This window comes from Mucilaginibacter puniceus, assembly GCF_054783175.1.
In genome coordinates this window covers 288,229-403,571 of the sequence record NZ_BAAGRB010000002.1, presented here as the reverse complement: position 1 = coordinate 403,571, position 115,343 = coordinate 288,229, and the positions used below count along the sequence as shown (strand labels likewise).

Annotated in this window: 110 protein-coding genes and 1 tRNA gene (2 of these 111 only partly in view); 48 read left to right on the top strand and 63 right to left on the bottom strand. The window is 39.0% G+C overall.

Annotation, left to right across the window (positions count from 1 at the left end; genetic code table 11):
• The 3 genes from mutS to ACYVJ6_RS08685 all read left to right on the top strand — a co-directional run.
• Positions 1–2,501: the 3' portion of a DNA mismatch repair protein MutS gene (mutS, locus tag ACYVJ6_RS08695; RefSeq protein WP_460693664.1), read on the top strand. Its footprint begins 109 nt before the window's first position; only the last 2,501 of its 2,610 coding nucleotides appear in the window; the start codon falls outside the window, past its left edge; its stop codon occupies positions 2,499–2,501.
• A 103-nt stretch (positions 2,502–2,604) separates the two neighbouring features.
• Positions 2,605–3,174: a C40 family peptidase gene (locus ACYVJ6_RS08690; protein WP_460693663.1), complete on the top strand. Its 570-nt coding sequence runs from the start codon at positions 2,605–2,607 to the stop codon at positions 3,172–3,174.
• 234 nt (positions 3,175–3,408) lie between these two features.
• Positions 3,409–4,416 (top strand): exonuclease domain-containing protein, encoded by a 1,008-nt coding sequence (locus ACYVJ6_RS08685; protein ID WP_460693662.1) that lies wholly within the window; start codon positions 3,409–3,411, stop codon positions 4,414–4,416.
• 124 nt (positions 4,417–4,540) lie between these two features.
• Here ACYVJ6_RS08685 and queG read toward each other — a convergent pair whose 3' ends face one another.
• A complete protein-coding gene (gene queG, locus ACYVJ6_RS08680; RefSeq protein WP_460693661.1) occupies positions 4,541–5,479 on the bottom strand; it encodes a tRNA epoxyqueuosine(34) reductase QueG in 939 nt (312 codons plus the stop codon).
• 103 nt (positions 5,480–5,582) lie between these two features.
• Between queG and ACYVJ6_RS08675 the strand changes: the two genes are divergently transcribed.
• Both ACYVJ6_RS08675 and ACYVJ6_RS08670 read left to right on the top strand, forming a co-directional pair.
• Positions 5,583–5,951: a SpoIIAA family protein gene (locus ACYVJ6_RS08675; RefSeq protein WP_460693660.1), complete on the top strand. Its 369-nt coding sequence runs from the start codon at positions 5,583–5,585 to the stop codon at positions 5,949–5,951.
• 12 nt (positions 5,952–5,963) lie between these two features.
• On the top strand, positions 5,964–6,200 hold the full coding sequence (locus tag ACYVJ6_RS08670) for a hypothetical protein (protein ID WP_460693659.1): 237 nt from the start codon (positions 5,964–5,966) through the stop codon (positions 6,198–6,200).
• A gap of 97 nt (positions 6,201–6,297) precedes the next feature.
• Here ACYVJ6_RS08670 and ACYVJ6_RS08665 read toward each other — a convergent pair whose 3' ends face one another.
• The 5 genes from ACYVJ6_RS08665 to ACYVJ6_RS08645 all read right to left on the bottom strand — a co-directional run bounded on the left by ACYVJ6_RS08665 (position 6,298) and on the right by ACYVJ6_RS08645 (position 11,615).
• Complete coding sequence (locus tag ACYVJ6_RS08665) at positions 6,298–7,119, bottom strand: polysaccharide deacetylase family protein (RefSeq protein ID WP_460693658.1); 822 nt, start codon at positions 7,117–7,119, stop codon at positions 6,298–6,300.
• A gap of 94 nt (positions 7,120–7,213) precedes the next feature.
• Complete coding sequence (gene ruvB / locus ACYVJ6_RS08660) at positions 7,214–8,236, bottom strand: Holliday junction branch migration DNA helicase RuvB (protein WP_460693657.1); 1,023 nt, start codon at positions 8,234–8,236, stop codon at positions 7,214–7,216.
• Positions 8,237–8,340: 104 nt separating this feature from the next.
• Positions 8,341–9,072, bottom strand: a complete 732-nt coding sequence (locus ACYVJ6_RS08655; protein WP_460693656.1) for a polyprenol monophosphomannose synthase — start codon at positions 9,070–9,072, stop codon at positions 8,341–8,343.
• A 119-nt stretch (positions 9,073–9,191) separates the two neighbouring features.
• Positions 9,192–10,676, bottom strand: a complete 1,485-nt coding sequence (locus tag ACYVJ6_RS08650; protein ID WP_460693655.1) for a POT family MFS transporter — start codon at positions 10,674–10,676, stop codon at positions 9,192–9,194.
• Between the two features lie 51 nt (positions 10,677–10,727).
• Positions 10,728–11,615 (bottom strand): hypothetical protein, encoded by an 888-nt coding sequence (locus ACYVJ6_RS08645; RefSeq protein ID WP_460693654.1) that lies wholly within the window; start codon positions 11,613–11,615, stop codon positions 10,728–10,730.
• Between the two features lie 128 nt (positions 11,616–11,743).
• Here ACYVJ6_RS08645 and ACYVJ6_RS08640 point away from each other — a divergent pair, with 128 nt between their 5' ends.
• Positions 11,744–13,810: an HD family phosphohydrolase gene (locus ACYVJ6_RS08640; protein ID WP_460693653.1), complete on the top strand. Its 2,067-nt coding sequence runs from the start codon at positions 11,744–11,746 to the stop codon at positions 13,808–13,810.
• A gap of 158 nt (positions 13,811–13,968) precedes the next feature.
• Positions 13,969–14,055: transfer RNA gene (locus ACYVJ6_RS08635), tRNA-Ser, on the top strand.
• A 176-nt stretch (positions 14,056–14,231) separates the two neighbouring features.
• Here the strand turns inward: ACYVJ6_RS08635 and ACYVJ6_RS08630 are convergent.
• From ACYVJ6_RS08630 to ACYVJ6_RS08615, 4 genes are all read right to left on the bottom strand, one after another.
• Entirely contained in the window at positions 14,232–14,594 is a 363-nt protein-coding gene (locus ACYVJ6_RS08630; protein ID WP_460693652.1) for a response regulator transcription factor, read from the bottom strand.
• A gap of 6 nt (positions 14,595–14,600) precedes the next feature.
• On the bottom strand, positions 14,601–15,746 hold the full coding sequence (locus ACYVJ6_RS08625; RefSeq protein WP_460693651.1) for a PAS domain-containing sensor histidine kinase: 1,146 nt from the start codon (positions 15,744–15,746) through the stop codon (positions 14,601–14,603).
• A gap of 327 nt (positions 15,747–16,073) precedes the next feature.
• Positions 16,074–16,673, bottom strand: a complete 600-nt coding sequence (locus ACYVJ6_RS08620; protein ID WP_460693650.1) for a DUF4136 domain-containing protein — start codon at positions 16,671–16,673, stop codon at positions 16,074–16,076.
• 94 nt (positions 16,674–16,767) lie between these two features.
• Positions 16,768–17,436, bottom strand: a complete 669-nt coding sequence (locus ACYVJ6_RS08615; RefSeq protein ID WP_460693649.1) for a BON domain-containing protein — start codon at positions 17,434–17,436, stop codon at positions 16,768–16,770.
• A gap of 152 nt (positions 17,437–17,588) precedes the next feature.
• Between ACYVJ6_RS08615 and cfa the strand changes: the two genes are divergently transcribed.
• Positions 17,589–18,743, top strand: coding sequence for a cyclopropane fatty acyl phospholipid synthase (gene cfa / locus ACYVJ6_RS08610; protein ID WP_460693648.1), 1,155 nt, complete (start codon positions 17,589–17,591; stop codon positions 18,741–18,743).
• Between the two features lie 21 nt (positions 18,744–18,764).
• Here the strand turns inward: cfa and ACYVJ6_RS08605 are convergent, their stop codons facing one another.
• Together ACYVJ6_RS08605 and ACYVJ6_RS08600 are read right to left on the bottom strand one after the other, a co-directional pair.
• Entirely contained in the window at positions 18,765–19,397 is a 633-nt protein-coding gene (locus tag ACYVJ6_RS08605) for a phosphoribosyltransferase (RefSeq protein ID WP_460693647.1), read from the bottom strand.
• A gap of 19 nt (positions 19,398–19,416) precedes the next feature.
• Entirely contained in the window at positions 19,417–20,067 is a 651-nt protein-coding gene (locus ACYVJ6_RS08600) for a dienelactone hydrolase family protein (RefSeq protein ID WP_460693646.1), read from the bottom strand.
• 196 nt (positions 20,068–20,263) lie between these two features.
• Here ACYVJ6_RS08600 and ACYVJ6_RS08595 point away from each other — a divergent pair, with 196 nt between their 5' ends.
• Positions 20,264–21,601, top strand: a complete 1,338-nt coding sequence (locus ACYVJ6_RS08595; protein ID WP_460693645.1) for an erythromycin esterase family protein — start codon at positions 20,264–20,266, stop codon at positions 21,599–21,601.
• Between the two features lie 96 nt (positions 21,602–21,697).
• Here ACYVJ6_RS08595 and ACYVJ6_RS08590 read toward each other — a convergent pair whose 3' ends face one another.
• On the bottom strand, positions 21,698–22,795 hold the full coding sequence (locus tag ACYVJ6_RS08590; protein ID WP_460693644.1) for a baeRF3 domain-containing protein: 1,098 nt from the start codon (positions 22,793–22,795) through the stop codon (positions 21,698–21,700).
• A 332-nt stretch (positions 22,796–23,127) separates the two neighbouring features.
• Between ACYVJ6_RS08590 and ACYVJ6_RS08585 the strand changes: the two genes are divergently transcribed.
• The 4 genes from ACYVJ6_RS08585 to ACYVJ6_RS08570 all read left to right on the top strand — a co-directional run bounded on the left by ACYVJ6_RS08585 (position 23,128) and on the right by ACYVJ6_RS08570 (position 26,316).
• On the top strand, positions 23,128–23,985 hold the full coding sequence (locus ACYVJ6_RS08585; RefSeq protein WP_460693643.1) for a universal stress protein: 858 nt from the start codon (positions 23,128–23,130) through the stop codon (positions 23,983–23,985).
• 44 nt (positions 23,986–24,029) lie between these two features.
• Complete coding sequence (locus ACYVJ6_RS08580; protein ID WP_460693642.1) at positions 24,030–24,251, top strand: SHOCT domain-containing protein; 222 nt, start codon at positions 24,030–24,032, stop codon at positions 24,249–24,251.
• Positions 24,252–24,424: 173 nt separating this feature from the next.
• Entirely contained in the window at positions 24,425–24,610 is a 186-nt protein-coding gene (locus tag ACYVJ6_RS08575) for a hypothetical protein (RefSeq protein WP_460693641.1), read from the top strand.
• Between the two features lie 5 nt (positions 24,611–24,615).
• Positions 24,616–26,316, top strand: a complete 1,701-nt coding sequence (locus tag ACYVJ6_RS08570) for an HAD family hydrolase (RefSeq protein ID WP_460693640.1) — start codon at positions 24,616–24,618, stop codon at positions 26,314–26,316.
• A 69-nt stretch (positions 26,317–26,385) separates the two neighbouring features.
• On the opposite strand, the gene ACYVJ6_RS08565 is transcribed toward ACYVJ6_RS08570, so the two are convergent.
• From ACYVJ6_RS08565 to ACYVJ6_RS08555, 3 genes are all read right to left on the bottom strand, one after another.
• On the bottom strand, positions 26,386–27,018 hold the full coding sequence (locus ACYVJ6_RS08565) for a nitroreductase (RefSeq protein WP_460693639.1): 633 nt from the start codon (positions 27,016–27,018) through the stop codon (positions 26,386–26,388).
• Between the two features lie 142 nt (positions 27,019–27,160).
• Positions 27,161–27,739, bottom strand: coding sequence for a CDP-alcohol phosphatidyltransferase family protein (locus ACYVJ6_RS08560; RefSeq protein ID WP_460693638.1), 579 nt, complete (start codon positions 27,737–27,739; stop codon positions 27,161–27,163).
• Positions 27,732–28,556: a phosphatidate cytidylyltransferase gene (locus tag ACYVJ6_RS08555; RefSeq protein WP_460693637.1), complete on the bottom strand. Its 825-nt coding sequence runs from the start codon at positions 28,554–28,556 to the stop codon at positions 27,732–27,734. The genes ACYVJ6_RS08560 and ACYVJ6_RS08555 overlap by 8 nt, the downstream gene beginning before the upstream one ends.
• Positions 28,557–29,318: 762 nt before the next feature.
• Here ACYVJ6_RS08555 and ACYVJ6_RS08550 point away from each other — a divergent pair.
• Entirely contained in the window at positions 29,319–30,632 is a 1,314-nt protein-coding gene (locus ACYVJ6_RS08550) for an MFS transporter (RefSeq protein ID WP_460693636.1), read from the top strand.
• 110 nt (positions 30,633–30,742) lie between these two features.
• Here ACYVJ6_RS08550 and ACYVJ6_RS08545 read toward each other — a convergent pair whose 3' ends face one another.
• Complete coding sequence (locus ACYVJ6_RS08545) at positions 30,743–31,324, bottom strand: RNA polymerase sigma-70 factor (protein WP_460693635.1); 582 nt, start codon at positions 31,322–31,324, stop codon at positions 30,743–30,745.
• A 227-nt stretch (positions 31,325–31,551) separates the two neighbouring features.
• On the opposite strand from ACYVJ6_RS08545, the gene ACYVJ6_RS08540 reads away from it, so the two are divergent.
• The 3 genes from ACYVJ6_RS08540 (at position 31,552) to ACYVJ6_RS08530 (ending at position 37,880) form a co-directional block, all read left to right on the top strand.
• Complete coding sequence (locus tag ACYVJ6_RS08540; protein ID WP_460693634.1) at positions 31,552–32,619, top strand: FecR family protein; 1,068 nt, start codon at positions 31,552–31,554, stop codon at positions 32,617–32,619.
• A gap of 222 nt (positions 32,620–32,841) precedes the next feature.
• Positions 32,842–36,300 carry a SusC/RagA family TonB-linked outer membrane protein gene (locus ACYVJ6_RS08535; protein WP_460693633.1) on the top strand — a complete coding sequence of 1,153 codons (3,459 nt, stop codon included), beginning with the start codon at positions 32,842–32,844 and terminating at the stop codon, positions 36,298–36,300.
• Positions 36,301–36,311: 11 nt separating this feature from the next.
• Positions 36,312–37,880, top strand: coding sequence for a SusD/RagB family nutrient-binding outer membrane lipoprotein (locus tag ACYVJ6_RS08530; protein ID WP_460693632.1), 1,569 nt, complete (start codon positions 36,312–36,314; stop codon positions 37,878–37,880).
• Positions 37,881–37,948: 68 nt separating this feature from the next.
• Here the strand turns inward: ACYVJ6_RS08530 and ACYVJ6_RS08525 are convergent, their stop codons facing one another.
• A complete protein-coding gene (locus ACYVJ6_RS08525) occupies positions 37,949–38,176 on the bottom strand; it encodes a hypothetical protein (RefSeq protein WP_460693631.1) in 228 nt (75 codons plus the stop codon).
• A gap of 70 nt (positions 38,177–38,246) precedes the next feature.
• Positions 38,247–38,771 carry a VOC family protein gene (locus tag ACYVJ6_RS08520; protein ID WP_460693630.1) on the bottom strand — a complete coding sequence of 175 codons (525 nt, stop codon included), beginning with the start codon at positions 38,769–38,771 and terminating at the stop codon, positions 38,247–38,249.
• 150 nt (positions 38,772–38,921) lie between these two features.
• Here ACYVJ6_RS08520 and moaA point away from each other — a divergent pair, with 150 nt between their 5' ends.
• The 5 genes from moaA (at position 38,922) to ACYVJ6_RS08495 (ending at position 43,883) form a co-directional block, all read left to right on the top strand.
• Complete coding sequence (gene moaA, locus ACYVJ6_RS08515; RefSeq protein WP_460693629.1) at positions 38,922–39,911, top strand: GTP 3',8-cyclase MoaA; 990 nt, start codon at positions 38,922–38,924, stop codon at positions 39,909–39,911.
• A gap of 83 nt (positions 39,912–39,994) precedes the next feature.
• On the top strand, positions 39,995–41,203 hold the full coding sequence (locus ACYVJ6_RS08510) for a molybdopterin molybdotransferase MoeA (protein ID WP_460693628.1): 1,209 nt from the start codon (positions 39,995–39,997) through the stop codon (positions 41,201–41,203).
• The gene (gene moaC, locus ACYVJ6_RS08505) at positions 41,200–41,682 is read left to right on the top strand and encodes a cyclic pyranopterin monophosphate synthase MoaC (RefSeq protein WP_460693627.1); all 483 of its coding nucleotides are present in this window, start codon (positions 41,200–41,202) and stop codon (positions 41,680–41,682) included. Before ACYVJ6_RS08510 ends, moaC begins: the two co-directional genes overlap by 4 nt.
• Positions 41,663–42,832 carry an NTP transferase domain-containing protein gene (locus tag ACYVJ6_RS08500; protein WP_460693626.1) on the top strand — a complete coding sequence of 390 codons (1,170 nt, stop codon included), beginning with the start codon at positions 41,663–41,665 and terminating at the stop codon, positions 42,830–42,832. Before moaC ends, ACYVJ6_RS08500 begins: the two co-directional genes overlap by 20 nt.
• A complete protein-coding gene (locus ACYVJ6_RS08495) occupies positions 42,825–43,883 on the top strand; it encodes a ThiF family adenylyltransferase (RefSeq protein WP_460693625.1) in 1,059 nt (352 codons plus the stop codon). Before ACYVJ6_RS08500 ends, ACYVJ6_RS08495 begins: the two co-directional genes overlap by 8 nt.
• On the opposite strand, the gene ACYVJ6_RS08490 is transcribed toward ACYVJ6_RS08495, so the two are convergent.
• From ACYVJ6_RS08490 to ACYVJ6_RS08480, 3 genes are all read right to left on the bottom strand, one after another.
• Positions 43,884–45,791, bottom strand: a complete 1,908-nt coding sequence (locus ACYVJ6_RS08490) for a DUF294 nucleotidyltransferase-like domain-containing protein (RefSeq protein ID WP_460693624.1) — start codon at positions 45,789–45,791, stop codon at positions 43,884–43,886.
• On the bottom strand, positions 45,788–46,420 hold the full coding sequence (locus tag ACYVJ6_RS08485; protein WP_460693623.1) for a 3'-5' exonuclease: 633 nt from the start codon (positions 46,418–46,420) through the stop codon (positions 45,788–45,790). The genes ACYVJ6_RS08490 and ACYVJ6_RS08485 overlap by 4 nt, the downstream gene beginning before the upstream one ends.
• A 104-nt stretch (positions 46,421–46,524) precedes the next feature.
• On the bottom strand, positions 46,525–47,718 hold the full coding sequence (locus tag ACYVJ6_RS08480; RefSeq protein ID WP_460693622.1) for a pyridoxal phosphate-dependent aminotransferase: 1,194 nt from the start codon (positions 47,716–47,718) through the stop codon (positions 46,525–46,527).
• Between the two features lie 151 nt (positions 47,719–47,869).
• On the opposite strand from ACYVJ6_RS08480, the gene ACYVJ6_RS08475 reads away from it, so the two are divergent.
• From ACYVJ6_RS08475 to ACYVJ6_RS08460, 4 genes are all read left to right on the top strand, one after another.
• Positions 47,870–48,841 carry a cation diffusion facilitator family transporter gene (locus ACYVJ6_RS08475; protein WP_460693621.1) on the top strand — a complete coding sequence of 324 codons (972 nt, stop codon included), beginning with the start codon at positions 47,870–47,872 and terminating at the stop codon, positions 48,839–48,841.
• Complete coding sequence (locus ACYVJ6_RS08470; RefSeq protein WP_460693620.1) at positions 48,841–49,281, top strand: NUDIX domain-containing protein; 441 nt, start codon at positions 48,841–48,843, stop codon at positions 49,279–49,281. Before ACYVJ6_RS08475 ends, ACYVJ6_RS08470 begins: the two co-directional genes overlap by 1 nt.
• Positions 49,278–50,543, top strand: coding sequence for an adenosylmethionine--8-amino-7-oxononanoate transaminase (bioA, locus tag ACYVJ6_RS08465; RefSeq protein ID WP_460693619.1), 1,266 nt, complete (start codon positions 49,278–49,280; stop codon positions 50,541–50,543). The genes ACYVJ6_RS08470 and bioA overlap by 4 nt, the downstream gene beginning before the upstream one ends.
• A 172-nt stretch (positions 50,544–50,715) precedes the next feature.
• Positions 50,716–51,324: a hypothetical protein gene (locus ACYVJ6_RS08460; protein WP_460693618.1), complete on the top strand. Its 609-nt coding sequence runs from the start codon at positions 50,716–50,718 to the stop codon at positions 51,322–51,324.
• Here ACYVJ6_RS08460 and ACYVJ6_RS08455 read toward each other — a convergent pair.
• The 4 genes from ACYVJ6_RS08455 to ACYVJ6_RS08440 form a co-directional block, all read right to left on the bottom strand.
• Positions 51,321–53,192 carry an LTA synthase family protein gene (locus ACYVJ6_RS08455; RefSeq protein WP_460693617.1) on the bottom strand — a complete coding sequence of 624 codons (1,872 nt, stop codon included), beginning with the start codon at positions 53,190–53,192 and terminating at the stop codon, positions 51,321–51,323. The two genes, ACYVJ6_RS08460 and ACYVJ6_RS08455, sit on opposite strands and share 4 nt — an antisense overlap.
• Positions 53,193–53,260: 68 nt before the next feature.
• Positions 53,261–53,902 carry a DUF4412 domain-containing protein gene (locus tag ACYVJ6_RS08450; RefSeq protein WP_460693616.1) on the bottom strand — a complete coding sequence of 214 codons (642 nt, stop codon included), beginning with the start codon at positions 53,900–53,902 and terminating at the stop codon, positions 53,261–53,263.
• Positions 53,903–53,939: 37 nt separating this feature from the next.
• Complete coding sequence (locus tag ACYVJ6_RS08445) at positions 53,940–56,054, bottom strand: ComEC/Rec2 family competence protein (RefSeq protein WP_460693615.1); 2,115 nt, start codon at positions 56,052–56,054, stop codon at positions 53,940–53,942.
• Between the two features lie 81 nt (positions 56,055–56,135).
• Positions 56,136–56,471, bottom strand: a complete 336-nt coding sequence (locus tag ACYVJ6_RS08440) for a MerR family transcriptional regulator (protein WP_460693614.1) — start codon at positions 56,469–56,471, stop codon at positions 56,136–56,138.
• Positions 56,472–56,738: 267 nt separating this feature from the next.
• Here ACYVJ6_RS08440 and alaS point away from each other — a divergent pair, with 267 nt between their 5' ends.
• The 4 genes from alaS (at position 56,739) to ACYVJ6_RS08420 (ending at position 63,154) form a co-directional block, all read left to right on the top strand.
• Positions 56,739–59,456, top strand: a complete 2,718-nt coding sequence (gene alaS / locus ACYVJ6_RS08435) for an alanine--tRNA ligase (RefSeq protein WP_460693613.1) — start codon at positions 56,739–56,741, stop codon at positions 59,454–59,456.
• Positions 59,457–59,731: 275 nt separating this feature from the next.
• Positions 59,732–61,201: an Asp-tRNA(Asn)/Glu-tRNA(Gln) amidotransferase subunit GatB gene (gatB, locus tag ACYVJ6_RS08430; protein WP_460693612.1), complete on the top strand. Its 1,470-nt coding sequence runs from the start codon at positions 59,732–59,734 to the stop codon at positions 61,199–61,201.
• A gap of 45 nt (positions 61,202–61,246) precedes the next feature.
• The gene (locus ACYVJ6_RS08425) at positions 61,247–62,371 is read left to right on the top strand and encodes a redoxin domain-containing protein (protein ID WP_460693611.1); all 1,125 of its coding nucleotides are present in this window, start codon (positions 61,247–61,249) and stop codon (positions 62,369–62,371) included.
• Between the two features lie 93 nt (positions 62,372–62,464).
• Complete coding sequence (locus tag ACYVJ6_RS08420) at positions 62,465–63,154, top strand: response regulator transcription factor (protein WP_460693610.1); 690 nt, start codon at positions 62,465–62,467, stop codon at positions 63,152–63,154.
• Positions 63,155–63,240: 86 nt separating this feature from the next.
• Here the strand turns inward: ACYVJ6_RS08420 and ACYVJ6_RS08415 are convergent, their stop codons facing one another.
• Entirely contained in the window at positions 63,241–63,720 is a 480-nt protein-coding gene (locus ACYVJ6_RS08415; RefSeq protein ID WP_460693609.1) for a hypothetical protein, read from the bottom strand.
• 230 nt (positions 63,721–63,950) lie between these two features.
• On the opposite strand from ACYVJ6_RS08415, the gene ACYVJ6_RS08410 reads away from it, so the two are divergent.
• Positions 63,951–64,670 carry an RluA family pseudouridine synthase gene (locus ACYVJ6_RS08410; protein ID WP_460693608.1) on the top strand — a complete coding sequence of 240 codons (720 nt, stop codon included), beginning with the start codon at positions 63,951–63,953 and terminating at the stop codon, positions 64,668–64,670.
• Positions 64,671–64,740: 70 nt separating this feature from the next.
• Here ACYVJ6_RS08410 and ACYVJ6_RS08405 read toward each other — a convergent pair whose 3' ends face one another.
• The 7 genes from ACYVJ6_RS08405 to ACYVJ6_RS08375 form a co-directional block, all read right to left on the bottom strand.
• A complete protein-coding gene (locus ACYVJ6_RS08405) occupies positions 64,741–65,145 on the bottom strand; it encodes a hypothetical protein (RefSeq protein ID WP_460693607.1) in 405 nt (134 codons plus the stop codon).
• A gap of 83 nt (positions 65,146–65,228) precedes the next feature.
• Positions 65,229–67,568, bottom strand: coding sequence for a type I DNA topoisomerase (topA, locus tag ACYVJ6_RS08400; RefSeq protein ID WP_460693606.1), 2,340 nt, complete (start codon positions 67,566–67,568; stop codon positions 65,229–65,231).
• Between the two features lie 155 nt (positions 67,569–67,723).
• Complete coding sequence (gene mnmA, locus ACYVJ6_RS08395; protein ID WP_460693605.1) at positions 67,724–68,812, bottom strand: tRNA 2-thiouridine(34) synthase MnmA; 1,089 nt, start codon at positions 68,810–68,812, stop codon at positions 67,724–67,726.
• A gap of 161 nt (positions 68,813–68,973) precedes the next feature.
• A complete protein-coding gene (locus tag ACYVJ6_RS08390; RefSeq protein WP_460693604.1) occupies positions 68,974–70,341 on the bottom strand; it encodes an NAD-dependent succinate-semialdehyde dehydrogenase in 1,368 nt (455 codons plus the stop codon).
• 50 nt (positions 70,342–70,391) lie between these two features.
• Positions 70,392–71,636, bottom strand: a complete 1,245-nt coding sequence (locus ACYVJ6_RS08385; protein ID WP_460693603.1) for a glutamate-5-semialdehyde dehydrogenase — start codon at positions 71,634–71,636, stop codon at positions 70,392–70,394.
• 5 nt (positions 71,637–71,641) lie between these two features.
• A complete protein-coding gene (proB, locus tag ACYVJ6_RS08380) occupies positions 71,642–72,733 on the bottom strand; it encodes a glutamate 5-kinase (RefSeq protein ID WP_460693602.1) in 1,092 nt (363 codons plus the stop codon).
• 133 nt (positions 72,734–72,866) lie between these two features.
• Positions 72,867–73,496 carry a 2'-5' RNA ligase family protein gene (locus tag ACYVJ6_RS08375; RefSeq protein ID WP_460693601.1) on the bottom strand — a complete coding sequence of 210 codons (630 nt, stop codon included), beginning with the start codon at positions 73,494–73,496 and terminating at the stop codon, positions 72,867–72,869.
• A 73-nt stretch (positions 73,497–73,569) separates the two neighbouring features.
• Between ACYVJ6_RS08375 and dinB the strand changes: the two genes are divergently transcribed.
• Positions 73,570–74,754, top strand: coding sequence for a DNA polymerase IV (gene dinB, locus ACYVJ6_RS08370; protein WP_460693600.1), 1,185 nt, complete (start codon positions 73,570–73,572; stop codon positions 74,752–74,754).
• Here dinB and ACYVJ6_RS08365 read toward each other — a convergent pair.
• The 3 genes from ACYVJ6_RS08365 to htpG all read right to left on the bottom strand — a co-directional run bounded on the left by ACYVJ6_RS08365 (position 74,751) and on the right by htpG (position 77,605).
• Positions 74,751–75,029, bottom strand: coding sequence for a hypothetical protein (locus ACYVJ6_RS08365; protein WP_460693599.1), 279 nt, complete (start codon positions 75,027–75,029; stop codon positions 74,751–74,753). The two genes, dinB and ACYVJ6_RS08365, sit on opposite strands and share 4 nt — an antisense overlap.
• 57 nt (positions 75,030–75,086) lie before the next feature.
• Positions 75,087–75,614, bottom strand: coding sequence for a DUF4251 domain-containing protein (locus tag ACYVJ6_RS08360; protein ID WP_460693598.1), 528 nt, complete (start codon positions 75,612–75,614; stop codon positions 75,087–75,089).
• Positions 75,615–75,721: 107 nt separating this feature from the next.
• Positions 75,722–77,605 (bottom strand): molecular chaperone HtpG, encoded by a 1,884-nt coding sequence (gene htpG, locus ACYVJ6_RS08355; protein ID WP_460693597.1) that lies wholly within the window; start codon positions 77,603–77,605, stop codon positions 75,722–75,724.
• A gap of 208 nt (positions 77,606–77,813) precedes the next feature.
• Here htpG and trxB point away from each other — a divergent pair, with 208 nt between their 5' ends.
• From trxB to ACYVJ6_RS08320, 7 genes are all read left to right on the top strand, one after another.
• Positions 77,814–78,770, top strand: a complete 957-nt coding sequence (gene trxB / locus ACYVJ6_RS08350; protein ID WP_460693596.1) for a thioredoxin-disulfide reductase — start codon at positions 77,814–77,816, stop codon at positions 78,768–78,770.
• Positions 78,771–78,920: 150 nt separating this feature from the next.
• Positions 78,921–81,224 carry a family 20 glycosylhydrolase gene (locus ACYVJ6_RS08345; protein WP_460693595.1) on the top strand — a complete coding sequence of 768 codons (2,304 nt, stop codon included), beginning with the start codon at positions 78,921–78,923 and terminating at the stop codon, positions 81,222–81,224.
• Positions 81,225–81,236: 12 nt separating this feature from the next.
• The gene (locus ACYVJ6_RS08340; RefSeq protein ID WP_460693594.1) at positions 81,237–81,947 is read left to right on the top strand and encodes a hypothetical protein; all 711 of its coding nucleotides are present in this window, start codon (positions 81,237–81,239) and stop codon (positions 81,945–81,947) included.
• 110 nt (positions 81,948–82,057) lie between these two features.
• Complete coding sequence (locus tag ACYVJ6_RS08335; RefSeq protein ID WP_460693593.1) at positions 82,058–84,106, top strand: BatA domain-containing protein; 2,049 nt, start codon at positions 82,058–82,060, stop codon at positions 84,104–84,106.
• A 26-nt stretch (positions 84,107–84,132) separates the two neighbouring features.
• A complete protein-coding gene (locus ACYVJ6_RS08330) occupies positions 84,133–85,380 on the top strand; it encodes a dihydroorotase (RefSeq protein ID WP_460693592.1) in 1,248 nt (415 codons plus the stop codon).
• An 11-nt stretch (positions 85,381–85,391) separates the two neighbouring features.
• Entirely contained in the window at positions 85,392–86,060 is a 669-nt protein-coding gene (locus ACYVJ6_RS08325) for a hypothetical protein (RefSeq protein WP_460693591.1), read from the top strand.
• Positions 86,061–86,090: 30 nt separating this feature from the next.
• Positions 86,091–86,648, top strand: a complete 558-nt coding sequence (locus ACYVJ6_RS08320) for a DUF4199 domain-containing protein (protein ID WP_460693590.1) — start codon at positions 86,091–86,093, stop codon at positions 86,646–86,648.
• A gap of 75 nt (positions 86,649–86,723) precedes the next feature.
• On the opposite strand, the gene rseP is transcribed toward ACYVJ6_RS08320, so the two are convergent.
• The 6 genes from rseP to ACYVJ6_RS08290 form a co-directional block, all read right to left on the bottom strand.
• Positions 86,724–88,055 (bottom strand): RIP metalloprotease RseP, encoded by a 1,332-nt coding sequence (gene rseP / locus ACYVJ6_RS08315; RefSeq protein WP_460693589.1) that lies wholly within the window; start codon positions 88,053–88,055, stop codon positions 86,724–86,726.
• Between the two features lie 6 nt (positions 88,056–88,061).
• Positions 88,062–89,240, bottom strand: a complete 1,179-nt coding sequence (locus ACYVJ6_RS08310; protein WP_460694621.1) for a 1-deoxy-D-xylulose-5-phosphate reductoisomerase — start codon at positions 89,238–89,240, stop codon at positions 88,062–88,064.
• Positions 89,241–89,255: 15 nt separating this feature from the next.
• Positions 89,256–90,755, bottom strand: a complete 1,500-nt coding sequence (locus ACYVJ6_RS08305; protein WP_460693588.1) for a GH3 auxin-responsive promoter family protein — start codon at positions 90,753–90,755, stop codon at positions 89,256–89,258.
• Between the two features lie 7 nt (positions 90,756–90,762).
• Positions 90,763–91,491, bottom strand: coding sequence for a hypothetical protein (locus ACYVJ6_RS08300; RefSeq protein ID WP_460693587.1), 729 nt, complete (start codon positions 91,489–91,491; stop codon positions 90,763–90,765).
• Positions 91,492–91,500: 9 nt separating this feature from the next.
• The gene (locus tag ACYVJ6_RS08295) at positions 91,501–92,469 is read right to left on the bottom strand and encodes a glycosyltransferase family 2 protein (RefSeq protein ID WP_460693586.1); all 969 of its coding nucleotides are present in this window, start codon (positions 92,467–92,469) and stop codon (positions 91,501–91,503) included.
• Positions 92,470–92,581: 112 nt separating this feature from the next.
• Positions 92,582–93,535 carry a glycosyltransferase family 2 protein gene (locus tag ACYVJ6_RS08290; protein ID WP_460693585.1) on the bottom strand — a complete coding sequence of 318 codons (954 nt, stop codon included), beginning with the start codon at positions 93,533–93,535 and terminating at the stop codon, positions 92,582–92,584.
• Positions 93,536–93,757: 222 nt separating this feature from the next.
• Between ACYVJ6_RS08290 and ACYVJ6_RS08285 the strand changes: the two genes are divergently transcribed.
• Positions 93,758–94,063: a hypothetical protein gene (locus tag ACYVJ6_RS08285; RefSeq protein WP_460693584.1), complete on the top strand. Its 306-nt coding sequence runs from the start codon at positions 93,758–93,760 to the stop codon at positions 94,061–94,063.
• A gap of 84 nt (positions 94,064–94,147) precedes the next feature.
• Positions 94,148–94,561, top strand: a complete 414-nt coding sequence (locus ACYVJ6_RS08280; RefSeq protein ID WP_460693583.1) for a tail fiber domain-containing protein — start codon at positions 94,148–94,150, stop codon at positions 94,559–94,561.
• A gap of 68 nt (positions 94,562–94,629) precedes the next feature.
• Here ACYVJ6_RS08280 and ACYVJ6_RS08275 read toward each other — a convergent pair whose 3' ends face one another.
• The 3 genes from ACYVJ6_RS08275 to ACYVJ6_RS08265 are packed head-to-tail and all read right to left on the bottom strand — an operon-like array spanning position 94,630 to position 96,281.
• Positions 94,630–95,220 carry a hypothetical protein gene (locus ACYVJ6_RS08275; RefSeq protein ID WP_460693582.1) on the bottom strand — a complete coding sequence of 197 codons (591 nt, stop codon included), beginning with the start codon at positions 95,218–95,220 and terminating at the stop codon, positions 94,630–94,632.
• Positions 95,207–95,707: an RNA polymerase sigma factor gene (locus ACYVJ6_RS08270; RefSeq protein ID WP_460693581.1), complete on the bottom strand. Its 501-nt coding sequence runs from the start codon at positions 95,705–95,707 to the stop codon at positions 95,207–95,209. The genes ACYVJ6_RS08275 and ACYVJ6_RS08270 overlap by 14 nt, the downstream gene beginning before the upstream one ends.
• A 46-nt stretch (positions 95,708–95,753) precedes the next feature.
• Complete coding sequence (locus ACYVJ6_RS08265; RefSeq protein WP_460693580.1) at positions 95,754–96,281, bottom strand: hypothetical protein; 528 nt, start codon at positions 96,279–96,281, stop codon at positions 95,754–95,756.
• A 63-nt stretch (positions 96,282–96,344) separates the two neighbouring features.
• Here ACYVJ6_RS08265 and ACYVJ6_RS08260 point away from each other — a divergent pair, with 63 nt between their 5' ends.
• The 4 genes from ACYVJ6_RS08260 to rpmA all read left to right on the top strand — a co-directional run bounded on the left by ACYVJ6_RS08260 (position 96,345) and on the right by rpmA (position 99,153).
• The gene (locus ACYVJ6_RS08260) at positions 96,345–97,715 is read left to right on the top strand and encodes a dicarboxylate/amino acid:cation symporter (RefSeq protein ID WP_460693579.1); all 1,371 of its coding nucleotides are present in this window, start codon (positions 96,345–96,347) and stop codon (positions 97,713–97,715) included.
• A 46-nt stretch (positions 97,716–97,761) separates the two neighbouring features.
• Positions 97,762–98,268: a hypothetical protein gene (locus ACYVJ6_RS08255; protein WP_460693578.1), complete on the top strand. Its 507-nt coding sequence runs from the start codon at positions 97,762–97,764 to the stop codon at positions 98,266–98,268.
• Between the two features lie 71 nt (positions 98,269–98,339).
• Positions 98,340–98,648: a 50S ribosomal protein L21 gene (gene rplU / locus ACYVJ6_RS08250; protein WP_460693577.1), complete on the top strand. Its 309-nt coding sequence runs from the start codon at positions 98,340–98,342 to the stop codon at positions 98,646–98,648.
• A 49-nt stretch (positions 98,649–98,697) separates the two neighbouring features.
• Positions 98,698–99,153: a 50S ribosomal protein L27 gene (gene rpmA, locus ACYVJ6_RS08245; protein WP_460693576.1), complete on the top strand. Its 456-nt coding sequence runs from the start codon at positions 98,698–98,700 to the stop codon at positions 99,151–99,153.
• Positions 99,154–99,229: 76 nt separating this feature from the next.
• On the opposite strand, the gene ACYVJ6_RS08240 is transcribed toward rpmA, so the two are convergent.
• The 3 genes from ACYVJ6_RS08240 to ACYVJ6_RS08230 form a co-directional block, all read right to left on the bottom strand.
• A complete protein-coding gene (locus ACYVJ6_RS08240; protein WP_460693575.1) occupies positions 99,230–99,667 on the bottom strand; it encodes an energy transducer TonB in 438 nt (145 codons plus the stop codon).
• 366 nt (positions 99,668–100,033) lie between these two features.
• Positions 100,034–100,282, bottom strand: a complete 249-nt coding sequence (locus ACYVJ6_RS08235; protein ID WP_460693574.1) for a hypothetical protein — start codon at positions 100,280–100,282, stop codon at positions 100,034–100,036.
• Positions 100,283–100,313: 31 nt separating this feature from the next.
• Positions 100,314–101,018, bottom strand: a complete 705-nt coding sequence (locus ACYVJ6_RS08230; protein WP_460693573.1) for a DUF3291 domain-containing protein — start codon at positions 101,016–101,018, stop codon at positions 100,314–100,316.
• 72 nt (positions 101,019–101,090) lie between these two features.
• On the opposite strand from ACYVJ6_RS08230, the gene ACYVJ6_RS08225 reads away from it, so the two are divergent.
• Genes ACYVJ6_RS08225 through ACYVJ6_RS08215 form a run of 3 tightly spaced genes read left to right on the top strand, consistent with a single transcriptional unit; the run spans position 101,091 to position 102,821 of the window.
• Positions 101,091–101,573, top strand: coding sequence for a GAF domain-containing protein (locus tag ACYVJ6_RS08225; protein WP_460693572.1), 483 nt, complete (start codon positions 101,091–101,093; stop codon positions 101,571–101,573).
• Positions 101,566–102,216 carry an alpha/beta hydrolase gene (locus tag ACYVJ6_RS08220; RefSeq protein ID WP_460693571.1) on the top strand — a complete coding sequence of 217 codons (651 nt, stop codon included), beginning with the start codon at positions 101,566–101,568 and terminating at the stop codon, positions 102,214–102,216. Before ACYVJ6_RS08225 ends, ACYVJ6_RS08220 begins: the two co-directional genes overlap by 8 nt.
• Positions 102,213–102,821, top strand: a complete 609-nt coding sequence (locus ACYVJ6_RS08215) for a DNA-3-methyladenine glycosylase (RefSeq protein ID WP_460693570.1) — start codon at positions 102,213–102,215, stop codon at positions 102,819–102,821. Before ACYVJ6_RS08220 ends, ACYVJ6_RS08215 begins: the two co-directional genes overlap by 4 nt.
• On the opposite strand, the gene ACYVJ6_RS08210 is transcribed toward ACYVJ6_RS08215, so the two are convergent.
• The 14 genes from ACYVJ6_RS08210 to ACYVJ6_RS08145 form a co-directional block, all read right to left on the bottom strand.
• Positions 102,818–104,197: an MATE family efflux transporter gene (locus ACYVJ6_RS08210; RefSeq protein ID WP_460693569.1), complete on the bottom strand. Its 1,380-nt coding sequence runs from the start codon at positions 104,195–104,197 to the stop codon at positions 102,818–102,820. The genes ACYVJ6_RS08215 and ACYVJ6_RS08210 overlap by 4 nt on opposite strands.
• Before the next feature lie 30 nt (positions 104,198–104,227).
• The gene (locus ACYVJ6_RS08205; protein ID WP_460693568.1) at positions 104,228–104,851 is read right to left on the bottom strand and encodes an AlbA family DNA-binding domain-containing protein; all 624 of its coding nucleotides are present in this window, start codon (positions 104,849–104,851) and stop codon (positions 104,228–104,230) included.
• Positions 104,848–105,315, bottom strand: a complete 468-nt coding sequence (locus ACYVJ6_RS08200) for a GNAT family N-acetyltransferase (protein WP_460693567.1) — start codon at positions 105,313–105,315, stop codon at positions 104,848–104,850. Before ACYVJ6_RS08200 ends, ACYVJ6_RS08205 begins: the two co-directional genes overlap by 4 nt.
• Before the next feature lies 1 nt (position 105,316).
• Positions 105,317–105,790, bottom strand: coding sequence for a DUF4442 domain-containing protein (locus ACYVJ6_RS08195; RefSeq protein ID WP_460693566.1), 474 nt, complete (start codon positions 105,788–105,790; stop codon positions 105,317–105,319).
• A gap of 161 nt (positions 105,791–105,951) precedes the next feature.
• Positions 105,952–107,205: a tetratricopeptide repeat protein gene (locus tag ACYVJ6_RS08190; RefSeq protein ID WP_460693565.1), complete on the bottom strand. Its 1,254-nt coding sequence runs from the start codon at positions 107,203–107,205 to the stop codon at positions 105,952–105,954.
• A gap of 171 nt (positions 107,206–107,376) precedes the next feature.
• On the bottom strand, positions 107,377–109,953 hold the full coding sequence (gyrA, locus tag ACYVJ6_RS08185; RefSeq protein ID WP_460693564.1) for a DNA gyrase subunit A: 2,577 nt from the start codon (positions 109,951–109,953) through the stop codon (positions 107,377–107,379).
• A gap of 165 nt (positions 109,954–110,118) precedes the next feature.
• Complete coding sequence (locus tag ACYVJ6_RS08180) at positions 110,119–110,310, bottom strand: KOW domain-containing RNA-binding protein (RefSeq protein ID WP_460693563.1); 192 nt, start codon at positions 110,308–110,310, stop codon at positions 110,119–110,121.
• A gap of 17 nt (positions 110,311–110,327) precedes the next feature.
• Complete coding sequence (locus tag ACYVJ6_RS08175; protein ID WP_460693562.1) at positions 110,328–110,723, bottom strand: hypothetical protein; 396 nt, start codon at positions 110,721–110,723, stop codon at positions 110,328–110,330.
• Positions 110,720–111,628 (bottom strand): oxygen-dependent coproporphyrinogen oxidase, encoded by a 909-nt coding sequence (hemF, locus tag ACYVJ6_RS08170; RefSeq protein WP_460693561.1) that lies wholly within the window; start codon positions 111,626–111,628, stop codon positions 110,720–110,722. The genes ACYVJ6_RS08175 and hemF overlap by 4 nt, the downstream gene beginning before the upstream one ends.
• A 95-nt stretch (positions 111,629–111,723) precedes the next feature.
• The gene (locus ACYVJ6_RS08165; protein ID WP_460693560.1) at positions 111,724–112,971 is read right to left on the bottom strand and encodes an MFS transporter; all 1,248 of its coding nucleotides are present in this window, start codon (positions 112,969–112,971) and stop codon (positions 111,724–111,726) included.
• Positions 112,972–113,082: 111 nt separating this feature from the next.
• The gene (locus ACYVJ6_RS08160) at positions 113,083–113,280 is read right to left on the bottom strand and encodes a cold-shock protein (RefSeq protein ID WP_460693559.1); all 198 of its coding nucleotides are present in this window, start codon (positions 113,278–113,280) and stop codon (positions 113,083–113,085) included.
• A 136-nt stretch (positions 113,281–113,416) separates the two neighbouring features.
• On the bottom strand, positions 113,417–114,052 hold the full coding sequence (locus ACYVJ6_RS08155; RefSeq protein ID WP_460693558.1) for a peroxiredoxin: 636 nt from the start codon (positions 114,050–114,052) through the stop codon (positions 113,417–113,419).
• 188 nt (positions 114,053–114,240) lie between these two features.
• Positions 114,241–114,717 (bottom strand): hypothetical protein, encoded by a 477-nt coding sequence (locus ACYVJ6_RS08150; protein WP_460693557.1) that lies wholly within the window; start codon positions 114,715–114,717, stop codon positions 114,241–114,243.
• A 306-nt stretch (positions 114,718–115,023) separates the two neighbouring features.
• Positions 115,024–115,343 carry the 3' portion of a menaquinone biosynthetic enzyme MqnA/MqnD family protein gene (locus tag ACYVJ6_RS08145; RefSeq protein WP_460693556.1) on the bottom strand. 424 nt of this gene lie beyond the right edge of the window, so the window shows 320 of its 744 coding nt (coding positions 425–744); its start codon lies off the right edge, out of view; it ends in the stop codon at positions 115,024–115,026.

The following is a 115,343-nucleotide window of genomic DNA, read 5'->3' as shown; positions in this document are numbered from 1 at the left end:
CCTTTGGCGCCGATGCTATTAAGGCAGCGGGAATATTAGGTATTACGCTTACCCGTAGGGCCAATGGCTCTGCATCTCATATTGAGCTGGCGGGATTTCCGCATCATTCATTAGATACTTATTTACCCAAACTGGTACGTGCAGGGCAAAGGGTAGCTATATGCGATCAACTGGAAGACCCTAAAGCCACCAAAACCATTGTTAAGCGTGGCGTTACCGAACTGGTTACCCCGGGTGTTGCAACTAATGATAATATCCTTAACCAAAAAAGTAACAACTACCTGGCTTCGCTATATTTTGAGAAGAACAGTATTGGTATTGCTTTGATAGATATATCAACCGGCGAGTTTTTAACCGCGCAAGGCAATAGTGATTATATTGATAAATTGCTGCAAAGCTTTAGTCCAAGTGAAGTTATATACCCCAAAAGCCGCCAGGGCGACTTTAAAGATATTTATGGCGATAGGTTTTATACTTACACACTTGATGAATGGCCGTATAGTGGCGATTATGCTAATGAAACCTTATTAAAGCATTTTGGTGTTAAATCATTAAAAGGGTTTGGTATAGACAGGCTTAACCTGGGTATTGTGGCTGCAGGTGTAGCTATACACTATCTAAACGAAACCGAGCATCGTAACCTGCAGCATATATCAGCCATTAGCAGGATAGAGGAGGACCGCTATTTATGGCTTGACCGTTATAGTGTACGCAATTTGGAATTGGTGGGATCAGCCAACGAGAATGCTTTAACACTGGTTGAAGTGTTGGATCATACCTGCTCGCCAATGGGTGCGCGTTTATTGCGTCGGTGGATAGTTATGCCTTTAAAAGAATTAAAGCCCATTAATGACCGCTTAGGCGTGGTGGAGTATTTAATAGTACAGGAAGAGTTGCGCGAGAATCTGCAACAGCAAATACGCCAGATAGGAGATTTGGAAAGGTTAATATCAAAGATTGGCTTACAAAAAGCTAACCCGCGCGAGGTATGCCAGCTTAAAAAAGCATTAAACGCTATTGATGAGATAAAAAAACTTGCTGAAGCATCGGATAGTTTACCACTTAAAGCAATAGGCGAGCAGTTAAACCCCTGTACGCTCATCTGCCAAAAAATAGAAAAAGAGTTACACGCCGAACCACCTGTAATGTTGGTAAAAGGCGGAGTAATGAACGAGGGGATTAATGATGAACTTGACCGCTTACGTAAAATAGCTTTTGGTGGAAAGGGATATTTATTAGAGATACAAAAGCGTGAAGCGGAAATAACCGGAATACCATCGCTTAAAGTGTCCTTTAATAATGTTTTTGGCTATTATTTAGAGGTTACCCATAGCCATCGTGATAAAGTGCCAACCGAGTGGATACGCAAACAAACCCTGGTAAATGCCGAGCGTTACATTACACCCGAACTTAAAGAGTACGAAGAGCAAATTTTAGGTGCCGAGGAGAAGATATTGGCATTAGAAACCCAATTATACAATGATCTGCTGTATTCGTTAGCTGAATATATTAAGCCCATACAGCTAAACGCGCAATTGATAGCCCGTTTAGATGTATTATTAAACTTTGCTACCATATCTATTAAAAACTATTACGTTAAACCAACCATTAATGAGGGTAGGGTTATAGATATTAAAGGCGGCCGCCACCCGGTTATTGAAAAGAATTTGCCTTTGGGCGAGGAATATATTACTAACGATGTTTTCCTGGATTCAGAATCGCAGCAGATCATTATCATAACCGGGCCAAATATGGCGGGTAAATCGGCTCTGTTGCGGCAAACCGGCTTAATAGTACTCATGGCTCAAATGGGTTGTTTTGTGCCCGCTAAAGCCGCGGATATAGGCCTGGTGGACAAAATATTTACCAGAGTAGGTGCATCAGATAATTTATCATCGGGAGAGTCAACCTTTATGGTGGAGATGAACGAGACGGCAAGTATTTTAAATAACCTGTCTGACAGAAGTTTGATATTATTGGACGAGATAGGGCGGGGTACATCTACGTACGATGGTATATCCATTGCCTGGTCAATAGCCGAATATTTGCACAACCACCCATCTGCGAAAGCGAAAACCTTATTCGCCACGCATTATCATGAGTTGAATGAATTAAGCAACTCGTTCAATCGCATAAAAAACTTTAACGTTACGGTTAAAGAGGTAGGCAATCAGATCATCTTCCTGCGCAAGCTATTACCCGGCGGCAGCGAGCATAGTTTCGGTATCCACGTTGCCAAACTGGCTGGTATGCCACAAAAGGTATTAAGCCGTGCCAACGAGATACTGAAAAAGCTGGAACATGAACGCACCGGTGGCGAACATATCAAAGAAAGCATACGCAAAGTACAAAAGCAGGCTGTACAAATGCAGATGTTTAGCATTGACGACCCGGTGCTGGTAAAAATACGCGATACCCTGAATAACCTGGATGTAAACACCCTTACCCCGGTTGAGGCATTAATGAAGTTGGACGAGATACAACGAGTAATAAAGGGATAATTTTTATTTCGGATTTCGGATTTTCAATTTCGGATTTATACGAATGTGGATATGTTTAAAACATCCAATCCGTCGCTAAAATCAATACAGCTATTTTTAACACATGAATTTTCGCATTTCTAAGCTGTTTGTATTGTTTTTTGCTACCGCGATAGTATTGGCATCCTGTCACTCTAAAAAAACAGTATTAAAAGGCGAGCCGGGCGAGATCGTTAAACCACAAGCGGATATAGCTGATAAATATTCGCAAATGATGCTGGTTAGTAAAAGCGATATTAAAAACGGTCGTTTATATTCGTTTATTGACCAATGGATGGGTACCCCGTATAAATTTGGCGGGCAGGATAAAGATGGGGTAGATTGTTCTGGTTTGGCCCAGTTGTTACAGCAAGAAGTTTATGGGATACAAATTCCCCGTATGACCAGTCAGCAGGTAACTGTTATAAAACGCAAATATGAGGAAGAGCTAAAAGAAGGCGATCTGGTGTTTTTTGATTTTGACGGTAAGCCATTTAGCCATGTTGGTGTTTACCTGCAAAATGGTTATGTGGTACATGCCAGCACAAGCAAAGGAGTGATGGTAGTCAAATTGAAGAGTCCATCCATGTATAAATACTTTTCACGGGCCGGGTCTATCATTCCTCAATCAATTATTTCTTCACAAATTCAATAATTACCTGTTTACAGGATAAAATAGGTATTTTTGTGCAGCATGAGTAAACCAAAACAAGATTATTCCTTCTGGACAAAATATAAGCGTTACGCCGGTAACGAGATTTTGCTATACCTCATTATGATAATCGGGATAATTTTAGGGATAATAATATTTAGTTGATCCCTCAGTATTAAAATCATAATTATTTAATACTTTTTCAAGACCTTTGCCTTTCTTACTTCTATATAAATAATGAAACTAAATTTAAAGCGCCCTTTGGCATTTTTTGACCTTGAAGCTACCGGGGTTAATATAGGTATTGACAGGATTGTAGAAATATCTATCATCAAACTACATCCTGATGGGTTGGAAGAAGTAAGAACATGGCGTGTGCACCCCGATATGCCAATCCCGCTGGAAGCATCATTAATCCACGGTATTTATGATGAGCATATTAAAGATGAGCCGGTATTTAAGCATATAGCCGAATCGGTAGCTGAATTTTTAGCGGATAGTGACCTGGCAGGATTTAATTCCAACAAGTTTGATATCCCTATGCTGATGGAGGAATTTTTGCGAGCAGGGGTGAAGTTTGATTTAGACAACCGCCATTTTGTAGATGTACAGAATATATTCCACCAAATGGAGCAGCGTACCTTAAAAGCTGCTTATCAATTTTACTGCGATAAGCAGATCATCAACGCACATAGTGCCGAAGCCGACACCCGCGCTACCATGGAGGTTTTGCTGGCGCAGATAGCCAGGTATGAAAACCAGGAATGGGAAGATAAAAAGGGTAATAAAAGTATACCCGTTGTAAATGATATTGAGGGATTACACAAATTTACTAACCTAAACCGCCCTGTTGATTTTGCGGGCCGCATGGCTTATAATGAAGATGGGGAAGAGGTGTTTAACTTTGGTAAGCATAAAGGTAAAAAGGTAGAGGATGTGTTTAACATTGAGCCCAGCTATTATTCATGGATGATGCAGGGCGATTTTCCGTTATATACTAAACGTAAACTGGAAGAAATATATTCCCGCTGGAACACCAAACGCCAGGCCGAGCGCCCGGTTAAACCTGCGCAACCAAAACCAGTTGACCAGATTGTTAAAAATGAAGTTCAAAAACCTGCACAACAAAAGGCCTATAACAAGCCGTACCAAAACAAGCCTTTTGTGAAAAAGGAAGAGCCTGCTGCACCGGTTAATGACGATATGTTAAAGTTATTGGCTGATAAGTTTAAGAAGGGTTTATAAATACTCATTGTCATTTCGACGAGGAACGAGGAGAACTATCTCTTGAGCGCAGCGAAAAAATCTATACACGCGCCATAGCAGGTGTATAGATTTTTCACTACGTTCGAAATGACAGTTGTTCATATTAATCTATCCTCTTCAAAAAATCAATATTCCTTTTTAATCCATTAAACCTGGTACGTTTAACAGCCGAGTTTTTAAACACTTTTTGAAATACATCCTCGGTAATATCCTCCAGATCTTTACTGTTGAGCCCAAGCAATTCAGGATGAGGATCAAATGCAGGTTCGTTATGTAATACCGAAAATTTGTTCCACGGGCAAACATCCTGGCAAATGTCACAGCCAAACATCCAGTTATCCATTTTACCCTTAAATTCTTGCGGTATCTCGTTTTTCAGCTCGATCGTTAAGTAAGATATACATTTGCTGCCATCAACCACATAAGGCCCTACAATTGCCTCTGTAGGGCATGCGTCAATACAACGGGTACAGGTACCGCAATGGTCGGCAGTTGGTTCAATATCATATTCCAGTTCCAGATCGATGATCAGCTCAGCCAAAAAAAAGAATGAGCCCGATTGTTTATTGATTAGGTTGGTGTTTTTCCCGATCCAACCCAGGCCACTTTTTTGAGCCCAGGCTTTATCTAAAACAGGTGCGGAATCCACAAAAGCACGTCCGCCAACTTCGCCAATTTTATCATTAATTATCTGTAATAAATGCTTTAGCTTGTCTTTTATTACGGTGTGATAATCAACACCATAAGCATATTTAGATATCTTGGGTGCTAAAGCATCCGTCTGTAAATTATCGGTATAATAATTTAAGGCTAATGAAACAACTGATTTAGCACCGTCAACCAATAATCGTGGATCAAGGCGCTTATCAAAATGGTTTTCCATGTATTGCATTTCGCCGTGCATATTGCTATTTAACCATTTTTCAAGGCGGGGCGCTTCCTCTTCCAAAAACTCAGCTTTAGCAATACCACAAAACATAAAGCCTAATTTTTTGGCTTCGTCTTTTATCAATTGGCTATATGCTGATTGGTTGCTTGACATTTTCCACAAAGATAGATAAACCCTGTGTAATGATATTTAATCTCAGTTTATAAAAACAGACCTTGAATAAACCTGTTGTATTTATAACCAATGAAAAATAATTATGCTACAATTTATAAATGATTTACCGGATGACGTGGTTGGTATACATGCCGTTGGCGAGGTGACCAAAGATGATTATAACAATGTTTTAATTCCTAAAATAGATAATCTGGCAAAAAGACAAGGTGAGATAAAATACTTACTGGTTTTAGATACTGATATATCAAACTTTACGCTGGCTGCCTGGTGGAAGGACCTTGTCATGGGATTAAAACATATTACGGAATGGAAAAAGATAGCCGTAGTAAGTAATCAAAAAGGGGTAGAGTGGTTTACAGATGCTTTTAAATATTTAATACCCGGAACTTCAAAAGGTTTCGCATTAAACGAGTTAGATGAAGCTGTGGCGTGGATAAAGGAGGATAATTAAATAACTACAACTATGGAAAATACAGAAAATAATAACCCGAAGGACGAGCAGATCACTAATGATGATAACTCGGTAACTAATGCTGATAACACTGCCGAAGAGCCTAACAAACATCCCGAGCCTGAACAGGAAGTGGCAAAGGAGATACCAACTGTTACACCAAGTAACGATGGTGACCCTACACCTGCAAAACCAGAGGATGAAGATACCTCAAACACACACAACGGCCCGGCAGGGGAAAACCTATAAACATTCTGTAAACTTAGTGCCTTCTTTGTGTTCTCTGTGTTAAACTTAACCACAAAGTTCGCAAAGAAGGTACAAAGTGCACTAAGGTTGCTTTTTTTTAGAAACTATTCCTGATACTGTTACTTAAAGTTTTAGCGCTCCAGTAACCGCTGCCCAATATTCTTCTTACGGTCATTAACGGATCACTGGCCAAACGTTTATCAGCTAATTGAAAAGCCATTTTAAAGCCACGTTTATGTAGTTCGGGTAAGTTTTGAGCGCTCCATATACCAAACGGAAATGCAAAATATTTGACAGGTTTTCCGGTAATTTCCTCCAGTTTTTTTGTTGGTTTATCTAATTGCTCAACCCAGCCATCAACAGGCTTTAAAATAATATTTCCTTTATTGCCCAAAATTTTTCGGGTTGAGTTATGTGATAATTTATCAAATCTTTCGTGTGTATGTGTATGACTGGCTATTACGTTACCCGCGTCAGATAGTTTTTTGATCTCTTCTGCCGTCATATAATTGGGGCGCCTTCCTATAGATGTGGTCATGATAAAATAAACCGCTTTAAAACCATACTTTTTTAGCTCAGGCGCGGCAATCGTAAATTGGTCAATGTCCGTATCATCAAAAGTTAGCATGATGGGTTTGCTTGGCAAAGCCGCGCCTTTGGTTAAATAATCATATAACTGATCAGGTAATATGGTATGGTAACCGCTATCGCGCAACATTTTAATATGCTGTTTAAAAACGGCCACAGGTACAATATAATCTTTAGCGCTTTTTGAATCCGATGATTTCCAATCACGTATTTGGTGGTAGCATAAAATAGGCACTTGTTTGCGGGCCATGATAGCAGCCGCATTTTGTGCCTGTAAAGGTTGATTTAATAAAATGGCTAATGTTAGTAAGGCAAAAAAATGTTTATACATATTATAGAGGTGTTTTGTAAATATTATTAACGTCTGCTAAAATAATACAATTAGTAAGGAAATAATTGTAATTAGTAAATAATAAATAGGTTTTTTAAAATAGGGAAGGATTACCCCCGGTTTTAATTTTGCCTAAGTGTTTATAGGCATTTTCGGTAGCTTCGCGGCCACGGGCGGTACGCATTAAAAAGCCCTCCTGTATTAAAAATGGTTCGTACACTTCTTCAATAGTACCTTCTTCTTCACCTACGGCTGTAGCAATAGTTTTTAGACCTACCGGGCCGCCTTTAAATTTCTCAATTATGGTCAACAATATCTTATTATCCATTTCATCTAAACCATGCTCATCTACATTTAAAGCGTTAAGAGCATATTTTGCAATGGCGGTATCAATATTGCCATCGCCTTTAATTTGAGCAAAATCGCGGGTGCGTCGTAATAAGGCATTGGCTATACGTGGTGTGCCACGACTACGGCGGGCAATTTCATAAGCGCCTTCATCACTTATTGGAGTTTTTAATATGGATGCCGAGCGTAATACAATGGTAGTTAACAATTTGGCATCATAATATTCCAATCGTGAATTAATACCAAATCTTGCACGTAATGGTGCTGTTAATAAACCCGATCGGGTAGTAGCACCAACCAGAGTGAATGGGTTCAAAGATATCTGTACAGAACGTGCATTAGGGCCGCTCTCCAGCATGATGTCAATTTTAAAGTCCTCCATTGCTGAATATAAATACTCTTCAACCAGCGGGCTTAAACGGTGTATCTCGTCAATAAATAAAATATCACCTGTTTCCAGGTTGGTTAATAGCCCGGCAAGATCGCCCGGCTTATCCAAAACAGGGCCTGAGGTGATCTTGATACCTACACCCATTTCATTTGCAATAATATGCGATAGGGTAGTTTTACCTAAGCCCGGAGGGCCGTGTAGCAATACATGGTCAAGCGCTTCGCCACGTTGGCGGGCAGCTTGAACAAATATTCTAATATTGGCTAATATTTTATGCTGACCGGTAAAATCCTCAAATGCCTGCGGGCGCAATACTTTTTCTATATCACGTTCAACAGGAGATAGGTTTTCGCCATCAGGGTCGAGGTATTCATTCATTATTAGCGAATTTAGATATTAAAGATTAGAGATTGAAGATTAAAGATTAGTTTTTTAAGATTAATAATAAGTAGGCCCAATCTTTAATCTTTTGCAGCTAATCTTTACCCTTCCGGATACTTCCTGAAAATGCTGTTGATCTTCATTTGGATAACACCAATAATGGCTTCCTTAAATATACCTTTTGACATTTTAGATGCACCCTCTGTACGGTCGGTAAAAATAATGGGTATCTCCACCAGGTTAAAGCCATGCTTTACGGTGGTATATTTCATTTCTATCTGGAAAGCATAACCTACAAATTTTATTTTATGAAGCTCGATGGTCTCTAAAACCTTACGTTTATAGCATACAAATCCTGCTGTAAAATCCTGGATGCTAACACCGGTAATAAAACGTACATATACCGATGCGAAATAACTCATCAATACACGGCTCATGGGCCAGTTGACCACATTTACCCCCTTTACATAACGCGAACCTACCGACATGTCGGCACCGTTCGCACAGGCATCCCTTAACCTCAATAAATCATCCGGGTTATGTGAGAAATCGGCATCCATTTCAAAAATGTAATCGTATTGCTTTTCAAGGGCCCATTTAAAACCGGCTATGTAGGCTGTACCTAAGCCTTGTTTACCTGCGCGCTCCAAGATGAAGAGCTTATCAGGGTACAATAGCTGTAATTCTTTAACAATAATTTGGGTACCATCAGGCGAACCATCATCAACAATTAATAAATGGAAATCATGAGGTAAAGAAAATACCTTGCGGATCATCCGCTCAATATTCTCTTTTTCGTTATAAGTAGGTATAATTACTAAGCTATCAGGCACTTAAAAATAGTTATATTATATATAAAACAGTTGACGAAAATAATAGAAATACTATGTATAAAAAATTAAAAATGGAACGGCTTTAATTACTGTCTTAATACATTTAACGGATACTGCCGTTATAAATTATTAGTATCCGCTATAACTTCATTATCAGGCTCAACTATATAGTTCCTTTCTTTCAGTCGGGGCGATATAAATAAATAAGCCACAATAAATACACTGCATATACCCACAAACATCCAATAGAAGTTGGCTCCTGTAAATTGCGCAAAAAAGCCGCCTTTAGATATATTACCATTAATAAGCGCTACAAAAAGGTTACCTGCCGCTACGGTTAACAACCAAATAGCCGTCATGGTACTTTTCATTGATTTTGGTGCCTGGGTATAGGCATACTCCAAACCGGTAATTGATACCAATACTTCTGCTGCTGATAAAATGACATAAGCAAATATTTGCCACCATACTGATGGATGCTCACCCACATCAACACGTGCCTGTATAAGCGCAATGATAACGAATGACAACGCGGTTAAAACCAAACCTGCACCAATACGACGCAGTGGGGTGGTTTTAATACCTAATTTTTCAAAAAACGGGTAAACAAAATAAGTGAATAAGGGGATAAACGATAGTAAGAATACCGGGTTAGCCGTTTGTACCTGCCCTGGTAAGATGGTAAAATCAACGAAACCCAAATTGATATATCTATTCAATTTTTCGGCTTGTAAAACCCATTCAGACAGGTTTTGATCCCACATGGCCCAAAAAATAGGAGCGAAGGCAAATACAGCCATTACACGGTACACCGCCTTTACACCTTCTACTTTTTCGGGGTCGAAATTGGTTTTAGCTACATCAAGCAATGCTTGTCCTTTTTTCTTTTTGCCGATATTAAATAGCGCGTAAATAGATATAAATACAAAGTTGTTTTTGTTAATGCCTGATGGTGGTACACGCACGTAAGTTTTACGTCCGCTAAAAAATATAATGGTTGCCAGGGCCATTAATATACCCGGGATACCAAATGCCCATTTGGCGCCATAGTTGGCATAAACCCAAGGAATTAATACGGTAGATATAACAGAACCTGCATTAATGCTGAAATAAAACCAGCCATAAACTTTTGATAACAGGTCCTGGTTGGTTTTATCAAATTGGTCGCCAACATTGGCAGATACGCATGATTTTATACCACCCGCGCCTATTGCAATTAACAATAAACCTGCAGTAAATCCATTTAAATTTTTATCAAACACTGCTAAAAAAAGATGTCCAAAACAATAAACTATAGATATGTATAGGATAATCTTGTATTTGCCCGTAAACCAGTCGGCAACCAAGGCTCCAACAAATGGTAATGTATAAGCCAGGGTTACAAAGAAGTGCGTACTTTCATTTGCACGCGCTTCGGCAACAGTTTGCATTGCGGGGTTATTGGCAGGGTTAAAAAACTGTGCCACCAAAAAAGTAGCCAGTATAGACCGCATACCATAAAAGCTGAAACGTTCTGCCGCTTCGTTACCAATGATATAAAAAATACTTTTGGGATATTTGGATTTCTGGTTAACGCTCTCGGCCGTTAAGGTGCTTTTTGACATACAGTTAATTTAATTGCTCTAAAAATACTATTAATATACAGTATAACCATACTATTGTTTATCTGCATTTTTTGGGTCGATATAATCGTCATCGCTTTCATCGGGTACATTGCGCATATCAATATTGTCCACATATTCCCATTTGCCGTTTTTTAAGCGGTAGCCATTATAGCTTAAATCAGGGCCGTACGTTTCCGGTTGGTCCTTAAATTTTTTATCGGGTGGGGCAAGGTTATCAAAAACTATTAAGTTTTGATCGGGCACGTATTTTAATAGCATAGATGCCTGGCGGGTATATTCAAATATTATTCTTTTGCGGTTTTTGCCCTTCTCGGTAAAAATAGGCGAACCTAACTGCACTTTATCGTTTTTAAAAGAAAGTACTTCAATAACCTTTTTTGTTGATTTTACGGTATTGCCCTTCCATCCTAATAGTACATAATAAGGGTTATTACCATATACCGGGATGATCTTATAATACTGTGCGCCGTACCATTTATTATTATCGGTTACAGAATCTTGCGGGTTTTTAAAAAGAGGAGAATAATCCTCTAACGGATAAAGCTTTAAAGCGCCGCCGGTATTCATTTGTATAGCACCGTAAAACCGGTAACTGCCATCATTATTCATAATGGGCCAGCTAAATATCCTGAATTTATTATCAGGCGAGTTTAATATGCTAACGGTTTTTACAGAATCAAACGGAAATTGGAAAGAGTTTGGGATTTTTAAAGCGCTAACCAGTGTTTTAATAAACAAGTAGTTGGCATTTTTACGCTCCAGGTCGTTCTCATGATTGACAAATATTTTACCCAAATTAGCTAAACTGTCCTGATAAGTGTTTAACTGTTTGATGCGCGAACCCTCATTTGCATACTGGGCAAAAAGCAGCAATGGCAGGGCCAATAACATTAATACGATTGACAGTGTTTTTTTCATTAATGCTAATAACGTAAAATTTATACAGCAATTATCTGTATGCAAAAATAGTGTTTTGGTATGCCTATTAAACAAACAAACTGATATAACCGAAAACTTATATTAATTTTGACGGGTTAAATAATTAAATGGCAACACTTTCATCATCCCGGCAAAAGGCATTACTGCGTAAATACGCAAGTAATGTTAAGTTTTTAATGATGGTAGTTAGTATTGCAGTAATTGTATTTGCATTACCGAGGCAAGCTAAATTTAGTTATGAGATAGAAAAAGGAAGAATTTGGAATCAAAAAGACCTTATATCGCCTTATAACTTTGCCATACTAAAAACCAACCAGGAAACCAACAATGATAAAAAGGAAGTATTGGCAAGCATTACACCTATATACCAGTTACAACCCAATGTTAGTAAGCAGGTTATAGAGGGGTTTAATAACGATCTGCAAATTAAATGGAGTAATGCCAATATTGATGACCGTTTAAAAGCTCATTACCTATCCGTTGCCAATTCTATCATTAATAATATTTATAGCAAAGGGGTTTTAACGCTTAATGCGAAATATCAGCAAGATGGTACTAATTACCCGGTAACTATTTTGGATAAAAATGTTGCCACCTCTAAAAGTACGGCCGAATTATTTACCAAGGAAAAAGCTCTTGCTTACGCCGATCAACAGTTAAGCAAACGTACAGATGTTGACAAGGCATTTATAATGGACCTGCTTCAAAGCCGTATACAATCCAATTTGGTTTACGATGATAAATTAACCACCAAGCTTGAAAAGGAATCTGTTGATGCGGTATCATTAACACATGGTATGGTACAAAAAGGTGATTTAATTATAGGCAAGGGGTCTGTTGTAAATGATGAGGTTTATCAAAAATTACAATCATATAAAAAAGCTTTTGAAGATAATTCAAGGATAAATGGTGATTATAGGTTAGTGCTGCTTGGACAATTCCTGTTGGTTGCAATTGCAATTGCTTTACTAATGATATTTTTGTACCTGTTTCGGCGAGATATTTATGACGATAACAGGCTAATGAGCTTGATATTATTGGTGATAACGGTTATGCTTTTTGCCTTATCCATGTCAATAAAATGGCAATTACCCAATCTTTATTATATCCCTTATTGTATAGTGCCCATTATTATCCGTATACTGTTTGATACCCGTTTGGCACTAAACATACACTTACTGGTGGTACTAATAGCCGGTTTTTTTGTACCAAATAGCTTTGAATTTGCTTTTTATGAGATCACTGCCGGTATGGTAGCAATTTATAGCATTAAAAATTTAGTTCGTCGCGAACAGTTTTTAATATCTGCTTTGATCATAACCTTTACTTACCTGGCATCATTTATAGGTATATCATTAATACGCGAAGGAAGTTTTGTAAATATTGATTGGTTGGGCTTTATTCCATTTATAGTAAGCGTATTATTAACCTTACTGGCTTATCCGTTGATTTATATATTTGAAAGGATATTTGCATTAACATCTGATATTACCTTAATTGAATTAACCAATACCAATGCACCTTTACTGCGCGAAATGGCATTTAGCGCTCCCGGTACCTTTCAACACTCATTACAGGTTGCTAACCTGGCCGAAAATGCTATTTATGCTATTGGGGGTAATGCTTTACTGGTTAGGGCAGGAGCATTGTATCATGATATAGGCAAAATGGAAAACCCTTTGTTTTTTATAGAAAATCAAAGTTCAGGCTTTAATCCGCATGATAAGCTGCCTTATGAAGAGAGTGCACAAATAATTATCAGGCACGTAAGTAAAGGAATAGAGATGGCGCAAAAAGCCAACCTGCCCGAAATTGTGATCAATTTTATACGCACCCACCATGGTGATACAAGGGTTGATTATTTTTACCAATCGTTCCTGAAAAATTTCCCCGAAAGGATTATTAACGAAAATACGTTCAGGTATCCGGGGCCTATTCCCTTTACCAAAGAAACAGGTGTTTTAATGCTTGCCGATTCGGTTGAGGCTGCATCCCGTTCATTAAAACAGCCAGATGAAAAATCAATAAGCGATTTGGTTGACCGTATTGTAAAGTATAAATTGGATCAAGACCAATTAAAAGATAGTAACATAACATTAAAAGATATAGAAACCATCAAAGAAATATTTAAGCGGATGTTGATGAGTATTTATCACGTTCGTATTGATTATTGATGGAGAATACTGTGTTTTAATAGTCTAAATAGTTGAGTTAAATTATTTATTAAAAACATTTTCAGCCTCTTATAACATTTACAATAATTTTTTTTGATGGCTTAGCCTAATTGCTATATTTGCAGTCCCTGAAAAAGGGATATCAATTTGTACTATCGGGTGAGGTGCCTGAGAGGCCGAAAGGATCAGTTTGCTAAACTGACGTACGGGAAACTGTACCGAGGGTTCGAATCCCTCCCTCACCGCTTAATAAAACAAAAAAAAAGCCATTTACATAATGTATTTGGCTTTTTTTATTGTTGCGGAATATTTTGGTAGCAAATTTGGTAGCAAATTTTACATTTGGAGACCGATGTCGCTATCTATTTTTGATTAGTCATTATCGTGTGAATACTTTTTTTCGCATGAAGTAATAATAACGTCATTTAACACAGGCTTTCAATGCTTGAAAAAGTTCTTCCGGTTCGAACGGTTTACGGATATAACCACTGGCACCCATTTGAAGTCCGGCTGCAATCGCCTTACTTTCAACACTGGCGGTTAAAAAAATAAAAGGAATAGCACTTGTTGCCACATCGTCCTGCAAACTTTTAAATACTTCGTAACCATTTGCTTCGGGCATCATAATGTCACATACAATTACATCGGGAAGATGTTCCTGGGCCAGTATAAGTCCGCTTTTGCCATTGAGCGCCAGGATAACCCGGTATCCTTCAAGTTCCAGTAATTCGCAAGTGTTTTCACGGATATCGTTATTGTCTTCTATCAGTAATATCGTTTTCATAACCCTTTAATTTGTTGGAAGTTCAATTGTAAAAGTTGTACCCAGGTCTGCCCCGCTAACAAAACTGATATTGCCGTTTAATAATTCTACATATTGTTTAACGATGGTTAGGCCAAGTCCTGTGCCTTGTATATTAACTGCATTTTTAGCCCTGTAAAACTTACTAAATAAATTTTTTTGTTCTTCTTCAGGTATACCGATACCTTCATCACTGACTCTAATAACCGCCTGTTGCTGGTTTACATTAATATCAAAATTAATGGTTTGCTGTTCTTTAGAATATTTTATGGCATTTGATAACAAGTTGAGTATAATGTTCCGGAGAATTTTTCTATCCTGTCTTATATCCTTCTTTCCGTTATAGCAGAGGTTGATATTTTGCCCATCTTTAAGCATACCTTGTACCTCTTCATGAAGATCAATAGCAAATTCATGAAAATTGAACAATTCTTTTTCAATTTCCATTTTACCTTGTTCTACTTTTTCTAATGACAAAAATTCATCCAAAATAACCGTCAGATTTTTTACAGACGCCCTGATCCGGTTAATATGCCTTTTTCGTTTATCTTCATGTTCCGGGTCGGAATAGGATTCGGCAAGCGAAAGGCTTGACAGGATAGCGCTTAACGGAGTGCGGAATTCATGAGAGGCCATAGCTACAAAACGAGACTTCATCTCATTTAATTCTTTTTCACGTTCCAGTGATTGGGTAAGTTCCAGGGTGCGCTCTTTCACCTTAGTTTCCAATTCGTCGCTTGAACGTCGTCTTTCCGTGATATCCGTAATAAATGCAACAGCTAGTTGATCATCTCCTAATTGGTAATGGCCTAAACTTATCTCTACCGGAAATTCCGTACCATCTTTTTTTCGGGCGTACAGATCCAACCCGTAACCCATGGGCCTGGCCTTAGGTTTTTGGAAATAACCTTCACGATGATGAATATGATTTTTACGGAAAGCTTCCGGAATAAGAAGCTCCACCAATTGTCCGATGAGTTCGGCTTTTTTGTAGTCAAATAATTTTTCTACAGCAGGGTTAGACAGTTCAATCTTTCCCCCTTCGCTGATCACCAGGATGCCAACGGTAGCATATTGAAATAAAGCCTTAAACCCGGCTTCACTTTCAAGAGATAAGGTGTTTTGCTCGCTCATAACACGAGGATTTAATTTCAACGTGCGATGTTCGGCAACGCTATACTAAAGTTAAACAAAAGTTAATGTATTCCAAAAAGTTTTAAAAAAAAATCGGTATTTTTTATTCGTACAAAACTGTAGGTAAAAGAGTTACAACATAACAGCTGTTTATAGAATAATTTTCGACTTTGAAGTTAAACTTAACTGTTAGAAGAAATACAAAGCCAAGCATATTGAAATTAGTATGATAAGGGTTATCCAGATTATCATTAACCAATAATTACTGAACCATGTAGGCTTTTGTTTAATTTTTTGTAAAGATTTTTGTTTCATCACCATAATAGGTTATTGGTTACTCGCTTTTGTTAAAGCAGCAATAGGTAGTTTGTTTAATATACCTTCTACCACTTCGGGAATGTCGGCAATTGCTTTTTCAGGATCGTATATTTCGCCTTTGCCGTATCCTCTCCATATCACCTGGTGATTTTTTTGCTCTATCAGATCAATGATCAGGTTTCCTTCCTTGTACGGTATCTGTATGATGTCTGCAGCTACGAACACCGGATAAGGCTGGCTAAAAATATAATAATAGTAGCCACCATAACGGTTACGAACTACGCCCTGGTAATTGATACTCGGGCCATACACATATGTTGGATAATTGAAAATTCTAAAACGGCTTTCCACCTCAATTGTGTACCGAACCAATAGGTCGGGCTTCTTGGTATTTAATAAAAGTCCGCGTTTTTTAAGTCCGGCTGTTACCTCATCTTTGATCTTTTCGTCTACAATTTCCTTAATTCTGCGTGATGTATCTGCTACTGGTAACCAGGCAAAAGTGCGGTATTTGTTTAGGCTTACCTTATCACTTTGAATAGCATAATATTGATAGCTGGAGCAACCTGCAAAAACAATACAAGCTAATAATGTTGTTAACTTTTTCATGGGTTTTTAATTTGCAGAGTAAAAGAAGCATTCATAAAATTTTATGAATGCTTCCCTTTTATTGTGAGCAGATTTAGAGGCTTAAAGGAATAAATTAAAACGCATATTCCGGCTCTTCCACCGTTAGCTTATTCTCTACATGATAAACGCCGGGAGCTGCCCAGGCAGTGTTCTCTGCATCCTCGCTTTCTGCAAAAGAGCGTACTTTACCGCTTAGGATAACCTTATTGCCAACAACAGAAACGGTAACCTTATTAGCATCTATTGCTGCCTGCCTTTGAAAAGCAGCAGAGATCTTTTGTTCCAGTTCATATGGCTGAAGTTTGGGTTTGATAGTGATGAGGTTGGTTACTGAACGTACTCCTGTTAAATTTTGGATAGCAGTACGGGCATTAACCTTTTGGTATTCCCATTCCAGTTCGCCTTCTAAAGTAACTATGCCGTCTTCTACTTTTATCTTAACCTTTTCCTCCGGAACAGCTGAATGCCATTTCAGCGCATTAAATACCGCTTCCGCAATTTCCGTATCAGTTTTACGGTAAATAGGAGATACCCCAATCTGAATATCCTCGGCAATGGCTTTAACGCCCGAAACTTTCCTGGCTGCTCTTTCGGCAGTTAATTTTTTGGAGTAGGTATCAACAATACCAGAGAGAGTTACAATACCGTTCTTAACGGCCACACCAATCTCAGATGAATTCAAAAATGGCTGCCATTTTAGTTCATCCATTACATCCTTTTGCAGTTGACTGTCTGTTTTCATAACTTTAATTATTAAATAAAAAAATAGTAGAATTAATTGATATCAAATTTCTGTCAAAGCACTGATTAAGAGTATGATGAGAATCAATTTTGAGTGTGATTGTAGTCACAATCCAATACGCGTGATGTTTCTTTATTTGAAAAAATTATCTAATGAATAACGATCAGCATCTATTTTTGCCAAATACATCAGGCGGTTACCAACAGCAAACGGTTTGTCATATCCTGGACCGTGCCGGTATCCGGGTAAATGGATCAGACCCATGGGACATCCGGGTAAACGATGAAAGGTTTTATCCGATAGTACTTCGTGACGGTTCGCTTGGCCTGGGCGAAACCTATATGGCCGGGTTATGGGATGCCTCAGCTCCTGATGTAACTTTATATAAGCTTTTGAGCACCGACCTGGAAAATTTAGTTGGTCGTAATATGAAGTTAATGCTCTATAGGTTAGGGTGTATTTTGTTTAATGGCCAATCTTTTAAACAAGTCAGCCGCGATATCCCGAGGCATTACGACCTGGGCAACGATCTTTTTGAGGCTATGCTTGATAAACGGATGATATACTCCTGTGCCTACTGGAATGACGCGCAAACACTGGATGAGGCGCAGGAAAAGAAACTGGACCTGATATGTCGGAAACTACAATTGAAACCTGGCCAGCGCCTGCTTGACATCGGTTGCGGTTGGGGCGGTCTGGCGGCATTCGCTGCTGAGAAATATGGGGTAGAAGTGACAGGGATTACCTTGTCTAAGGAACAAGCCAGGTTGGCACGAAAGCGTTATGCCCATTTACCGGTTACTATTAGTTTACAAGATTATCGCACCTTGAACGGGCAATTTGACCGGGTAGTTTCTGTAGGCATGATAGAGCATGTAGGTTATAAAAATTATACCATTTATATGCAAACAGTAAACCGGGTATTAAAGGATGACGGGCTTTTTCTTTTACATGGCATAGGATCAGATATTTCAGTAAACCGAACGGACCCCTGGATCAATAAGTATATTTTTCCAAATGGAATGATGCCTTCTATACGTCAAATTGCCGGTGCGGCAGAAGGTTTGTTTGTGCAGGAGGACTGGCATAGCTTTGGTACGTATTACGACAAAACATTAATGGAATGGCGCAAGCAATTTAAACAGTCCTGGCCTGCGCTAAAAACCAAGTATGGTGACACTTTTTACCGGATGTGGGATTATTACCTATGTTGCAGCGCGGCTTCTTTCAGGGCGAAAAAAAACCAACTCTGGCAGATCGTATTTTCAAAACCCGGAAACCATAATGTTTACACCCCGGTAAGGTAACCTTACTTGTATTTGCTTATATTAACCGGCTTTTTTTAACCGTGCCAATTTTTCCAGATAAAACATTACCTCATCATCACTTACCTCATTAAAATTTTTATAAAATGCGCCTACGCCATAAAATTCCTCCGGCTCAAAAACCGTTACAATTGCATCTGCCTCTTTAGCTAATCTTTGTACCGATTCTTTTGAAGCCACGGGCGATCCGATAACAATTTTACCTGGCTGTCCCTGGCGAATCAGCCTGATAGTTCCCAATATGGTATTCCCGGTGGCTATGCCGTCATCAATAATGATCACTGTTTTTCCCTTGATATTAACAGATGGGGCATCGCCCATAAATTTTCCATACATTTCCTTTAATCTCGTCCTTATAGCCACGAGTTCGCGTTCAATATATTCCGGCGGAATATTTCGATGGGGCAATACAAAATAATCTGTTAAACTGGCTGCGCCTATGGCGTATTCTTTATGATTAGGGTGCCCGATCTTTTTGGTTAGCACCACTTCAAGCGGAAAGCCCAGCTCACGGGCTACCTGATAGCCAACAGGTACACCGCCGCGTGGCACTGCTAATACTACTCCCGCCTCATTCTTATATTTTTGGAGTTTAAGGGCCAGTAGTTTACCGGCCTGTATTCTGTCTTTAAACATAGCTCTTATTTTAGTTGTGTTATACCATAATAGCCGGTATATGGTTCTTAAACCAACCGGTAGCAAGTTCCGCTACCATTTCCAGCTTACCGGGTTCTTCAAACAAGTGGGTAGCTCCCTCTATTATGGCTAAATTTTTTTCGCATTTTAAATCCTGAAAGGCCTCGCGGTTAAATTCAAGCACCTGCGGATCCAGGTTGCCAACTATTAACAGCGTAGGACTCTGTACCGAGGATAGCTCCTCTTGGGCCAGATCTGGGCGTCCACCCCTGCAAACTACGGCAAATACCTCAGTTAGGATTGCGGCGGCTTTTAGGGCTGATGCAGCACCGGTACTGGCACCAAAATAACCAATACTAAGGTCTTTCGCGGCGGGCAACTTCTCCAACCATAATGTAGCCGCTATTAATCGCTCTTTAAGCAAATCGATAGCAAAGCGGTTATAATAGTTTCTATCCTCTTCCGGGGTCAGCAAATCGAATAACAGCGTGCCAAAACCATGTGTTTGCAAATAGGTGGCCACCTGTTGGTTGCGTTTACTGAAGCGGCTGCTTCCACTACCATGCGAAAAAATAATAATAGCCTTTGGGTTATTCGGGATAAACAATTCGCCTTTTAGTCGTACACTATCCGAAGGTATACTAACCTGGTTTTGATATTTTGTTTCCATCACATTAACGTTATATAAGTAAATGCTTCTGCGCCCGGTATTCTTGTGTGCCGGTGCTTTTATAACAAAACTAATAGCGTATTACTCATTTAGCCATGACAAAAATCATGTAACTATTTGACGGTCATCACTAAAACAGTTTTCTATCAGTCTTATTTTTGATAAATAGGTTTCGGTAACAATAAACGGATATCCCATGAGACATTTTTTAACTCCGGAAGCACCAATAGATGAAGCCACTATTATAGCTGAAATAAGACAACATGCGCACCTATTGCAAAACTCAGATAACTTGCAACCATTATTTGACAGAATTGGTGACGCCAAAATTGTAATGCTAGGCGAGGCCAGCCACGGCACGCATGAGTACTATACCTGGCGGGCGCAAATCTCTAAAAGATTGATAGAGGAAAAAGGGTTCAACTTTATTGCGGTGGAAGGTGATTGGCCAGATTGTTACAGGCTGAACCGTTATATTAAAGGGTATGATACCGATCATCCAAATGCTTTTAAGGTATTGCATGCGTTCAATCGCTGGCCCACCTGGATGTGGGCCAATTGGGAAACAGCTGCGTTGGCCGAGTGGATGAAAAAACACAATACCGGTTTACCTGCCAATAAAAAGGCCGGCTTTTATGGCCTGGATGTATACAGTCTTTGGGAAAGTATGGAGTATATTATGCAATACCTGCAAAAAACAGATCCTTCTGCTTTAAAAGTAGCAGAAAATGCCTATCGCTGTTTTGAACCTTATCGCAAAGATGAGGGACGCTCATATGCACGTGCCAGTGCTTTAGTGCCCCAATTGTGCCAAACTGAAGTATTGAATTTGTTAACGGAGATAAGACGTAAAATGCCGCAATATAATACCGACCATGAAAATGTTTTCAGTGCCGAACAAAATGCAATGGTTGCGGTAAATGCGGAGAAATATTATAGGGCGATGATAGGAGGCGGCCCCGATAGCTGGAACATTCGCGACACACATATGGCCAATACACTTAACCGTTTGCTTGCTTTTCATGGGGAAAAAGCTAAAGCAATTGTTTGGCAGCATAATACTCATATTGGAGACGCAAGGGCAACAGATATGGCTTTAGAGGGTATGTGGAATACCGGGCAACTGGCAAGAACCCATTATGGGGATAGCAATGTGGTGTTGGTTGGCTTCGGATCGTATCACGGAATAGTAATGGCCGGTCAAAGCTGGGGCGCGCCTATGCAGCCTATGCCAATGCCTGAGGCACGAAAAGATAGCTGGGAATATTTATTACATACTGCCGGTAAAGAAAATAAATTATTGATTATGAACGACTTTTCCAAAAAAAGTATGTTGATAAAAAACCATATCGGTCACAGGGCTATAGGAGTGGTTTATAACCCGTTGCATGAACGGTATGGGAACTATGTACCTACTATTTTACCTCTGCGTTACGATGCCTTTATCTACATTGATAAAACCCGGGCTTTGCATCCTCTGCATATTAAACCAGATGGAAGTCAGATACCTGAAACCTATCCTTTTGGTGTATAGGAATGTTGTTTTATTGACCCCGCCACCTTCGGGCGGGGCATAGCCACTCATAAAAGCAGGGCTTATTTACCGCAAATGTTGCGGAAGGACCTTTGATTAATAATATTTTACCAGGGCTATATGATCAAACCGGCCAAGAGAGCCATCTTCGGCAAATTCAACGTCTCCGCCATTGGCCAAAACCTTTTCTATCGCGTCGTCTACCGCATCCCTGATATAAGCAAAATGATCATAGGGTTCAACAGCTGCCTGGATTACGTCCGCATCGGGTCCATGCTGCGCTGCAAAACGGTAATTTTTTTCCACAATCAGTAATTGGCCTTTACCGGTATAGGCATCTTTCCATACCTGCAGAATTCCGGACGACAGGCAATTTTTTCCACCTGCTAACTCCAACCGATCCATTAGTTCTTTTTGATGTTTTGCTTTCCAGGCGGCAATAAAGGGTTCGGTCATTTCAGCCAGTTCGGTCACATTAGCATCTTCATAATTGCCTTTCAAGTAACCCATTACTGACGAATTATGCCGGCTTAATTTTTTAAACTGCCCAAGTATCCTTTCGGTACCAAGCACAAGTACCGGTAAGTGGCGCTCGTTAATTAAATTACCCAATTCTTCATCAATATGATGCAGGAATTTGTCAATAACTACCTGTTTATGTTCCTGCGCATCTGAAAAATTACTTACACGTTCCGGTGTATCGGTCATATAAGCGTAAATAGATTGTGGGATGTTTGAAGCTATGGGGGTCAAACTTGAGGCATCACCCAAAAGAACCTTAGTTTCCAGCCCACTCAACACTAATAAAATAAAGTTCATCCCCTGTTTAGCGTTATAAACCAGGTCCCGTATTTCAAAAGATTCGTCTACTATTAATTTTTCTTCCACAGGACTGTCCAGGTAACATACCTTTTCAAAAATGGGTGATATATATATGGCTACACCTTTCTTTTTAGCAGGTATATTCAAGTTACCGATCAGGGTATTGAGTTTTTTCATAACTACCTCGCATTGTTCATCGGGATAATAAGCATGTAGTTCTCTTTCGGCTTTATCTGCTGTAATTTTGAGGATATGAGCCATTTCCGTTTTTAAACTGATATGAGGTTCAACGGGCAGGACAATAGATAATGCTGGCCGGTAATGCACCGCTTCCATTACTTCTCGGATATCGGGGTCAAGCATAGTATTCATGTTTATTCTTTTATAACCAAAATTAGCCGGATAGGGGATCGGTAACAATGATATTGGTCATTTTCAAAGTTGATTGTGCCCATTATTTATTATCATAAAGTGCTTAATATCAAACATTTTTATGTCTTAAATCATTCTTCACTGCGTGCCTGCTTAATAATTTTGAATATGATAAAGAGGAAAAAAATAAGTAAAACTTCAGATAATCTAGACAAGTTGAAAACAGAGTTTCCACTTAGTGAAAAAGATGAGCAGGCAAACTGTATGGAACATATGCGTAAACTGCAAAACGAAGCACTAAAGCTATGGAGGTCATTAAAACATAAGCGAGTATGAAAATGCTATTGGTATTGACGGATTTTACAATTAACGCTTCCCATGCCGAGGCGGCAGCAATCAAGCTTTCAGCAAAACTTGGAACAGGGATTTTGTTATATCATACGATGCCTTATATTCCTTTGATTCCTACTGATAGCGGCAGCCCTTACGTGGCTGAAACGGAAAGTATAATTAGCGAGGATAATAAGGAACGTTTGATCCAGGAGGCGGATAAACTCCGGGAAATTGCAGTTATAACACAGCAGGGCCAGGTACATATTGAAACCGGGTACGGTGAGGGGAGTCTTGGTGATATAATTGAGGATGTTTCTGATGATACGGAGATTAAAATGGTCATCATGGGTGGAAGATCCGGCGGGACAATAGAACATTTACTAAATGGTAGCGATACTAATAATGTTATACGGAAATCCCGAAAACCAGTATTGGTAATACCTGCAACCATACAATGGCGTATCCCTGAAAAAGTTGTTTTTGCAACAGATTTTGGCGAAACCGATATGCAGGTAGTTGAATTTTTAATTAATTTGACAGAACTGCTAAATGCTAAACTGGATATATTACACGTGCTGCAGCCCGGCAAAGAGGTAGCCGATTTAGGACCTGAAATTGCATTTCGCCGATTTATTGATCATCACAATCTTACCTGTGAAGAAGTTGTAGAGGAGGATGTTCATCTTGGATTAGAAAATTATTGTAAAGAGAATGGTGTCGGATTATTAGCCATGGTGCATGGCCATCACTCCTTTATTGCAAGACTTTTCGGACATAGTGAATCTCGCGCCCTAATTGCCGATCAGCAATTACCGGTGTTAGTATTTCCACCAAATTTCAAGTACACTTTATTATAATTAATTAACATATTAATTTCACCATGTTACTAAATAATATCATCATGTTACATTTTTATGAAGGTTACCATTTTGGGGGCATGCACCTGGTATGGTGGTTTCTTTGGATAGTTATTTTAGTTTGGATTTTTGCAACTCCCTATGACATTCCGGGTCAGCAAAGAAGAAAAGATTCTCCTATGGATATTTTAAAAAGACGTTTTGCTTCGGGTGAAATAACGAAGGAAGACTATATTGAGAAAAAGAAAATACTGGAAAACGATTGATTTTCCTCCCCATAAACAGTAGTACAAAAACAGATATACTCTATTATTTTATTTATTTATGATGGAAAATAGTAGTAAGGGTATTCTTTGATTGGCAAGCTCTTTTTTTGCTACGCTGTCAGTTATCAATCTATAAAAAGTATACAGATGATAGTAATAACAACTCTAGGCTTATGAAAACTCAAATTAAAAAAATAAATAATCCACAATCAGCTATTTACGGAATGGCCTTTATTGGTGCGTTAATATATTTTATTCAACACGCCCACACATTTTGGGAAGGTGCATTTGGTTTTATTAAAGCGTTGGTATGGCCTGCAATATTAATTTATAAGGTACTGGAGTTTTTTAAATTGTAATTAGGATGCGCTACCATTGTTTCATTACCGATTATGATGGCACGCTGGCTAGTAACGACCGGGTTACTCCCGAAGTTATAGATGCGCTCAAAGTACTAAAATCAACCGGTCGGAAACTTATCCTGGTAACTGGTCGACAGTTGGAAGATTTGAAAGCTGTTTTTCATGATTATGACTTGTTTGACCGAATTGTGGCGGAAAATGGCGCGGTACTTTATTGCCCATCAACAACAGCTTTGACATTATTAGGTGTTCCACCGCCAGAATCATTTATCGATCTTTTAAAAAATAAACAAGTTTCTTTCTCAATTGGGCACGTAATTGTTGCGGGATGGGAGCCACACCAGGACGAATTTTTGTACGCAATAAAATCTACAGGGTTAGAATATCAGCTTATTTTTAATAAAGGTGCTGTTATGGTTTTGCCGCCGGGTATTAACAAAGCTACAGGGCTTCGGCGGGCTTTGTATGAATTGCAAATTTCTGAACATAACACTGTGGCAATTGGCGATGCAGAGAATGATCACGCAATGCTGTTAACAGCTGAATGTGCAGTTGCCGTGCAAAATGCCCTGCCGCAATTAAGCAGCATTGCCGACTGGACAACGGATAAACCAAATGGTACAGGTGTGAAACAGCTAATTGATAAGTTGATTGAAAATGACCTGGCGCAAATCGATTCTTGTTTATCCAGGCACTACTTGCCATTGGGCAAAGAGATAGATGGAACAACGTTTAGCATATGCCCCTATGGCGAACGTATATTATTAGCGGGTACCTCCGGATTTGGTAAAACCACGCTGGCTGCTGCCTTTATAGAAAAACTTATATCCAAAGGTTATCAATTTTGCCTCATCGACCCCGAGGGGGATTATCGGGAGCTACCTGGTATCGTGACTATAGGCGACGGTAGTCATCCGCCGTTGATCAGTGAAGTAACCGATTTACTATCAAGGGCCGATGAAAATGTGATTGTTTGTATTCTGGCAGTCCCCCTGGATGACCGCCCTGTTTATTTTCATAAACTGGCGCATGCGGTGGCCGAACTGCGAGAGGCTACCGGACACCCTCATTTCCTAATCATGGATGAGGCCCATCACCTGATGCCGCGCATTAAATTAACAGGACCGATATTACTTCCGGAAGCATTTAACAGTTTTTTAGCCATAACTACGCGTCCGGAATTGTTGGATCGCGATTTGGTAACTCGGGTGAATACCGCATTGGTTATGGGCGAAACTCCTATTCAGACTATGCGGTCTGTTGCCCGTATTCTAAATGCTGAATTAAAATTGCCACCTAAACTGGTATTCCAAAAAGGTGATGTTTTGGTTTGGCAAAAGAGTAAACCGCAGATACGTTTGGTAAGGGGAGATATGCCGGGCTCTTTGCTGATGCGCCATAAACGTAAATATGCTACGGGAGACATGGGGTATAATAGTTTTTATTTTAACGGACCGCAACACCGGCTAAATTTAAAAGCTAATAATTTGATGATGTTTATTCAAATGGGCGAGGGTGTGGATGACGAAACCTGGTTGTACCACCTAAACAGGCACGATTACTCAAATTGGTTTCGTAATAGTGTGAAAGATGAGCAATTAGCGATATTAACGCACCATATCGAAGAAAAAAAATATAATGCGCTAACCTCACGGAAAGCTATTTTTAAAGCAATTAACGAAAGATATACTTTACCCGACTAAATATCATTAACGAACAAATCAAATATACTCATGCTATTAATTTACTTTGCCACAATAGCACTCACCTTTTTAACAACATTCCATTCTATCGATAAAAATAGCATTATTCTTTATTCTTGGATGAACTTCAGGCTCCTCATTCCCGTAACCTAACAATATAGCGAGTTGTATTTCTTCAGATTTCGGTATCTCAAGTTTGTGAAAAACAGATGTTTGTTGAGCATATTTAGCCAGTCCAACCGGGCAAGTATCTAACCCTAACGATTTGGCTGCCAGCATCATGTTTTCTGCACACATCCCAATATCAAGTCCTGCCCATTCATAATTTTTTGGTGAGGTAATAAATATTACAACCGGAGCGCTATGAAAAATCGGGTCCTCATTATCAATATGTAAAAGTCCGGGAGTTGCATGCAATAAAGTTTTGATAGTATCCAAAGGATGTTTTAAACTTGACTTAACGACAGACTTAAATGCAACTTTTGCAATTTCTTTAGACATAAGAGAAATTGTATCCTGATGTGTGAGGATATAAAATTTCCATGGTTGATTATTCATAGCAGATGGTGCCATGCGGCCTGAGTCTAATATTTTTTCAAGCAAATCATCATCAACTGTTTTAGGGCGATATTTTCTGACTGCTCTTCTGTCATAAATGGTCCTTATGGTTTCTGTAGCTAAGGTGTTAAATACTGGTTCCATATTCGTGATGGTTAAATTAAAACAGTGTTAAATGAACTATGATTCTATAACAAAGTAATAAAAAAGCTTACTTAAAGAACATGATATACAGCAATGTATTGAATGATAAATATCATTATTGAGGCACAAGGAAAAATTAAGTTTAAGTTTTTTTAGCGGCTCTTAAGAGCCAATAAATTCCTTTAACATTGGTTTTCCATTGAGGCAAAAGGATCACCAGGATCGTTTCTTCTAACAATGCTATAACAGTGGTCCAAACCACCGTTAAAAACAGCCAGTGCAACACCTCGGGCAGGAAAAAGAATGAGACCAGGAAAAGGCCTTGCAAAACCGCTGCTATCTTAGATAAATAAGTATGAAAACTACTCATTTTGCGATAACGTACCAAACACAAAGTAAGTTGGAATAAATAGCAAAATAAAAGCAGCGAGATTATCAAGATATGCTGAGGGATAAATTTGGGACGGTAAAGCAGCACACCGGCGATAGCCGCTATTATAGTCAAATCGTCGGCAATTGAATCATGCATAGATCCGCGTTCACTATTTACCTTGTAGCTGCGGGCCAATATTCCGTCTGTTGCGTCCGTCATAAAACTAACCAGCAATAACCATTTAAACAACAACCATTGGTTACTAATTACCAGGACTAATAATAAAGGCGCTGCAATTAGCCGGTACCATGTAAGCGAATTTACCAGGTAAGAAATTATTTTATGCATAAATAGTATAAAGTAGTAAATAAATATACACAAACGGAGCTGAGCCAATGAGCGAATCAAAGCGGTCTAACATTCCGCCATGTCCAGGAAGCAGGGTCCCGGAATCTTTAACATTCAAACTCCGTTTAAGCAATGATTTTACAAAATCACCATAAGTTCCAAAAAAAATTACGATCATAGCCATGCCCAGCCAGCAGATTAAGGAAAGTTGTGGCACATATAGTGAAATCGCACAAGCTATTGTAATGGCAATTATAGCGCCGCCAATACTTCCTTCCCAGGTCTTTCCCGGTGAGAGACTTTTAAATAGCGGATGTCTGCCTAAGGCTTTTCCAAAGATATAGGCAAAGCTGTCATGTGACCATAAAAGGCAAAAATAACCAGCGATAATCTTTCCATGATATTCGCCCGATATATTTTCAGTGAATGCGGTTGCGATTAACAGGCAAAGTGGCAGTGTTATCCAAATAACGCCCAAAAAGGTGTAAGCTAATTGTTTGAAGGGTTCTTCGTCGCGCCGATACAGTTCATTTATAAAAACTGCATAGGCGAGAGGTATATTAAGCAATAATAAATGTGGGCTACTTCCGGTTGATACGAAAAAAATGGTAAGCAACAAGCCGAAAGATAGTCCTGTTCCATAAAATTTTTGATAGGCAATATTCTCCGGCCCGAGTAACCTGTAAAATTCTAACAAGGACAACAAGTTTATTAGCAGGATCAATGCAATAAAACTATATGCGCCATTAATCACAGCAAGCGTGATCAGGATAACCAATAAAACACCGGTTGTCAACCGCTTAAGTACGTTAGTCATTACTATAAAAATTGAGGCATGCAAAAGATTAAAATCAGATAATAACTCTATGCTATAACTAAAATTAAGTCAAAGGCTACGATATTTTTGTGACTAGTATCATAATTTGAACTGTTACTAATCATCGTTAACGATTTAGCGCTACTTAGCATTGGAAAATGGTTTTCGCTTGTATGCTATTGCAATCTTTATAGTATTACGTTTGGTTTATTTTAGTTGAGGTGTATTAAAGGACTATTTTAGCTATATAAAGATGGCTTTTGTCTAAAAAGAACTAATCAAAATATCATAGGTTCAAGTACCTCCCTCACCGCCTTCGCTCGCCTAAGCGAGCTACGGCGGTCGAAGACCGCTGTACTTGCGAAGGAGAGTTTCGCTCGTTTAACGAGATGTTGTAAATTTAAGTCCGGTAAGATGTAAATCCTATCGGGCTTTTCTTATTTTAGTGCTATGTGGTAATATGTATACATTCTTGAACTTAATAATGGAAGGCATTATACAGGATGCACAGTCAATCTTAAGGAAAGATAAAAACGGCATAGTAAGGGGTGGGTACCAGCCACAAAGCAATTTTTACCATTAAAATTGGTTTGGTGTTGTTCTTTTCCTGATAGATACTTAGCCTATGAATTTGAAAGGTATCTTAAATCAGGTTCGGGAAGGGCATTTGCGAGCAAACATTTTTTTAAATTGTAAAAAAGTCCCTAATTCTACAGGCTTTTTTTATTTTGGTAGAAATTATAATCCGCAACTAACATTACCTTGGAAAATACAAACATAGCCGGCAAGCCCACCAAAATAAGGTACCATATACTGTTCCTTATTTTTATAACCGTGGTTATTAACTATATGGATAGGAGCAACCTCGCCGTGGCAGCATCGGCTATTGGTAAGGAGTATGAGTTCTCATCAGTGCAATTAGGTTTGCTCATGTCTGCATTTAGCTGGACGTACATCCTGTTTCAAATACCCGGCGGTATGTTGGTTAAACGCTATGCGCCACGTGTATTTTATACCGTTATTTTAATTGTATGGTCAGTATTTACCATTATGCAGGGTTTTGTAAAAGGGTTTGTGGCCTTGTTTGGCTTGCGAATGGGTACCGGAATTGCCGAGGCACCGTCATACCCTATCAATAACCGGGTGGTAAGCAGTTGGTTCCCTGAGGGCGAGCGTGCTTCAGCTATTGCCGTATATACCTCGGCCCAGTTTTTAGGGTTGGCTTTTTTAATGCCGGTGCTTACAAAAATACAATTGTACGCGGGCTGGCGGGGTTTATTCATTGTAACTGGTAGCATTGGAGTAATTTGGGGTATTGTTTGGTATATCTTTTACCGCGATCCGTTAAAGCATAAGTCTGTTAACCGGCAGGAACTGGACCATATTGAAAAAGGTGGCGGAATTTTAAAGCGAGACGATAACAATATCCAACAAAAAAATCCCTTTAACTGGCCCGATTTAAAAGAGGTTTTATCGCATCGTAAACTTTGGGGTGTATATCTCGGGCAATTTGCGGTTAATGCTGCGCTTTGGTTTTTTCTGACATGGTTCCCCAAGTACCTGGTTGATTATCGTGGGCTGGATATTATAAAATCGGGCTACTGGGCATCAGTACCCTATCTGGCTGCATTTGCAGGTGTTTTATGCTCAGGCTTCCTGTCCGATTATTTAATGAAAAAGGGATATCCGGCGGCAAGGGCGCGTAAGCTTCCTGTAATTTTTGGTTTGCTACTCTCCATAGCTATTGTAGGGGCCAACTACGTAAATGCACCGCACCTCATTATTTTATTTATGTCGATATCATTTTTTGGTATAGGTTGCGCCTCCATCACCTGGGTTTTTATATCTACACTTGCACCCGAAGGATTGATTGATATAACCGGAGGAGTATTTAATTTTATAGGGCAGCTATCCGGTGTGGTAGTACCTGTGGTAATAGGCTTTTTAGCCCGTGGCGGCAGTTTTGAGCCGGCGCTGTTATTTATTGCCCTGATAGGTTTTTTGGGTGCCTGCTCCTATATATTTTTAGTGGGAGATGTGATACGCGTTAAAGCTAAAACGGCAGTTAACGAGTAAATTAAAAAACTGTTACTGGCGTGCCACCTCTTTGAGATTGCGACTGAAGAAAACGTCTTAGTTCAAAAGTAAATTTTAAGGCATTCTTTGAAGGTGAAAAAAGTATCTTGTTAGTACTTAATTAACATAATAATTGCAATTAACGCATCAATATTTGTTCTTAAGTATCTTATTGCTTTGGTCAGATGATTCTCTACAGTTTTTTCTGAAATTTGCAATTGTTGGGCTATTTCTCTATTTGTTTTATGTTGGTTGCGGCTAAGTTCAAAAACCGAACGACATTTTATGGGGAGTTGGTTAACAAACGCGTCCACTGTTTCTTTTAAATCTTTATAATTTATATAATTTTCTGTTGGGTTTTCATACGCATTATGTTGTATAACCAACTGCGACTCATTATAGGCGTTTTTTATAGCTTCGGTCCGTTTGTAATTTAACACCAGATATTTGATAGAGGTAAACAAATAACCTTGCAGAGAAGAGTGTATTTTAAGTTGGCTGCGATTTAACCAAAATGTGGTAAAGAAATTTTGAACAATTTCTTGCGATGCTTCTCTTTCTCTAATTCTTTTATAAGCAGATCTATAAAGTTCCAACCAATAGCGGTTATATATTTCTTCAAAAGCCGCAATGTTTCCTTGCTCGAAAAGTTCTATTAATTTCTCGTCTGTAAGTTTAGCTAACTTTGTCATTTACAATACAAGTATATATTGTGCTAAGCAGTATGTCTTTATCTTTGGTTATAGGCTATAATAAGTTCAATGTATGAATTTATTTTAAATAAATGTCAATCTGCACTTATTTAACATATATTATTTTAGGTTATAAAAATAATTGATAATTAAATAGGGGTAAAGTGTTTTTCAAGTTACATACTTTATAATAGACCATAATTATTTCTCGCATCTGTATTTACTTGATGAAAAAAAAACTATCCACTGCCATACTTGAAAAATATTTCAAAGGCGAGTGTAATGAAATTGAAATTGCTGAAATTAATTCGTGGTATGATTCGTTTGATTCAGAGGGCGATGATATTTCTATTCTTTCTGACGATGAACAGGAATTGTTTAAGCACTTAATGTTAAATAATATTTTCGATAACATCGGATACGTTAAAAAGGAAAGTGATATCGCATCGGATAAGGCACGACCAAATTATGTAAGACTAATTTATTGGGCTGCTAGTATAGCTGCCACGATAATTTTAACCTTTTTTCTTATTAATTATAAAGGGTACGAAAACTCTAACCTAACAAACGAAAAGCAACAGGCATCAATTAATAAAGTTGTGGTGAATAACATGACCAATGCTATCCAAAAAATAGTATTGTCAGATGATAGCAGAGTATGGTTAAGCCCTAATTCAAAATTAACTTATTCCAAATTATTTGGTACCCATAGCAGGCAGGTTTCAATGATTGGAGAAGCTTTTTTTGAAGTAACTAAAGATCCAAAAAGGCCTTTTTCAATTTATAGTGGAAATGTGGTGACCAAGGTTTGGGGAACAAGTTTTCGCATCAGGGCCTATAAAGATGAAGAGACCAAGGTAAGTGTTGTTACCGGCAAAGTTTCTGTAAGTATTGTGAAACCAGTCACATCTATAGCCGAGTCTCAAAAGGGTTATGCTAATGTTAAACATGAATTAATGCTTGCTCCTGACCAGGAAGCCATATATAATAAGCAATTGAATTATTTAAAAAAGAACGAGGAAATTACTGATCCAACTATTAGTATTTGGAAGAATGCCAGTATATCTTTTTCTAATACACCTATGCCCGAAGTGTTTAAAATACTCAGCAAAAGATTTAAAGTTAATATTTCATCAACAGATAGTAAGATTAACAGCGATTATTTAAATGCTGATTTTACAGATGCAAGCCTTCCATCAATAATGGAAATAATAAATAAAAGCTTGAATGTAAGTTATATGGTAAAGGATAACCAATTCATTTTAGAAAGTAATAAAGAAGAAAGCCAATTATAAAATCAGTTAACCTAAATTTAATATCTATGGATAAAAAAACATTCTAATATTCTTTCACTAAAAAAGGAATAGGAGTGCTGGAGACACCCCTATCCTCAAAGTTTAGACCATTATTGAACGCCTTTTACAAGGTGATATGGTCTTTTGTTTCATTTTTTTCTCAAAAAATTAACATTTAAATGTATGAAAATTTATTTACCAAGTCATTTTTCCTGTAAAATCATGAAAATTACTTTTAGTCAAATCGTACTAATTCTCTTTTTTACAGGAATGTCCTATGCAAACCCCAGCAACGGGCAGGTCTTATTAGAGCAACGAGTTGATTTTACTATTAAAAACTCAAGCCTCAAAACGGCTTTAATACAATTAGAAAAGCAAACCACCTATAAATTTGTTTATCGTAACAGCCTTGTGGAAAAGGAGATGCAAATATTTATAGATGCGCACAATGAAAAGATTGGAGATATCCTAACAAAACTATTAGTGCCACGTGGTATAGCATTTGAAGTAATTAGTAACCGCATTGTATTAAGTAAAAGTAAGATTACTAAGAAAGAATCATCTGCAATATTACCGAAAGCTAATCTGCCGGAGGTTGAAGCTATTGCTATAACTGTAACAGGTAAAGTAACAGATAGTAAAGGCGAACCACTAATTGGTGTGAGTGTATCAGAGCAAGGTACCTCAACCGGTACTGTTACCAATCAAAACGGTAATTATAGTATAGCAGTAGCCGGAAACAATTCAGTATTGGTGTTTCAATATGTAGGTTTTGCAACAACAACAGAAATTATTGGTACCCGTACCGTTGTTAATGTAGTATTACAAACACAAACCAACTCGCTTGAAGAAGTTATGGTTACCGCTTTAGGTATAAAAAAGGAATCAAGAAAGCTGGGCTACGCTGCATCAACTGTAAAAGTTGATGAAATTACACAAAACCGCACAACCAACGTAATGACATCTCTGGAAGGTAAAATAGCTGGTTTAGATATTGCTCCGCCAACTGCGGGCGCGGGTGCAAGTAACAGGATCCGTTTACGTGGACAATCTGGGTTTTCTGGTCAAACCAACTCGCCCTTAATTGTTATTAACGGTTTGCCAATGGATCAGGACGCACGTAGTGCTGCCGGTGGTACTCCCGCTATTGATCAGGGTGATAATCTGCAACAGATTAATCCGGATGATATTGAGTCAATGACCATTCTTAAAGGTGCAACTGCGGCGGCACTTTACGGTTCAAGGGCTTCAAATGGTGCAATTATAATCACTACCAAAAATGGTGCTAAAAATTCAAAATTTGGAGTGGAATTTTCTTCAAACTTTGCTGCTGCTCAGGCGCTTGATTTTACTCATTATCAAACTGTATATGGTACAGGTACTAATGGTAATCGTCCTGCCTCACAGGCTCAAGCGCAATCAATGGGTAACCTGGCATGGGGTGAAAAATATGACGGTGTCCTTACACCACAGTATGATGGTGTTTTAAGGCCATATTTACCTGATGTTCACCGGATGACCGAATTTTATGATACCGGGATCTCATTACAAAATACATTAGCACTTTCAGGAGGTAATGCTTCAACAAGTTTCCGCGCTTCTTTTTCAAACCTGGATGCTAAAGGTATTTCACCGGGTAATAATTATCATAAAAAGATTTTCAACTTGGGGCTTAACAGCAAGGTTAATGATAAGCTAACATTTCAAACTAATATTAACTACAGCCACGAGACTAATAATAATCCTCCGCTGGTTGGTGCGCAAGGTGTTGGATTTTCCAGCTTCCTTAACCGCGTGCCGCTAACTGTTTCAAACGAAACCTTAAAAACAAGTGTGGCGGCCCCTGATGGTGCACAGTTGCCAACTAACCCCTTTCCTGCACTTTTGACTAACCCCTATTATTTGATAGGGCGAATGTTTAATTATACCAATAGAGATCGGTTTTTAGGTACGGTTACAGCCAGGTATGATATTACTAAGTGGCTATACTTACAGGGACGCGTAAATGCTGACTTTGCTATTAATAATAACGAAAATAATTTCCCACATGGTGTGACTCGTATGCGTAATGATGCTAACACCGGCTGGAGTGGCAATTATAATGAGTCTTCAAGTTTCAACAGACAAGTAAATATGGATTTTCTGTTAGGGACAAGTCATAAGATAGGTGATTTCACTATTGACGCAAGTATAGGTGGTAATATGTACACCGTTAGTAACAGTACCAATAATCAAGGTGTGACAGACTTTACAGTGAAAGACCTTTATACAATAGGCAACGGCATCACTAAAACCCAAAGTTATGGCATTAGCAGATCGCAGGTAAACTCTTTATATGGTTTTGCAGATTTTGGTTATAAAAGCTTATTGTATTTGAATATTACCGATAGGAGTGACTATTTCTCTGTACTTACGCCACCAAGTTCAATAGTGGCCAATCCTAAAAACTCTTTCAATTATCCATCGGTAAGTGCAAGTTTTGTTTTCTCAGAATTACTGCCTAATATCAAATGGTTAAATTATGGTAAATTAAGAGCGAGTTATGCGAGTGTGGGTAATGCAAATGGCGTTGCACCGTTTAGCAGCCAACTTACATACGCCATTGCGTCACAACCTTTCGGCAATTATCCTATAGGAACCATTGCTAATGGTAGTAATCCAAACCCTAATATAGCACCTTATCAAATTATTGAAAAGGAAGTGGGTATTGAATTAAAGACCTTAAATAGCCGATTAAATTTCGATATAGCGTTTTACGACAAGAGAACCAATAATCAGATTCTTTCGGTTGATCTGTCACCTGCTTCGGGTTATGGTAGTACAAACGTAAATATAGCGAAGTTGAAGAACACAGGTTTAGAGGTTGCCATTGATGGAACCCCTGTTAAAACAAAAAACTTTACCTGGAATATATCGGCAAACTCAGCCTATAATACCTCAAAAGTACTCGAACTAAATCCAGGACAGACTCGCCAGGTTGTTTTATATTTTAATGGTACGGGGAATGAATTTCTTGGAAATTTAACATACGATGTTGGTAAAGAAATGAACCAATTAGTATCAAATACTTATCTACGTAACGCAAACGGACAGATAATGTTAAATAGTTCAGGAAGACTTTTGCCTTCAACCACTCCGGTAAATTTTGGCAGTGCAAATGCAAAGGTAATAGGTGGAATATCTAACACATTCCGTTACAAAACACTTAGCTTATTAGTTCAGGTGGATGGTAAATTTGGTGGCAAAGTGTTCTCATCAACAGCATTAAACGGTTTAAGGTCAGGTATGAGCCAGGCATCATTAGTAGGACGTGACGGTGTTGTTTTTGATGGTGTACTACCTAATGGAACTAAGAATACCATATCAGTTAGTCCGGCTATATTTTATGCCGATTACCGTACGCAGCAAATAGCAGACCCGTTTGTTTTTAGCAGCGATTTTATCAAGTTAAGAAACATCACACTTACCTATGACTTTACCAGCTTAATGAGTAAAAACGTAAGGTTTGTTAAAGGGCTATCGGTGTCTGCTTTTTGCCGAAATGTAGCAGTATTGATGAAGCGCATACCTGATGTTGACCCTGAGGCATTTGCCTCATCAGGCGACAGTCGCTTAGGCTATGAGCAACATACTGAACCAACTACCAGAACTTTTGGGCTTAACTTAAATGTAAAATTCTAATATAAAATATTATGAAAAAAATTAGTCTTCTTATAATCCCCTTAATCATAGTGCTTTCTTTTGCGAGTTGCACCAAGGGATTTGAACAGAAAAACCAGGACCCTTATGCAATTACAAAACTGGATGCAGGGTTGCTACTTGGCTCGGCAGAACGGAGCATGAATGCCAGTAACTGGGATGGAGAACAAACCATAGTACAGCAATACTTGAACGGTTATGACGCAGGTGCTACCTCGGGTTTTAATTTTAATGAGGACGTGGATAATTATAATAGCCCACGTTGGAATTCACTTTACCCCAATGTAATTAAACCGCTGGTACAAATTATTTTCCTTACTAAAACTGATGCAGGTGCTAAAAACCTATATAACATGGCACGTATTTGGAAAGCTTATGCGTTTATGACCCTGGTTGATACTTATGGTGATGTGCCTTACAGTGAGGCCGGATTAGGGTACATTGAAGGTAAAAATTATCCTAAGTACGATAAAATGGCAGATATATATGCCGACCTTTACATCGAACTTAAAACGGCTACTGCCGCTTTGTCTGCTTCAAATGAATATGTCGGCAGCGATTTGTTGTATGGGGGCCAAATCAATTCAAGTCCTGCCTTAATAACTGCACAAGTAGCTCAATGGAAAAAACTTGGTTATTCATTGTTGCTGCGTTTAGGTATGCGCTACTCGAAAATTGACCAGGCGAAAGCTGCAAGTATTGTCCAGGAAGCATTTGCAGGTGGTGTAATGCAAACAAACGCCGATAATGCTGTTATCAATATATATAGCGCTGCTGTTCCTAATGGTTTTTCAAACTTACAGCGCAATGTTAGCCCATATTTTTATTACTTAGCCAAGCCTTTTGTTGATCAGTTAAAAGGCACTAATGACCCCAGATTGAAATATATTGGGGCCAGCTATAGTAATCCTGCAGATTTTAACACCACACGAGATACCACAACTGCTAACCAATTTGGTTTTCCGGTGGGATACAATCAAGTAACCATACGTACCGCTCCGGGCGACAGAGGCGTTAAAGGGGGAGGACAAAACTATACACAACTTAATTACCAGGTAGTTGCCAACATTCTTGCCCCTGCACTATTTGTTACCAATGCCCAAACCCAATTATTGTTAGCCGAAGCTAAATTCAGGGGGTGGATCACAAGTGCAACAACAATACAACAATATTATGAGGCTGGTGTAAGAGCTTCTATGGATGAATGGGGTTTATACCCGGGTGTACAAAGCCCTGCGGTTTCAGAAAACGAGAAAGCTTCATACTTGCGCCAGGCGGCAGTACTTTATAACGATGCAAACGCGCTTAAGCTTATTAATACACAGTACTGGATTGCGTGTATAGCCTGTGGTTCCGAAGGCTGGGCTAATTTTAGAAGAAGTGGTTTCCCTGTGTTACAACCCAACCCGATCAACACAAACTTAGCTTCAAGCGGCGGATTTGTTAGGCGTATGGCTTATCCTAATGCTGAGGAATCACAAAACAATGTCAATTATGTTGCCGCTAAAGCAAGTATGGGTGGCGATAATTTAACACAACGTATATTTTGGGATATGCCTTAATAAACCAACTTATCATTAATGCAAAAAGCCCGAATATTATTCGGGCTTTTTTGTGTTTGTAATGGCAATTAACTGGCCATCTGTGCAAGTTCGCTAACGTCAGACTTATGCTTTTTCATGCTGCCATTGCGGTTTGCTAAGTAGTCTGTTGGATGTGGACGGCCTTCAGTCATAGCTTCTGTTTCGCCACTGTTTTTTACCCAATAATAAGCTGCGGCTCCTGCGGCTACAAGGCCTATTCCTAAACCGGCAATCCACATGCCGGTGTTGTTTTGTTTGATGAATGGATTTTTCATAGCAGTATTTTTTTGCCTTTGATAAAGCAATATTGATACCAAAATTATGTCGCTATGCTATATGTGCGTCTTATTCAAGCGGGCCAATTAATTCTATAAAATTACCATCAGGATCTTGTACCAGCAGCAGTTGCGACTTTTCATTTAAAGTGGTTGGCGAGCTTCCCAAAAAGGCTACATTTTGCTTTTTTAGCCTTTCCATAACCGGTTTTAATGCTTTTACATTAATGGTTATATACTGCATACCAACATTATCCTGGATATAGGTTGATTTTTTAGCACTATCAGCTTTTTTACCAAAACTTATCAATTTCCATTCATTAGCATCAGGAGAGTTTTCCAATTTTAATACTGTAACCGCGAATGGTGTCCCATTGGCCAGGCCTGATCGTTTGGAGAAATCTTCAGCTATATTGAAGCTACCTGTTTTAACCAGGCCTATGCCGTTTACATAAAAATCTACAGAGCGGTCTATATCAGCAACAACTACACCCACACCAATCAACTTACTGGTGAAAGCAGATTGCCCGTAGGAGACGTAGCTAAACGACGTAACACAAACAAATAATAAAAATTTTAAGCAGTTTTTATACATGACAATAAAGTGTTGTATTGATAATTTAATTAGTTTATAATGGTTATTACAAATATATAACTATCAAAATTACATTTCGGTTATATTGTATCAAGCAAGTTATTAACATGAAAGCTGATTAATTGGTATTTTTACAAAAAGTAAAATCAGTTGTTAATAGATAATCACGGACGTAAACTCAATTACCTGCGCCTTGCGGTGACAGACAGGTGCAACCTGCGCTGTTTTTATTGTATGCCCGAGGAAGGACTGAACTGGTTGTCTCGTTCAGAGCTAATGACTTACGAGGAAATGCTGCGCAGCTGTGCCTTGCTGGTTAAAATGGGTATCGAAAAAATACGCATTACCGGTGGCGAGCCTTTTGTACGCAAAGATATCATGCAGTTGTTAACTGCTTTATCAAAATTGGATGGTTTGCGCGAATTAAGCATGACCACCAACGGGGTTTTAACCGCACCGTATGTTGCCGAAATGAAAGCGTTAGGGGTGAAGTCGGTTAATTTGAGCCTGGATACTTTAGATGCGAACCGGTTTTTTACCATTACCCGCCGCGATGAGTTTGCCAGTGTGATGGCTACGCTGGATGAATTGCTGAAGCATGATATTGATGTAAAGATCAATGCCGTAGTGATGGAAGGAAAAAATACCGAAGATATTATTCCGCTGGTAGAGTTAACTAAAGATTTGCCGGTAAGTGTACGTTTTATTGAGGAAATGCCTTTTAATGGAGATGGACATAGCTACAGTGGCTTGCAATGGGATTATGTACATATTCTTGAAAAGATAAGGGATAAATTTCCCAACATAGAAAAACTGACCGACCCTGCATATTCAACATCATACAACTACCATATACCCGGACACCAGGGAAGTATAGGTATTATAGCTGCTTACTCACGTACATTTTGCGGTACTTGTAACCGCATTCGTATAACACCACAGGGCGAGTTGAAAAACTGCTTGTATGATGATGGGGTACTAAATATTAGAGATATAATTCGCAGCGGCGCCGGTGATGAAGAGTTGGAGCAAAGTTTACTAAATGCCTTTAGTCACCGCGTTAAAGACGGCTGGGAAGCAGAGCGTAACCGATTTGAAAAAACTGGTGTGCATGAATCAATGGCCACTATTGGGGGATAGTTGATTAAGTTGAATGGTTGATTTAGTGAGTAGTTATAACTTAATCGACCTAATCCAACCCAATCAACATAAAACTAAAATATATGATAACGGTTGAGGAAGCCGAACAATTAATACAGGCCAACGCCGTCGATTATGGTGTAGAAATTATACCATTTGAACATTCATCAGGCAGGGTATTGGCCGAAACCATTAAAGCCGACCGTGACTTACCGCCTTTTAACCGGGTGAGCATGGACGGTATTGCTATCAGTTATAAAGCAATAGAGGAAGGCATCACTAAGTTTCGCGTAAAAGCTACCCAGGCAGCAGGCGATAGCCCTATTGATATTGATAGTGATGATGAATGTATCGAGATCATGACCGGGGCGGCTTTGCCATCATCAGTTGATATCATTATCCGTTATGAAGATGTGGAGATAAAGGATGGTTATGCCACGCTAACCATTTCACCGGTACAAAAAAATCAAAATATACATCAACAGGGTGCTGATAAGAAACAAGGTGATGTGATATTAACTCCCGGCAGGTTGATTACGCCGGCGGTTATTAATTCTATAGCATCTGTGGGAGAGAGCGAATTACGGGTTAAAAGATTACCACGTGTGGTAATTATATCATCAGGCGACGAATTAGTAGAAGTGGCTGCTAAACCATCACCATACCAAATCAGGAAATCAAACAGCCATACTATACAGGCGGTATTAAATCAACACGGTATAACAGCCGGGATGCTGCATATACCGGATGATCCTGAAGTTACCAAACAAAACATACAGCAATGCCTGCAAAACTATGATGTGATACTGCTTAGCGGCGGCATATCAATGGGTAAGTTTGATTATATCCCACAGGCATTGGAAGAATTGCAGGTTACTAAAGTTTTCCATAAAGTAGCACAACGCCCCGGCAAACCTTTTTGGTTTGGCAAGCACGACAATGGGGTAGTGGTATTTGCTTTCCCCGGCAACCCGGTGGCTACATTTTTGGGTATGCAGCGGTATTTTATTCCGTGGCTGCAAACCTCTATAGGGCTAACACCCAAACCACAGGTATATGCGGTATTGAATAAAGATTTCGCATTTAAACCACCATTGCAATATTTTTTGCAGGTTAAATTAAATTTTAGTGAACAGGGCCAATTATTGGCCGACCCAATAGAAGGAAATGGTTCAGGCGATTTTGCTAACTTAGCAGATACAGATGCTTTTATGGAACTGCCTTTAGAGAAGAATGAGTTTAAAAAAGGTGAGGTGTACCGCATTTGGAGTTTCAATCAATTAATATCATGAGCGAAAACGGATTTACTCACTTGGACAATGACGGACGTGCAACTATGGTGGATGTAGGCGGCAAAGCCATTACACATCGTACCGCAACCGCGCGCAGTATAGTTGAGTTACCTGCCGAAGTGTTAGCCCAATTAGCTAATGGCGATGTGCAAACCAAAAAGGGTTCGGTATTTCAAACGGCTATCATTGCCGGTATAATGGCTGCCAAAAAAACAGGTGAGTTAATTCCGCTTTGCCACCCGCTGGGATTGGATAATTGTAATATCACTATTCAATTAAATGACCAAAATGAAGCAGTTATTGAATGTACCGCCAGCATTACCGCAAAAACCGGTATTGAGATGGAGGCTTTAGTTGGTGCAAGCATAGCAGCATTGACCATTTATGATATGTGCAAGGCGTTGAGCCATGATATTGTGATTAAAGAAACCAAACTGATAGCAAAAACAGGAGGTAAGCGTGACTTTAAACGAGCATAAAAAGCATACTAAACTTGCAAGGCCTGCCATTGGTAATTTTAACCGTAATGAATGGGCTATTGTTGGCGGGCCATGTACTACCATCAAACTACTGGCCGATGATATTATACGCGCTTTAATACCGCAATATAAATGTGCTTATGCTGATACATCACACAATGATGATATGATCTCTTCATCGGGAAGATTGGCAAGCGGAGCAGTTTTAGAGTATACAGACCAGATCAATTTTCACCAGTTTAATTATAGTGCACCGTTAATTTCTATAAAATTCAAGCAGCAATTTGCCGATGCGGATATGGTGCTGGTAAACGGCAACCACCAACAGGCCAAAGCGCAGGTGGTTATCATCTATAACAATAAAAAAGCATCCCTGCAAAAAAGGGTAGAGCAGTTAACCAATGTGCAACTGATATTGTTGGCCGAGCCTACCGACGAAATATTTGATTTTATAAAAGAGGCCATACCCAACTGGCAAGATATTCCCGTTTGTTATTTGGATGAGCGGGATAAGATCATCGCGTTTTTTAAAGCTAAAATGCAGCAAACCATTGCGCCGCTTAACGGCCTGGTATTGGCTGGGGGTAAAAGTGTACGCATGGGTTATGACAAAGGCGCGGTTAACTGGTATGGCAAACAGCAGCGCTACTACATGGCAGATATGTTGCGCACTTATTGTAATAAAGTAACGCTTTCCTGCCGTGCAGAACAAAAGGATGAGATAGACCCCGCTTATCCTGTACTGGAAGATACTTTTATTGATCTGGGCCCGTATGGCGCCATACTTTCAGCATTCCGTGAAAATCCCGATCAGGCCTTGTTAGTCATAGCTTGCGATCTGCCTTTGATGGATGCAAACACCTTGCAATATTTAGTTGCTAATCGTAACCCATCAGCATTGGCTACCGCTTTTCAAAGTGGTTTTGATGAGTTCCCCGAACCGTTAATTACCATTTGGGAGCCTAAAAGTTACCCGGTTTTACTGGCCTGGCTGGCACAAGGCTATTCATGCCCACGCAAGGTTTTAATTAATAGCGATATTAACTTATTGCAAGCCCCAAATTTGGATGCGCTAACCAATGTTAATACTCCTGAAGATGCTGAAAAAGTTAAACAGGTAATTCAACAAAAAAACACTGTTAATGGATAACGATCTGTTAAGATATAGCTGCCAGATAGCTTTGCCGGGGTTTAGTGAAGCAGCGCAACAGTGTTTGCAACAGGCAAAAGTATTGGTGGTTGGTGCCGGTGGTTTAGGCTGCCCTGCAGCACAGTATTTAGCATCTTCAGGAATCGGAACTTTAGGTATTGCTGATTATGATACCGTTTCTATCAGCAACCTGCACCGGCAAATTTTATATACCCCTGCTGATGTTGGTCAGAAAAAAGCGATTGTAGCTTGCGACAGGCTCCAACAGCAAAATCCACAAATTAAATTGGTGGCGCATGATATAAAGATCACATCAGATAATGTAATGGATATCATTAAGGGTTATGATATTATAGTGGACGGAACCGATAATTTTGACACACGCTATCTGCTCAACGATGCTGCCGTTTTAAGCCAAAAACCCGTTGTATACGGCGCTATTTACCAGTTCGAGGGTCAATTAGCTGTCTGGAATATAAACAATGCAGATGGCACCAAAAGCCCTAATTATCGCGACCTGTTCCCTGAAGTAGATGCTACACAAATACCTAACTGTGCCGATGGAGGAGTTATTCCAACTTTGGCGGGTATTATTGGCTGTATGCAGGCTAATGAGGTTATAAAATACATTACAGAAACCGGTGAACTATTGGCAGGTAAGGTCTTAATATTTGATGCACAAACCTTGCGCAGCCATATCATCAAAATAGGGCAGGTTACCCAAACTAACATCACCAAATTGGTGGAGAGTGTAGATATACCTGTTATGTCAGTCGCACAGGTTAAAAAGGGTTTGGCTGATGGTACTTTAGAATTAATCGATATACGCACCGATCAGGAACGTGATCAGATTGATATTGGCGGCGAGCATTTTGAAGCTGACGAACTGGAAGATAATTTGGGTTATTTAGATAATGGCACTACGAAAGTGCTGTACTGTTCATCCGGTAAAAGGAGTGGGGAAGCTGTAAAAGCTATTCAATCCAAAATCAGGCAAACACAAATATTTTCTTTGGATGGTGGTTTAAAAGCCTGGTTCGAGGCCGAATAATTACCCCAGCAAGCTATTGGTAAATTCCAGCTTAATCTTCGACTGGAAGTTGTCTATCACTTTAAATATTTCTTTCAAAGTTACCCGTTCAATTTTTGTCAGGGTTGATATATCCACATAGTTATCCGGCTCGGTACGGTCCTGCAATAACTGTGTAGCCTGTTTTTTTAAACGGATACTCATTAAAAAATAATAAGCCTGGTTCAGTTCATGGTATTCGGCTTCCGTAAATACGCCTGTTTCTTTTAGCGCTTTCATTCTATCACCGGTATTTAATTCAAAAATGCGGTGCTTTAAGCAATATACCCTCACCAGGTCGACAATAGGGGTCATGGCTCGTTTGATGTCAAAAACCTCTTTATCGTTTTTAGTAAATGTGCGTATGGCATTAAAAAATGTTAAAGGCGCTTCATACTGCAAAGCGTTTAGCGTCATATTATAAAATAGTTTGTCCTGTGGCTTTTGCAACGCTTCGTCTAAAAATTCGCGCAACTCATCCATAATGGTTTCATCGCCATAAATAGTTCTGCAATCAAAAAAGGTAGAGAAATTAATAACAGTTTCGGGTAACGATTCATCCATCCACTCCTGGTAATTGCGTTTCCAATGTGATAGGGAGTGCGTCCATTTAGGATTTTGTGCCATATATCCGCCGGTACAGTAAACAAATCCGGTGTCATTTAACATATCCGACACCTTGGTGGCAAACTCTAAAAAATATTCTCTTACCTCTTCGCGATGTTCATTGGCTTTATCTTCATAAATAATGGCGTTGTCCTGGTCGGTTTTAAAGGTTTGTTCCTTGCGCCCCTCGCTGCCCAATACCATAAAAACAAACTTGGCAGGCGGTGGGCCCATTTGCTCAATGGCTTGCTCTATTATTTTTAGGGCTATGGTATCGGCAATGGTGGTAATAACACGGTTAGCAATATGCGCATGTACACCACGCTGCAATAACTGGCTAACAAAAGCAGGTACGGTATCCCATTTTTTTCTTAACTCCTGTACGGAAACTGCCGATTTAACCGACTGTATAAAAACCAACGGCGATTGCGCCTGTTCGCTCAAGAGTTTATTACGGCTTAAAAAACCAACGTATTCATCCCCATTTTTTACCAAAAGGTAGCGTGTTTTGGTTTGAAACATCATCAATATCGCCTCATAAATATAGGCTGATGCGTCAACACTTCGTACGGGCGATTCCATTACTGTGTTTAAAGGTTCCTGTGGGTTTACTTGCAACCCAACCACCTTGTCGCGTAAGGTTATATCTGTCACATAACCAATCATATTGTTGTTATGATCAGTAACAAACAAGCAGCTTACTTTATTTGCAGCCATGCTTTGTGCCGCTTTGTATATCGGCGTATCGCCAGGGCATGATACAATTGCCCGTTGCTCCACACTCTCAATTTTACGCGAGTAAAGCTGGTCGGCCGCTATATAGCTTTCTTCAAAGGTTGCTGGTTTTTTAAAAAAGTGTACAAACTCTTCGTTTTGCATCCGCTTGCCAAACTCCGAACTGAAGTATTGAAAAAACTCCTCGTAAGTTTTGCAAAGCTCCCTAAAATATTTGCGGTGCAAAAAGTAAACTACAGTACCTTTTTTTGCTATTACTGTACGTAACGACTGCCGCCTGTTTAATAAAACAGAAACTCCGCCATAACAAAAGCCCGGTTCATGTATTTCTATTAATCGTTTGTTTTGGGCATTATCATAAAAAAAGGATTCGTAATTGCCTTTAACAATGATATCTACACCCTTTAATTTGGTTACCTCTTGCTGGTAGATGGTTGTATCCTTATGGTAACTTACTTTATCCAATTGCTCGGCAACCCCACTTAATACCTCATCGGGTAATAAATTAAATGGGGTTACGGTTTTCAGAAATTCTACACGGTCTTTCATATCAAGTTACGCCAATGGTATGACCTTAAATTTTGCTGCTCAACTATTTTAGGCGTTATCTCGCCGCGGTCTATCAATTCAAAATAACAATCGGCAGCGTGTTTGGCATCGTATAACGCGTTATGCGGGTGTATCAGATCTTTATAAAACAGCAAATGATAAAATTCATCAAGCCTAAGCTGACGTGGCATAGGGCTTTGTACCATTTCATGACTGGCTATCATCGTACAAAAAACAGGTTTGTCTTTTAAAATATCAGGCATACCGGCCCTGAATAATTCGGCTGCTAAAACGTAGTAATCCAGCTTTATAAAGTGGCCAATTACTAACGGATTATAAAATATGATATCATCAATAAACAACTGTAGCACCTGCTTAATATCGTGCCCATGCTCGTCAAGATAAGCAGCGGTAATACCATGAATTTTAAAAGCAGCATCGGTTATTTCAATATCCTTACTTAGGTTAATGTAATGATCCTCTCTTTTAACTTCTACCCGGTGCTTATCATATACCACCCATGATATTTGTACCGCATGGGGCCAGTTACCGGGTGTGTCAAATGGCAGCGTCCAATCTTTAGGCAGATCGGTAGCCTCGGTATCAATAAATAGTAAATAGTTGTTCAATGGTTTATATCAGATGTATAATTCAAATTTATAAAATATAGCCGCTATAAAAAATAAAAGCCCTTTTGTATTAGCAAAAGGGCTTTTGATAGTAAATAAAGCTATTACTGTAATTTAGCTAAAGCAGCTTTAATACGGCTCATGGCTTCAACCAATTTCTCTTCAGAAGCGGCGTATGACATACGGATAGATTTTTTGTCGCCAAAAGAATCACCACCTACGGTAGAAACGTGAGCTTCTTCTAATAAGTAAATGCTCAGTTCGTCAGCATCATTAATGGTTTTGCCATTAGCGCTTTTGCCGAAGAATGAAGTAACATTAGGGAAGAAGTAAAATGCGCCCTCAGGTAAGTTTACTTTAATGCCCGGGATATCTTTCATTAAGCCATAAACCAGGTCGCGGCGTTTTTTAAATTGCTCGCGCATTTCTAAAACGCTTTCCAGGCCACCCTGGTAAGCGGCTAAACCGGCACGTTGGGTAACTGATGATGTACCTGAAGTGATCTGTCCCTGTAATTTATCGCAAGCTGCAGCAATCTCTTTGTTTGATACCGAGTAACCTAAACGCCATCCGGTCATGGCAAATGCTTTCGACCATCCGTTGATGATAATTACACGGTCCTTAATGCTGTCAAACTGGGCTATAGACTCATGTTTGTCAACAAAGTTGATATGCTCATATATCTCATCGCTAAGGATGTAGATATTAGGATATTTTTCAAATACTTTAGCTAAACCTTCTAACTCTGCTTTGCTGTAAACGCTACCGGTAGGGTTACAAGGCGATGAGAACATGAATAACTTAGTTTTAGGTGTAATTGCTGCCTCTAACTGCTCTGGCGTAATTTTAAAATCCGACTCAACAGTAGTGTCAATAAATACGCTTACACCTTCGGTTAATTTTACTACTTCTGAGTATGATACCCAATAAGGAGTAGGGATAATAACTTCGTCTCCGGGATTAATCAGGCACATTAAAATATTGGCAATAGATTGTTTTGCACCTGTAGAAACTACTACCTGGCTAAAATCATAATCTAAACCATTCTCGGTTTTTAACTTTTCAACAACGGCTTTACGTAGTTCAGGGTATCCGGCAACAGGGGTATAATAAGTAAAATTATCATCCATGGCCTTCTTTGCTGCTTCCTTAATGTGCTTTGGCGTGTTAAAATCCGGCTCGCCGAAGCTAAGGTTTATCACATCAATGCCTTTTGCGGCAAGTTCGCGGCCCATTTTGGCCATTTTAATTGTTGCTGATTCTGACAGGTTGTTAATCCTGTTACTTAATGCGCTCATGTTTTGTTTTTATTGTTATCGGGCGCAAATATAGAAAATATGCCTAAGCCATTGACTATTAAAATGCACTTTTCGCATTTATCGTTTTGCTTGCAGCTTTCTGCTTTAGATACGGTTTGTTATTTATAAATTTGAAGCATATTTAACTGCTTTGCTACAACAAAAAAAGATCATACTTATATCGCTGATAACCGGCATTGTGTTAATGCTGGCCAAATTTGGGGCGTATTTTATAACGTCATCCAACTTTGTATTGACTGATGCAGCCGAAAGTATTGTAAATGTTATAGCCAGTTCATTCGCGTTTTTCAGTATTTATTTATCGTCCCAGCCCCGCGATGAAAATCACCCGTACGGGCATGGTAAAATTGAACACTTTTCGGTTTTTATAGAGGGAGGACTGATATTAATTGCCGGTTTGGTCATCATCGTAAAATCTGTTTACGGCATATTTTACCCTCATGCCATACATGACCTGCTAATTGGCGCAACTATTATTGGTATAACGGGTGCAGTTAACGGTGTTTTAGGATATTATATGATAGGCAAGGGAAAAGCCATTCCATCTATTACTATTGAAGCAGATGGCCGGCATTTAATTACTGATATGGTAACCAGCATTGGTTTAGTAATTGGCTTGCTACTGATTCATTTTACAGGGTTGTTAATATTGGATAGTTTATTATCAATTATTGTTGGATGCTATATTGTTTTTACGGGGTATACTTTAGTGCGCAGGTCAGTTGGTGGTTTAATGGATGAGACGGATTTTGATGTGGTGGCTAATGTGGTTGAAATTTTAAATAACAGGCGTAAAGAGGAGTGGATAGATGTACACAATTTTCGTGCGCAAAAGTATGGTAATGAGTTGCATATTGATTGCCATGTAACGCTGCCCAATTATTTTGATTTGAACAGGGTACATGAAGAGGTATCCATGATTGATAAGCTGATCAATAGTGAAGTTACCCAAACGGAATTATTTATCCATGCCGACCCATGTCTGCCCGATTGCTGCCACTATTGTAGTATGCCTAACTGCCCTATACGGTTCGAGCCTAAACGTGAGCATATTGAATGGACAATGGATAGGGTTATCCGAAACAAAAAACACTTTGAATAATGGCAATATTTAATGTACGTGCGTATGGTTTGTTGATCAATGATGACAGCCAGATATTAGTAAGTGACGAAAAGGAATACGGCAGGTTGTTTACCAAGTTTCCGGGCGGCGGGCTGGAATACGGTGAGGGTTTAACAGATTGCCTTAAACGCGAATTTTTGGAAGAATGTAATGTAGGTGTAGAAGTATTGAGCCACTTTTATACTACGGATTTTTTTGTAAAATCAGCTTTTGGCGACGCGCAGATCATCAGCATTTATTATAAAATAAAAGCCGTTTCAAATTTGGATGTATGTATAAAAGCCACGCCATTTGATTTTGATGGTGACGGAGAAGTATTGCAGGCTTTTCGTTGGATAGATATTACCAATCTAAAGCCGGAAGATATGACTTTCCCTATAGATCAGCATGTAGTAAAACTTTTAAAGGAGCTGGCATGAGTTTAACAGACAGGGATTTAAAAGTTATATGGCATCCTTATACCCAAATGAAAACGGCTTTGCCACCTATACCCATAGTGAGGGGCGAGGGCGCTTATTTGTTTGATGAGAATGGTAAAAAATATATCGATGCAATATCATCCTGGTGGGTGAATATACATGGGCATTCTCATCCCTACATCGCCCAAAAAGTAGCTGAGCAGCTAACCAAACTGGAGCATGTAATATTTGCCGGGTTTACTCACCCAGGTGCAGTTGAACTGGCAGAACGTTTACTGCAAATATTACCTTCAAACCAGCAAAAAGCTTTTTATTCAGACAATGGTTCAACCGCGGTTGAAGTAGCTATAAAAATGTGTTTGCAGTACTGGCATAATAAAGGCGAGGGGCGAACCAAAATTTTAGCCTTCAAAAATGCCTACCATGGCGATACCTTTGGTGCTATGGCCGTAAGCGGCCGCAGTGCTTTTACAGCCGCGTTTGATTCGTTACTGTTTGAGGTGGAATTTGTTGACCTACCCAATAAGGATAACATTCAGGATCTCAAATCTCAAATCTCAAATCTCAGTTCTCAATTAGCTTGTTTTATTTTCGAGCCATTGGTGCAAGGTTCGGCAGGTATGCTGATGTACGAAGCCAAATATTTGAATGAATTGATGGCGCATTGCCGCAAGGAAGATATATTGCTTATTGATGATGAAGTATTTACCGGTTTTGGACGCACTGGGAAGGCTTTTGCCTGTAACCATGTTACCGAGCAGCCGGATATCATGTGTTTCTCTAAAGGCCTTACAGGCGGTACTATGGCTTTAGGACTGACTACCTGTACACAACAAATATATGATGCATTTCTATCTGATGATAAGTTAAAGACCTTGTTTCACGGGCACTCTTTTACCGCCAACCCGGTTGCCTGCGCGGCGGCGTTAGCAAGTTTGGATATTTTTGAAGAGGCTGATACTTTTGCAAATATTAAGCGGATAGAAGATAAGCACAGCCAGTTTGCACAAAAAGTAAAACATCACCCCAAACTAAAAGCGGTACGCCAAACAGGAACTATTATAGCTATGGAATGGCAAACCGGCACTGATACATCCTATTTTAGCACCTTGCGAGATAGGCTATATTTGTACTTTTTAGAGGCCGGTATTATTTTGCGCCCGTTGGGTAACATTATTTACATTTTACCTCCGTATTGCATAACCAATGCCGACTTGGATTACATTTACAAAAAAATTGGGCAGGCGCTTGAAGAGATTTAGCAAGCGGCGGACTCACCCGGCTCCCGATAGCTATCGGGACTCGACCACCCTCTCTTCCGCAAGCGGGAAAGAGGGTAGAGTTTGGGAACCCTCTTTACGCCAAAGGCGAAGAGAGGGTCGACGAGTGAAACGATGTCGGGGTGAGTCGATTAATGAATTGATAAAGAAAACTATGCAACTATCTACCATACTACCTACCATAATTGCTAATAACGAATTACATGCACGCTGGTTAAACACGCTGTCGCTAATGGAAAATACCGGTGCGCGCAAAATATCAGCCAGTGAGGACCCGGTTACGGTTACCTATATCATACTAAAACATGCCGCCGAGGAACACCGCCATGCTTTCTATTTAAAAAAGCAGATAGAAAAGTCAGGCAAGGACCTATGCCCAACCTATGCGGATGAATACCTGGTTGCACCAGCCTGCAGTAAGTATTACCTGAATATGCTGGATGTTGAGGTGAGCCGCTATCTAAAGAAAGAACTTCAGCTATCCGGTCGTGAGTTGCGTTTTGCAGCTTACCTGCTGGTTACCTACGCCATTGAGGTACGTGCCGATGAACTTTATCCCATATACCAGGAAGCTTTGGATAATGCCGGCAGCAAAGTTAATGTCAAATCAATCATATTGGAAGAGGAAGGGCATTTGGAGGAGATGATCAACCAGTTGCAGCATTTCTCGCCTGTTTGGCAATTGCATGCCGACAAAGCGGTTGAACTGGAAACCCGCCTGTTTGAGCAATGGGTTGTAGAATTAGGTAAAGAGGTTAACTAAAACGCCAAATATTCTGTAAATATTCGCTGCATAAAGGCTTTGCCATAAAGCAGGGCCCTATCAGTTAAATTTTTGTCGGCATTTTTATTTTGGCGATAGATGACACGCTTGCCGGAGTTATCGTATGATACTGCCTGGCCGGGCAATATAAAACCAAAACCGTTATCCCAATCAAAAAAAGCAAACTCTTTGCTGTATGGGTTTAGCAAGTTTTTTGACCAGGTAAATTGCTGATGTGGCAAGTTTAATTGAGCCAATAAGGTAGCTGCCAGATCGGTTTGATTACCAAGCTTAGTGATAGTTTTACCACGATATTCAGGTTTGATCACATCACCATAAAATAGCATCGGGATATGGTATTTACCCGGATGAAATGCTCCGTGGCTATCTAACGGAAGGCGGTGACCATGATCGGCAATTACCACAAATAAGGTGTTTTTATACCAGGCTTGCTTTTTAGCTTCAATAAAATAATCATTTAATACCGAATCAGTAAAATAAGCCGTGCTCCTGAACATATCCGCCACATTATCACCTTTAAAATGAGGTTTCACCGGCAATACAAACGGCTCGTGGTTTGATAGGGTCTCTACAAACGAGAAAAACGGTTGCGGTTGATTATTAAAATATCCCGCGTGTATTTTAAGCAACACATCGTCATGCGCGCCCCAGGTAGAAAGGATGTCTTTTTCAGGAATATCGTGCTTATCTACAATACGATCCATTTTATGATCGTACATATAAGTATCAAAGTTCATATAATCGGCTTTGCCACCATAAAAATAGCTGGTTAAATAGCCGGTATTTTTAAACTCCGTAATTAAAGAGGGCAGTTTCCTTTGTTTTACTGTATCTAAAATAATGGTACGTATGGCCTGTGATGGAAACCCACTTAAAATAGCTATAATACCCTTGTCGGTACGGTCGCCGGCGGCATAGATATTTGTAAAGGATAAGCCACTTTGAGCCAGTTTGTCAAAGTTAGGTGCCACGCCTTTTTCGCCGCCAAGCGATGCGATCAGGTCGGCAGTAAAACTTTCCAGCTGAATAATAACCACATTAGGGCGGTTGGTGGTTAATACCTGTACCGTAGTATCTTTTTTAACCGCAAATGTTTCCCTTACCAAACTTTTAGCTTGTGCAGGCGGCATATACTTATAAGGGTTATGCGGTTTGCGAAAGTTTTCAAAAACGTTGTTGGCTAAATTCCATTCCGTGTTTTGGGCGGCAAGGTCAAGTATTTGCTTATCTGAAAAATAACCCGCGCTTTGGTCAATGGGCTCAGGCTGTAAGCTACCTCTAAGTATTATAAAGTTGATAATTATGATCAATACCGTAAGTATTAATTTATTTTTAGTGGTAACTATAGGGGGCCTTTTGTAGCTATGATCCAATATAAAATGTGATAATATTACCCCAATCAATATTAAAGATACGCCTATAGTAAGATTCAGTGCAATAGGCGTGGATGCGGTGGACGACATCGACTCGGCCGGTGCAATATATAAAGTTTCAAATGCCCTGAAATTTACTTTGGCGCCCCACTCGGTAAATATACCCAGGTCAATTATAGCTATAAAGCTGATCAGGAACAGGCATAACCACGTGTACGCTTTAAACCATATAGGATTAACAGGTTTATTGCCTATAAACCAATTGATAAAAAACACCACTAACGGAATTATTGCCAGGTAAGCAGTTGCAGAAGCATCCATTCGTAGCCCGTAAACGAAGGTTTCTAAAAATTCGGCTACGGTAACGCCTTTAAGCTTATGCTGGAAATAAATTAAAAAGACAGCCCGTGTTATGGCGAAGAAGATCAGCCAAAAAATATAAAATCTTATAAATGCAAAAAGGCTTCTGAACATTGGCGGCAAAAGTAATTATTTTTACAGTTAGGTTAAGAAGCCTTTAATAAATAGGATACAAGGTTGACTTATCGCCCATCTAAAGCGTTTAGTTCATTTAAGGTTATACTGTCAAACCCGGCTGGTATACTAAATGAACCGGCAGGTAATTTTTCCTGAGTGATGGATTTTAAAGTAGCATCAAAAGTTTGCCCTCTTTCAGTAGCTGTAAACTGAACAGGATATCCGCCGGCACCAACAAAAACTTTAGTCACATTGTTAAGGGGCGCAGTTAAATCATTAGTTACCCAAATATCAATGCTTGAGCCACTTTTTGCATCTTTTGCTATTACCTTCTTACAATTAAAACCATTTATCTGTTTGGTTTCCGTAGTTGCAGTAAAAGTATATTTAGGCGCCTTTGATTCAAGTTGTTCTAAGTCGGCTGGGGTTAATACCGCTGCTTTTTTTATGGATGCTATGGATACATCAACTAAAATTACCGCGTAAGTTCCGTTATTATTAGATATCAATTTAATATTGGCAGGTCCTTGTTGAGTTACATAAGCATTTGAATCAGGTTTAAATAAAAATTTAGCTTCCATTTCACCCATGTTACTTGCTATGCTATAAATAGCCGATCCCTCTGTATAAGTTTTTTGTGCTTTGGCACTTATGGTAAGGCAACTTACTGCCAATACCATTGCTATTATGGTTTGTTTAATATTCATTGCTTTTGGAGTATGAATTAATGTAAAAGTTTAATAATCAATAGCTATTAGATGCTATATTGAATGATTTGTTACGTTTTAATGACCGATAAGGGGTATTAGCGTTCTTTGCCTGTTGTTCCAGTTTGGCTACCAGCTCAGGCTTGTTACTGCCATCAATAATTAATTGTTGGTAAGTATAGTTTTCATTAATTGAGGTCAGATCAGTTTTTGGGTTATCGGTTATGAATAAATAGTCAACATGTAGTTTATGCGGCAATTGTTTACCAACTGCATTTTTATTGTAGATGAGTATACTTTTGTTTTTGAATTGAATAAGGTTATCGGCTTTTCGTAAAAATGGCAGATTAATGTTTTTCGCCAGATCATAAACTGATGTATCGTTTACTTTGCAGCTATCCAGGTAGGGTTGAATAGCGTATTGGTAGTTTTTATCCTTAGGATCTAAATCTGTTATTATAATCGCCTCATTGTTATTCTTAAATACAATACCCGAATGTGACCGTAGGTTGAAATAAGTAATGCCATCAGTTTTAAAGGCTTTATGTTTTTTTAGGCTGATGCAGATAGCGAACACAAAAAGGCAAACTAAGCTTACTTTAATTAACCATTTCCGTTTATCAAACAAAAAGTAAAACAAACAAATGATAATCGCGTACAGCAATAGATACTCGAAAGTGGTCAGCCAAATTTTACCAATACTGGCCAGGGGCGAATGTTCAATTATGGTTAAAGCCTTATTCATCCAAAGTATAGTCTGCTCCAGAATAACACCCAATACTTTGGACAGGACAGGTATCTGCGGCAGCAGCAAATAAACTAACCCCGTATACATAATTACCATTACCGGTAAGGCTATAATTAAGTTGCTCAATAAAAAGTAAACCGGGAACTGGTGAAAATAATACGCGCTTAACGGAAAGGTAATTACCTGCGCGGCGATGGATATGGAACATAGCGCCCATAATTTATCCAACCATTTATTGTTGACTTTAAAAAGATTGTAAACAATTGGTTGAAACACCACTAAGCCCGCTACTGCCAAATACGATAACTGGAAGCCTACATCAGTAATAAAATAGGGATTGTAGAGTAATAGGAAGAAGGCTGATATAGCGAGTATATTAAGCGTGTTAATGTACCGGCTATAGGTCTTGCCCATAATAATGAGCGATAACATCACCGCCGCCCGGCAAACAGCAGGAGAGAAGCCCGTGAGCAAAACATAATACCAAATGACGGTAACTATAATGATGGCTTTTAACAGCTTACCATACTTACGGCCATTTAAAAAGCCAAGCACATAGTTGAGCAGCAAAAATAAAATAGCCACATGCGCACCCGATACCGACAGTACATGTATAGTACCTGTTTTGGAATAAGCCTGTAAAATATCATTACTCAAGTCGGCTTTGTAGCCGAGTATTAAGGTAGATGCAACGGCAATAGCAGTAGCAGTAGTGTCATGCATATTCACTTTTAGCTTCTGCACTAAATTTTGCCGTTGCTGTAAGGCATAAGCTATTACAGGATTACCCGCATTTTTGTTGATCAACACATATTGTTTAGGATATAAAAAAGCCTGGTGATAAATATTTTGATGCGCCAGGTATTTTTTATAATTAAACTCTGCGGGGTTAAAGGGTGGGTCAACCTCGGTATAATTAGCAGGGATAAGCAGTACATCACCATATTTTAAACGTGTTGCCGCGCTGTCTTTTATGCTGATGAGTAAGTAGCCTGATGTATTTGATCGTTTTTTGCTATTTACCTGCTGTTCTACCTTCGCGTTGAACCTTATTAAGGCATTCTTTAAAACAGGTTCGTTATTGATTTTAGCAATGAGGTACCGCGATGACGATTTGGAAAAGTGGTCAATACCGTTTAAATCATTATGCTGTATAACACTTATCCATCCGGCTAATAATAAGATTAAACTCATTAGCGAGCCGCCCAGCCATTTTATGCGATATAAACCCAAACGTGTATAGGTTAAATTCAACCCGATAAAAACAAGGCTTAAAGCTGAAATGGATATGAATAGAAAATTAAAATAGTTGGCAGTCGAAAAGTTTAACCCAACCACAATCCCCAATAAAAAAGGAACTATAAGTAATACAAAAGGAATTTCGCCTTTATGGTTGGCCAACATGACAGGTGTTTGGTTTTATAAAACCAAAGTAATCAAGATAATCCTAAAATCCTATAAATCCTGGTTCAGACAAAAAGGAAATTACAATTGATCCCTAACTTCTAATAAAAACTTCTTCAAGTTTTCTAACGAGTCGATAACGCGCTGGTTATCCCTGGTATCGCCTAAATTATTTTTCAAATGCTCTTTAGCGCCGTTAAGGGTATAGCCCTTATCACGTATTAAATGGAAAATAATTTTCAGGTTCTCTATGTCCTCGGGCGTAAATAAGCGGTTGCCTTTTTTGTTCTTTTTGGGTTTAAGTACATCAAACTCTTTCTCATAAAACCTGATGAGTGATGTATTTACATCAAACATAGCCGCTACTTCACCCATGGTGTAGTATAGTTTACTGATCTCGCGTTCTTTGTAAGGCATAATGAACAAATGTAATTGATAATTTCGAATTTTTCGTTTGATTTTTTTTTAACGGTACTCAAGAAGGCTTCGCCGTTTCGGAATTTCGATTTCGGATTTATTAATAAAAAAAACCATGTCATTTCGACGAGGTACGAGGAGAAATCTATACACACGCTCGTTAAACAATGTATAGATTTCTCGCTTTGCTCGAAATGACAGTAAAGCGAATAAATCCGAAATTGAAAATTCGACATCCGAAATCCATTAAAACTTTATCTTTGCCCCATGACTGCTAACGAAATACGCCAGGCTTTTCTGGATTTTTTTGCCGCTAAGGGACACGCTATCGTTCCGTCGGCACCTATTGTTGTAAAAAACGACCCTACGCTGATGTTTACCAACGCGGGGATGAACCAGTTTAAAGATATATTTTTAGGGGAAGCCCCGGCAAAATCGCCGCGCGTGGCAGATACACAACGTTGTTTACGTGTTTCGGGTAAGCATAATGACCTGGAAGAGGTGGGTATTGATACCTATCACCACACCATGTTTGAGATGCTGGGCAACTGGAGCTTTGGCGACTACTTTAAAAAAGAAGCCATTGAGTGGAGCTGGGAACTATTAACCGACGTATATAAAATAGATAAAAGCCGCTTATACGTTACCATTTTTGAAGGTGACGAAAAAGAAGGCCTGCCTAAAGACCAGGAAGCCTACGATTTTTGGAAATTAGTTGTACCCGAGGATCACATCCTTTTAGGCAACAAAAAAGACAACTTTTGGGAAATGGGCGAAACAGGTCCGTGTGGCCCGTGCTCAGAGATCCATTACGATAACCGTACCGATGCTGAAAGAGCAGTAGTAAGTGGCGCTACGCTGGTTAATGCTGATGACCCGCAGGTTATTGAGATATGGAACAACGTGTTCATGCAATTTAACCGTTTGAAAAACGGCTCGTTACAACCATTGCCTGCTCAGCATGTAGATACAGGTATGGGCTTTGAGCGTTTGGTACGCGTGATACAAGGCAAGCAAAGTAATTACGATAGTGATGTATTTTCACCGACTATCGAGTTTATCTCACAAAAATCAGGTAAAAAATATAATGCTGCTGCTGTTCCCGGTGATGCGGATTGGAACGTAGCTGTTGCCATGCGTGTATTGGCCGACCATATCCGTGCGGTGAGTTTTGCCATTGCAGATGGACAGTTACCATCCAATAACAAAGCGGGATATGTTATCCGCCGTATTTTACGCAGGGCGGTGAGGTATTCCTACCAATACTTAGAATTTAAAGAGCCGTTTTTAAACCAGTTGGTGCCTTTATTGGCCGAACAGTTTAAAGGGGTTTTTGATGAATTGTACAACCAAAAGGATTTTGTGCAGAAGGTGATATTGGAAGAAGAAAATTCATTTTTGAGAACATTGTCGTCAGGAATTAAAATATTTAATGAGTACACTTCTGAAATTTTAGGTGACATAGCGATTGACTCAGAGAAAAATGTTAATGTTTTAAGCGATATTCATTTCAAAGACTATGGAGCAATAATAAATAAAAACATTTCCGGTGATTTTGCTTTTGAATTATCTGATACTTACGGGTTTCCAATTGACTTGACTGAATTAATGGCAAGGGAAAAAGGATTTACTGTAGATATAGAAGGCTTTAATAAGGCTCTCGAACAACAAAAAACCCGTTCACGTGCTGCATCAGCTATTGATACCGGAGACTGGGTAGTATTAAAGGCGGATGATACGGTTGAGTTTACCGGCTACGATGAAACTGAAAGTATTGCCCATGTGGTTAAATACCGCAAGGTTACTGCTAAAGGTAAAGAGCAATATCAAATTGTACTGGATAAAACACCTTTCTATGCTGAAAGCGGTGGCCAGGTAGGTGATACCGGCGAACTGGTTTTCCCGGATGGTGAGGTTGTAGATGTTACCGATACTAAGAAAGAGAATGGATTGATCGTACATTTTGTAGATAAACTACCCGAGGACATTGACGATGCCTTAACCGCTATTGTTGATAGTCAACGTCGTGCCAACATCATGAATAACCATAGCGCTACGCACTTGCTGCATGCCGCTATGAAACAGGTGTTAGGTTCGCACGTCAACCAAAAAGGATCATTAGTTAACGAGGATTATTTAAGGTTCGATTTTTCGCACTTCGCTAAAGTTACCGATGAAGAAATAGCACAGATAGAAGCCATAGTTAACCAAAAGGTGCGCGAGAACATCGCTTTAAAAGAAGAACGGGATGTGCCTTATGATGTAGCTATTCAAAGCGGTGTAACCGCCTTGTTCGGTGAAAAATATGGCGATTATGTACGTGTGATCACTTTTGATGAGACATTCTCCAAAGAGCTTTGCGGTGGTACGCACATTAAATCAACCGGGCATATTGGTTTCTTTAAGATAATTGCCGAAAGCGCGGTTGCTGCAGGCGTAAGGCGTATTGAAGCCATCACAGGTGTAGCTGCCGAGGTGTTTATTAATAACCAACTTAAACTGGTTAGCCAGGTAAGGGAACTATTGAAAAACCCTAAAGATGTTTCAAAAAGCATCGAAAGCTTATTGGAAGAGAACAATCGACTTAAAAAAGAGATAGAAAAAAGCGTCTTAGAAAAATCATCAGGCTTAAAAAACGAACTGGCTCAAAAAGCTGAACAGGTTAACGGCATTAACTTCATTGCGCAAAAGGTAGAATTACCCAATGCTGATGCTATTAAAAACCTTGCTTATAACCTAAAGGATATAGTTAGCGATTTATTCCTGGTATTAGTTGCCGATATTGACGGCAAACCAAACATTACGGTTATGATAGCCGAAAATTTGGTTAAGGATAAAGGCCTGCACGCAGGTAATATTGTTAAGGAACTGGCTAAAGAGATAAAAGGTGGCGGCGGTGGTCAGCCGTTTTTTGCTACTGCGGGCGGTAGTGATTTAAGCGGATTGGATAATGTGTTGGTGAAGGCGAAGAGCTTTATACAGTAATTGATTATTATTTATTGATAATTAGCTAATTATTGTAATTAAATAAAGTATTACTTATGGTTTACACTTTTTTGCTTCTAATTTTATTAATTAGTTGATTATCAAATAATTGAAATTATTTTTTGCTGAAATGTGTTAAGTTGTGTAAACCCACATTGTTAGTCATAAGCAATAAGTAAGAATGATGCTTTTTAATACTTGCTTAAGCAGGTTAATTGTAAAATATTATATTTGGCCTTTCAACATCGGGCAAAATATAGCTTGTATTATAATTTATGACAGTTCTTGCAGGAGAAATAGGCGAAAAGTATGAGTTAGTTGTCGGGTTAGAAGTTCACGCGCAACTATCAACTTCAAGCAAAATGTTTTCTTCAGATTCGGCTGCTTTTGGCGCCGAAGCTAACCACCATATCAGTGCCATATCATTGGGTCACCCGGGTACATTGCCGCGCATTAATAAAACGGCGGTGGAGTACGCGGTTAAGCTGGGTTTGGCTTGTAACTGTACTATCAACCTCAATAATACCTTTGCCCGTAAAAATTATTTCTATGCCGATCTGCCTAAGGGTTACCAAATAACTCAGGATCAGCACCCGGTATGTTTGGGTGGTTCTATTACTGTAAAGTTGGCCGATGGTACTGAAAAGCAGTTGGCTATTCATCACATACACATGGAAGAAGATGCCGGCAAAAGCATGCATGATAGCCATCATGAGGATTCTTTAATAGATTTAAACAGGGCGGGAGTACCTTTGTTAGAGATAGTATCTGAACCGGATATGCGCAGTGCCGAAGAAGCCGGGCAGTTTTTAACTGAGATACGTAAAACCCTTCGATACCTTGATATTTGTGATGGTAACATGGAAGAAGGCAGCATGCGCTGCGATGCCAATATTTCTGTTCGCCTCAAAGGAGCTACTGAATATGGTAACCGTTGCGAGGTGAAGAACTTAAACTCTATCCGTAACGTACAGCGCGCTATTGAGCATGAGTTTATTCGCCAGGTGAATGTTATTGAGGCTGGCGGCCATATCGATCAAAATACGCTTAACTTTAATGCGGATACCGGCGAAACATCCGTATTACGTTCCAAAGAAATGGCAAACGATTACCGTTATTTCCCGGAGCCTGATCTGATGCCTATAGCTTTGGATAAAGAATATGTAAACAGAGTTAAGCAAACTATGCCGGCATTACCGCATGAGTTGTATAAAAAATATACCGATCAACTGGGTTTGTCTGAATATGACGCAGGTGTAATTACCGCCGATAAAGAACTGGCCCTATTTTTTGAAGAGCTGATAAAACACACCAACAACCATAAATCCGCTGTGCATTTATTGATGGGGCCGGTTAAGTCATACATGAATGATCATTCTGTGCATATCAGTGATATCAATGTACAGCCAAAGGCCTTAGCCGGGTTAATTAAACTGGTAGATGACGGAAAGGTTAATAATACGGTTGCTTCACATAAGCTGTTCCCGGCGCTGTTAAGGTCGCCTGAAAAAACTGCTGAGCAATTAGCTGGCGAATTAAACCTGTTAATAACAACCGATACCAACGATGTGAGCCAATATATCAACGATGCTATTGCTAAATTCCCCGATAAGGTGAAAGAATACCAAAAAGGTAAAAAAGGCGTTGTAGGCTTGTTTATGGGCGAGATCATGAAAACTTCAAAAGGTAAGATCGATCCGCAAAAAACCAACAAACTATTAATAAAAGAATTAGAATCACGGTAAACATTTATCGGGTATCTTTATCATCTATATCAAACTAATTTAAAAATGAAAAATCGTTTTGCCGCTTGCGTATTTATAGCCCTGTCTTTTTTACTGTTTGCCTGTAAGGATAGCGGAAATTTCACTATTTCGGGTACAATTAAAAATCCGGCTGCTATAAAAAATATTTATTTGCTGGCTGCAGATAGTGCAAGCATAAATGTAGTTGATTCGGCCACATTAAATAATGGCAAATTTGAATTTAAGCACAAGGCACCTTATGCTAACTTATATAAGTTGCGTATCGGAGGAACTATATTTGACTTTATTGCCAAAAACGGCGAAAATATAGATTTTACCACAGATTTGAGCGATAACAAGCATGTTTATACCATATCAGGTTCTGAAGAATCTGAAAAGATACAGGAGTTTAATAAAATAAGTAACGTATTTAGTGAGCAATATACGCAGGTAAGTAACGAATATATGGCAAGGGCAGAAGCCATAGGCCAGGAGTCAGACTCGTTAATGAATACTTTTCAGCCCCGTGTTCATAAAATTGCTGAAGATAATAATCGTGCTATTTTAAAATTTGCTAACGAAAATAAAAATTCATTGGCTGCATTTTATGCCATGGCATCAATTGATCCACCCCAAGATTATGAGTTGGAGCTGATCAAGTATGCTGAAGATATTAAAGATAAATTTACAGATAACCCGGGTGTAACGCGTTTTAAAAATCAAATGGCCTATATGAAGCCTGTTACCGTTGGCCAAAAAGCACCTGATTTTATTATAGCAGGTATCGATGGCAAGCCGGTAAAACTGGCCGACTATAAAGGAAAATATGTAATGCTTGATTTTTGGGCATCATGGTGTGCTCCTTGCCGTGCAGAGAATCCTAACATCGTGAGATTGTATTCGACTTACCATCCCAAGGGATTAAATATTATAGGTGTTTCTTTAGATACGGATAAACCCAGCTGGCAAAAAGCGGTTAATGATGATAAATTAACGTGGACGCATGGTTCAAACCTGATGAGATTTGAAGGTCCTACAGAGTTAGATTACCGCATTGAAGCTATACCATCAAATTTTATACTTGATCCAGAAGGAGTTATAATCGCAAAAAATATTACAGGTACTAAACTTGAAGATTTTTTAAAGAAAACATTTAGCAATCCTCAATAAATAGTTAAAATAAGGTGACTATTAACAATTTGTTAATATAAACTTAACCATTTACTTCTTTTAATCGGCTACTTTTATGCAAAATTAAAAGCGATGAGCAGCACAGTTAAACAAAAAATACTAATTGTTGACGATGAGCCGGATATTTTGGAGCTGATTGAGTACAATCTGAAAAAAGAAGGCTACCAGGTATTTTTAGCACGTAACGGGCAAGAGGCAGTAACCGAAGCCAAAAGATCATTACCTGATCTGATAGTATTAGATATAATGATGCCCAAGATGGATGGAATAGAAGCTTGCCGTATTATGCGCACCATGCCCGAGTTTAAAAATACTTTTATGGTATTTTTAACCGCCCGCAGCGAAGAATATTCAGAAATTGCAGGATTTAATGTAGGTGCCGATGATTATATAGCAAAACCAATTAAACCTCGCGCATTGGTTAGCCGCATAAACGCTATACTACGCAGAAATGCACCAACCGAAGACTTTACTGATAACAAACTGGAAATAGGTGATTTGGTAATTGACCGCGAAGCCTATTTGGTTTATAAAGCAGGTGTTAAAGTAGTATTAGCCAAAAAAGAATTTGAATTATTGTATCTGCTGGCATCAAAACCGGGCAAAGTATATACCCGCGAGGTTATACTAAAAAATATTTGGGAAGATTCGGTAGTAGTTACCAACCGTACCATCGACGTACACGTACGCAAGCTCCGCGAAAAGCTGGGCGACGATTGTGTGTCAACCGTAAAAGGGGTAGGCTACAAGTTTGAAGCATAAACAAAAGAGGCGGTAATTATTACCGCCTCTTTTGTTTTATGTGATTAATGACCGTAATGCCGAAACAAGTTCGGTACAAAGGTGATTTATTTAGCAGCCGCTGTCGCTTTTTTCTTAACAGTAGTAGCTGCTTTAGTAGTTTTAGCTGCAACCGTTTTTTTAGCACTTGCTACTTCTTTTTTAGCGTTGGCTGTAACGGCTTTTGCCTTGGTGGTTGCCTTAGCTTTAATATTAGCCACTTCCTTTTTAGCTTTGGTAGCGGTGTCTTTCGCTTTTGCAGTTACGGCCTTAGCTTTATCCTCTGCTTTAGCTTTTACATCAGCGGCAGCAATCTTAGCTTTTGCTATAGTAGTTGTTGCCTTTGCAGGGTCAGATTTTTTAGCAGCAACAGCTTTTTTTACCGGTGCTGATTTTTTTAGCGCTTTAATTTTTTCTTCTACAACATCTTTAATGTCTTCTGTGATGTCTTCGGTAGTATCTTTTGTGCCATCCCAAAATTCTTCGATGGTTTCTTTAACCTTTTCAAAAAATCCTTTTTCGTTAGGTTGGGTTGATTTAGTTGCCATATAATTGTTTTTATAGTTAGATATGTTTTTCAAATACAATAACCGTTCCAATTGAAAATTTGTTTGGTAATGCTTAATCTAACACTCCTTGTCATTTCGAACCTAGTGAGAAATCTATACATCGAATTGTAGCAGGTGTATAGATTTCTCCTCGTACCTCGTCGAAATGACAATGAGGAAATCATCACACTAAAATTAAAACTGTATTTTTGCCGACTATTAGCGCATACATGAAAATTCCAAAATTTACCGACCTTATATTATTTGAAGACGATGACATCATCGTAGTGAACAAACCTGCCTTTATAAGTACGCTGGACGAACGTGAGGGTGGTGAGATCAATATGTTAAGGCTGGCTAAAAATTATGCCGATGATGCACAGATATGCCATCGACTGGATAAAGAAACATCGGGCGCCTTAATCATTGCTAAAAACCCCGAGGCTTATCGTTCTGTATCCATGCAATTTGAAAAGCGACAGGTAAAGAAAGTTTACCATGCAGTTATTGAAGGAACACATACGTTTGATAACCTGTTTATTGATCTGCCTATACTAAATGTGGGCAAAGGCAATGTAACCATAAGCCGACAGGAAGGTAAACGTGCCGAAACCTGGTTCCAGTCATTAAAATACTTTAAACATTATACCTTGGTTGAGTGTCGCCCGGTAACCGGCCGCATGCACCAAATACGCATTCATTTAGCCACTCAGCGGGCCTCAATTGCCGGAGATGAGATGTACAAGGGTAAACCGGTTTTCCTGTCGGATATCAAGCGAAAATACCATTTAGGCAAAGATCAGGAAGAGCTGCCTATCATGAAACGCTTTGCCCTACATGCTTATGAGGTTACTTTTAAAGTAATGGATGGAAAAGATGTAACCATACACGCCCCATATCCTAAGGATTTTGAAACGCTTTTGAAGTTGTTGGATAAGTTTGATAGTTAGGAAATAGTTCATGGATCATAGTTCATAGCAAATTGATAGTTACCATGAACCATCAACTATGAACCATATACTACTTAATCATCACCCCCGGCTTATTCAACACAGGTAACTTTATAAAATTAGCATCCACAATACTTTCGGGCAGGAAGATGAATTTTTTATCGAATATTTGCGTGCCGATGTAATAGCTTAACCAATATTCATTATTCAGCCCAAAGGTTTCTTCGGCTATAGGTTCAATAATTTTAAAGGCACCCGGTTCAACTATTGGGAACATGTGGCGCAGGGTAGAGGTTTTTACCTGTTCGCCATCCTTCTCTCCATAACCTTTTGAAGTGATCAATACGTTCTCAATCGGTTCTTTTTTTAGGTTGATCAGGTAAACGTACCAGGTCTTTTGCTCCGCGTTCTCTTTCTCTAAAGCAACCGCAATAGCAATATCCTGTACAATATTTTCGGGGAGATCTTTGATCATTATTGGTTGATTAAGTTTATTGGGTTGATTAGGTGAATAGTTAAAATTTAACAACCATTTACTTAATCAACCTAATCAACAACTCACTTTTTCTTAACAAACTTCTTTCCGCCTTTTTTAGGTGCTTTAGCATCCGCATCGGCAAGGGCTTTACACTCAGCAAATGTTAACGTTAACGGGTCTTTATCCTTAGGAATTTTGACGTTTTGCTTGCCAAATTCAATATATGGGCCCCATCTACCATTTAATACTTTAACGGTTGGGTCCTCATCAAAGGCTTTAATTAGCTTTTCCGCATCTTTTTTGCGTTTGGCTTCTATCAGTTCAATCGCCTGCTCTTCGGTAACATCAAGTGGATCTATCTCTTTAGGTAACGATACAAACGCGCTGTTATGGCTAATGTAAGGGCCAAAACGGCCTATTGCTACTTTCATAGCTTTGCCTTCATATTCGCCCACAACTTTCGGTAGCTTAAATAGTTCCAGCGCTTCCTCTAAAGTAATGGTTTCAATACTTTGTCCGGTGCGTAGGCTGGCGTATAATGGTTTATAATCTTTGTTATCATCACTGGCATTTTCGCCCACCTGTACAAACGGGCCGTAGCGGCCAATGCGTACCGATACCTTTTCGCCTTTTTCCGGGTGCATGCCTAAATCACGCTCACCGGTAGCTTTGGTAGCGGTTTCAATGGTGCTTTCAACATTTTCATGAAAAGGCTTATAAAAATCATGGAGCATTTTTGTCCACTCCTGTAAACCTTGTGCTATTTCGTCAAACTGCTTCTCCACAGTAGCGGTAAAGTGGAAATCAACAATTCCATTGAAATGTTGCACCAAAAAGTCGTTTACTACCGAGCCAATGTCCGTAGGGAAAAGCTTATTACGCTCGGCACCTGTATTTTCGGTTCTTTCTTCTTTAGTAACACTATCGCCCTTTAAAGTTAAAACACGAAACTTACGTTGCTTGCCTTCGCGCTCTTCTTTTACCACATAACCGCGGTTTTGTATGGTAGATATGGTAGGGGCGTAGGTTGATGGTCGCCCAATACCTAACTCCTCTAATTTCTTAACTAAACTGGCCTCGGTATATCTTGATGGCGGACGGGAAAAACGCTCAGTAGCCAGCATTTCCTGCAACTCCAATAATTGGTCTTTAGTTAAAGGCGGCAGCATGGCGTTTTCGCTATCTTGTATGTTATCATCCTCATCGTCTTCCGATTCTAGGTAAACTTTCAGGAAACCATCAAACTTCATTACCTCACCGTTGGCTACCAATTCCTCTTTACGGGTTGAAATGCTGATCTTTGCGGTAGTTTTTTCAAACTGCGCTTCACTCATTTGCGAAGCTATGGCGCGCTTCCATATAAGTTCATACAAACGTTTGTCGCCTGCATCGCCGTCAATGGTGTGCTTATCGAAGTAGGTAGGGCGTATAGCCTCGTGAGCCTCTTGCGCACCCGCACTTTTAGTTTTATATTTTCTTTGCAGATGGTATTTATCGCCGTAGGCAGATATGATCTCCTTTGCTGCAGCATCTAAAGCCGTGTCAGATAAATTAACCGAATCGGTACGCATATAAGTAATATGTCCTAATTCGTATAGCTTTTGCGCTACCGACATGGTACGTGAAACCGAGTAACCCAACTTACGGCTGGCTTCTTGCTGTAGGGTGGAAGTCGTAAACGGCGCCGCAGGCGAGCGTTTAGCCGGTTTGGTTTCTAACGAACGAACGTTAAAAGCCGCGTCAATACAATCTTTCAGAAACTTCTCTGCATCTTCCTGTTGGGTGAAACGCTCGGGAAGTTCAGCTTTAAATGTTTGCTTGCCTTTGCCGAAGATGGCAGTTATTTTAAATGCCGCTTCCGATTTAAATTTATTGATCTCGCGTTCGCGATCAACTATCAACCTCACGGCTACCGACTGTACACGGCCTGCTGAAAGTGAAGGTTTAACCTTTTTCCATAATACCGGCGAAAGTTCAAAACCCACTAATCTATCTAATACACGGCGCGCTTGTTGGGCGTTAACCAAATTGTAATCTATCTTCCGCGGATTTTCTATAGCCTTCATGATAGCTGGCTTGGTGATCTCATGGAAGACTATGCGGCGGGTGTTTTCTTCTTTTAAATTAAGCGTATCAAACAAATGCCATGATATAGCTTCTCCCTCGCGGTCCTCATCGGATGCTAACCATACTACGTCTGCTTCTTTAGCTAATTTCTTTAACTCGCTTACTACCTGTTTTTTATCTGCAGGAACTTCATATTTTTGTTCAAAATTATGGGCTATATCAATAGCATCTTCAGATTTAACCAGGTCGCGGATGTGGCCGTAGCTTGACTTAACGGTAAAGTCTTTTCCCAGGTATCCCTCAATGGTTTTGGCTTTCGCCGGAGATTCAACTATTAATAAATTTTTAGCCATTTAAACAGTATTTTTCTGCAAATAAAACATAAAGTAAGCGAAACGCAAACTTTTAGGATGGGTTTAATTTGTTGATTGGGTTTAAAAGATGAGCGATTTTAGTTATATCCGGGGCACTATTCACTTAATCAACTTAGGCAACTGCTCACCAAAGATTACATCAAAAATCCGCCGCCTAGTAAGTCATTACCCTCATAAAAAACGGCAGATTGTCCCGGTGCTATACCCGATACATTGTGATGAAAGTCAACCTTCATATGTTCGCCCATTTGTACTATGGAACTTTGCATACCGGCATCTTTATAGCGTATTTTGGTAATGGCTTCTAAAGGCTCAGTAATGGTTTCGTACTTAACCAAGTTAAGGTTTCGTACCCAGGCTTGCTTGCGTTCCAGTTCTTCAACAGTGCCTAATACAACGGTATTGGTATCAGGCAATATCTGGGTTACAAACATAGGGTGTCCAAAAGCAACTCCCAATCCTTTACGTTGGCCAATGGTATAAAAAGGATAGCCCTGATGTTTGCCTACTATAGTGCCGTCTGTTAAAACAAAATTGCCACCGGCAACACGTTCTTCCAAATCGCCAACTTTGTGCCTTAAAAACGCTCTATAGTCGTTATCCGGCACAAAACATATCTCGTAGCTTTCGCTTTTTCCGGCTAATTCAATCTCGCCCATTTCCATGGCCATTTGCCTAATCTCTGGTTTGCTAAAACTCCCTAACGGAAATTTGGTACGCGCCAAATTTTGTTGCGATACACCCCAAAGCACATAAGATTGATCTTTATGCTCGTCTTTTCCTTTAGATATTACATAGCGTCCGCTGTCCTGTAAGCGGATATTGGCATAATGGCCGGTAGCAATAAATTCGCAATCCAGTTTATCAGCGCGTTTTAATAAAGCTTCCCATTTAATGTGGGTGTTACAAAGCACACATGGGTTAGGGGTGCGGCCAGCAAGGTATTCGTCAACAAAGTTGTCTATTACAAAATCGCCAAACTCGCTGCGGATATCCAGAATGTAGTGGGGGAAGCCATAGCCAACTGCCAGGGCGCGCGCATCGTTAATGCTATCTAAACTGCAGCATCCGGTTTCTTTTGAACTTCCGCCTGATGAGGCGTAATCCCAGGTTTTCATGGTGAGGCCAATAACTTCATAGCCCTGCTCATGCAGCATAACTGCTGCAACCGAACTATCAACTCCGCCACTCATGGCCACTAAGATCCTGCCGTGCTTGCTCATATATATTTTGCAAAGATACTTTTTTGATTTTTATGCGGATGATTTGTTGGTCAGAGGAGGGTAATAAAGTCATTATGAATTTGATAATGATACTTTACTTTAAAGAAATTAATATTAATTATCAATAACTTATGTATGTTATCTAAACAGATAATATAATTTTAAGCGATGTAAACTGTTTTGATATTTACAAACTCATGAATGCCAAACACCCCCAATTCTCGCCCATAACCAGATTCTTTTATCCCTCCAAAAGGCAACCTTGGGTCTGATTTTACCAGCGAGTTTACAAAGCATGACCCCGCCTCTAATTGGGTAGCAGCAATTATTTCACCGCGTTTTTTGTCTTTGGTAAATACCGCTCCACCCAATCCAAATACAGAATCATTGGCAATTCGGATAGCATCATCTTCATCTTTGGCGGATATGATGGCAGCTACCGGGCCAAATAATTCTTCATCATAAACAGGCATTCCTTTTTTTACGTTGGTGAGGATAGTTGCAGGGTAAAAAGCACTATTGCCGGTAGGTATTTCTCCCCCTAAAATACATTTTGCGCCTTTAGCTATAGATTGTTTAACTTGCTCATGCAGTTCATCCCGCAAATCAACCCTTGCCTGCGGACCGATATGGGTGCTTGCGTCTAACGGGTCGCCCATTATCCGTTGCTGCATTTGCTCTAAAAACAACCGGGTAAATTCTTTTTCGACAGCTTTAACCACAATAAAGCGCTTAGCTGCTATACAGCTTTGCCCGCCGTTAATTAAACGGCTGGTCACACATATCTCGGCGGCTTTGGCCAGGTCAGCATCTTCTAAAATGATATAGGCATCGCTGCCACCTAATTCTAAAACAGTCTTCTTCAATTCAGCACCGGCTTTTTCCGCTACTTTTTTGCCGGCATTGGTACTTCCGGTTAGGGTTACGGCTTTGACGTACTTGTTCTCGATTACTTTATTTACTTCGGTGTTACTTATTAATAAGGTTGTAAATACATTTTTAGGGAAACCTGCCTGCTCAACCAATTCCTGTATAGCCAATGCACAACCCGGTACATTTGAGGCGTGTTTCAGTATCCCGCAATTACCCGCAGCCAAAGCAGGCGCCAAAAAACGAAATACCTGCCAGAAAGGAAAATTCCACGGCATAACGGCCAGCACCACACCAATAGGTTGAAAGGTTACATAGCTTTTGGATGCTTCGGTTTTAATAACATGGTCTTTTAAATGCGATGGTGCATTTGCCGCGTAATATTCACATGCCGAAGCGCATTTTTCAATCTCAGCAACTCCCTGGGCCAAGGGCTTTCCCATTTCTAAAGCCATCAGCTTAGCTAACTCATCCTTACGTTGCAGTAGTTTTTTGCCCAAATTGATCAATAGCTTACGGCGTTCTTCAAAAGAAGTTTCCTTCCATTTTAACCAGGCAGCATGGGTTTGGACTATCTTCTTTTCAACCTGCTCAGCGGTATGCGCTTTATATTTCTTTAACTGTTTTCCGTTAGCGGGATTTATTGAAATAATATCCATATCAAAATTGGTTTTAGAAATAACAAGCGGCAATGAAAATGTTTGAATGATTAAGGACGAACTTGTCCGTTACCTTTTACCAACCACTTATAACTGGTAAGCTCCTGTAACCCCATAGGGCCGCGTGCATGCAACTTTTGTGTGCTGATGCCTATCTCGGCACCTAAACCAAATTGCGCGCCGTCTGTAAAAGCGGTAGAGGTATTAACATATACCGCCGCGGCATCCACACGATTTAAAAAGGTTTCCATATTATCCTTATTCTCGGTTATGATAGCTTCGCTATGTTTAGAGCTGTTGTTGGCGATATGCTCAAGCGCAGCTTCAAAGCTATCCACCGTTTTAATGGCCATCTTCATAGATAAAAACTCGGTACCAAAATGTTCAGGTCCGGCTTTATGCAATAGCTCAACAGGGTAATCACCTTTTAAAGCATCGAAAGCACGCTCATCTGCAAATATCTCTACGCCGGCTTCGCCTAATGGTTTGGCCAGATCTTTTAAATCACTTAAACGTGCGGCATGGATAAGCGCGCAATCCAATGCGTTACAAACGCTCACCCTGCGGGTCTTGGAGTTAAATATAATATTGGCGCCTTTTTTCAAATCGGCAGATTCATCAAAATAGGTATGTACAATGCCCGCGCCGGTTTCAATTACCGGTACCTTGCTATTTTTACGTACGCTGTCTATTAAACCCTGGCTTCCTCTCGGAATAATGACATCCACATAACCAACCGCCTGCATTAATGCTTCAGCAGCTTCACGCTCTTTTGGCAATAGGGTAGCTACATTTACATCAATGCCATGTTTGGCTAACACCTCATGTATAACACCAATAATAGCTTTGTTAGAAAAAGCCGCGTCGCTGCCGCCCTTAAGTATGCAGATATTACCAGTTTTAAAACATAGTGCAAATACATCGAAAGTAACATTTGGCCTGGCCTCGTATATCACGCCAACAACACCCAAAGGCACACTGATTTTTGATATCTCTAAACCATTAGGCATGGTTTTTTCTGATAGGATAGTACCTAACGGATTTTCCAACTTAGAAACATTAACAATATCCTTTGCAATATCCTGTATACGTACTGCGGTTAGTTTCAGCCTGTCGTAATTTGGATTAGCCGGATCCATACGGTCCAGGTCTTTTTGATTTTCTTGCAGTAAAATATCGGTATTAGCTAAAGCTGCCTGTGCAAGGTCTTCCAGCACCAAATTTATAGTATCGGCATCCAGGTTGGTTTTACGACCTGCTGCCTGTGCATTTTCAAAATATTTAACGTAATCCATTGTAATTAGTATTGTAAATAAAGGTAGTCATAATGTACCAGGGGCTTTTGATTCTTTTGGCCAATTCTTTCTTTGGCCTTATCCGCGCCGTACTCTGCTATGCCTAAACCTATCACTTTGTTATCTTCATCAACCAGTTTGATTATTTCGCCTTTGTTAAAATCGGCTATTACTTTTACTACCCCAATGGGCAGTACACTGGTAGCTTTGTTTGATAACAACGCGTTTTTTGCTCCTGCATTAACCATCACCACACCTGTAGCCGAGCCTTCTGAATGTGCTATCCACTTCTTTTTGCCTGATGCTTTTTTAGTAGGCACAAAACGGGTGTGGATGACTTTATTAGCCAAAACATCTGTTAATATGTTTTCTTTAGTACCGTTGGCGATATGCACAGCAATACCCAACTGTGCCGTTTTTTGCGCCATGTGCGATTTGGTGATCATACCACCACGCCCAAACTGCGAACGGCTGGTTTGTACGTAGGATGAAAAATCAATCGCGCCGCTTACTTCTTCAATAACCGCCGAGCCTGGTAATTTGGGGTCGCCATTGTAAATACCATCCACATTGCTTAAAATGATCAATGCCTGTGCATCCAGCATGGAGGCTATTAAACCTGCCAGTTCATCGTTATCGGTAAACATTAACTCGGTGATGGATACCACATCGTTCTCGTTAACGATAGGTAATACCTGATGCTGTAACAATGTTTTCAGGCAGTTTTTCATGTTGATGTAATGCACACGGTCAACCGAGTTACTATCCCTGAAATCTTCCTTGGTTACTAATACCTGCGAACACAGGATATTGAATTTTTCAAACAAATTGGCATAGGTGTTAATAAGTTTTACCTGACCGATAGAAGCCAGTAGCTGTCGTGTAGCCACCGCATCTGATTTTTCAGAAACGGTTATCAAACTCCTGCCTGATGCTACCGCACCCGATGATACCAGGATAACTTCAATACCCTGTTTTTTTATAGCGGCTATCTGCTCCACCAAATGTTCAATACGTTGCAGATCGGGCAAGCCGTTTTGCTGGGTAAAAACATTGGAGCCAATTTTTATAATTATACGCTGATAATTGAAAGCCATTATAGTAACAAGTGGTTTGAAGTTTCAATATTACTAAAATGATGGGTAAAGGAGGGTATTGCAAGTGAGAATTATTGAGATATGACATAAAATATACCCATACGATAATCTAATCCACCACAGGAAGTAGTGTCTAAAACAAACTTATCTGAACTCCTTGTCCTGTAGCAGACCTCAACGGCTTTACCAATGATGGTTTAGGTACCGCAATTTCCATAGGTTTACCTTTAAAAGGCAAGCGGGTAAATTCTTCCCATTTGGCAAAAGGGGCAAAGGTTTCTTTTTCCAGAACCAGTAGCTCGTTTACCGTAAAAGTTTCAGTCCATTTAATCGCTTTAAAATGCGGCCATAGTAAGTTAAAATCGTTTACCGGGATATTGCGGGCAATAGTGATATGGGGCACCATAAACTCCTTTATATTTAAATGCTTTTTTAGTGTTTTAAACCATTGGGTGATTTCGGGAGATGAGCATATTTTAGCGTAAATGGTTTTAAAATCCTCGCCGTGATTAAAATAATCAAAGCCATCAATAGTTAACGTAACAGGAGGGATAGCCGCCAGTTTAGTATTTAAGCCGAGGATAAGCGGGGTGGTTAAAAAACTTTTTTGCCGGTGCATTTTTTTGATGGAGATGTGCGCAATGGAATGCATGCTTTCATATTTGCCAATTATTTCGGCAGCACGTAGTTTATGGTCGCGTATTAATTCCTTTATATTATCAGAGGGTGAGAGTAATATCATGAAGTCGGCGTAATTTTTCATATCCAAACAATTAAGCAGGAAACAATAATACTAATATTTTTAGTATTTATAATAAATTTTACATATTTGTACTATGGAACTCAAACGTCATATAGTACATATTGACCTCGATTCTTTTTTTGTATCGGTTGAACGCAAGTTTAATCCCGACCTGATAGGCAAGCCTGTTTTAATTGGCGGATCGGCTGAAAGAGGTGTAGTTGCTTCGTGTAGCTATGAGGCGCGTAAGTACGGTATACATTCGGCTATGCCTATGCGACAAGCCATGAAGTTATGTCCGCATGCTATTGTGATACGCGGCAGTCATGGCCGATATTCGGAAGCATCGCACGATGTAACTAAGATCATCCATGACAGTGTACCTCTTTATCAAAAAACATCAATTGATGAGTTTTATATAGATCTTACCGGAATGGACAGGTACTATGATTGCTACCAAATAGCCTGCGACCTGCGCCAGCGGGTTATACACGAAACTGGTTTACCTATATCCTTTGGTATGGCATCCACCAAAACAGTAGCTAAAATGGCTACCAATCAAGCTAAACCTAATGGGCAACTGCTCATACCTCATGGTAAAGAAAAGGAGTTTATGGCGCCGCTATCTATCCGTAAAATACCTATGCTTGGCGAGAAAACCTGCCAAAAGCTTTATCAGTTTGGCATTGAAAAGATAGGCGATTTGCAAAAGGTAGATATTAGATTTTTAGAGACCATATTTGGCAAAGCAGGGCGATATATTTGGGAAAAGGCAAATGGCGTAGATGAGGGGGAGGTTGTTCCGCATGGCGACCGAAAATCAATATCAACAGAAAATACCTTCCATGTAGATGTATCTGACCACAAAACGTTGGAGACGGTTTTGGTATCTATGACAGAAGAATTAGCTGCTAAGTTGCGGAAAGAAAATAAAGTAGCAGGCTGCCTGGCTATCAAAGTTCGTTACGCCAATTTTGAAACCCATACCCAGCAGGAAAAAATAGCGCTTACTGCTGCCGAGCATATTTTGATACCAGGAGTAAAAAATCTGCTTAAAAAAGCCTGGAACCAACACCGGCCAATTAGGTTGATAGGAGTAAAATTAAGCAACCTTTGTACCGGCAGTTACCAGATCAACCTGTTTGAAGATAATGAAGAACGTATTAAATTATACCAGGCTATGGACAGTATCAACTTTAAGTTTGGCGATAAAACAGTTTGCCGTGCCGCTGGTATGGCTATTGGCACGCGTAACTTTAATCCGTTTTTGAAGGATTAGTTATCCAGATAAGCACGCACAAATTCGTCATTTTTAACGGTTACAATAATGTCATTAATGGCTGACCTTTTAGGTGAAATATCATCGTCCATATCATCCAAATACTGAATTAACTTATCTACATAGTCAACCGCATCCTGCTCATTATCAAACAATAATGAAACATTATTTATTTCTGCATCAATACCATTAATCGGTTTGGGTAGATTGTAATTTTCAAACTTGGCAAAAGTTAACTCAGATGATCCGTTTGATGGTATGGAGATGCGTAGCATATTAGTGGGGGTTTATTTAATAGTAAACGGATTATAGCTACGGATGTTTCATTAAAGCTACAACTTATCTGATTTTGGTATTTCCTGAATACGTCCATTAAAAGAAATAGCATCGCGGTTAAGATTATTGACTTGTAGAGTTGCATAACCGTCGCCTGAAATATTTAATATCATATTTCTAACACCCAATGGGTCATTCCCCCTGTTTTTATCTAAAGGAACAATAACAATCTCCCAGTTGCCATTTTTTTTAATAATAGATTTGTATGTAAACTTAGTTGAAGTGAAGTGTATTCCGTTATCAATAGAACCATAATTTGACATACTTGCCTGACCAAAATAGGGTAGGAATGTAGATATGGTGTCTTTGGTTACCTTCATATCGTAGTAACTGCTTGTTCCAAAACCACCACCACGTAATGGCATAATATAATTAGCCACAAAAACATAACGCTTCGACTCGACCAAATTTTTAATGTGGGCTTTTTCTGCAGCTTTTTTATCTGTCTTAGTAGTTTGCGCTTGTACTGACAAACACAACATACTTATTAAAATTGCCCCAATTATTTTTATGATGTTTTTCATGATGATTATTAATTATCAACGTATTATTATCAAATTTCGTGCTAATTATTGGAATAAAAAAAGCCGCCCGGGTTTAATCGGGCGGCTTTTTTTAGAGCAGGATTTGCTTATATCAAATTAACGCTGCGGTTAACAAACTCTGTTAACTCGGCACCGGTTAATAAACCTTGTGAAAGCAGGGCCAGATCAAATGCTTGTTTTGACAACTGTGCTTGTGTATCCTCATTTTCTTCCTGTAAAATGCGGGTTATCAGTTTATGGTTACCATTAACTACTACTTTATAGTTATCAGGCATGCTACCATAAAAGCCCATACCGCCACCCATAGCCGCCATATCTTTCATGCGGCGCATAAATTCGTCCATAGTAATGGTTACGGGTAGTTCATCAGGGCTAAGGCTTTCTAACTCTACTTTGTAAGCCGGTTTGTTGATGGCTTTGTCGAATATGCCTTTTACTTTAGTAGCTTGTTCTTCGGTTAACACATGCTCCGGCGCATCATCTTTTTTGATCAGTTTATCAGCCACGTCAGCATCAACACGCTTTAACGATGTTTTCTCCAACTTTTGTTCCAACTGGCTGATAAAGTGATTATCAATAGGCGAGTTCATCACCAACACATCGTAACTCTTTTTATTAGCCGATTGAATAAATGCATCCTGTTTGTCCGGATCGTTAGTGTATAGATAAATCAGTTGCCCGTCTTTATCAGTTTGTACAGAGGCTACTTTTTCTTTGTATTCGTCTAACGTAAAGTTCTCTTTAGCTGTGTTACTTACTAATACAAAGTCTTTAGCTTTTTCATAAAACTTCTCTTCGCTCACCATACCGTATTTTACAAACAGGCCAATGTCGGTCCATTTTTCTTCGTAGGCTTTACGGTCGGTTTTAAACAGCTCTGCCAGTTTATCAGCTACTTTTTTGGTGATATAGCTGTTTATCTTTTTAACGTTGCTGTCTGCCTGTAAAAAACTACGCGATACGTTCAACGGGATATCAGGTGAATCAATAACACCATGCAATAGCATCAAAAACTCAGGAACAATATCTTTCACCTCATCGGTAATAAATACCTGGCGAGAGAATAGTTTGATCTTGTTTTTTTGTATCTCGAAATCGTTTTTCAATTTAGGGAAGTAAAGCACCCCGGTTAAATTGAATGGATAGTCTACATTCAGGTGTATCCAAAATAAAGGATCTTCAGAGAATGGATACAATTGTTTGTAGAAAGCTAAATAGTCCTCATCTTTTAATTCAGACGGTGCTTTTGTCCAGATAGGGTTGGTATCATTAATAATATTATCAACCTCAACTGATTTATATTTTGGCTTGCCCTCTTCGTCAACGCCATCCTCAACAGAATCTGTAGTAGTGCCAAATTTGATTGGTACAGGCAAAAACTTGCAATATTTATCTAATATTTCCTGTAAACGGTGTTTGCTTAAAAACTCTTCCGATTCGGCGTTGATATGTAAAGTGATCTCGGTACCGCGTTCTGCCAAATTGCCTTCGCTAATTTCAAATTCGGTACTTCCGTCACATATCCAGTGGGCAGGGCTAGCGCCGTCCTGGTAACTTAAGGTTTCAATTTCTACCTTATCGGCAACCATAAATGCCGAGTAAAAGCCTAAACCAAAGCGGCCGATGATCTCGTTGGCATCTTTAGCTTCTTTAAACTTTTCCACAAACTCCGTAGCACCCGAAAATGCTATCTGGTTAATGTATTTTTTGATCTCTTCGGCAGTCATACCCAAACCATTGTCAGATATGGTAATGGTCTTCTTAGCTTCATCAAAAGCAACTTCTACACGCAGGTCGCCCAAATCGCCGTTATATTGGCCCAATGCAGCCAGGCGTTTTATTTTTTGGGTAGCATCCACCGCGTTTGATACCAGTTCACGTAAAAATATCTCGGTATCAGAGTATAAAAACTTCTTGATGATCGGGAAAATGTTTTCGGTGTGTATCGAAATGGTTCCTTTTTCTTGCATAATTTATTTAGCTAATAGTTTTTGAATTAATGTTATTATCCACACCCACTCATCAAGGGTTGTTCCAAAGTGTTTTATTTGTCAAATTGGCAGGATGCCAAAATGTTAATAGTCATAAATTTGTGCAAATCTAATGGCAATATAGTGACTAACAGCTATTGCCATACCCCATGATAAAAGCTATTTTTGTGCTTTATTTTTTATTCAAATGTCTGAAACTACCGAACACGTCAAATGCCTTATTATAGGCTCAGGTCCTGCAGGATATACTGCAGCTATATATGCCTCTCGCGCTGATTTAAAACCGGTTATGTACACTGGTATGTTAGCCGGTGGTCAGCTTACCCAAACTACCGATGTAGAGAATTTCCCGGGATATCCTAATGGCATAATGGGGCCCGAAATGATGGAAGACTTTCGTAAGCAAGCAGAGCGTTTGGGTACCGATATACGTTTTGGCTATGTGAGCTCGGTTGATTTTTCGAGCCTGCCGCATAAAGTAACAGTTGACGAAAGTAAAACCATACTGGCTGATACCGTTATCATATCAACAGGAGCGTCAGCTAAATGGCTGGGATTAGATTCTGAACAAAAATATAGCGGCTTTGGCGTATCTGCCTGCGCGGTTTGCGATGGTTTCTTTTTTAAGGGACAGGATGTAGCGATAGTAGGTGCAGGCGATACTGCTGCCGAAGAAGCTACTTACTTAGCTAAACTATGCCGTAAGGTATATATGATCGTTCGCCGTGATGAGTTCAGGGCATCAAAAGCAATGGTTCACCGTGTACTGAACACGCATAACATTGAGATATTATACAATACCGAAACTAAAGAGATATTAGGAGATGGCCAGAGTGTGAATGGGGTTTTGGTTACTAACAACCAAACTAACGAAGAACGCAAACTGGATGTAACCGGATTTTTTGTGGCTATAGGCCATAATCCTAATACCGAAATATTTAAAGGACAAATACATATGGACGAAACCGGCTATATCAAAACCAGGCCGGGATCAACCGAAACCAATATTGAAGGTGTATTTTGCTGTGGAGATGCGCAGGATCACATCTATCGCCAGGCGGTTACCGCTGCAGGCACAGGCTGTATGGCCGCTATTGATGCCGAGCGTTACCTTGCTGCTAAAGAACATGTAGTTACGGCTTAATTAGCCATACCGAAATTAAAAGGGTTGTAAGATTTGAAATTTTACAACCCTTTTTTCGTTTAAATAATTGCAACAATTACTTCACACAGTTTATTTTTTTATAAAATCTTTTAACTTCACCGTCTTTAATAAATACGGCTATTGATAATTATGTATAGAAGGCTTTTTTTACCCATACTTTTCTTTTTTTCTTTATCGATAACAGTAAATGCGCAGGATAATGATCCGTACATGGGTTTGATACCGGCGCCGGTATCGCTTAAAAAGTTATCAGGTAATTTTATTTTAAACCAACAAACTATATTGCTGGCTGATAGTGTTACCAATAAATCTGTAGTTTTTTTGGCTGATTATTTTCAGAAAAAAGTTGGTTTAAATATAAAGCCGCAAGCCTATACCGGGCAGGTGGTAAGTAATGGTATTATTATTACCTCTGCCGGTGCAGATGCTTTACCGGCAGAGGGTTACCGTTTATTGATCACACCGCAAAATATTACTATAGTAGGTAAGGGTGCGGGGATATTTTATGGGGTTCAAACGCTATTGCAATTATTCCCCTTAGAGCATACCGCGAGCGTGAGGCTGCCCGGGGCCGAAATTGAGGATTACCCGCGTTTTAAATACCGGGGATTACACCTTGATGTAGTACGCCACTTTTTTTCAGTTGATTTTGTTAAAAGATACATTGACTTAATGGCTACCTATAAACTGAATAACTTTCACTGGCATTTAAGTGACGATCAGGGCTGGCGCATCGAGATCAAAAAATATCCTAAGCTAACTTCCATAGCCAGTATCAGGCCCGAAACATTGATTGGCAACTATCACGACCGTACGCCGCAACAGTTTGATAACACTCCATACGGTGGTTATTACACGCAAGAACAGGCACGTGAGATAGTTAAATATGCGGCTGACCGATACATTAATGTCATACCGGAAATTGATCTGCCCGGGCACTCAAAAGCTGCTTTAACCGCTTATCCTGAGTATGGCTGTAATATTCCAAGTTCCTATAACGTATCCGGCACCTGGAGCGAGCGCCATGACGTTTTTTGCCCAAGCGAGGAAACTTTTAACTTTTTAAATGATGTGCTTACAGAGATCATTGATATTTTCCCGGGCAAATACATTCATATAGGGGGCGATGAGGTAGCTAAAGACGATTGGAAAAATTCTAAACTGGCTCAGCAGGTCATGAAAGCTAATAAACTGAAAGATGAGCAGGAGTTGCAAAGCTATTTTGTGAGACGTTTGGAGACATTTGTTAATTCAAAAGGACGTACAGCTATAGGTTGGGACGAAGTATTACAAGGCGGTATACCACCTAATGTCACGATCATGAGTTGGACGGGTGAAACTGGCGGTATTGCGGCCGCGCGCCAATCGCATGATGTAATCATGACGCCAAGCAACATGGGTTTGTATTTGGATCATGCTCAAGGTAAATTAGGAAACGAGCCGGTAGGAATAGGTAATTATAAGCCATTGAGTCTCATCTACGCTTATAACCCAACGCCGGCAGTACTCACACCCGAACAGCAGAAATACATCATAGGTGTACAAGCTAATTTATGGACGGAATACATCGCCACAGAAAAAAAAGTGGAGTATATGGTATTACCACGTATGTTGGCATTATCAGAAATAGCATGGACACCATTAGCCAATAAAAACTATCAGAACTTTACAGAAGTGCGTTTACCTAAAAATTTAGCCCGGTTGGATAAAAGCGGTTTTAACTATCGTGTACCCGAAGTTATTGGCGCTAAGGATACTATTATATTTGGTAACCAGCTAAGCGTGAATCTAAAAGCTCCGGTTAGTACCGCAACGGTTTATTATACCATTGACGGCTATGACCCTCGCGAAACAGATTTGGAGTACATCAAACCTATGACCTATAATGTACCGCCTGATCAATTTCGCGAACTAAAAGCTATAGCTATAACACCAACAGGTAAAAGGAGTGATATAACAAGTACGGTAGTTTATAATAAACAGCCATTTCCACCGGTTGCATACTCAGGCACGGCAACTGGTTTAAAATACCAGTTATTTACCGGCACATTTAATAGCACTACTCAGTTGAATACCTCAACAGTTGCAGATACTTTAATAGCCAAAAGCTTTAATGTTCAGCCGTTTCGTACAGGTAACAAACCTTTTGGTATTGTGTACAATGGCTATATCAATATTGAAGCGGATGGGGTATATGGATTTTCAACCCTATCTGACGATGGGTCGGTAATATTTATTGATGACCAGATAGTAGTTGATAATGACGGCAAACACGCTTTATTTGAAAAAGGTGGTGCAGTGCCATTGTTAAAAGGATTTCATAAGTTTACTTTAAAATATTTTAATGTGGGGATAACGGGATCGTTAAGGGTTTTTATGACTATCCCGGGTAAACCCAAAGGTGAATTATCGCCAGAAAGTATGAACAATTAACCAACCTAACCAATGCAAATTAAACCTTATTTATTGATGCTGATGGGCGGCATCATAATGGCAGGCTGTAGTGAGGATAAAAAAGCGCCTGTAACACGGCTGGAAAGTACACCTAAAATTATAGAACCTTTCAGGTATCATAAACTGATAGAGGTAGCCCCGGGCGAATACTATGATATATTAAGCTGGGGCAGGGGCGCTACGGATACCGGCTCCTTTGTAATATTACACTCTGATTCAATAAAGCGGGAATATGTCACTACTACAGGTGATCTGGATGGTAAAATAGTTGACGTTTACAATTCGGATATGGATGTGGATGGTAACCCCGAAATACTGATACAAACTCAAGGAAAAGATACTACAAACTATACTAAAATATATGCTTTTGAATATGGTACTGATAATAAAGCCAATAAACGAGATTTTCCAAGACTAACCAGTTCGCAGCGCGACGGCTATAGGGGCGGAGATAATTTCTATATAAGTGAAGGTAAATTTATACGCGAGTTTCCTATTTATGATGGCAATACTGCAGCAGCTAAACTAACAGGGGCAAAGCGCAAACTGGAATATAGCTTGCGGGGTAATGAGTTTACGGTATATCAGCTAAGTAAAGATTCTGTAAAAGTATCTGACACCCCTGTTAAGCAGGAGGTAGTTAAAAAAGAGCATATCCGTAAAAAGGCAGTTACTAAGAAAAAGCGTAGGAGAAGAGGATAACTATTTTGTTTATTGTAATACAATTGAGACACAAACTATTGTATGTCGACACCTGTTTTTTGGATTTAAAAATTACATTTGTGTAGCTGCTAACACTATAACCCTAAAAAATGCATTTCCTATATCCTGCTTTTTTGTTTGCATTGGCATCGCTGGCCATACCTGTACTTATACACTTGTTTAATTTTAGAAGATACCAAAAAGTATACTTCAGTAATGTGCAGTTTTTAAAGGAGATCCGCGAGCAGCAATCATCCCGCAGAAATTTAAAGGAACGTTTAATACTGGCATCGCGCATATTGGCACTATTGTTTTTGGTGCTGGCTTTTGCCCGTCCCTATATTCCGGGACCGCAGGCTGTAAATGCAGGTAAGTTAAAAGTAGCCAGTGTTTTTATTGATAATTCCTACTCTATGCAAACACTTAGCAGGGAGGGTTCATTATTGGACGAAGCGAAAAAGAAAGCTAAGGAAATAGTAACAGCTTATGATATAAATGACCGCTTTCAACTGCTTACACAGGATTTTGAAGGAAAGCACCAGCGCCTGTTAACCCGCGAAGAGTTTAATGATGCAGTAGATGCCGTAAAAATAAGCCCGAGAAGCAGAAATTTACAGCAGATAGTAAACAGACAGCAAAGTTTACTGGAGTCTCAATTAAATGCGACTAAATCTTTATACATCATATCTGATTTTCAAAAAAACATAACCGATACTCAACCGCTTAAAGGTGATGGCGTTACCGTTAACCTGGTACATTTAACCGGGAATACGTTAGCAAATGTGGCAGTTGACTCGGTATGGATGTTAAATGCCATACATCGTCCGGGAGAATCTGAAAAGATGGTTGTTCGATTGCATAATTATTCAGAAGAGAACTCTGCCAAAATACCTTTAAAGGTTTTTATCAATGGTTCGCAAAAAGCATTGGGTGGGTTTACCATAAAAGCACGTTCCATTCAGGATGATACTTTGACCTTTTCGAGCCTGCAGTCCGGATGGCAAAAAGGCGAGATCACCCTGCAAGATAACCCGGTGGTGTATGATAACCAATTTTACTTTTCATTTAATGTAAAGCAACAAATGCCCATTTTATTAATAGATGGTGGTACGCCAAATACTTTCCTGGATGCTGTTTTTAATGCCGATCCATTTTTTAAAGTTACCCGTGTGCCTGATGGCAATGTAGATTATGCGGCGTTAAGCACCTATCCGCTAATTGCTATAAGCGATGTGAAAACAATTTCGCCGGGATTGGCACAACAATTAAAAACTTATGTAAGCAAAGGTGGTATCCTAAGTGTATTCCCGGCTGTTGACGCGGATATAGCCAGTTATAAAAACTTTTTGCAAGCTATGAATGCGGCTTATCCCGAAAGTGAGGTTGAAGAAAAAACAAAAGTAACTGCCCTAAACATGCGTAATCCGGTATTTGCCAGCGTATTTGAGAATTTTCCGCAAAATCCCGATCTGCCAGAAATAAATAAATATTATAGGTTGAGTAATTCTGGTAATCGTAATGAAAACTTAATGCAATTACAGGGTGGCGCTACGTTCTGGGCCAATTATAGCAGCGGTAAAGGAAAGGTATATGTATCTGCGGTGCCGTTAAATGATGAATATAGTAACTTGCCGCGTCATGCGCTTTTTGTGCCGATAATGTTTAGGATAGCTTTGTTAAGCGGTTATGATCAATCACTATTTTACACGCTGGGCCATGAGCAGATGATAGAAATACCATCTGTACAAACGTCCGAGAAACAATTATTAAAGCTGGTAAAGGGCAATCAAAGCATTATACCTGATGTAAGGCAACAGGAAGGAAGTACCATTTTGTATGTTTCTGACCAACTGCAGGAGACTGGTTTGTACAATCTTCAAAAGCAAGATAGTACGCTGGCTATTATGGCATTTAATGATAATAGAAGCGAGTCGGACTTGAGCTATTTTTCGCGAGATGATCTTAAAAAAACATTGCCTGATGGGGGCAATATATTAATGGGAGATAAGGGCTCGTTAAAAGATGCGGTAAGTCAAACAAATTTAGGTATGCAATTATGGAAACTTTGTATAATTTTGGCATTGATATTCCTGGCTGCCGAAATATTGCTTATCCGGTTCTTTAAATTGGATAAACCAGTGGTTGCGCAGCCGGTATAGTCACAAACATACCTAAAGCAGCGCTAATGAATTTGCTTATCAAATCCGCTACCATTGTTGATCCCAACTCACCCTTTGATCAAAAAGTTGCTGATATTTTAATTCAAAACGGAACTATTACTAAAATCGCTTCAAACATTACATCGGATGAAACTGTGTTTGATGCCAAAGGAAAGCACGTATCACCCGGCTTCTTCGACCTGAACTGCAACATAGGCGAATTGGGTTTTGAAACTAAGGAAACTTTAGAAACGGGTACACGTGCCGCGGCAGCGGGAGGTTTTACGGGAGTGGCTTTAATGCCCAATAGCCAACCGCCGGTACATTCAAAAGCCGAGGTAGAATATTTATGTAACCGTGCTAAAAATACGTTGGTTGATGTTTATCCGCTGGGAACCATATCGCACAAACGAGAAGGCAAGGACATGTCTGAAATGTATGATATGTACCTGAGCGGTGCCAAAGCATTTACTGATGGTAACCGCCCAGTGCAGGATGCCGGGTTAATGGAACGTGCGCTGCTATATACCAAAGGTTTTAATGCACTGGTATTCTCTTATCCGGAAGATACAGCAATAGCCGGAAAGGCTAAAGTGAACGAAGGAGAGGTAAGCACCATGCTGGGGATGAAAGGAATTCCATCATTAGCTGAAGAACTAATGATAGCCCGCGATCTATACCTGGCCGAATATACCGACTCAAGAATACATTTTAGTACGATATCTACTTCGCGGTCAGTTGACTTGATACGTGAAGCTAAAGCAAAAGGAGTACAGGTAACCTGTGATGTTGCTGCTCACCATTTAATATTAACTGACGAGGATTTAAAAAGCTTTGACAGCCAGTATAAAGTAAAACCACCCCTGCGTATACAAAAAGATGTAGATGCGCTAATAACGGGTTTAAAGGATGGGACTATTGATGCCATAGTATCGCAGCATACACCTCATGAAATAGAATTTAAAGATGTGGAATTTGAAGTGGCCGAGTTTGGCATTGTGGGTTTACAAACTGCTTTCTCACTGGCTTTAAAGGCCGGGCTTGACATTAAGACGATAGTTAATAAAATTTCTGTTAACCCGCGTAACATTTTGGGTATTGATAAAACTAATATAGCGGAAGGACAAAAAGCCAACCTGGTTGTTTTTGATGCAAGCGAGGAGTGGACCTATACAAAAGAGAACAACCAATCAAAATCTTCAAATTCGCCTTTTATAGGGCAGAACTTAAAGGGCAGGGTATTGTTAACTTATAACAATAACCAACAATTTTAAATTAAGAAATCATGATCGATCCAAAAATAAAAAAATCAATAACAGCGGCTTTAGATGCATTTTCGGCTTACAGTAGTTTTGATGCAACACAGCTGAACAATGAGTTGAATGTTGTTTTTGCTTCAGAAAATGATTTTATGAGCAAAGTTGCTGCGCTTGACAATGTTTTTGATAGTAACCCACAATTGGAAATACTACGAGAAGTATTTTTTGATCTGCTGATGATCAATTTCTTTAGCGCGGATGTTAAAAAGTTAGAAGATGATTACTTAGACACGCCCGAATGGGAAGCTATTGAAGAGAAAACATTAGATAGGGGAACAGAATTATTGAACCTGCTGCTTTACTTAAATGAGTGCGAAGACGAGCGAATTGAACCTGAATTGGACGACTATTTAAAAGAGTTTTTATTGGTAGATGAGGATGAGTTTCAAGATGAGTACCGTATTTATGAACCGGTAATTGCTAATCAAATATTAATGGATAGCCCGGTAGAAGAAATAGCCAAAGTAGCCACAGATATACCTGAAGATTCAGAACTAAAGGAGCTTTTTTATCCTATGATGTGTTTCTTTCAAAATACAGATCCATCTGCAGAAGCAAAAGCTAAAATTGCCGATAATGCCATCAGTAAAGAATTTGATATGGCAGTAATTGGTATATTGCAGGCATTTAATTAATTATAATCCAATAACCTAACCAATCAAATTATGGAACAAACAGTAAAAACCAATGTTACAAAAGTAGCTACCAAATGGGCGCTTATCAGTGCTATTACTGGAATAATTATTACCTATGCTTTTGAGTTTTTAAATGTAGATCAAAATTCAAGTGCAAAATATTTAGCTTATATTCCTTTTATTGCTTTTTTGATTTTGGCTCAAAAGGAATTTAGGGACGAACTAGGCGGATACATCACATTTGGTGAGGCTTATTCTACCGGTTTTAGATATGCCTTATTTACCGGATTAATTACAGCCCTATTTACTTACGTTTACTTAAAATGGTTAAGCCCCGAAATGATGGATAAAGTTGTAGAGGCAGCCAGGACCAGTTTAGAAGAAAAAGATACTCCGAGCGATCAGGCTGAAAAGGCTTTAGAAATGACAAAGCAATGGGGCCCGTTATTTGGTGCGTTTGGCGTAGCAATTGGATATGCCATATTTGGTGCAATAGTTAGTTTAGTAGGTGCTGCAATATTGAAAAAGGTACGGTCACCCTATGATATTGCAAATGAAGCGGTTGATCCAAGTGACCCAACCGTATAAAGATATATTGCTATAACAAAGAGAGGCCGCTTCTAATTAGAAACGGCCTCTTTTGTTATGTTGATAATGTATTTTTTACTTTTTCATTACCTGTTTAACAATATCATTGCCAAATACAAATACCATTAGGGTTATTAATAATACAAAACCAACTATTTGAGCACGCTCTAAAAACTTATCGCTTAGGGGCTTGCCTTTAATCATTTCAATAATCAAAAATACTGCATGTCCACCATCTAAAGCCGGTATAGGTAATAGGTTGGTAAAGGCTAATACCATTGATAAAAAGCCAACCAAACTCCAAAAGTGTACCCAATCTATTGTGCTGCCAAACATATTGGCTATTGCTACAGGGCCCCCAACTGCTTTGCTGAATTTAACATCGCCTTTAAATACTTTACCCAGGCCCTTGGCATTATCGGCAAATGTGTTCCAGGCTTTAGCAGCGCCTACAGGTAAAGATCCAAAGAAACCGTAATCAATGGTCTTTTGTTCGGGCAGGTCAAATTTTTGTAGTACACCTAACTTACCTTCCGCAGTAACGTTAGCCATTAAATGTAGGGTAGAATCGTTTCGCTTAATAGTCAGGTCAATTACCTTGCCTTTATTGTTTTGTAATTGTGATCTAAACTCATCATAAAAAACAACCGGAGTATTGTTAATAGCTAATACATTATCGCCGCTTTTTATGCCGGCCGCTTCTGCCGGGCTTTTGGCTACAACAGAATCGATCATGAAAGTAGTACGCGGCAAGCTGCTTATAAACTCTTCAAGGCCATAATCAGACAAGTCATTAATAATATTAGCAGGTACGGTAATATTAAATGTTTTTCCCGCACGTTCTACCGTTAAAACCGAATGATCCAGTAATACCTTTGAGCTAACCAGTTCGTTAAACTTCTCAACTTTTTTGCCGTTAACCTCGGTGATTTTATCACCCGGCTGCAGGCCCATCTTTTTACCTATTATTCCCGGCACTATACCATGTTTTGCACTTTCAATAGGGATATAGGTTTCGCCCATGCGGATAGTAAGTACCCAAAATATCAGTATACCTAACACCACATTAACTATAATACCTCCAAGCATTACAATTAAGCGCTGCCAAGCCGGTTTTGAACGGAACTCCCACGGTTGCGGCGGACCGGCCATTTGCTCGGTATCCATTGATTCATCTATCATACCGGCAATTTTTACGTAACCGCCTAAGGGCAACCATCCTATGCCGTATTCAACATCTTTGTAAGTAAACTTAAACAGGCTAACACCCCATGCATCAAAAAACAGGTAAAACTTCTCTACTTTAATACCAAAAGCCCTTGCGGCTATAAAGTGGCCCAGTTCATGCAATATCACCAAAATCGAAAGACCCAGTATTAACTGGCCAACCATAATTACTATACTCATTCTTTGTTATATCAAATTGTAAGCCTTTGAAGGCATTTGTTTTATTAAATTTTGCGCAAATATGCGTGTTTCTTTATCAGTATTCAAATAGTCGCTTTGAATAGGGTTGGCCCGGTAACTTATCTTCTGCATACAACTTTCAACTATATCACTCATAGCTAAAAAGCTTATATCATTTGCTAAAAAGCCTGCTACAGCTATTTCATTAGCGGCGTTAATAATACAAGGCATATTACCACCACGGTTTAATGCTTCATAAGCCAAACCTAAGTTACGGAAGGTATTCATATCCGGTTTTTCAAAAGTTAGGTTAGGGTAAGCGGTAAAATCAAATCGTTTAAAATCATTTTTCAAACGGGCAGGGTAGGCCAGCGCGTATTGTATGGGTAGCTTCATGTCCGGCAATCCCATTTGCGCTTTTACGGAGCCATCCTGAAATTGCACCATGGAGTGAATGATAGATTGCGGATGCACTACCACATCAATTTGTGATGCCTCTAAATCGAACAGCCACTTTGCCTCGATAACCTCTAATCCTTTATTCATTAGCGTAGCCGAGTCGATAGTTATTTTGGCACCCATTACCCAGTTAGGGTGTTTTAATGCATGCTCACGTGTTACTCCAGCTAAAAAATCTAAATTTTTACCTCTAAACGGTCCACCGGATGCAGTTAGTATAATTTTCTCAATATTATTGCCTTGTTCGCCCACCAGGCACTGAAAAATAGCGGAGTGCTCTGAGTCAACAGGTAATATTTTAACGTTATGTTGTTTAGCCAGTGTGGTAATTAATTCGCCAGCAACAACCAAAGTTTCTTTATTGGCTAATGCAATGTCTTTACCGGCTTTTATAGCGGCTATTGTAGGCTCTAAACCCGCAAAGCCAACCATCGCGGTTAATACGATATCAATATCCGGATGAGTAACGGTTTCAACTATTGTAGAATGTCCGGCTAATACTTTTGTAGTCGTATTAGCTAAGGCTTGTTTTACTTCATTGTATTTAGCTTCATCGCAGATAATAGCATATTGGGGCTGAAATTTTAAAGCCTGCTGAATTAAAAGGTCAGCATTACTATGCGCCGTCAAAACATAAACCTTGAATAGCGATGGGTTTTCACCAATTACTTCCAATGTTTGGGTGCCGATGCTGCCTGTTGAACCTAAAACAGCTATATTTTTTATGTTACTCAAATTAGTTTATAATATATACGCAGACAATTCATCTGCTATCTTCCTGTCATTAGCCAAACGCGGCACTTTATTTTGTCCGCCTAATTTACCCTGCGAACGCATATAGTTTATAAAGGTATCCTTCTTTAAGCTTTGGATGATCAAAGGTTGCAAAATGTTACCGTCTATAAGGTCAAAATAGTAAATATTTTTTTGTTGAAGCGCTTTATCTACCTTAATACTTAAAGCTTTTAAATCTTTAGGCTCACTACCAAACTCCACAAACCATTCGTGGTAAGGTAACTGCCCCTGTGGTGGATTTACTTGCGGAGCCACAGTAAATTCTACTATATCAATCCCTTCTTCATTAGCTACATTCATTAATGCCTGCTCAACTTCCTCGCCAATTACATGCTCGCCAAAGGCAGATATATAATGTTTAATACGCCCGGTTACTACAATTTTATAAGGATTTTTGGATACAAACTTTACCGTATCGCCAATACTATAACCCCACAAACCTGCATTTGTGTTTAGTATTAGCGCGTAATTTTTATCCAGTTCCACGTCCTCTAAACTTATGCGGGTAGGGTTTTCGTTAAAGTATTCGTCACTTGGTATAAACTCATAAAATATGCCCGAGTTAACCAATAGCAATAAGCCTTTTTCTTTTTGCGAATCCTGGAAAGCGATAAATCCTTCAGAAGCAGGGTAGGTTTCAATAGTGTCAATATTAAAGCCTATACTTTCTTCCATACGGGAGCGGTAGGGCTCGTAATTTACCCCGCCATATACAAATAGTTTAAAATTGGGAAAGATATCTTTAATTTTTTTACCCCCTTTTAATCCAGATAGCCTATCAAAATACATCTGGCACCAGGGTGGTATGCCTGATATCAAGCACATATCTTCGTTTGCAGTTTCCTTTACTATGGCATCCACCTTTTCTTCCCAATCTTCAATGCAGTTTACTTCATAGCTGGGTAAACGGTTTTTTTGCAGGTAGCCTGGTACGTGGTGTGCCACTATGCCTGATAGCCTGCCGGTTTGGATACCCGCCTTGGTAGACAGTACCGGGCTGCCTTGCAGAAATATCATTTTACCATCCACAAAATCGGCATTACCAGTTTCATGAATATAGCTTAGTAAAGCATTACGCGCAGCGTTAATGTGCTCGGGCATACTTTCTTTAGAGATAGGAATATATTTTACGCCTGATGTTGTACCCGATGTTTTGGTGAGATAGGTTGGCTTACCCGGCCACATGACGTTTTCTTCGCCCGCGGTTACCCGTTCGATATAAGGGCGAAGTTCTTCATAATCACGTATGGGGACGTGTTTTTTAAAGTCCTCGTACGTTTTGACCTGATCAAAATGATGGTCTTTACCAAATTGGGTGTTTTTGGCTTGAGTAATTAAGCTATCAAATGTTTTTTGCTGTAATTGTACACCATTACGGCGTATGTGGTTCAAATCCCTGTTTACCCACGCCGCGAACACCTTACTTAACAGGACCTTTAAACCCATGATCTTTTTAATTGGTTTCGGCAATATCGTCATCTACATCCTGATGACTATAGATTAATTTACGATAGGTTACTGCCAGTATAATATTAACAAAAGGATAGGTAAATATTATGGTTATTGATACAAACGGATAATATTGCGCGACAATTGCGGGTAATGCAATAAATAGTAAAATAATGCACAACATAGTCAATACCTTTAAAAAATATCCCCTGGTTAGTTCAAAACTTTGCTTTAAAGATTCAAAAGCACCTGATTGATCATCCACTATAAAATTGTTGAAAAACATTATTCTCAACGCTAAAAAAAGCCCTATAAAAGTAGCTAGTATTTCAACCGCAGTTTGGATATTAGGATATTTGTCAAGCAATGCTATTAAAAAGTGAAAATTGGTTATTAAAAAGGCTAATAAGAAAACCACTATTAAATAGCTTACAATCATTTTAAAGGCGGGTAATACCTGCGATATTTCAAACTCATAGTATTCACTATCAATTAGTGTAAATATCAATTTATATAGCCCTAATGTGGTATAAGCCTGCATAAATATTAATATAAATGATACCGCCATTTTACCTGCAAACGCCTCTGGAGTTACCAAAAATTGGGTAATTACTGCTAAAACAGACAATAGCAAAAATGATATAGTAGAATAAACTATAATAGTTACAAAGTTATTTTTGAAAATATTCCATGCAGTTTTGGTGGTCTCTGCAACAGAAAAAGGGTGGTACATATATATAGTTTATGATCTGTTTAATATTAAACGCTTCCAAAAATCCTGCATAAAACCCAGGCCATATGCGGTTAATTGAATAAAGGAGGCGATTACACTCAAAAATGCGATTTTTAATGATTTGTTTTTCCACCAGGCATGAAAAAATATCAACAAAACAATAATACCTAATATAATATTACAAAACACAGCCAATTGCCAGTTTAATAAGTTGCTGATAATAGTAAATAATAAACCCAGTGTAAAAGTTGCCGGGAAAAAATGTACCACTTTTAAGCCTTTTGGGAAGAATTTGTAAATATTAATACGTGCTCGCCCAAAAAAGTGTATTTGTTTATAAAACTGGTAAAAGTTAGCGCGCCTTTTATGGTATACCTTAGCATCGGGTATTAAACCAATTTTAAAACCCATAGAGTGTATACGAATACTATACTCAATATCCTCGCCCAATCGGGTAATAATAAAGCCGCCTGCCTTTTCCCACACCTGGCGGGATATACCCATATTAAAACTACGTGGGTGAAACTGGCCAATGCCTTTTTTATTGCCTCGTATACCGCCCGTTGTAAAAGGGGAGGTCATGGAATAACTGATGGCTTTTTGTGTGGGTGTAAATGATGGGTGTGCCGCATCGGGGCCACCGTATGCATCCAGCCAGTTTTTATTTAACGAGTCGTTTACTATCTGCAGGTAATTTTCGGGTATCAGGCAGTCTGAGTCGAAAATGATAAAATAATTGCCCTGTGCGCGCTCAAATGCATAATTACGGGCAAATCCCTGCCCCTCATTAGGCTTTACAAAATACTTTACATTTAATTTATCAGCAAAGCTATTTACTATAGCTGCTGCATCCCTAACAGAACCATCCTCGATCACCAAAACCTCAAACTGTGTGTAGGTTTGCAGTACCAATGTTTCCAGCAGTTCTTTAATTTCCTGCGGACGATTGTATAAGGGAACGATTATAGAAAAAAACATGGGTTAGTGAGTGGTTGATTGGGTTGATTGAGTTAAGTGGTTTTTAATTTTCATCGGCTTAATGGATAGGTAACTTAATTAACCTAATCTAACTTAATAAACTAATCAACTTTTAAATAACATCTTCCACCTGGTATTTATTGCGCTCGGGGGCGCTGCGCGAAACCATTTCGGCAATAAAACCCGTTAAAAACAATTGTGTGCCTACTACAATAGCAGTTAGCGCTATGTAGAAAAGAGGTTTATCAACTACATCCCTGTTGTATGTATGATGATTAGCAATAGCATACAGCTTTTCTGCAATTAGCCATATAGCACAAATACTACCTGCCAAAAAGCTCAACACACCCAACGAACCAAACAGGTGCATAGGCCGCTTACCAAATTTTGAAACAAACATAATAGATAACAGATCCAACGGGCCACGGATGAACCGTTGTAAGCCGCCAAATTTAGTTACCCCAAATTTACGTGCCTGGTGCTGCACCACTTTTTCGCCTATGCGATTAAAGCCTGCCCATTTGGCAATAACGGGTATATAACGGTGCATTTCGCCATATACCTCAATGTTTTTAACCACTTCGTTACGGTAGGCTTTTAAACCGCAATTCATATCATGCAGTTTAATGCCCGACAAACTGCCGGTAACACCATTATATAGTTTTGTAGGGATGGTTTTGCTTATGGGGTCATGACGCTCTTTCTTCCAACCACTTACCAGGTCATAATGTCCTCCTTTTATCATACGGTATAGTTCGGGTATTTCATCAGGGCTATCCTGTAGGTCCGCATCCATAGTAATAACAACCTCGCCCTGGGCAATTTCAAAACCTTTATTTAATGCGGCTGATTTACCGTAGTTGCGCCTGAATTTAATGCCCTTTATAAATGGGTTGCTTTGACGCAATTGTACTATCAGATCCCATGATCCATCCTTACTGCCATCATCAATCAGGATGATCTCATACAAAAAATCATTTTCGCCCATTACACGGCTTATCCACGAGGTTAGCTCGGGCAATGATTCAACCTCATCATAAACAGGTACTACTACTGATATATTCATTTTTTGGTTAAGATAGGATAGGGTGTAAGTAAACCGTTTTCTCCATCCACCACAAAAATATAAAAAATGAGTTATCCTTTACTAAAACTTAAACGTGTATAAAAAAATAGTAACATTTTAGATAATTGCTATGCACGCATAAACATTTTTATATGTTTGTCGTTAAATCGACATCATATAAAATCTAATTTTATAGGCAATTTATTTATGAAAATACGATTAATGTCATATCTGGCTGTATTCATTATCCTTTTTGGGATATTTGAAACCGGTATCCGTTTGGTTGTATCATCAATTGCCTCGCAACATAAAATTGAACTTGCTTTAGTCACTGATCAGGAAGATGACGATGCGACGAAAGAACGTGAGCGCATAAATGAAAGAGTTGCTAAAGAATATATTGTGGAATATGCTAAGCATTTATTTTTGTTACCTGAATGTAATTTAAAAATAACTTTGGCTAAATACGTAGGCAATTTCTCCTATCAATTCTATTCAGAGGTACTTACTCCACCTCCTAACTGTTAATAATATACGCTATCTACCTATTACCGATGTTTATACATCGGGCCGATTTACTGTATTTTATTATTAACATTTATATAAAAGATCATGAAAACTTTCTTAAGTATTTTCGCATTAACTATATTTTCTGTTGTTGGTTATAGCCAAACCCGCTTTAGTGACGAACAATTAAAAAAAGATGTAAAACCTATATCAGGCTCGTTAGCGGTAGTTAACGCTATACAACCGGTAACTTATTCCTATAAAACAAAAGATTATAAACAACTGGAGCTGCCAACCGGAACACAGTATGGCTTTATGGTTGGCAATGTAGAGGAAGTATATCCGGCAGCAATAATCAGCAAAAATAAATACGTTACTGTGGGCAAAAACAATATTAAGGCTACCGAAATAAAAGCGGTAGATGTGCAAAGCCTGATACCTGTTTTGCTAAGTGCTATAAAAGAGCAGCAACAACAAATTGATAGTTTAAAGGAGCAGGTGAAAGCCTTGAAAAAGTAAGTTGTTAAGTTTTTTAAGTAAAAGCCTTTAAACGAAAGTTTAGGGGCTTTTTTGTTCAATTGCATTGATTAATCAAATTGTCCCTGCAACTTAGCCAACCGGTTAATCATTTGGCCTAATTTTTCCTGTTCACTTTTAACAAATCGTTCGCGGATGTAGAATGTACAAACCGATATTAAACCCACATAGCTGGTATAAACGATAATTTTAAATGTGGTTGATGCGCTCTCTAAAACCTCGTAAAAATATAGCAACAGGCCCGCACTGATTAAGATCACATAGGCATAATACATCCATCCATAAATTTTTGCCCGGTTGTGTTGATATTCTTTAAGGCTTTGCAGGTAATCTGCCGGGTTTATGGTGATATCTTGCTTGCTGATAATACGGTAATCTCTTAGCATCATTAAAGCGTAAAGTAAAATGGTTACTACCAAAATACCTATGCCTAAATAGGTTACCCATGATTGAAATACAAAAAATAGCATCACCGCTAAAATTGCCCATAGCGTTATTACCATAGTGGTTATGTTCCAAAGCAGTTTTTGGCTTATCCCACTTATCCCTTTTTTTACTTGCTTCAGCACTTCATCCACCGAAAGCTGATCTTGCTTTGGCTGTCCCTGCCAAACCGACATCAATTGATCAAAGTCTTTCATATTGGTTATATAATTCTGTTAATCTTTGTTTAATGCGGAAAACCTTAACTCTAAGGTTTCCTTCTGATATACCCGAAATTTCAGCGATTTCAGGGTAGGGCACCTCATCAAGTACCATGGTTATTATAATTCTTTCTGATTCTTCCAGTTTTGATATACACTTATATAGCAGGGACACCTGCTCGTTTTTTTCAGATATTATTTCGCCGGTGGTTTCTTCCAGCTCGGGAGTTAATTCATCTTTCGCTTGTCGTTTTTCTGATCGCAGGTAGGTGAGGCAGGTATTTACGGCTATACGGTATATCCAGGTAGATATCATGGCCTGGTTACGGAATTTGTCCAGATTTTGCCAAACCTTTAAAAAAGTTTCCTGCATTAAATCATTCGCAGAATCCTCATCACCGGTATAACCATAGCATAAATGATAAATCTTTTTAGAATTAGCTTCAAAAATCTTCTTAAATGCTGCCTCTTTATCTGCTGCCACTTGTAGTTAATAATATATCCTGTTAGATGATAAAGCAAATATAATGTTACAATCCGTAAATATTCTTATTGAACCAGGGTAGCTTGCTTTCGGCCTCGTCCAATAAAACATTGTAGTCATTGCTGTAATCAAACTGCAGGTCCTCATGTAGTTTTTGTATCAGGCCGCGTATCTTTTCAACTTGTCTTACTAATATCAGGCGTAGTGGTTTGTAGGATGATCGTCTGTCGGTGTATTGCAGGTAGTTAGTGCAGAAGTTGATAATTAGGTCTATTTCCGCACCTTTTGAGGCCATAAACTTGGTGTGCTTTCCTATTAATCTTAATATTTTACGCATGCTTTTAGCGGCCAGATAACTTTGTGCTGGTAGTTGACTAAACATAAAACCAACTTCGGCTTTTACTTTTTCAATAAAGGCGGGTTCATCATGCGCCTCAAACAGCAAATAGGCTAATAGTTCCTTGTTTTCTTTTTTATGCCGAGCCAGGCGCAGGGTTAATTCCGTTATCTGTTCGGCAGGTAAATGCTGTAACTCTTTCTTTATATGCTGTAAGCCATAAGTAATTGTGCTCATGTTGTATTAAATAGTTTAGCAAAGTACTAAATAGTTGTAGTTTTGCAGTCTTAATTACACTGAATGCAAAAAAGTAAATTAACCCTGTATATATTCATAGCGCTTATACTGGGTGTTGTTACCGGGTATATTTATAACGCTAAGGTAATTAACCCCTATAATAGCAAAATTAATGCCGCCGAAACCAGCATACAAATCATTAACGCCCGCCTGGTAACTTTAAAAGATACAAACGCTGTAACTTATAAAGAGTTAAAAGCAGAACGGGCTGTACAGATAACCATTCGTAAAGAGAATGATGAGATACGCGAGAGTAAAATACAGTACTTCAGTATTTTAAGTGATATATTTTTACGGTTGATTAAAATGATTGTAGCTCCATTAGTGTTTACTACGTTGGTAGTAGGTGTAGCTAAGGTTGGCGACATAAAAGCCGTTGGACGTATAGGTAGCAAAACACTATTATGGTTTTTAAGCGCCACACTGGTATCATTATTATTAGGAATGGTGCTGGTTAATTTTTTTAAACCGGGCGAAGCTATGCACCTGATGTTACCTGATAATAATGTGAGTACTGGGGTAAAAGGTGCGGCTTTATCATTAAGAGAATTTATATCACACGTTTTCCCGAAAAGTATTTTTGAGGCCCTGGCCAACAACGAGATATTACAGATAGTGGTTTTTGCCCTGTTTTTTGGCGTTGCTACAGCGGCAATAGACGAAAAAGGTGAAGTGGTTATCAAGGCGATGGATGCCATTGCCCATGTGATATTAAAAATAACTGGGTATGTTATGAAACTGGCGCCTATTGCAGTTTTTGGGGCAATTACAGCCATTATAGCCAAACAGGGCTTGGGCATAATATCCACATACGCAATTTTTATAGTTGAGTTTTATTTCTCCCTGATAATACTTTGGCTGGTTATTGTTTTTGCAGGATATGCAGTACTACGTCGTCGAGCCTTTCATTTGGTAGGCAAGATAAAGGATGCTATGATGATAGCCTTCAGTACATCAACCAGCGAAGCCGCCTATCCTAAAGTGCTGATTGAAATGGAACGTTTTGGCTGCAGTAATAAAATTGTAAGCTTTGTATTGCCATTAGGTTATTCATTTAATCTGGATGGTTCCATGATGTATATGACCTTTGCATCCTTGTTCCTGGCACAATCATATGGTATTCATTTATCTTTCTCACATCAGCTAACCATGCTGTTGATATTAATGTTAACCAGCAAAGGTGTTGCAGGAGTTCCAAGAGCCTCGTTAGTGGTTATAGCGGGCACTATTGCTATGTTTAATATTCCCGAGGCGGGTTTAGCTCTTCTTATAGGCATTGATCCATTATTAGATATGGGCCGTTCAGCAACCAACGTTTTAGGTAATGCAATGGCAACTGCCGTAGTGAGTAAGTGGGAGGGAGAACTCGATTAACTATGTTATTTCTTAATTCAATAAATCTATAATTCAATAAAAGTTTATGCAAAATCGCGGCAAAAAAATATTTCTACTGCTAACTATCACCGTACCTTTTCTGTTTTATTGCCTTTACTATTACGGTATGATGGTGAAAAACGCGCCCTATAAATTTGCCGAATTTGATTCACTGGTGTTTCAATATGGCGAAAGCGATAGCCTTATTAATAAATACAATTCAAAAACAGGCGAGTATCAATATGTAAATGCTAATGATTCATTAATCAAAATGAATTTGCGCCTAAATAAAGACGACTTACTTTACCTGCACCGTAAAGCTGCCGACCTGGGTTTTTGGGATTTCCCTTCATTAGAGTTGGGCGATACCGCCACAAGGAATGGGGTTAAGCCACCACGCTATTTAATGGAGTTTAACTATAAGCGCAAAAGCAAAAAGGTATTGTTTGATGCCTCATTTAATGGCCCCGCCAAGTTAAAAGATGCTAACGAGCGTCTGATCAAAGAGATTATGAATGTTTTGACCGATAAAGAGGCGAAACAGAAAAAATAAATAGTGCTTGTTTATTGCAATAGGATTTTCTATATTTGCACCTCAAAATTTAAAACAATAATTAACAAACCATGTACGCAATAGTAAGTATAGCCGGACAGCAATTTAAAGTTGCTAAAGACCAGCAGATCTTTGTACACAGATTACAGGGAGATGAGGGCGCTAGTATTGAATTTGACAATGTGTTGTTAGCAGAAAACGAAGGTAAATTCAAATTAGGTACTGATTTGAAAAGCGCTAAAGTATCAGCTAAGATCTTGTCGCATTTAAAAGGTGATAAAGTGATCATTTTCAAAAAGAAAAGAAGAAAAGGTTACAAAAAGAAAAACGGTCACCGTCAGCAGTTTACCAAAATTGAGATTACCGGTATAACATTATAATTCAATTTAAAATCGAAGTTGTTAACAGCTTCATTAAAGATATAAGAAAATGGCACACAAAAAAGGGGCCGGTAGTTCCAGAAACGGCCGCGAGTCACATAGCAAACGTTTAGGTATCAAGATATTTGGTGGTCAGCCGGCAATTGCAGGTAACATCATCGTACGTCAGCGTGGTACAAAACATAATCCGGGCCTTAATGTAGGTATCGGCAGAGACCATACTTTATTTGCATTAGCTGCGGGTGAAGTAGTTTTCAAGAAAAAAGCAGATAACCGTTCATACGTATCAGTTATTCCTTTTGCAACTGCACCAGTAGCAGAAGATGCCGCTCCGGCACCTAAAGCTAAAGCAGCAGCAAAACCGGTAGCTGAAAAAGCACCTGAAGTAGTTGCAGAAGCAGCAACAACTCCGGCTGAAGAAGCGGCACCTGCACCTAAAGCTAAAAAAACAGCAGCTCCTAAAAAGAAAGCAGCTGATACAGAAGAAGCAGCACCAGCTGAGTAATCAGTATCGCGTAAATAATCAAAAAAAGCCCGTATCAAATCGATACGGGCTTTTTGCTGTAAAATTTTTTTTGAGGTTACAATGGGGTAGGCACAGGCACCAGTTTAAAGTTAAGCGGTACGTTATAAGCTACTCGTACAGGTTTGCCATTATGCATACCCGGTTTCCATTTGCGCAGGCTATTTACCACGCGTAATACTTCTTTATCCTGGGCGGGGATTAACCCGTTTACTATTCTGGCATTGCTTACGGTGCCATCCTTTTCAATCACCAGGGCAACTATTATTTTTCCCTGTACGTTTTGTGTGCGCACGAAATGTAGGTATTTAATGCTTTTCAAGCGTTCGTAAAATCTATCCATGCCACCTTTGTATTCGGGCATCACTTCAACAGGGGTGGTGTATATCACATCGCCATCGGGTGTAATGGTATTGACCGTATTAGTGGCATTACCTTGTGCATATAAACTCAATGAGCACGCAGAGGTTATCAAAATAAAAAGCAATTTTTTCATGTCAATTTATTAATGATCAATTTATAATAAAATAGGAGTACACATCGCCGCGCATTGCACTTTGATTAGGTTTATATAAAGTTAGTGATTTTTTGATTAGGAAGTAAAATAATGGAGGGGTATAAATTGAATCTGTAAATAAGCGTATAATATCTTTAGTTCACCTGTTTTTATCGACCAAATATAATTTTGTATAAATATATAACTTATTGTATTTCAACAATTTATTAGATATATATAAATTTATTAGTAAACTGTAATTTTATTATGCCTGTAAATCGCCCATATTCGCCAAATAAAATTCTGAATATTGATTTTTACAAAATTATGTATCTATTTTACAATAAGTTATGCAGCTTATATCTATTAATAGTTATATCGATAGTAGGCCTCTTTAAAATCTTTGCCCATATCCATAAATCGGGTAGCTACTCCTTTTAAAAACTCTTCATCCAGTATTTCAAACACGCTGTTAACGCCATCGGTTAGGTCCATCTCGGCCAGCTTGTAGCTTTGCTCCAGTATCCCCTTCTCTATCTTCACAATAAACTTTTGGTTCATACTAAAAATGGTTATTTTAAATTCAGGGTGGGGTAGTTCTGCAATTACTCTCATGTTATGATTAGTGAATGAGTGATCTATTGAATTATTGATTGTTGACAAAACCGTTAAGAGGATTTTTGCCGTTTAGTGTTCCAAATGAGGCGATAGGCTTAAACCGGGCAAACAGTTCTTCGCTATACCAATTTTCTTCTCTTGTTTTTTTGATCACCTCAGCATGTTCGCGCGAGCCATAAGCAAAAGCCTTTACATCATCTACGCTTTCCCAAATAGAAAAGGTAGCCGCCCGGTAATAAGGCGCTTCCCCAATACCAAAAGAAGTGATGAAGCCCTTGGAGGATCTCATTAAATTGGCTACGCCATCTACATTGCTCCAAAATCCTTTAAATTTGTTTAGCCTGATCGTTGCACGGGTTAGTACCGCAATCGGACCGCCATAATCTGCTATTGGCGGCGAAGCAAACGGGTTTATACCATCCCATTTACCATGGCTTTGTATAGGCTCGCATAACAAGGTCCATTTTTCGCATTTAAAAGCCCGCCACCAGCCCGAAATGAATGACGCATGGTAGAAGTCATCAAAATCCTTTCGACTCTCCCAGGTGGCTAAAATGGCCCATTGCCGCCAATCGGGTTTCAGGTCGAACGTGCCGTTTTTGCCGCTGCCCATTAGTTTCCAGAATTTGCAGTGTTTATTTAGCCTAAGTGGCAAGCGATGCACAGCCATAGACAGTAATGCAAATGGGATAAATACTTTTGGGTAGCGGACTATAGTGAGGCTAACGATCATTGCTGCGAATTAAAAGATTAAATATGATATTCCGCTTATTTAATTTAACTCTGTACAGCATAAATTTGTACAATGGCAGAAGATCTAAGCATTTCAACATCAAGTAACAAAGTGGAGCAATATACAGCGTTACTACCGCAAATTGAAGCATTGGTAGCCGGCGAGCCTGATCTGATTGCTAACCTGGCCAATATATGCGCCGCGTTAAAGGAACAGTTTAAGTGGTTTTGGGTTGGTTTTTATATGGTGAAGGATGGGGAGTTAGTGCTTGGCCCTTTTCAGGGACCGGTAGCTTGTACGCGCATTACCAAAGGTAAAGGCGTTTGTGGCGCAGCCTGGAAACAAAGTAAAACCTTGGTAGTGTCCGATGTGGATGCTTTTCCCGGGCATATTGCCTGTAGCTCATTATCCAAGTCTGAAATTGTAGTGCCTTTATTTCATAACAATACAGTTGTTGGTGTGTTGGATGTTGATAGTGAAAATCTTTCATGTTTTGACGATATAGATGCTAAATATTTAGAGCAGGTGGTGGGGCTGATAAACTTTAATGCGTAAAATATTTTTGATATCCGGCTTGGGTGCTGATACCCGTTTGTATAATAATATAGACCTATTGGATAATGAAGTGATACCTGTTGATTGGATCGAACCCAATTTAACAGATACTTTAACAAACTATGCACAAAAACTTATAAAGCAATATCATATAACCAGTGGTTCAATTGTTATTGGTACGTCGTTAGGAGGGATGATTGCGATTGAGATAGCTAAGCAGGTAGCTTTAAATAAAGTGATATTGATATCAAGCATTAAAGCAATTAATGAAGCGCCCTGGTATTTTAATGCGTTCCGCAAGTTACCCTTGTACAAGCCGATTTCTGGTGAGGTTTTAAAGAAATTAGGCTTTTTAATGAGGCCCGTTTTCGGAAAATTTACAGCAGATGATTTATGGATATTTGAAGATATGCTAAAAAAATCATCTCCCAAATTTGTAAAGTGGGCCTTAAAGGCAGTTCTGGCTTGGAAAAACGAAACTATACCGCCAAATGTTTATCATCTGATAGGCGATAAGGATATGGTGTTCTCTTACAAACAAATAAAGGACGCTACCGTAATTAAAGACGGTACCCATATTATGGTATTTAATAAAGCCAAACAAATCAACAAAATATTAAAAGGAATATTAAAGAAGAAATGAAGCTACCGCAGGAATTTTACCAGGGTGATGATGTAGTGGCCATCAGCCGGAGTTTAATAGGTAAGTACTTGTTTACCTGTATTGATGGTGTAATTACCGGCGGATACATTGTTGAAACAGAAGCTTACAATGGAATTGTCGACAGGGCTTCGCATGCCTTTGGTGACCGCCAAACTCCACGAACCAAAACTATGTTTGAGCAGGGAGGGATAGCCTATGTTTATTTATGCTATGGTATACATGAAATGTTTAATGTGGTTACATCAGTTGAAGGGCAGCCCCATGCCGTACTAATAAGGGCCATTAATCCTACTGATGGCTTGGATATAATGCAGTTTCGCCGCTATATGCCGATGGTTAAATCGTCGATAACTTCGGGGCCGGGTTCTGTTGCTAAAGCGTTAGGGATATCTCGAACGTTAAATGCTGTAAGTTTACAGGGCGATAAGATATGGATAGAAGATAGGGGATTGACTTTTCACGAGGATCAGATAGCAGCTGTACCTCGTGTTGGTGTTGATTATGCAGGAGAAGATGCATTTTTACCTTATCGTTTTTATGTAAAAGGCAACCCCTACGTAAGTAAACCCAATAACAAACACTAATCTTGAGCTATAATCATAGGGGTGTGGTCTCGATGATGTTTGCTTATTTTTTTAAACCTGCCGTACAGTAAAATAGCCGACACCATTAAGCCAACAACTAATCCATACCAAATACCGGATACACCTAACGAAAGCGATATTCCCAAGTAATAGCCCAAGGGTAATCCTATTACCCAATAAGCTAAAAAGGTAATAAATGTAGGGATATTTACATCGCCCATGCCACGCAATACGCCCAAGCCAACCACTTGTGTACCATCAAATAATTGAAAGATGGCGGCTATGATAAGTAATTGTGCTGCAATAAATATAACATTGGTATCTGAAGTATACATCCAGGGTAATATATGGTTTCCAATAGTAAATATCATCGCCGTAAGGCACATAAAGGCGATTACCACATGGTAACTTGCATTGGTTGCCAAACGCAGCTTGTTATGATCTTTAATACCAAAATAATTTCCTGATTTAATTGCGGCTGCCGCGGCAAAGCCGCTCGACATCATATAGGTTATAGAAGCCAAATTTATAGCTATTTGATGTGCCGCCAGTTCAACCAACCCAATTGTGCCCACTAAGACTGCCGCGCCGCTAAATGCGCTCACTTCAAAGCCATATTGCATAGCAACAGGTGCGCCAATACCTAATATTTGAAAGCAGCGTATACGGTCAATATTTTTGATCGCAAAGCTTCTTAAATACACTTTAAAGTTTTTAGACCGGAAAACATATATGCCCATCACTAAAGCCATTACGCACCGATCAATTAAAGTACTGTAACCCACGCCAATAATGCCCATAGGATCAAGACCAAACAAGCCCTTTACAAAAGTTATACCCAGGCATATATTCAATACGTTTCCCCATATAGATATCATCATGGCTTGTTTAGTGAAGCCCAATCCTTCAGCAAACTGTTTAAAAGTGTTAAAAATCAGCATTGGGATAATAGATAAAGCCAACAATAGGAGAAAGGGCTTAGCCTGAATTACAACCGCTGGCGATTGATCAAGATGGTCTAAAAAATAAACTGCACCTATTGATATTAATCCAAAAAGTACTATGCCGCTTATTAAATTTATTAATAAACTATTGGATAGGAGTTGCCCGCATTCTGCATAATCTTTACGGCCATTATTTTGTGCGATGAGTGGGGTGGACCCATACGATATACCTATACCTATAACCATTGGCACTACAAAAATACTACTGGCTAATGATACCGCGGCTAAACTAACAGTACCGGCAAAATGGCCAACAATAATGGTATCAGAGGTATGCACTAAAGTATGCCCCAACTGCGATATTACAACAGGGATGGCCAGCTTTAAGTTATCGCGGTAATAAGTTTTATATTTATTATATAAAGATATCATTATGTAGCAAAGGTAACCACTTGCGTATATTTAGCAGGCAGTATAATATTCTTCCTTTTCGGTAGTGTGGATACAGATGATACCCGATAATACCAGGTTAACCAATATGCGCTGGCTTGCCCGTCGGCCCTGTTTAAGTAAATCGCTACACTCTTTTACAGTTATTCTTTCCGCATTTTCCAGGTACTCCAATAAGGTTTTTTCTTTGGCTGAGTATTCTATCAGCACGCCATTATTATCGGCTGATCGTTTTAATACATCAACAACAATTTTACTGGCCAGTATGCTTTTATCTTTTACGCGAACATAAACCCACCACTTGCCGTCTTCGGCCAAAGCGTAATGGGGTTTCAGGTTACTTTCAGGGGTGTCAACCACCAATACCAACTTATCATCTACATACACCTCTTCAAATACAGGTTCTAAAGCAGGTTTAGCAAACATATGCGCCGCACGGGTTATCATATATCGTTCTTCATCCTCAGATTTTACACCTTTAATAGTGCCATCATCGGCAACACCAATAAGCAACCGGCCACCTTTATTATTTGCGAATGAAACCATGGTACGTGCTATTTTTTCGCAACTGGTAATGGTTTTTTTAAAGTCGAGCGATACACCTTCACCTTCAAAAATTTGCTTTTTGATGTTCATAAATTCTCTTTATAAAGGTTGTAAGGTGTATATATACCCATCCATCTATCTGTATTAGTAAGCGGTGTAAATCCAAATTGACTATAAAGCCTATGAGCATCAACCGTAGCTAATGTCCATCTACGTAAGCCTTGTAATTCAGGGTGGTTTTTAATAGTTTGTAATAGCCACTTTGATAGGCCAATTCCTCTATGATCTGTTAATACAAATACATCGCATAAATAAGCAAAAATGGCTTTATCAGTAATTACACGGGCAAAACCAACTTGTTTACTATGCTTATAAATACCGAAGCATATGGAATTTTCTATTCCTGTTTTAAGCTTTTCTAATGGTATTCCTTGCGACCAATATGATTCTTTATCTAAATAATTGTAGATAATATCAATGTCTAATAAATCTTTATCAATAGATATTTTAAAACCTTGGTTTATATAAAATTCATCATTAATAAATACCCGCATATTATACTACCTCTATAAAATCTAAATTGCGTAAATATACCTCGTTGCTCAGTGATACGCAGACCTCACCGCTTTTATTATAAATATCAATAGGGTGCGATTTAATATATTTTCCCGCGGTATTTAAAATATGCTCAGCTTCGGTAATTTCAGCATTATCTAATTTAATATCGAAGTATAAATCAGTTAAACCGGCCTTTAAAAATTGTATCTCGGCCGACTTTGACCAGGCTACTATACGATAGCCCTTTTTTGTAAATAATTGATGAAATAATAATGGATAAAAAGGATCGGCAGCCGTATATATAGTGCCACCAAATATAGACCCATTATAGTTTCTGTTTAAAAAACTCTTACTGATTTTTACACGTGCTCCGGTAAAATCTTTCTCAAAATTTATTACCCAAATACGCTGAAAAAATAAAGGTGGGTAGAAACGCATTATCCATTTCAATAAACCTTCAGATACTACCATACGCCTAAATATCAGAAATTAAACGTTAAGTTACGCTATAGATGTATAAATTGTTGAGATTTTGAGAATATATATAAAAAACACATAATTAACATTATGTAAAGTAATAATGTGTAAATTAAGCCCGATCAAATTAATCAGGCTTAATTACTATATCCCCGCTATTTACCTAATGCTTCAATTTTTGCTTTTATAAGATTAGCATTGGCCACATCTCCTTTACCTAAATAATAATTTTTCAAATTAGTTAAAGCGTCTTCAGATTTTGGATCAATATCCACAGCTTTTAATAAGTATGGTTTTGCCGGCTCAAACATTTCTCTTGATTTTGCAAGAGCCAGGTCAAATTCCTTTTGCTTATTCGCGGGTAATTGATTTGCAGCATTGTACATATCAATAGCGGGGCTTAGAAGCACATATCCCATATTTAAATTAGCTTCAAAGTAATTAGGGTCTATTTCTAAAGCTTTTTTATACATATCGGCAGCTTTGCCAAAATTAATTGCTCGTTGTTCTTGTAATTTAGCTTTTGCAACAGCATCTTTTGATTTAATTAACTGGTCTTTAAGGTCTTCTGCAGCTTGCGAGTATGCTATACCTGCATAATAATACAACTGTTTGTTTTTAGGATCATTTTTTATAGTAGCATCCAGTTGATTAAGCACTTCTTGCAGTTTGTTGGTTTGTAGATAAATTTCAATTTGTCTTTTACGAAGATCAGCATTAGTAGGATACTTTGTAATGCCTTCATTTACAGTTTTTAGTGCTGCAGTGGTGTCATTTAAGTTTAAATAAATGTTCGACAATTCAAAATATACTAAATCTTTTTTAGAATAATTTGTAGTTAGTAACTTATTATAGTGAGTGGCAGCTACCGGATAATTATTTAAATTAACTGCCGCTAATCCTGTATAATATATTGCATTAGTATCATCGGGCATGTATTGTCTGTAACGGTCAAATGAATTATAAGCTAAGTCATATTTTTTATTGGTATATTCATTTACGCCCTGGGTTAGGTTATATTGAGCCAGGCTTAGGGTAGCTGCTTCAAGTAACCCTTTGTATTCGCCTTTTGTATCAAGTTCCTTAGCTTTGGTCATTGCTTCTTCGGCAATGGTATATAAAGGCAATGAAGTGGTTGCTACGGTATCTTGGTTAGATAAATCAGCATATATGGCTGCTTTTAAAGCATAAGTTTGTGGTAACGTTGCTGTTTTTGCATTAGCTGCAGCTTTATCAATAGCAATTTTAGCAGTATTCAACCCCTTTTTTGCTAATGCATCGGCTTGTGCTGCTCTTAATGATTGAACTTTTTCGTACCCCTCCAGTGCGTTATTTAATTCGCTTTTTTGTGCAAAAGCCGTTACTGATATTACGCCTAACAGGCCTGCTATCAAAAATTTAATTTTCATAGTGTATATTTTACTGTTTAGTTTATAATTTTTTTTATTATGTGATATATGGATTATATCTTACTGCAATATCGCAGTAATTTAAATTAATAACAAGTAACGTTTTTATAAAAAAGCCAATGCAATAGCTAAGTAACTATAAACATTGGCTTTTATTATAATAAAAAACGATTATTCGGTAACATTATCATCTGTTGGTTCTGTTTTGGTACCCGCAGTATCCGTACTTTCACCTTCGATTGATACTTCATTTTCGCCACCTTCCACTTCTTCCTCCTCTTCTTCGTGTTCAATTTTGGCTACAGATGCAATTTCGTCATTGCCTTTAAGTGTAATTAGCCTCACTCCTTGCGTTGCACGTCCCATTACCCTTAACTCGCTTACGGCAATACGTATAATAACTCCCGAGCGGTTAATGATCATCAAATCTTCATTATCGGTAACACCTTTAATAGCAACCAGGTTACCGGTTTTTTCAGTAACACTCAACGTTTTTACACCTTTACCCCCGCGGTTTGTTACACGGTAATCATCTATGTCAGTACGTTTACCGTAGCCTTTTTCAGATACCACCAATACCGTAGTTTCCGGATCATCAATACTTATCATACCTACTACTTCATCGCTCTCGCTATCCAATGATATACCACGCACACCGGTTGCAGTACGACCCATAGGGCGAACAGTAGACTCATTAAAGCGAATAGCCCTACCTGATTTAAGCGCCATTACAATTTCGCTGTTACCGCTGGTTAAGTTTGCTTCTAATAATGAATCACCTTCATTAATGTTTATAGCATTGATGCCATTAGCACGCGGGCGTGAATAAGCTTCTAATGAAGTTTTTTTGATGGTACCTTTGCGGGTACACATTATGATAAAGTTATTTTCCAGGTACTCTTTATCTTTCAGGCTTATTAGTTTAATATAGGCCTTAATGTTTTCCTCTTTAGGGATATTAATGATATTTTGTATCGCCCTCCCTTTTGAGGTGCGGGTACCTTCTGGTATTTCAAACACCCGCAACCAGAAGCATTTACCGGTTTCGGTAAAGAACAGCATATAATTATGGTTGGATGCGATCAATAAATGCTCAATAAAATCAGCATCGCGGCTATTGCTGCCTATTGATCCTTTACCACCCCTGCCCTGCCTGCGATATTCTGTTAATGAGGTACGTTTAATATATCCTTCGTGCGATATGGTAATTACCACATTCTCATCCTCAATAAAGTCTTCGGTATTCATTTCGGCAGATGAGTGTACCATTTCGGTTTTACGCTCATCTCCATATTTCTCTTTGATCTCTATCAACTCATCTTTGATGATCTGCATACGTAAACCTTCATCGTTCAAAATAGAGTTCAAGTAATCAATTAACTTCATTAAGCCTTCATATTCCTCTTTGATCTTATCACGCTCAAGTCCGGTTAAACGTCTTAAGGTCATATCCAAAATAGCACGGGCCTGTATATCACTCAGCCCAAACTGACTCATCAAGCCTTCACGGGCGTCATCAGGAGTTTGTGATGCACGAATAAGCTTAATAACCTCATCTAAGTGGTCTAATGCTATTAACAAACCTTCTAAAACATGGGCACGTTTTTGTGCTTCGGCCAATTCAAATTTGGTACGGCGAACAATTACCTCATGCCTGTGCTCAACAAAATGATGTATCAGGTCTTTTAGATTCAACATCATTGGGCGGCCATGTACCAGCGCAATGTTGTTTACACTAAATGAAGTCTGTAATGATGTGTATTTGAATAAGTTATTTAATACAATACTGGCATTTGCCTCGCGTTTTATCTCATAAACTATACGTATACCTTCTCGGTTTGATTCATCGCGAATCGCAGATATACCTTCAATTTTTTTCTCGTTTACCAAGTCGGCGGTACGCTCGATCATCAAACCTTTATTTACCTGGTAAGGTATTTCGGTTACGATTATACGCTCGCGGTCACTTCCGTAGGTTTCAATTTCGGCTCTTGCCCTTAACACTACACGGCCACGGCCGGTTTCTAATGCCTCGCGTGGACCTTCATAACCGTATATGATACCACCTGTAGGGAAATCGGGGCCTTTTACGTGTTTCATTAACTCTGCTACCTCAATATCACGGTTATCTATCAATGCCATAGTAGCATCAATAACTTCTGACAAGTTATGCGGAGCCATATTAGTGGCCATACCTACCGCAATACCTGATGCACCGTTTACCAATAAATTAGGAAACTTTGCAGGTAACACCGTTGGCTCTTGCAATGAGTCGTCAAAGTTTAGCTGGAAATCAATAGTATCTTTATTGATATCGGCCAGCATTTCTTCAGCAATCTTTTCTAAGCGGGCCTCGGTATATCGCATTGCTGCCGGGTTATCACCATCAATCGAACCATAGTTACCCTGGCCCTCAACTAATGGATAGCGTAAACTCCACTCCTGTGCCATACGTACCATGGTATCGTAAACAGAAGAGTCACCATGAGGGTGATATTTACCCATTACCTCACCCACAATACGGGCCGATTTTTTATAAGGCTTATTATTATTTAAACCCAGGTCGAGCATACCATATAATACGCGCCTGTGTACCGGTTTTAAACCGTCGCGCACGTCAGGTAATGCTCTTGATACGATAACGGACATTGAATAATCAATGTATGCTGATCGCATTTCCTCATCAATATCTATGGTTATTATTTTGTCTTCCTGATGGTTATTATCGTTCTCTGTATCTTCAGCCATGTTATTTTTATGTGAGATTTAGCGCACTATAAATTATCGTTTTAAATTGGTTTTTATACGACCTGCGAAGTTAACAAATAAGTTGGCTTTTTATAGGGATGTTGGTAACATTTGGGTTGTGGAAATCGTGTCGATTTTAGCTGTAATATGAGTTGTTTTTTGTAATCAATCCTTAGTTAGTACATTTCTCGCAAGCGTTTTAAATCTTTCCCCATTGGCTTGTACTACCGTAATAGTTATTTGACCAGTTTTGCTGGTGTTAATATCTCTTACAATTCCGGATTTTCCTTTATGTGTACCCTTAATAACATCACAGTTTGCACCATCTTTTATATTGATATTTGAATTCTGCTGCATGGGATTTAATTTAATAACTATTTAACCTTTTTCCAATAATCTTCTTCAATAAAACCATTGGGTAAAGTTGCTTTTAAAACCAAGGTATCATGACGCATGTTATAGGCAAAATGTACAGTAATATCTTTTAATTTAGAAGGCTGCGCGCTAAAGGTTTGGGTTTCTAAACAGGTATCGGCAACCAGTTTATAGTTGCCGGATTCATATTTATAGGGCTTTTCGCCTTTCTCTAATAAATAAGCTTCATAGTTGGTAGTAGTATATATACGCTGTAGGTTATAATCTTTTGGTTCCGGGTTAGGTTTGCCATTAAAATACCCGCCGCAAAATTGCCAGGTACCTTTTAAGGTCTTAGGTTTTTGAAAGGACGTTAGTATAACAATCAATAAAATTAATAAAGTTGTGTTTTTCATATCCAATCTATCCCCTTTTTCAATAACGATAACGTTCGCTCCTCTTCGCTGCCGGGTTGTGGCTGGTAGTTATATAACCATTTGGCGGTTGGCGGCAGGCTCATTAATATAGATTCGATACGGCCATTAGTTTCCAGTCCGAATTTAGTACCGGCATCATATACCAGGTTAAACTCTGTATAGCGGCTGCGGCGCTGATACTGCCATTGCTGCTGATCGTCGGTAAAGGGTTTATCGTGGTTACAATTTACCAGTTCGGTATAAGTTGGTGCGAATGTGCGGCCCAAGGCTTTGCTAAACTCAAATATGGTTTCCCAGGATAGGTCATCTGTAGCTACCAGTTTATCGTAAAAAATCCCCCCTACTCCGCGTGTTTCGTTACGGTGTTTGATGAAGAAATAATCATCAGCCCATGTTTTAAATTTGGGGTAAAAATCTATATTAAATTTGTCACAAACAGCTTTTAATTGACTGTGGAAATATTTCGCGTCGGCATCTATCACATAATGCGGGGTAAGGTCTATCCCACCGCCAAACCATCTGACAGGTTCGGCACCATCAACGCCAGGCATTTCAAAATACCTAATGTTCATATGGATGATAGGTACTAATGGGTGATTAGGATGTATAACAATAGATACGCCGGTAGCAAAAAACTCGTCTTTATCTACCTTTAAAGCGCGCTGCATTTGTTCGGGCAATTTGCCATGCACGGCCGAGAAGTTTACACCACCCTTTTCAAAAATATTTCCGTTTTGTATTACGCGTGTACGGCCGCCTCCGCCGCCATCACGCTCCCACTTTTCTTCTTCAAACTTGGCCTTACCGTCAACCGCCTCTAAAGCGTGGCATATCTCGTCCTGTATTTGCTGGTAATCGGTAGCTATTTGTTCTTTAGTGATCATTGGGGCAAAGATAAGTTTTTGGTTGATTGGGTTAATTAAGTGAATGGTTGTTTTACATTTTAACTACTTAACTTAATCAACTAATTAACCACTCACTAACTTGGCATATTAGCACCTTCGTCCTCAATATAATCAAGGTCCTTTTCAAAAGTCTCTTGTAGTTGGCTGGTGGCAAATAAAGATATACCTGTTAATACTACCATAATGATATACCCGGTATTTATGCGCCCAAAATGTACCATAAGGGCATTAAATGCAAAGTTGATAGGTATAAGCGATCCACGAACAAAGTTAGGTACTGTGGTGGTTACAGTTGATCGAATGTTGGTACCAAACTGTTCTGAAGCAATAGTAACAAAAGTGGCCCAATACCCTACACCAAAGCCCATAAAGAAACAAAGTCCAATAAATTGGTTAGGCGTTATGCCCTTAGCACTTAAATAAAACATGGCGCTTATTACAGATAGCAATAAAAAAATGAACATGGTATTTTTACGCGATCTGGTGTATTGAGCAAGTAAACCCGCAAAAACTCCACCTATTGATATACCCACGTAGGTGTACATAATACCAGTACCTGCACTTAACGTTTCGGTTGCGCCTAATGCAACGCCAAACTCGGGTGCCTGGGTTACCAATATACCCACTACGTACCATAACGGTGCGCCAATTAATATGCAGTACAGGTATTTTAAAAAACGCTTCCTGTCGTTAAATAGCATTAATATATTTCCTTTGGATACATCTTTATCAGATATGTTTTTAAACATACCCGATTCAAATGTACCCACACGAAGTAACAATAAAAGTATGCCCAGTCCTCCGCCAATGTAATAAGCAATGCGCCAATCAAACTGGCCCGCAGCAGCAGCAGCCACTGCACCTAAAAGACCTATCACCGCTACAATAGTAGTTCCATACCCCCTGCGCTCCTTGCTTAAGGTTTCACTAACCAGGGTTATGCCTGCACCTAATTCGCCTGCAAGTCCTATACCTGCTACAAAACGGATTATCGCATAGCTATCAACATCAGTAACCATACCGTTAATAAAGTTGGCTGCCGAGTATAAAAATATCGATCCAAATAGCACTTTAATACGCCCCAGTTTGTCGCCTATAACACCCCAAATAATACCGCCCAACAGCAGGCCAAACATTTGCATATTGATCACATATACACCCTCTAACTGTATCCTGTCGGCTGGCACGCCAATATCCTGCAAGCTTTTTACCCTAACGATAGAAAATATAACCAAGTCATAAATATCTACAAAGTAGCCCAACGAGGCTACAAGGACTAAAAAAACAACGTTCTTTTTAACAATTGACGGAGTGGCTGTCATGGTATATAGTGATAATAATTGGTTGGCGTAAAGTAACGGAATTAATTAATTTTTGGCAAAAAAAAGGACCTCTGCTTAGCAGAGGTCCTTTTTAAAAGTGTATTTATATAATTAAACTTTTTTAACATTTATTGCCTGCAGTCCTTTTCTTCCCTCTTCCACTTCATATTCTACATCGTCGTTGTCTTTAATTGCGTTAACACCGCCTTGAACATCTTTAAAGTGCACAAAAAGATCTTTACCATCATCGGTAACAATAAATCCATAACCTTTTTGTGTGTTAAACCATTTTACTTTTCCAGTTTTCATAATTAATAATAATAGTATTAAAAAATCTTGTTATAGGATTTAATAACTGGCCAAACTGAATTATTATGGTATTAGTAATCAGAAGAGTTATAAAACCTGCTACTCAAATATATAAAATTAATTAATTAACAAATAATTATTTATTGGGTTGCGGTGTCATACGAAGGTATGGCTTAATGGCCGTGTAACCTTTAGGAAATTTAGCAGGGATGTCTTCTGTTTTAATAGAAGGAACCACTACAACATCTTCTCCATCTTTCCAATCAACGGGTGTGGCTACACTGTATTTGGCCGTTAGCTGTAATGAGTCAATCACCCTTAAAATTTCCTGGAAGTTTCTTCCGGTTGATGCCGGGTAAGTAATGATCAGTTTAACAGTTTTATCAGGTGCGATGATGAATAATGAACGCACTGTGGCATTAACCGATGCATTTGGGTGTATCATATCATATGCTTCAGATATTTTGCGGTCAGGGTCGGCTATTATCGGGAAGTTAACTTCCACTCCCTGCGTTTCATTAATATCATTTATCCAGCCGGTATGTGATTCAACCGAATCAACACTTAAAGCCAACACTTTTACATTTCGTTTTTCAAATTCGTCTTTTAATGCGGCTGTTCTGCCCAGTTCGGTTGTACATACTGGTGTGTAATCGCCCGGGTGAGAGAATAGTACACCCCAGCTATCGCCAAGAAATTCGTAAAAATCAATATCTCCTTTTGATGTTTGTGCTTTAAAATTTGGGGCGGTATCGCCTAGTCGTAAGCTCATGGTAGTAATATTTATGCGTTAATAATTTGGTTTATTTTATACTAAGTTAAATGGATTGTTTTAATTAATTACCATTTCATTATAAAATAAATCTACTATTTACATAGACATTACATATATCGTTCTGTTAAATAAAAAAAGCCCTGTTACAACCAGTAACAGGGCTTGATATTAATATAATCAGGGAATTATTTAATTTTTTTGTAGAATGATAAACCTTCGTTTGGTGCAGTTTTTAAAACAACCTCACTATCACCTTTTTTAAGGTCGATAAAGTAAACAATTGGGTTAACATCATTGCTGGCACCTGCATAGTTAAATCTGATAACTTCAACTACATCATAACCGGCATATTTTTTTGCTACTGCTTCTTTTTGATCTGTAGTTAGCGTAGCGTATTCAATTTTATTAGTAGTACCAATAAATTCTCCGCTCAAATCATAAAAAGCTGTAGTAACAACACCATCTTGTAAAAAAGTAGCTTTTTGGCTGTTTGCAGATACAGACCAGGTAACATCAGTAACTGTATAAAAGTCAGTTGCAAAATGTGTTAAAGCGGTTTGACTAACACCTGCTGCATTTGTATTTTTTTTACCACCATCATCGGCTAATGCAGTAAAGCTAAACATTGTTGCTATTGCTGCTGTAATAAATAATTTTTTCATGTTCTTAAATTTTAAATCCATAACAAAAGTAACGTGTTGTTATCAATTATTAAAATAAAAATAAATTTTTATGAATATTTCATAATTAATATGAATATATGTTATAAAATTTAAGATTTTACAATAACCTTAGTGTTAAAATTACAATATCTTAATAATTAAAACCTATATTTATAATTAGTGTAATTTAAACACGAAGCTTTTAAAAATAATGAACATAAATATTAAATTTATAGATAGTTATGTAACAAAATCCTAACAATTATTAAAAAAATTTAATGAGATAATGGTTTGGTAACAGCTTGTTTACAATGCCTTAACGTAATCTAAAAACAAAAAAAGTGCTTGTTTTTTTGCATTATTTAATTCAAAGTCAATTTTGTGCATCAGGTAATCCTGTACATCAAAATCAGGGCGTGCAGGTATTTCTGCAAATAGTTCGGCTCTATGGTCAAGGCCATATTTTAAAGAGTTATTAAATTCAGCAATAAATTCAATAGGAATAGTTTTATTAGCTATCCAAGCGGCAAATACGAACGGCAGGCCGGTAAATTTTTGCCACTCTTCAGCCAAATCATATACATAAGGGTAATTGCCTGTTTTACCAAAGGTGCGGTCGCCTATTT

Excerpts from the sequence above, each read along its gene's own strand:
- ACYVJ6_RS08690 (WP_460693663.1), top strand. The coding sequence starts at position 2,605 with ATGAATTTTCGCATTTCTAAGCTGTTTGTATTGTTTTTTGCTACCGCG.
- ACYVJ6_RS08685 (WP_460693662.1), top strand. The coding sequence starts at position 3,409 with ATGAAACTAAATTTAAAGCGCCCTTTGGCATTTTTTGACCTTGAAGCT.
- queG (WP_460693661.1), bottom strand. The coding sequence starts at position 5,479 with ATGTCAAGCAACCAATCAGCATATAGCCAATTGATAAAAGACGAAGCC.
- ACYVJ6_RS08675 (WP_460693660.1), top strand. The coding sequence starts at position 5,583 with ATGCTACAATTTATAAATGATTTACCGGATGACGTGGTTGGTATACAT.
- ACYVJ6_RS08670 (WP_460693659.1), top strand. The coding sequence starts at position 5,964 with ATGGAAAATACAGAAAATAATAACCCGAAGGACGAGCAGATCACTAAT.
- ACYVJ6_RS08665 (WP_460693658.1), bottom strand. The coding sequence starts at position 7,119 with ATGTATAAACATTTTTTTGCCTTACTAACATTAGCCATTTTATTAAAT.
- ruvB (WP_460693657.1), bottom strand. The coding sequence starts at position 8,236 with ATGAATGAATACCTCGACCCTGATGGCGAAAACCTATCTCCTGTTGAA.
- ACYVJ6_RS08650 (WP_460693655.1), bottom strand. The coding sequence starts at position 10,676 with ATGTCAAAAAGCACCTTAACGGCCGAGAGCGTTAACCAGAAATCCAAA.
- ACYVJ6_RS08645 (WP_460693654.1), bottom strand. The coding sequence starts at position 11,615 with ATGAAAAAAACACTGTCAATCGTATTAATGTTATTGGCCCTGCCATTG.
- ACYVJ6_RS08640 (WP_460693653.1), top strand. The coding sequence starts at position 11,744 with ATGGCAACACTTTCATCATCCCGGCAAAAGGCATTACTGCGTAAATAC.
- ACYVJ6_RS08630 (WP_460693652.1), bottom strand. The coding sequence starts at position 14,594 with ATGAAAACGATATTACTGATAGAAGACAATAACGATATCCGTGAAAAC.
- ACYVJ6_RS08625 (WP_460693651.1), bottom strand. The coding sequence starts at position 15,746 with ATGAGCGAGCAAAACACCTTATCTCTTGAAAGTGAAGCCGGGTTTAAG.
- ACYVJ6_RS08620 (WP_460693650.1), bottom strand. The coding sequence starts at position 16,673 with ATGAAAAAGTTAACAACATTATTAGCTTGTATTGTTTTTGCAGGTTGC.
- ACYVJ6_RS08615 (WP_460693649.1), bottom strand. The coding sequence starts at position 17,436 with ATGAAAACAGACAGTCAACTGCAAAAGGATGTAATGGATGAACTAAAA.
- cfa (WP_460693648.1), top strand. The coding sequence starts at position 17,589 with ATGAATAACGATCAGCATCTATTTTTGCCAAATACATCAGGCGGTTAC.
- ACYVJ6_RS08605 (WP_460693647.1), bottom strand. The coding sequence starts at position 19,397 with ATGTTTAAAGACAGAATACAGGCCGGTAAACTACTGGCCCTTAAACTC.
- ACYVJ6_RS08600 (WP_460693646.1), bottom strand. The coding sequence starts at position 20,067 with ATGGAAACAAAATATCAAAACCAGGTTAGTATACCTTCGGATAGTGTA.
- ACYVJ6_RS08595 (WP_460693645.1), top strand. The coding sequence starts at position 20,264 with ATGAGACATTTTTTAACTCCGGAAGCACCAATAGATGAAGCCACTATT.
- ACYVJ6_RS08590 (WP_460693644.1), bottom strand. The coding sequence starts at position 22,795 with ATGAATACTATGCTTGACCCCGATATCCGAGAAGTAATGGAAGCGGTG.
- ACYVJ6_RS08585 (WP_460693643.1), top strand. The coding sequence starts at position 23,128 with ATGAAAATGCTATTGGTATTGACGGATTTTACAATTAACGCTTCCCAT.
- ACYVJ6_RS08580 (WP_460693642.1), top strand. The coding sequence starts at position 24,030 with ATGTTACATTTTTATGAAGGTTACCATTTTGGGGGCATGCACCTGGTA.
- ACYVJ6_RS08575 (WP_460693641.1), top strand. The coding sequence starts at position 24,425 with ATGAAAACTCAAATTAAAAAAATAAATAATCCACAATCAGCTATTTAC.
- ACYVJ6_RS08570 (WP_460693640.1), top strand. The coding sequence starts at position 24,616 with ATGCGCTACCATTGTTTCATTACCGATTATGATGGCACGCTGGCTAGT.
- ACYVJ6_RS08565 (WP_460693639.1), bottom strand. The coding sequence starts at position 27,018 with ATGGAACCAGTATTTAACACCTTAGCTACAGAAACCATAAGGACCATT.
- ACYVJ6_RS08560 (WP_460693638.1), bottom strand. The coding sequence starts at position 27,739 with ATGCATAAAATAATTTCTTACCTGGTAAATTCGCTTACATGGTACCGG.
- ACYVJ6_RS08555 (WP_460693637.1), bottom strand. The coding sequence starts at position 28,556 with ATGACTAACGTACTTAAGCGGTTGACAACCGGTGTTTTATTGGTTATC.
- ACYVJ6_RS08545 (WP_460693635.1), bottom strand. The coding sequence starts at position 31,324 with ATGACAAAGTTAGCTAAACTTACAGACGAGAAATTAATAGAACTTTTC.
- ACYVJ6_RS08540 (WP_460693634.1), top strand. The coding sequence starts at position 31,552 with ATGAAAAAAAAACTATCCACTGCCATACTTGAAAAATATTTCAAAGGC.
- ACYVJ6_RS08535 (WP_460693633.1), top strand. The coding sequence starts at position 32,842 with ATGAAAATTACTTTTAGTCAAATCGTACTAATTCTCTTTTTTACAGGA.
- ACYVJ6_RS08530 (WP_460693632.1), top strand. The coding sequence starts at position 36,312 with ATGAAAAAAATTAGTCTTCTTATAATCCCCTTAATCATAGTGCTTTCT.
- ACYVJ6_RS08525 (WP_460693631.1), bottom strand. The coding sequence starts at position 38,176 with ATGAAAAATCCATTCATCAAACAAAACAACACCGGCATGTGGATTGCC.
- ACYVJ6_RS08520 (WP_460693630.1), bottom strand. The coding sequence starts at position 38,771 with ATGTATAAAAACTGCTTAAAATTTTTATTATTTGTTTGTGTTACGTCG.
- ACYVJ6_RS08510 (WP_460693628.1), top strand. The coding sequence starts at position 39,995 with ATGATAACGGTTGAGGAAGCCGAACAATTAATACAGGCCAACGCCGTC.
- moaC (WP_460693627.1), top strand. The coding sequence starts at position 41,200 with ATGAGCGAAAACGGATTTACTCACTTGGACAATGACGGACGTGCAACT.
- ACYVJ6_RS08495 (WP_460693625.1), top strand. The coding sequence starts at position 42,825 with ATGGATAACGATCTGTTAAGATATAGCTGCCAGATAGCTTTGCCGGGG.
- ACYVJ6_RS08490 (WP_460693624.1), bottom strand. The coding sequence starts at position 45,791 with ATGAAAGACCGTGTAGAATTTCTGAAAACCGTAACCCCATTTAATTTA.
- ACYVJ6_RS08480 (WP_460693622.1), bottom strand. The coding sequence starts at position 47,718 with ATGAGCGCATTAAGTAACAGGATTAACAACCTGTCAGAATCAGCAACA.
- ACYVJ6_RS08470 (WP_460693620.1), top strand. The coding sequence starts at position 48,841 with ATGGCAATATTTAATGTACGTGCGTATGGTTTGTTGATCAATGATGAC.
- bioA (WP_460693619.1), top strand. The coding sequence starts at position 49,278 with ATGAGTTTAACAGACAGGGATTTAAAAGTTATATGGCATCCTTATACC.
- ACYVJ6_RS08460 (WP_460693618.1), top strand. The coding sequence starts at position 50,716 with ATGCAACTATCTACCATACTACCTACCATAATTGCTAATAACGAATTA.
- ACYVJ6_RS08455 (WP_460693617.1), bottom strand. The coding sequence starts at position 53,192 with ATGTTCAGAAGCCTTTTTGCATTTATAAGATTTTATATTTTTTGGCTG.
- ACYVJ6_RS08450 (WP_460693616.1), bottom strand. The coding sequence starts at position 53,902 with ATGAATATTAAACAAACCATAATAGCAATGGTATTGGCAGTAAGTTGC.
- ACYVJ6_RS08445 (WP_460693615.1), bottom strand. The coding sequence starts at position 56,054 with ATGTTGGCCAACCATAAAGGCGAAATTCCTTTTGTATTACTTATAGTT.
- ACYVJ6_RS08440 (WP_460693614.1), bottom strand. The coding sequence starts at position 56,471 with ATGCCTTACAAAGAACGCGAGATCAGTAAACTATACTACACCATGGGT.
- alaS (WP_460693613.1), top strand. The coding sequence starts at position 56,739 with ATGACTGCTAACGAAATACGCCAGGCTTTTCTGGATTTTTTTGCCGCT.
- gatB (WP_460693612.1), top strand. The coding sequence starts at position 59,732 with ATGACAGTTCTTGCAGGAGAAATAGGCGAAAAGTATGAGTTAGTTGTC.
- ACYVJ6_RS08425 (WP_460693611.1), top strand. The coding sequence starts at position 61,247 with ATGAAAAATCGTTTTGCCGCTTGCGTATTTATAGCCCTGTCTTTTTTA.
- ACYVJ6_RS08420 (WP_460693610.1), top strand. The coding sequence starts at position 62,465 with ATGAGCAGCACAGTTAAACAAAAAATACTAATTGTTGACGATGAGCCG.
- ACYVJ6_RS08415 (WP_460693609.1), bottom strand. The coding sequence starts at position 63,720 with ATGGCAACTAAATCAACCCAACCTAACGAAAAAGGATTTTTTGAAAAG.
- ACYVJ6_RS08410 (WP_460693608.1), top strand. The coding sequence starts at position 63,951 with ATGAAAATTCCAAAATTTACCGACCTTATATTATTTGAAGACGATGAC.
- ACYVJ6_RS08405 (WP_460693607.1), bottom strand. The coding sequence starts at position 65,145 with ATGATCAAAGATCTCCCCGAAAATATTGTACAGGATATTGCTATTGCG.
- topA (WP_460693606.1), bottom strand. The coding sequence starts at position 67,568 with ATGGCTAAAAATTTATTAATAGTTGAATCTCCGGCGAAAGCCAAAACC.
- mnmA (WP_460693605.1), bottom strand. The coding sequence starts at position 68,812 with ATGAGCAAGCACGGCAGGATCTTAGTGGCCATGAGTGGCGGAGTTGAT.
- ACYVJ6_RS08390 (WP_460693604.1), bottom strand. The coding sequence starts at position 70,341 with ATGGATATTATTTCAATAAATCCCGCTAACGGAAAACAGTTAAAGAAA.
- ACYVJ6_RS08385 (WP_460693603.1), bottom strand. The coding sequence starts at position 71,636 with ATGGATTACGTTAAATATTTTGAAAATGCACAGGCAGCAGGTCGTAAA.
- proB (WP_460693602.1), bottom strand. The coding sequence starts at position 72,733 with ATGGCTTTCAATTATCAGCGTATAATTATAAAAATTGGCTCCAATGTT.
- ACYVJ6_RS08375 (WP_460693601.1), bottom strand. The coding sequence starts at position 73,496 with ATGAAAAATTACGCCGACTTCATGATATTACTCTCACCCTCTGATAAT.
- dinB (WP_460693600.1), top strand. The coding sequence starts at position 73,570 with ATGGAACTCAAACGTCATATAGTACATATTGACCTCGATTCTTTTTTT.
- ACYVJ6_RS08365 (WP_460693599.1), bottom strand. The coding sequence starts at position 75,029 with ATGCTACGCATCTCCATACCATCAAACGGATCATCTGAGTTAACTTTT.
- ACYVJ6_RS08360 (WP_460693598.1), bottom strand. The coding sequence starts at position 75,614 with ATGAAAAACATCATAAAAATAATTGGGGCAATTTTAATAAGTATGTTG.
- htpG (WP_460693597.1), bottom strand. The coding sequence starts at position 77,605 with ATGCAAGAAAAAGGAACCATTTCGATACACACCGAAAACATTTTCCCG.
- trxB (WP_460693596.1), top strand. The coding sequence starts at position 77,814 with ATGTCTGAAACTACCGAACACGTCAAATGCCTTATTATAGGCTCAGGT.
- ACYVJ6_RS08345 (WP_460693595.1), top strand. The coding sequence starts at position 78,921 with ATGTATAGAAGGCTTTTTTTACCCATACTTTTCTTTTTTTCTTTATCG.
- ACYVJ6_RS08340 (WP_460693594.1), top strand. The coding sequence starts at position 81,237 with ATGCAAATTAAACCTTATTTATTGATGCTGATGGGCGGCATCATAATG.
- ACYVJ6_RS08335 (WP_460693593.1), top strand. The coding sequence starts at position 82,058 with ATGCATTTCCTATATCCTGCTTTTTTGTTTGCATTGGCATCGCTGGCC.
- ACYVJ6_RS08330 (WP_460693592.1), top strand. The coding sequence starts at position 84,133 with ATGAATTTGCTTATCAAATCCGCTACCATTGTTGATCCCAACTCACCC.
- ACYVJ6_RS08325 (WP_460693591.1), top strand. The coding sequence starts at position 85,392 with ATGATCGATCCAAAAATAAAAAAATCAATAACAGCGGCTTTAGATGCA.
- ACYVJ6_RS08320 (WP_460693590.1), top strand. The coding sequence starts at position 86,091 with ATGGAACAAACAGTAAAAACCAATGTTACAAAAGTAGCTACCAAATGG.
- rseP (WP_460693589.1), bottom strand. The coding sequence starts at position 88,055 with ATGAGTATAGTAATTATGGTTGGCCAGTTAATACTGGGTCTTTCGATT.
- ACYVJ6_RS08305 (WP_460693588.1), bottom strand. The coding sequence starts at position 90,755 with ATGGGTTTAAAGGTCCTGTTAAGTAAGGTGTTCGCGGCGTGGGTAAAC.
- ACYVJ6_RS08300 (WP_460693587.1), bottom strand. The coding sequence starts at position 91,491 with ATGTACCACCCTTTTTCTGTTGCAGAGACCACCAAAACTGCATGGAAT.
- ACYVJ6_RS08295 (WP_460693586.1), bottom strand. The coding sequence starts at position 92,469 with ATGTTTTTTTCTATAATCGTTCCCTTATACAATCGTCCGCAGGAAATT.
- ACYVJ6_RS08290 (WP_460693585.1), bottom strand. The coding sequence starts at position 93,535 with ATGAATATATCAGTAGTAGTACCTGTTTATGATGAGGTTGAATCATTG.
- ACYVJ6_RS08285 (WP_460693584.1), top strand. The coding sequence starts at position 93,758 with ATGTCATATCTGGCTGTATTCATTATCCTTTTTGGGATATTTGAAACC.
- ACYVJ6_RS08280 (WP_460693583.1), top strand. The coding sequence starts at position 94,148 with ATGAAAACTTTCTTAAGTATTTTCGCATTAACTATATTTTCTGTTGTT.
- ACYVJ6_RS08275 (WP_460693582.1), bottom strand. The coding sequence starts at position 95,220 with ATGAAAGACTTTGATCAATTGATGTCGGTTTGGCAGGGACAGCCAAAG.
- ACYVJ6_RS08265 (WP_460693580.1), bottom strand. The coding sequence starts at position 96,281 with ATGAGCACAATTACTTATGGCTTACAGCATATAAAGAAAGAGTTACAG.
- ACYVJ6_RS08260 (WP_460693579.1), top strand. The coding sequence starts at position 96,345 with ATGCAAAAAAGTAAATTAACCCTGTATATATTCATAGCGCTTATACTG.
- ACYVJ6_RS08255 (WP_460693578.1), top strand. The coding sequence starts at position 97,762 with ATGCAAAATCGCGGCAAAAAAATATTTCTACTGCTAACTATCACCGTA.
- rplU (WP_460693577.1), top strand. The coding sequence starts at position 98,340 with ATGTACGCAATAGTAAGTATAGCCGGACAGCAATTTAAAGTTGCTAAA.
- rpmA (WP_460693576.1), top strand. The coding sequence starts at position 98,698 with ATGGCACACAAAAAAGGGGCCGGTAGTTCCAGAAACGGCCGCGAGTCA.
- ACYVJ6_RS08240 (WP_460693575.1), bottom strand. The coding sequence starts at position 99,667 with ATGAAAAAATTGCTTTTTATTTTGATAACCTCTGCGTGCTCATTGAGT.
- ACYVJ6_RS08235 (WP_460693574.1), bottom strand. The coding sequence starts at position 100,282 with ATGAGAGTAATTGCAGAACTACCCCACCCTGAATTTAAAATAACCATT.
- ACYVJ6_RS08230 (WP_460693573.1), bottom strand. The coding sequence starts at position 101,018 with ATGATCGTTAGCCTCACTATAGTCCGCTACCCAAAAGTATTTATCCCA.
- ACYVJ6_RS08225 (WP_460693572.1), top strand. The coding sequence starts at position 101,091 with ATGGCAGAAGATCTAAGCATTTCAACATCAAGTAACAAAGTGGAGCAA.
- ACYVJ6_RS08220 (WP_460693571.1), top strand. The coding sequence starts at position 101,566 with ATGCGTAAAATATTTTTGATATCCGGCTTGGGTGCTGATACCCGTTTG.
- ACYVJ6_RS08215 (WP_460693570.1), top strand. The coding sequence starts at position 102,213 with ATGAAGCTACCGCAGGAATTTTACCAGGGTGATGATGTAGTGGCCATC.
- ACYVJ6_RS08210 (WP_460693569.1), bottom strand. The coding sequence starts at position 104,197 with ATGATATCTTTATATAATAAATATAAAACTTATTACCGCGATAACTTA.
- ACYVJ6_RS08205 (WP_460693568.1), bottom strand. The coding sequence starts at position 104,851 with ATGAACATCAAAAAGCAAATTTTTGAAGGTGAAGGTGTATCGCTCGAC.
- ACYVJ6_RS08200 (WP_460693567.1), bottom strand. The coding sequence starts at position 105,315 with ATGCGGGTATTTATTAATGATGAATTTTATATAAACCAAGGTTTTAAA.
- ACYVJ6_RS08195 (WP_460693566.1), bottom strand. The coding sequence starts at position 105,790 with ATGGTAGTATCTGAAGGTTTATTGAAATGGATAATGCGTTTCTACCCA.
- ACYVJ6_RS08190 (WP_460693565.1), bottom strand. The coding sequence starts at position 107,205 with ATGAAAATTAAATTTTTGATAGCAGGCCTGTTAGGCGTAATATCAGTA.
- gyrA (WP_460693564.1), bottom strand. The coding sequence starts at position 109,953 with ATGGCTGAAGATACAGAGAACGATAATAACCATCAGGAAGACAAAATA.
- ACYVJ6_RS08180 (WP_460693563.1), bottom strand. The coding sequence starts at position 110,310 with ATGCAGCAGAATTCAAATATCAATATAAAAGATGGTGCAAACTGTGAT.
- ACYVJ6_RS08175 (WP_460693562.1), bottom strand. The coding sequence starts at position 110,723 with ATGAAAAACACAACTTTATTAATTTTATTGATTGTTATACTAACGTCC.
- hemF (WP_460693561.1), bottom strand. The coding sequence starts at position 111,628 with ATGATCACTAAAGAACAAATAGCTACCGATTACCAGCAAATACAGGAC.
- ACYVJ6_RS08165 (WP_460693560.1), bottom strand. The coding sequence starts at position 112,971 with ATGACAGCCACTCCGTCAATTGTTAAAAAGAACGTTGTTTTTTTAGTC.
- ACYVJ6_RS08160 (WP_460693559.1), bottom strand. The coding sequence starts at position 113,280 with ATGAAAACTGGAAAAGTAAAATGGTTTAACACACAAAAAGGTTATGGA.
- ACYVJ6_RS08155 (WP_460693558.1), bottom strand. The coding sequence starts at position 114,052 with ATGAGCTTACGACTAGGCGATACCGCCCCAAATTTTAAAGCACAAACA.
- ACYVJ6_RS08150 (WP_460693557.1), bottom strand. The coding sequence starts at position 114,717 with ATGAAAAAATTATTTATTACAGCAGCAATAGCAACAATGTTTAGCTTT.